The sequence below is a fragment of the Roseovarius sp. genome (assembly GCF_030373445.1).
Lineage (GTDB): Bacteria > Pseudomonadota > Alphaproteobacteria > Rhodobacterales > Rhodobacteraceae > Roseovarius.
Genome location: NZ_JAUCYU010000006.1, coordinates 227,218 through 309,738, shown reverse-complemented (window position 1 = coordinate 309,738; position 82,521 = coordinate 227,218). Strand labels below are relative to the sequence as shown.

Annotated in this window: 76 protein-coding genes and 3 tRNA genes (1 of these 79 only partly in view); 42 read left to right on the top strand and 37 right to left on the bottom strand. The window is 66.3% G+C overall.

All coding sequences use genetic code 11. The features are described 5' to 3' along the window. The first annotated feature begins 220 nt into the window (after positions 1-220). Entirely contained in the window at positions 221-2,269 is a 2,049-nt protein-coding gene (dctP, locus tag QUV18_RS13390) for a TRAP transporter substrate-binding protein DctP (RefSeq protein WP_300894435.1), read from the top strand. A 191-nt stretch (positions 2,270-2,460) separates the two neighbouring features. On the opposite strand, the gene QUV18_RS23570 is transcribed toward dctP, so the two are convergent. Then, positions 2,461-2,667 (bottom strand): DUF5710 domain-containing protein, encoded by a 207-nt coding sequence (locus tag QUV18_RS23570; RefSeq protein ID WP_366914658.1) that lies wholly within the window; start codon positions 2,665-2,667, stop codon positions 2,461-2,463. A 653-nt stretch (positions 2,668-3,320) separates the two neighbouring features. Here QUV18_RS23570 and QUV18_RS13385 point away from each other — a divergent pair. Beyond that, positions 3,321-3,394, top strand: a tRNA-Gly gene (locus QUV18_RS13385). A 357-nt stretch (positions 3,395-3,751) separates the two neighbouring features. Continuing rightward, complete coding sequence (locus QUV18_RS13380) at positions 3,752-5,548, top strand: ABC transporter transmembrane domain-containing protein (protein WP_300894434.1); 1,797 nt, start codon at positions 3,752-3,754, stop codon at positions 5,546-5,548. 22 nt (positions 5,549-5,570) lie between these two features. Here the strand turns inward: QUV18_RS13380 and QUV18_RS13375 are convergent, their stop codons facing one another. The 4 genes from QUV18_RS13375 to QUV18_RS13360 are packed head-to-tail and all read right to left on the bottom strand — an operon-like array spanning position 5,571 to position 13,193. Continuing rightward, positions 5,571-6,881 carry an aspartate aminotransferase family protein gene (locus QUV18_RS13375; RefSeq protein ID WP_300894433.1) on the bottom strand — a complete coding sequence of 437 codons (1,311 nt, stop codon included), beginning with the start codon at positions 6,879-6,881 and terminating at the stop codon, positions 5,571-5,573. Positions 6,882-6,893: 12 nt separating this feature from the next. Further along, on the bottom strand, positions 6,894-9,305 hold the full coding sequence (locus QUV18_RS13370) for an FAD-dependent oxidoreductase (RefSeq protein WP_300894432.1): 2,412 nt from the start codon (positions 9,303-9,305) through the stop codon (positions 6,894-6,896). After that, complete coding sequence (locus tag QUV18_RS13365; RefSeq protein WP_300894431.1) at positions 9,302-11,692, bottom strand: FAD-dependent oxidoreductase; 2,391 nt, start codon at positions 11,690-11,692, stop codon at positions 9,302-9,304. The genes QUV18_RS13370 and QUV18_RS13365 overlap by 4 nt, the downstream gene beginning before the upstream one ends. Continuing rightward, complete coding sequence (locus QUV18_RS13360) at positions 11,676-13,193, bottom strand: trimethylamine methyltransferase family protein (RefSeq protein WP_300894430.1); 1,518 nt, start codon at positions 13,191-13,193, stop codon at positions 11,676-11,678. The genes QUV18_RS13365 and QUV18_RS13360 overlap by 17 nt, the downstream gene beginning before the upstream one ends. An 82-nt stretch (positions 13,194-13,275) precedes the next feature. Between QUV18_RS13360 and QUV18_RS13355 the strand changes: the two genes are divergently transcribed. Continuing rightward, positions 13,276-14,268 (top strand): LysR family transcriptional regulator, encoded by a 993-nt coding sequence (locus tag QUV18_RS13355; RefSeq protein ID WP_300894429.1) that lies wholly within the window; start codon positions 13,276-13,278, stop codon positions 14,266-14,268. A 12-nt stretch (positions 14,269-14,280) separates the two neighbouring features. On the opposite strand, the gene QUV18_RS13350 is transcribed toward QUV18_RS13355, so the two are convergent. Further along, positions 14,281-14,354 (bottom strand) — tRNA-Cys (locus QUV18_RS13350). Between the two features lie 146 nt (positions 14,355-14,500). Between QUV18_RS13350 and QUV18_RS13345 the strand changes: the two genes are divergently transcribed. The 3 genes from QUV18_RS13345 to QUV18_RS13335 all read left to right on the top strand — a co-directional run bounded on the left by QUV18_RS13345 (position 14,501) and on the right by QUV18_RS13335 (position 17,716). Next, positions 14,501-15,154: a protein-L-isoaspartate O-methyltransferase gene (locus QUV18_RS13345; RefSeq protein ID WP_300894428.1), complete on the top strand. Its 654-nt coding sequence runs from the start codon at positions 14,501-14,503 to the stop codon at positions 15,152-15,154. Positions 15,155-15,184: 30 nt separating this feature from the next. Beyond that, positions 15,185-16,594, top strand: a complete 1,410-nt coding sequence (locus QUV18_RS13340) for a TolC family outer membrane protein (protein WP_300894427.1) — start codon at positions 15,185-15,187, stop codon at positions 16,592-16,594. Between the two features lie 72 nt (positions 16,595-16,666). Beyond that, positions 16,667-17,716: a hypothetical protein gene (locus QUV18_RS13335; RefSeq protein WP_300894425.1), complete on the top strand. Its 1,050-nt coding sequence runs from the start codon at positions 16,667-16,669 to the stop codon at positions 17,714-17,716. On the opposite strand, the gene QUV18_RS13330 is transcribed toward QUV18_RS13335, so the two are convergent. Together QUV18_RS13330 and QUV18_RS13325 are read right to left on the bottom strand one after the other, a co-directional pair. Then, on the bottom strand, positions 17,713-19,173 hold the full coding sequence (locus QUV18_RS13330) for a cobyric acid synthase (RefSeq protein WP_300894423.1): 1,461 nt from the start codon (positions 19,171-19,173) through the stop codon (positions 17,713-17,715). The genes QUV18_RS13335 and QUV18_RS13330 overlap by 4 nt on opposite strands. 206 nt (positions 19,174-19,379) lie before the next feature. Continuing rightward, entirely contained in the window at positions 19,380-19,712 is a 333-nt protein-coding gene (locus QUV18_RS13325; RefSeq protein WP_300894422.1) for a DUF6280 family protein, read from the bottom strand. A 218-nt stretch (positions 19,713-19,930) separates the two neighbouring features. Between QUV18_RS13325 and efp the strand changes: the two genes are divergently transcribed. Beyond that, a complete protein-coding gene (efp, locus tag QUV18_RS13320; RefSeq protein WP_300894421.1) occupies positions 19,931-20,494 on the top strand; it encodes an elongation factor P in 564 nt (187 codons plus the stop codon). A 3-nt stretch (positions 20,495-20,497) separates the two neighbouring features. On the opposite strand, the gene QUV18_RS13315 is transcribed toward efp, so the two are convergent. Further along, a complete protein-coding gene (locus QUV18_RS13315) occupies positions 20,498-21,160 on the bottom strand; it encodes a fructosamine kinase family protein (protein WP_366914657.1) in 663 nt (220 codons plus the stop codon). Positions 21,161-21,294: 134 nt separating this feature from the next. Beyond that, positions 21,295-22,026: a folate-binding protein gene (locus tag QUV18_RS13310; RefSeq protein WP_300894419.1), complete on the bottom strand. Its 732-nt coding sequence runs from the start codon at positions 22,024-22,026 to the stop codon at positions 21,295-21,297. A gap of 65 nt (positions 22,027-22,091) precedes the next feature. Here QUV18_RS13310 and QUV18_RS13305 point away from each other — a divergent pair, with 65 nt between their 5' ends. Beyond that, entirely contained in the window at positions 22,092-22,763 is a 672-nt protein-coding gene (locus QUV18_RS13305) for a TIGR04283 family arsenosugar biosynthesis glycosyltransferase (RefSeq protein ID WP_300894418.1), read from the top strand. Positions 22,764-22,765: 2 nt separating this feature from the next. Here QUV18_RS13305 and QUV18_RS13300 read toward each other — a convergent pair whose 3' ends face one another. Next, a complete protein-coding gene (locus tag QUV18_RS13300; RefSeq protein WP_300894417.1) occupies positions 22,766-23,449 on the bottom strand; it encodes a tyrosine-protein phosphatase in 684 nt (227 codons plus the stop codon). A 158-nt stretch (positions 23,450-23,607) separates the two neighbouring features. Between QUV18_RS13300 and QUV18_RS13295 the strand changes: the two genes are divergently transcribed. Next, positions 23,608-24,804 carry an alanine--glyoxylate aminotransferase family protein gene (locus tag QUV18_RS13295; RefSeq protein ID WP_300894416.1) on the top strand — a complete coding sequence of 399 codons (1,197 nt, stop codon included), beginning with the start codon at positions 23,608-23,610 and terminating at the stop codon, positions 24,802-24,804. A gap of 3 nt (positions 24,805-24,807) precedes the next feature. Here QUV18_RS13295 and QUV18_RS13290 read toward each other — a convergent pair whose 3' ends face one another. Both QUV18_RS13290 and QUV18_RS13285 read right to left on the bottom strand, forming a co-directional pair. Continuing rightward, positions 24,808-24,984, bottom strand: a complete 177-nt coding sequence (locus tag QUV18_RS13290; RefSeq protein ID WP_300894415.1) for a hypothetical protein — start codon at positions 24,982-24,984, stop codon at positions 24,808-24,810. A gap of 56 nt (positions 24,985-25,040) precedes the next feature. Next, complete coding sequence (locus QUV18_RS13285) at positions 25,041-26,147, bottom strand: pyridoxal phosphate-dependent aminotransferase (protein WP_300894414.1); 1,107 nt, start codon at positions 26,145-26,147, stop codon at positions 25,041-25,043. A gap of 112 nt (positions 26,148-26,259) precedes the next feature. On the opposite strand from QUV18_RS13285, the gene QUV18_RS13280 reads away from it, so the two are divergent. Continuing rightward, positions 26,260-27,045, top strand: coding sequence for a crotonase/enoyl-CoA hydratase family protein (locus tag QUV18_RS13280; RefSeq protein ID WP_300894413.1), 786 nt, complete (start codon positions 26,260-26,262; stop codon positions 27,043-27,045). 57 nt (positions 27,046-27,102) lie between these two features. Here the strand turns inward: QUV18_RS13280 and QUV18_RS13275 are convergent, their stop codons facing one another. The 3 genes from QUV18_RS13275 to QUV18_RS13265 all read right to left on the bottom strand — a co-directional run bounded on the left by QUV18_RS13275 (position 27,103) and on the right by QUV18_RS13265 (position 31,773). After that, positions 27,103-30,186: a valine--tRNA ligase gene (locus tag QUV18_RS13275; protein ID WP_300894412.1), complete on the bottom strand. Its 3,084-nt coding sequence runs from the start codon at positions 30,184-30,186 to the stop codon at positions 27,103-27,105. A gap of 82 nt (positions 30,187-30,268) precedes the next feature. Next, positions 30,269-30,892 (bottom strand): HD domain-containing protein, encoded by a 624-nt coding sequence (locus QUV18_RS13270; RefSeq protein ID WP_300894411.1) that lies wholly within the window; start codon positions 30,890-30,892, stop codon positions 30,269-30,271. Continuing rightward, positions 30,892-31,773 (bottom strand): phytanoyl-CoA dioxygenase family protein, encoded by an 882-nt coding sequence (locus QUV18_RS13265; protein WP_300894410.1) that lies wholly within the window; start codon positions 31,771-31,773, stop codon positions 30,892-30,894. The genes QUV18_RS13270 and QUV18_RS13265 overlap by 1 nt, the downstream gene beginning before the upstream one ends. A 108-nt stretch (positions 31,774-31,881) precedes the next feature. On the opposite strand from QUV18_RS13265, the gene QUV18_RS13260 reads away from it, so the two are divergent. After that, positions 31,882-32,763 carry a LysR substrate-binding domain-containing protein gene (locus QUV18_RS13260; RefSeq protein ID WP_300894409.1) on the top strand — a complete coding sequence of 294 codons (882 nt, stop codon included), beginning with the start codon at positions 31,882-31,884 and terminating at the stop codon, positions 32,761-32,763. Between the two features lie 90 nt (positions 32,764-32,853). Next, entirely contained in the window at positions 32,854-33,642 is a 789-nt protein-coding gene (locus QUV18_RS13255; RefSeq protein ID WP_300894408.1) for an inositol monophosphatase family protein, read from the top strand. A 36-nt stretch (positions 33,643-33,678) separates the two neighbouring features. Here the strand turns inward: QUV18_RS13255 and QUV18_RS13250 are convergent, their stop codons facing one another. Genes QUV18_RS13250 through putA form a run of 3 tightly spaced genes read right to left on the bottom strand, consistent with a single transcriptional unit; the run spans position 33,679 to position 38,253 of the window. Continuing rightward, a complete protein-coding gene (locus tag QUV18_RS13250; protein WP_300894407.1) occupies positions 33,679-34,044 on the bottom strand; it encodes a GFA family protein in 366 nt (121 codons plus the stop codon). Next, the gene (locus QUV18_RS13245) at positions 34,041-34,787 is read right to left on the bottom strand and encodes a rhomboid family intramembrane serine protease (protein WP_300894406.1); all 747 of its coding nucleotides are present in this window, start codon (positions 34,785-34,787) and stop codon (positions 34,041-34,043) included. Before QUV18_RS13245 ends, QUV18_RS13250 begins: the two co-directional genes overlap by 4 nt. A 31-nt stretch (positions 34,788-34,818) precedes the next feature. Continuing rightward, complete coding sequence (gene putA, locus QUV18_RS13240) at positions 34,819-38,253, bottom strand: bifunctional proline dehydrogenase/L-glutamate gamma-semialdehyde dehydrogenase PutA (protein ID WP_300894405.1); 3,435 nt, start codon at positions 38,251-38,253, stop codon at positions 34,819-34,821. Positions 38,254-38,367: 114 nt separating this feature from the next. On the opposite strand from putA, the gene QUV18_RS13235 reads away from it, so the two are divergent. From QUV18_RS13235 to QUV18_RS13225, 3 genes are all read left to right on the top strand, one after another. Then, positions 38,368-38,844, top strand: a complete 477-nt coding sequence (locus tag QUV18_RS13235; protein ID WP_300894404.1) for an Lrp/AsnC ligand binding domain-containing protein — start codon at positions 38,368-38,370, stop codon at positions 38,842-38,844. A gap of 31 nt (positions 38,845-38,875) precedes the next feature. Further along, entirely contained in the window at positions 38,876-39,430 is a 555-nt protein-coding gene (locus QUV18_RS13230) for a hypothetical protein (RefSeq protein ID WP_300894403.1), read from the top strand. A 94-nt stretch (positions 39,431-39,524) separates the two neighbouring features. Further along, a tRNA-Leu gene (locus tag QUV18_RS13225) sits at positions 39,525-39,609 on the top strand. Between the two features lie 323 nt (positions 39,610-39,932). Here QUV18_RS13225 and QUV18_RS13220 read toward each other — a convergent pair. After that, the gene (locus QUV18_RS13220; RefSeq protein WP_300894402.1) at positions 39,933-40,568 is read right to left on the bottom strand and encodes a hypothetical protein; all 636 of its coding nucleotides are present in this window, start codon (positions 40,566-40,568) and stop codon (positions 39,933-39,935) included. Between the two features lie 335 nt (positions 40,569-40,903). On the opposite strand from QUV18_RS13220, the gene QUV18_RS13215 reads away from it, so the two are divergent. Next, positions 40,904-41,989 carry a trypsin-like peptidase domain-containing protein gene (locus tag QUV18_RS13215; protein ID WP_300894443.1) on the top strand — a complete coding sequence of 362 codons (1,086 nt, stop codon included), beginning with the start codon at positions 40,904-40,906 and terminating at the stop codon, positions 41,987-41,989. 210 nt (positions 41,990-42,199) lie between these two features. Here the strand turns inward: QUV18_RS13215 and metG are convergent, their stop codons facing one another. From metG to QUV18_RS13200, 3 genes are all read right to left on the bottom strand, one after another. Next, entirely contained in the window at positions 42,200-43,918 is a 1,719-nt protein-coding gene (metG, locus tag QUV18_RS13210) for a methionine--tRNA ligase (protein WP_300894401.1), read from the bottom strand. A gap of 77 nt (positions 43,919-43,995) precedes the next feature. Beyond that, on the bottom strand, positions 43,996-45,225 hold the full coding sequence (locus tag QUV18_RS13205; protein ID WP_300894400.1) for an MFS transporter: 1,230 nt from the start codon (positions 45,223-45,225) through the stop codon (positions 43,996-43,998). Between the two features lie 119 nt (positions 45,226-45,344). Beyond that, positions 45,345-45,947: a hypothetical protein gene (locus QUV18_RS13200; protein WP_300894399.1), complete on the bottom strand. Its 603-nt coding sequence runs from the start codon at positions 45,945-45,947 to the stop codon at positions 45,345-45,347. Positions 45,948-46,114: 167 nt separating this feature from the next. Here QUV18_RS13200 and QUV18_RS13195 point away from each other — a divergent pair, with 167 nt between their 5' ends. Continuing rightward, the gene (locus tag QUV18_RS13195; protein ID WP_300894398.1) at positions 46,115-47,158 is read left to right on the top strand and encodes an aldo/keto reductase; all 1,044 of its coding nucleotides are present in this window, start codon (positions 46,115-46,117) and stop codon (positions 47,156-47,158) included. Between the two features lie 76 nt (positions 47,159-47,234). Here the strand turns inward: QUV18_RS13195 and QUV18_RS13190 are convergent, their stop codons facing one another. Beyond that, positions 47,235-47,582 (bottom strand): hypothetical protein, encoded by a 348-nt coding sequence (locus tag QUV18_RS13190; protein ID WP_300894397.1) that lies wholly within the window; start codon positions 47,580-47,582, stop codon positions 47,235-47,237. Positions 47,583-47,643: 61 nt separating this feature from the next. Beyond that, positions 47,644-48,501: a helix-turn-helix transcriptional regulator gene (locus tag QUV18_RS13185; RefSeq protein WP_300894396.1), complete on the bottom strand. Its 858-nt coding sequence runs from the start codon at positions 48,499-48,501 to the stop codon at positions 47,644-47,646. A 109-nt stretch (positions 48,502-48,610) separates the two neighbouring features. Here QUV18_RS13185 and QUV18_RS13180 point away from each other — a divergent pair, with 109 nt between their 5' ends. The 3 genes from QUV18_RS13180 (at position 48,611) to QUV18_RS13170 (ending at position 50,741) form a co-directional block, all read left to right on the top strand. After that, a complete protein-coding gene (locus QUV18_RS13180) occupies positions 48,611-48,817 on the top strand; it encodes a DUF2061 domain-containing protein (protein ID WP_300894395.1) in 207 nt (68 codons plus the stop codon). Next, entirely contained in the window at positions 48,810-49,742 is a 933-nt protein-coding gene (locus QUV18_RS13175; RefSeq protein ID WP_300894394.1) for a fatty acid desaturase, read from the top strand. Before QUV18_RS13180 ends, QUV18_RS13175 begins: the two co-directional genes overlap by 8 nt. 96 nt (positions 49,743-49,838) lie before the next feature. Then, on the top strand, positions 49,839-50,741 hold the full coding sequence (locus tag QUV18_RS13170; protein WP_300894393.1) for a DMT family transporter: 903 nt from the start codon (positions 49,839-49,841) through the stop codon (positions 50,739-50,741). A gap of 178 nt (positions 50,742-50,919) precedes the next feature. Here QUV18_RS13170 and QUV18_RS13165 read toward each other — a convergent pair whose 3' ends face one another. Continuing rightward, entirely contained in the window at positions 50,920-51,615 is a 696-nt protein-coding gene (locus QUV18_RS13165; RefSeq protein WP_300894392.1) for an NUDIX hydrolase, read from the bottom strand. 49 nt (positions 51,616-51,664) lie between these two features. Continuing rightward, positions 51,665-52,054, bottom strand: a complete 390-nt coding sequence (locus QUV18_RS13160) for a DUF983 domain-containing protein (RefSeq protein WP_300894391.1) — start codon at positions 52,052-52,054, stop codon at positions 51,665-51,667. 222 nt (positions 52,055-52,276) lie between these two features. Between QUV18_RS13160 and QUV18_RS13155 the strand changes: the two genes are divergently transcribed. The 4 genes from QUV18_RS13155 to QUV18_RS13140 all read left to right on the top strand — a co-directional run bounded on the left by QUV18_RS13155 (position 52,277) and on the right by QUV18_RS13140 (position 54,348). Continuing rightward, a complete protein-coding gene (locus tag QUV18_RS13155; protein WP_300894390.1) occupies positions 52,277-52,795 on the top strand; it encodes an EF-hand domain-containing protein in 519 nt (172 codons plus the stop codon). Positions 52,796-52,905: 110 nt separating this feature from the next. Beyond that, positions 52,906-53,493: an RNA polymerase sigma factor gene (locus tag QUV18_RS13150; RefSeq protein WP_300894389.1), complete on the top strand. Its 588-nt coding sequence runs from the start codon at positions 52,906-52,908 to the stop codon at positions 53,491-53,493. Next, complete coding sequence (locus QUV18_RS13145) at positions 53,486-53,869, top strand: hypothetical protein (protein WP_300894388.1); 384 nt, start codon at positions 53,486-53,488, stop codon at positions 53,867-53,869. Before QUV18_RS13150 ends, QUV18_RS13145 begins: the two co-directional genes overlap by 8 nt. Continuing rightward, positions 53,869-54,348 carry a periplasmic heavy metal sensor gene (locus QUV18_RS13140; protein WP_300894387.1) on the top strand — a complete coding sequence of 160 codons (480 nt, stop codon included), beginning with the start codon at positions 53,869-53,871 and terminating at the stop codon, positions 54,346-54,348. The genes QUV18_RS13145 and QUV18_RS13140 overlap by 1 nt, the downstream gene beginning before the upstream one ends. Before the next feature lie 8 nt (positions 54,349-54,356). Here QUV18_RS13140 and QUV18_RS13135 read toward each other — a convergent pair whose 3' ends face one another. After that, positions 54,357-55,754: a diguanylate cyclase gene (locus QUV18_RS13135; protein ID WP_300894386.1), complete on the bottom strand. Its 1,398-nt coding sequence runs from the start codon at positions 55,752-55,754 to the stop codon at positions 54,357-54,359. Between the two features lie 86 nt (positions 55,755-55,840). On the opposite strand from QUV18_RS13135, the gene QUV18_RS13130 reads away from it, so the two are divergent. The 8 genes from QUV18_RS13130 to QUV18_RS13095 all read left to right on the top strand — a co-directional run bounded on the left by QUV18_RS13130 (position 55,841) and on the right by QUV18_RS13095 (position 63,624). Next, positions 55,841-56,125: a DUF3572 domain-containing protein gene (locus tag QUV18_RS13130; RefSeq protein WP_300894385.1), complete on the top strand. Its 285-nt coding sequence runs from the start codon at positions 55,841-55,843 to the stop codon at positions 56,123-56,125. Between the two features lie 9 nt (positions 56,126-56,134). Beyond that, positions 56,135-56,839: an HAD family hydrolase gene (locus QUV18_RS13125; RefSeq protein ID WP_300894384.1), complete on the top strand. Its 705-nt coding sequence runs from the start codon at positions 56,135-56,137 to the stop codon at positions 56,837-56,839. Continuing rightward, entirely contained in the window at positions 56,836-57,729 is an 894-nt protein-coding gene (locus tag QUV18_RS13120) for a DMT family transporter (protein WP_300894383.1), read from the top strand. The genes QUV18_RS13125 and QUV18_RS13120 overlap by 4 nt, the downstream gene beginning before the upstream one ends. An 88-nt stretch (positions 57,730-57,817) precedes the next feature. After that, positions 57,818-59,380 carry a trimethylamine methyltransferase family protein gene (locus QUV18_RS13115; RefSeq protein ID WP_300894382.1) on the top strand — a complete coding sequence of 521 codons (1,563 nt, stop codon included), beginning with the start codon at positions 57,818-57,820 and terminating at the stop codon, positions 59,378-59,380. A gap of 125 nt (positions 59,381-59,505) precedes the next feature. Next, a complete protein-coding gene (locus tag QUV18_RS13110; protein WP_300894381.1) occupies positions 59,506-60,102 on the top strand; it encodes a heme NO-binding domain-containing protein in 597 nt (198 codons plus the stop codon). Beyond that, on the top strand, positions 60,099-61,142 hold the full coding sequence (locus tag QUV18_RS13105) for a GGDEF domain-containing protein (protein ID WP_300894380.1): 1,044 nt from the start codon (positions 60,099-60,101) through the stop codon (positions 61,140-61,142). The genes QUV18_RS13110 and QUV18_RS13105 overlap by 4 nt, the downstream gene beginning before the upstream one ends. Positions 61,143-61,226: 84 nt before the next feature. Beyond that, entirely contained in the window at positions 61,227-62,240 is a 1,014-nt protein-coding gene (locus tag QUV18_RS13100; RefSeq protein ID WP_300894379.1) for an NAD-dependent epimerase/dehydratase family protein, read from the top strand. A 73-nt stretch (positions 62,241-62,313) separates the two neighbouring features. After that, positions 62,314-63,624 (top strand): tetratricopeptide repeat protein, encoded by a 1,311-nt coding sequence (locus QUV18_RS13095; RefSeq protein ID WP_300894378.1) that lies wholly within the window; start codon positions 62,314-62,316, stop codon positions 63,622-63,624. 2 nt (positions 63,625-63,626) lie between these two features. Here QUV18_RS13095 and QUV18_RS13090 read toward each other — a convergent pair whose 3' ends face one another. Continuing rightward, positions 63,627-64,232 carry a flavin reductase family protein gene (locus tag QUV18_RS13090; protein ID WP_300894377.1) on the bottom strand — a complete coding sequence of 202 codons (606 nt, stop codon included), beginning with the start codon at positions 64,230-64,232 and terminating at the stop codon, positions 63,627-63,629. A gap of 103 nt (positions 64,233-64,335) precedes the next feature. Here QUV18_RS13090 and QUV18_RS13085 point away from each other — a divergent pair, with 103 nt between their 5' ends. Then, positions 64,336-64,818 (top strand): N-acetyltransferase, encoded by a 483-nt coding sequence (locus QUV18_RS13085; protein WP_300894376.1) that lies wholly within the window; start codon positions 64,336-64,338, stop codon positions 64,816-64,818. A gap of 53 nt (positions 64,819-64,871) precedes the next feature. Continuing rightward, a complete protein-coding gene (locus QUV18_RS13080; RefSeq protein ID WP_300894375.1) occupies positions 64,872-65,639 on the top strand; it encodes an EcsC family protein in 768 nt (255 codons plus the stop codon). A gap of 1 nt (position 65,640) precedes the next feature. Here the strand turns inward: QUV18_RS13080 and QUV18_RS13075 are convergent, their stop codons facing one another. The 6 genes from QUV18_RS13075 to QUV18_RS13050 all read right to left on the bottom strand — a co-directional run bounded on the left by QUV18_RS13075 (position 65,641) and on the right by QUV18_RS13050 (position 75,071). Beyond that, a complete protein-coding gene (locus QUV18_RS13075; RefSeq protein WP_300894374.1) occupies positions 65,641-66,036 on the bottom strand; it encodes a hypothetical protein in 396 nt (131 codons plus the stop codon). A gap of 499 nt (positions 66,037-66,535) precedes the next feature. Next, positions 66,536-68,785: a phosphoenolpyruvate--protein phosphotransferase gene (gene ptsP, locus QUV18_RS13070; protein WP_300894373.1), complete on the bottom strand. Its 2,250-nt coding sequence runs from the start codon at positions 68,783-68,785 to the stop codon at positions 66,536-66,538. A gap of 58 nt (positions 68,786-68,843) precedes the next feature. Beyond that, positions 68,844-70,082 (bottom strand): aspartate kinase, encoded by a 1,239-nt coding sequence (locus tag QUV18_RS13065; protein WP_300894372.1) that lies wholly within the window; start codon positions 70,080-70,082, stop codon positions 68,844-68,846. A 436-nt stretch (positions 70,083-70,518) separates the two neighbouring features. Further along, entirely contained in the window at positions 70,519-72,441 is a 1,923-nt protein-coding gene (locus QUV18_RS13060) for a capsular polysaccharide biosynthesis protein (RefSeq protein WP_300894442.1), read from the bottom strand. Positions 72,442-72,542: 101 nt separating this feature from the next. Then, positions 72,543-73,688: a polysaccharide biosynthesis/export family protein gene (locus QUV18_RS13055; RefSeq protein ID WP_300894371.1), complete on the bottom strand. Its 1,146-nt coding sequence runs from the start codon at positions 73,686-73,688 to the stop codon at positions 72,543-72,545. A gap of 96 nt (positions 73,689-73,784) precedes the next feature. Next, positions 73,785-75,071 (bottom strand): capsular biosynthesis protein, encoded by a 1,287-nt coding sequence (locus QUV18_RS13050; RefSeq protein ID WP_300894370.1) that lies wholly within the window; start codon positions 75,069-75,071, stop codon positions 73,785-73,787. 142 nt (positions 75,072-75,213) lie between these two features. Between QUV18_RS13050 and QUV18_RS13045 the strand changes: the two genes are divergently transcribed. Further along, positions 75,214-75,807: a riboflavin synthase gene (locus QUV18_RS13045; protein WP_300894369.1), complete on the top strand. Its 594-nt coding sequence runs from the start codon at positions 75,214-75,216 to the stop codon at positions 75,805-75,807. Between the two features lie 111 nt (positions 75,808-75,918). Here QUV18_RS13045 and QUV18_RS13040 read toward each other — a convergent pair whose 3' ends face one another. Continuing rightward, a complete protein-coding gene (locus QUV18_RS13040; protein ID WP_300894368.1) occupies positions 75,919-76,965 on the bottom strand; it encodes a phosphatase PAP2 family protein in 1,047 nt (348 codons plus the stop codon). Between the two features lie 158 nt (positions 76,966-77,123). Further along, positions 77,124-77,993, bottom strand: coding sequence for a hypothetical protein (locus QUV18_RS13035; protein WP_300894367.1), 870 nt, complete (start codon positions 77,991-77,993; stop codon positions 77,124-77,126). A gap of 132 nt (positions 77,994-78,125) precedes the next feature. On the opposite strand from QUV18_RS13035, the gene miaB reads away from it, so the two are divergent. From miaB to QUV18_RS13005, 6 genes are all read left to right on the top strand, one after another. Then, a complete protein-coding gene (gene miaB / locus QUV18_RS13030) occupies positions 78,126-79,481 on the top strand; it encodes a tRNA (N6-isopentenyl adenosine(37)-C2)-methylthiotransferase MiaB (protein ID WP_300894366.1) in 1,356 nt (451 codons plus the stop codon). Positions 79,482-79,713: 232 nt separating this feature from the next. Next, entirely contained in the window at positions 79,714-80,292 is a 579-nt protein-coding gene (locus tag QUV18_RS13025; protein ID WP_300894365.1) for an OmpA family protein, read from the top strand. A gap of 9 nt (positions 80,293-80,301) precedes the next feature. Further along, on the top strand, positions 80,302-80,601 hold the full coding sequence (locus QUV18_RS13020; protein ID WP_300894364.1) for a hypothetical protein: 300 nt from the start codon (positions 80,302-80,304) through the stop codon (positions 80,599-80,601). A gap of 169 nt (positions 80,602-80,770) precedes the next feature. Then, positions 80,771-81,760 (top strand): PhoH family protein, encoded by a 990-nt coding sequence (locus tag QUV18_RS13015; RefSeq protein ID WP_300894363.1) that lies wholly within the window; start codon positions 80,771-80,773, stop codon positions 81,758-81,760. Positions 81,761-81,830: 70 nt separating this feature from the next. Further along, complete coding sequence (gene ybeY / locus QUV18_RS13010) at positions 81,831-82,319, top strand: rRNA maturation RNase YbeY (protein ID WP_300894362.1); 489 nt, start codon at positions 81,831-81,833, stop codon at positions 82,317-82,319. Between the two features lie 54 nt (positions 82,320-82,373). Continuing rightward, on the top strand, positions 82,374-82,521 hold the 5' end (the start) of the coding sequence (locus QUV18_RS13005) for a hemolysin family protein (RefSeq protein ID WP_300894361.1). Its footprint extends 737 nt past the window's final position; only the first 148 of its 885 coding nucleotides appear in the window; the start codon lies at positions 82,374-82,376; its stop codon lies beyond the right edge, outside the window.

Here is an 82,521-nt window from a genome sequence, read left to right as displayed (position 1 = left end):
TTGCAGCTCAAAACGCAACCGCCTGAGTGTCCGGTGAAATGGGGGCAAGATCACTGAGCTTGAGCGAAGGTCTGGATTGGCGGGCTGCACCGCAGCATTGAGACGGATAATTGAGTAACCGCTTTGGGCCGGTCTCGGTCTTAGAAAATGCTGCGGCGTAGTTGGGTGATTTCATGGTGGAACTATGATATACTTAAAGTAGATTTAAGATTTTGGGGCGATGATTTTGCGAGAGTTCGTTCCCTTTTTTGCCGGCCGCGTAGTGGAAGAGTTGATGCGCCCTGCGAACATCCTCATTAACAAATGCCGACGAAGGCTGCTTCTGGCCTTTTTGTCAGGGTTTGTTTCGGTATCGTCCGCAGCTTTTGCACAGACGGATCAGAAGACGATCTCGCTTGTTGCGGAGACACCTAGGTCGGTTGGACAGTCGGCCTATGTCAGCGTGCTCACCGACGAACTTGCTTCAGCTGGGTTCGAACTCGCAGGTGATGGAAGACTGGTGCTCATTGGCCGCGGCGAGGTCAGGGGCGTAGTCGCGAAGAACGACGGCACGCTCGGTTTCGCATTCCTGCAAAACCAGATTGGAGAAGGGGACGCCGCAGCGGCACTCCTTTCTGCCCCCGGCGCTTTCGGCGGCCTCAGCGAACAACGAGCGGTGACACAAGGAGTTATTGGTGACGCCGCACGTGACGAAGTTAATGGCGAAGGCGTCTTTGCCCTGCGCCTATGGCCACACTCAACAAGCTCACTGGTAAGTCTTACGCAATTAGCTTCCATCGATGATTTCATAGGCAAGAAGACTGTCACCGCAGATCCCTATTCTGTCGCGTTCGTTGAAAGCCTTGGCGCGGCACCTATGCAGATGGAATTTGCCGAAGTGGTAACTGGGCTCATGGTGGGAGCCGCTGACGCGGCAATTCTTCCGCAAAGCGTTGTTGGAGATGATGTTTTTGAACTATTTTTGGATGGAACTGTCGTTCCAGAGTACAAGACGCAAATCGGAGTAACGCTGGTTTCTTCTAGCTGGTGGCAGACGCTTACCGCTGGAGAGCAGCGAAGATTGCTTGCTGCACTTGACGCAGCTGAAGCCGCAGCAGCTGCGGCTGTTCAGGAGTCGACGGATCAGGCAGTAGATCAGGCGCTCGAGCGCGGAATTCAAACCGTTTCGTGGCGAAGCTTTGAGGCATCTGACATCCGTGGGGCTGTGAGCAACTCGATTTCACAGAACTCAAAAGTTGATGCTGAGCCGATCCTGCAACTTCGCGACGAAATAAAGGAACTTGAACAGCAGCTCGATCAAGATAGCGATCCGAACGATTCCGAAGAGAAAGGTTCGCTGGAGAAGCCAGCAAGAGTATTTTTTGCCTCCAACAGACGTTTCGATCCGGGTGAGCAGATGTTGATCGATCGATTTGCTAACACCGAAGACTCATCGAATACTCTCAGATGCGGAGAGCTGACGCCGCCCGGCGTTGGCCGTATTGGTAGCGTGCAGGAGCAAGTTAGGCTACTCGGGGGAGCGGCCATTACTGAAGGTGATGCGTGCATAGGTTTGATATCGTCAGCCGTGCAAGACACTGGTGGTCAAGTTCTGATCCATGTTCACGGCTATAGAAACACCTTCGACGACGCAGTTCGCGCCGGCCTAGCCTTCTCTCGCGACGCAGAGATTGAAGGTGTAGTCATCGTGTGGTCATGGCCGTCGGCTGGAGCGTTCAAAAGTTACCTGTTTGATGAGGAAAGCATTGTGATTAGCGAACCATTATTTAGTTCGTTCGTCATTGATCTGGCGACTACTGACGGGGTCGAGCAGGTCGATTTCGTCGCGCACAGCATGGGCTCTCGCTTGTTGGCCAACCTGATGCGGGACGAATGGATCGGCCAACCATCGGCCGTGGCCTTGGCGGCACCAGACGTCTCGAGACATTTCTTGAAGCAGGCTGTTCAAACCGCGCAATCCGCTGCAGTTACGCTACTAGCTACAGAGGGGGATTTGGCACTGCTGGCATCTCGAAAGATCCATGCCCGGACCCGCGCTGGCCAGGCGGAGCCGCTATTCCTGATCTCTGGGATGGACACGATTGACCTCACCGCATTCGACCGTTGGTGGGCAAATAACCACGGGCATGCGTTCTTAGAGCGCGAGATAGTTGCTGACCTTGCGAGACTGTTCAAAGGCGAATGGACAGCTGTATCGCGTGGCCTGCAGCCGTTTCCGTCCCCGGGGTCGGATATTGAACACTTTCGCATCGGCCCAGACGGCAGCTAGACGTCAAGTCTCAAGCCAAAATGCATCTAATCGATGAATATGACGCGATCCAGTCATTGCGGAGATGTAACTGCAGCAATCTCCACGAACGGCGGCAATGCGAAAGCTGCGCTGCGGCGGTTTTGGGTGCGATGAACGGCGGGTTCGGGCCAGCTGCTGACTGAGCGTCCGGCTGTCACTGGGTTTTGCGCTTAATCGGAGAGAAAGCCGGCTGCGCGCGCCTTCTGCAAGGCACTCTGCGCATCCGATGGCAACCACCAAGTCCTGGCTTCAGGATCCCAGCGAGCACCAAGACGCTTAGCTTCATCCTTTCTGGCAAAAGGAACTGTCAGGGAAGTTTTCACCTGTGTACTGGAGCTAGAGGAAGCGACGTTACTTTCGCTTCGGGCATACCTCATACCCGGAAGTTTATGGCGCTTCTTGTCCAGCTTGTAGAGTGCCTCCTTGATCCTAGGGTCGTCAAGACTTCGTAAGTTCACCGTGCCAACCCAAGACGGTACTGATATCCAACGCCATGTCCTATAGGTTCCTGGAGCCCGGATGGGAACAAGGGCGTCCTTAAGGGTTCCGTCAAGCTTGTAGACGTCCATCAGTATAGAGGGATTACCGAAGTACGGGGGCGGCCCGGTAAACCTCCCAACCGCAATTACTCGAGCGCATGTCGCGCCCCAGGTTATGCGGCGCAACCAGAAGTCCGGTCCGCCATTGGCATTCAACATTTCAAAAACGTTTTGGCCAGTGTGCTCTGCCCAGTCAGCCATGGTCGCTCGGCGTTTTGCGTGTTTCGTCGATGATACCCTCATCATAATTTGATTTCGAGACTTAGGAAGCATGGGTGAATAAGGAAAAAGTAAGTACGCGAGCGCAAGCCGACACTGCTCGCAACTTCGAAAGCTTACTCGGCCTTAAAGAATAGCGTTGGGCTTACCCGATTTACTGCCACGGCAGGAGGCAAAGCAGCGTTCAGTTTTTTCCGGACATCATGTCCTGGCGGTTCTCGACGTGGCCCTTGACCCTTTTATCTGCATGAAATATTGGTCTCCAGTGTTGAGCGGGCGTTGTGTAATGGTAAGACCTCAGCCTTCCAAGCTGATGATACGGGTTCGATTCCCGTCGCCCGCTCCAAAAATTCTTTTCCGACAATCTGCCGACAAATGCCTCCCAATGTGTTGATTTAGTATTTGAAATCATGAAATAAATCTCAGACTTCGCATCTGTCTTCCAAGCTGATGATACGGGTTCGATTCCCGTCGCCCGCTCCAGGTCTGCTCGAGTAAGTGTGTTCTGCGCTGTCCGGCCCGCTGCTGGATCGGCGCATTTTGACGACTTCCCCCCCCAGTCCGCTTTCTGTTCCATTCAAGGTCGGCCGGGCGTTGCCGTCCGTGTTCCGGGTGCGGCCCATTGGCCGGCGATGGCAAGAGGCCTTGACCCATGAGCATCGTCCGGTCAAGAAGCCCGGAAAGCGAGATACGAGGGCAGAAAATGGTGCGCAGGGCCGAAAACGGCGCGGATCGGATCGAACGGGACAAGTCCAGGAGCGTGGGCTCACTTGCCGAACTTTGGCCGTTCATGAAACCCTACAAGATGCTCGCCGGTGCGGCGGTGCTGGCCCTGATCCTGACCGCTACCGTCTCGCTCATCCTGCCCATGGCGGTGCGCCGGGTGGTGGACAATTTCCGTGCCGAAGACGGCGCGCTGCTTGACAGGTACTTCATGGCCGCGATCGTCATCGCCGGTCTGTTGGCCATTGGCACTGGGCTTCGTTACGCCCTTGTTTCAAGGCTGGGCGAGCGGGTGGTGGCTGACATTCGCAAGGCCGTCTTCGGCCGTGTGATCGGTATGAGCCCGGCCTATTTCGAAAACATCATGACCGGCGAGGTGCTGAGCCGGATCACAACGGACACCACGTTGATCCTGTCGGTGATCGGGTCCTCCGTGTCGATCGCGCTGCGCAACCTGCTGATCTTCGCGGGCGGACTTGCGCTGATGCTTGTCACCTCGACCAAACTCACGCTGATGGTCCTGTTGATCGTGCCGGTGATCATCGTCCCGATCCTGACGCTCGGGCGCCGCCTTCGGCATCTCAGCCGCGAGAACCAGGACTGGATCGCGCGGAGTTCCGGAAATGCTTCGGAAGCCCTGACCAGTGTCCAGACGGTGCAGGCCTTCACCCATGAAGGCGCGAGCCGCGACCGTTTTGGCGAGGTGACCGAGGAAAGCTATGCCTCGGCCCGCCGCCGCATCTCGACCCGCGCCCTCATGACGATCATCGTCATTTTCCTCGTCTTCACCGGAGTGGTCTGCGTGCTGTGGATCGGTGCGCGCGACGTTCGGGCTGGCGGCATGAGCGTGGGGACGCTGGTGCAGTTCGTGATCTATTCGGTCATGGTGGCCGGTGCGGTGGCCGCGCTGTCGGAAATCTGGGGCGAGCTGCAGCGCGCCGCCGGGGCGACCGAGAGGCTGATCGAATTGCTGAGGTCCGAGGACGCGGTTCAGGATCCGGCCGAGCCCCGTAGCCTCCCGGAAAGCGTGCAGGGGGCGATCGGTTTCCACGATGTGAGTTTCACCTACCCATCGCGCCCGCAGACCGCGGCGCTTGACCATCTCAGCCTGTCGATCGCGCCGGGCGAGACGGTGGCCATCGTCGGCCCGTCGGGGGCGGGGAAGACCACGATCATCCAGATGATCCTGCGCTTCTACGACCCGGAGTCCGGCACAGTGACCCTCGACGGCGTGCCGCTGAACGAGATGGCGCGGCCGGAGTTTCGCAAGGCGCTGGCGCTGGTGCCGCAGGACCCGGTGATCTTCGCCGCGTCCGCGCGCGAGAACATTCGGTTCGGTCGGCTGGATGCCTCGGATGAAGAGGTCGAGGCTGCCGCCAGGGCCGCCGCTGCGCATGACTTCGTCGCCGCCCTGCCGGACGGCTACGACACCTATGTCGGCGAACGAGGGGTAATGTTGTCGGGCGGGCAGAAACAGCGCATTGCCATCGCCCGCGCGATCCTGCGCGACGCTCCGGTTCTGCTGCTCGACGAGGCAACCAGCGCGCTCGACGCCGAAAGCGAACGGGCGGTACAGGACGCGGTGGACAGGATGGCGCGCCGCTGCACCACGATCATCGTGGCACACCGGCTGGCCACGGTGAAGAAGGCCGACCGGATCATCGTGATGGATCAGGGCCGGATTGCCGCCGAGGGGACCCATGACAGCCTGGTGGCCGAGGACGGACTCTACGCCCGGCTGGCCCGGCTGCAATTCACCGACGGGCAGGCGGCCTAGCCGACCGTTCTGTTCGGCCGGCTCAGCCCAGGGCCGAGAAAGCCCGGTCGAGCCCGTCGGCCACCTCGTCGACATCGTCGAGAGACAGGCACATCGGCGGCACCATCCGAAGAACCGACTGTGTCGGCCCGGATTTCGACAGGATCAGCCGGCTTTCGCGACAGGCCTCGAACACGGCCGAGGTCGTCTCCCGGTCGGGCTCCTTTGTATTGCGGTCCTTGACCATTTCGATGGCCAGCATCAACCCGCGGCCGCGCACGTCGCCGATGGCCTCGTGTTTCTGCTTCAGGTCCTGCAGCCGTTCGAGAAGGGCCGCCCCGACGGTGCGGGCGTTGAGCTGAACCTTCTCCTCGCGCATCACCTGAAGCACTGCCCGGCCCGCCGCGCAACTGGTCGGGTTGGCACCGTATGTGTGGAAAAGGAACTTTTCGGCCATCGGTTCGGCGATCTCGCGCTTCGTCACCACGGCGGCGAGTGGGAAACCGTTGCCGATGCCCTTGGCCATGACGATGATGTCGGGGATCACACCGTCGGCCTCGAACCCCCACATGTTGTCGCCGGTTCGGCCGAAGCCCGATTGCACCTCGTCGGCGATGTAGAGGCCGCCGGCCGCGCGCACCCGCTCGGCCGCGCCGGACATGTAGCCCTCGGGCATCGGGATGATGCCGCCGTAGCCCTGCACCGACTCCACCAGCATGCCAGCCAGTCGCCCGTTGGTGGCGGTGGCGATGGTGCGATCAATCTCGTCGAGATAGGGCGCGGCGCCCGCGTTCTCGCCGAAGATGCCGCGATACTGGTTGGGTTCGGCCACGAAGGCCACGTTGCCCGGCATACCGGGATGGCGCCAGCCGGAAATGCCGGTGACGGATTGTGCCGCCGCGGTGGGCCCGTGATAGGCGGTGCGCAGCGCCAGCAGGTCGAGATTGCCGGTGTGGGTGCGGGCGATGGTCATGGCGAGGTCGATCGCCTCGGCGCCGGAATTGCAGAAATGCACGACCCAGTCGGGCCCCTTCGGGAGGGTTTCGACAAGCTCCTCGGCCAGGTGGGCGGGCACCGGGTGGTAGAACATCGTGGTGCAATGGGTCAGCTCGGCCGCCTGTGCCTGTGCCGCCTTCACGACCGTCGGGTGGGAGTGGCCGACCGAAATGCAGACATTCATGCCCAGCAGGTCGATATACTTGTTGTCCTCAGCGTCCCACAGATACTGCATCGAACCCTTCTTGAAGACGATCGGGTCGCGAAAGGGCACGAATTTCTTCAGCGTCGCGGCATAATAAGTGTCGCGGCGGCGGGCCGTGCCTTCCGTGCTCCAGTCGGTGGCAAGCTCTGTCATCTCATCTCTCCTTCAGGATCGCAGTCGGGTGTTGTCGGGGTCGAAGGGCGGGCGGTCGAGCACGTTGGCGTCGAAGCGCTGGTCCAGGATATCGACGGTCAGGCCCTCGCGCAGGCCGCGGGTGCGCAGGTAGGCCAGCGCCAGTGTCAGGCCGGTACGGTGGCCGTGGGCGCCTGAGGTGACGATGCCGACGGGCCGGCCTTCGTGGCGCACGGTATGGGCATAAAACGGGTCGAGCGTACCGCTCTCGAGGCGGAGCAGCACCATCTCCCAGCGGTCGGGGCTCTCCATGCGCTGCAAAAGGTGCTCGCGGCCGGGGAAGTCGCGGTCCTCGGTGCGGATCAGGGAGCCAAGGCCCGCCTCGTCCGGTGTGCGCTCGGTCGTCAGGTCACTGCCCCAGGCCCGGTAGCCCTTCTCGAGCCGCATGGCGTTGGCCGCGTAGGCACCATATAGGCCGATCCCGTGAGGTTGGCCGGCCGCCTCCAGCGCGTCGAACAGCCGGGGCAGGTCGGCGGCGCGGGCATGAAGCTCCCAGCCCAGTTCGCCGACATAGGAGACCCGAAGCGCGCGAACGGTGACATCTGCGACCGTGATCTCCCGCACGGTGAGCCAGGGGAAGCCGTCGGTGAGGTCGGCATCGCAGACCGAGGCCAGGACCGCGCGGGATTGCGGGCCCATCAGGCCGATCACGCCGATCTCTTCGGTGACGTTGCGCAGGCGGACGTCGTGGCGGGCGGCGTGAGCTCTGAGCAGGTCGTGATCCATCTCTTCCGCCGCGGCGGCGCTGGTCAGGTAGGCCGCGTCCTCCGCCAGCCGCGCGACGGTGAATTCCGAGGCGACGCCGCCCACGGGGGTGAGCGTATGGATCAGCCCGACACGGCCCAGGGCAGGAAGGCGGTTGGCGCCGAGCGTGTCGAGGAAGTCGGCCGTGCCCGGGCCAGTGACCTCGAACTTGGAGAAAACTGACAGATCGGCCAGTGCCACCCGGTTGGTGAGGCCTTCGACCTCGCGCACGACCGGGTCGAACCAGTTGGTGCGCTGGAAGCTTTCATGGGCCACGTCGCCGGGCGTGTCGGAGAACCAGTTGGGCCGTTCCCACCCATGGGCCGCGCCCATCACCGCGCCGCGGGCCAGCATCCGGTCATGCAGCGGCGACAGGCGCAGGTTTCGGCCGGCGGGGCGCTCTTCGAACGGGTAATGCACGCCGAATTGCAGGCCGAAACACTCGATGGCCTTGGCGACGCGGTACTCGCGGTCGGCCCATGGCCCGAAGCGGCGCGAGTCTACGGCGAGCGCATCCATCGGCGGCGCGCCGTGGGTCATCCAGTGGGCCAGGAACCATCCCGCGCCGCCGCCCTCCATCACCCCCATCGACGAGCCCGTCAGCAGCCAGCCATTCTCGACCCCGTGCGCGGGGCCGATCAGAGGGTTGGCATCGGGCGTAAACGTGATCGGGCCGTTGATGACCGACTTGACCCCGCCGGTTTCCAGCGCCGGCACGCGGGCCATGGCCGCCTCGATGATATGCTCCACCCGGTCGAGGTCGGGCGGCATCAGGTCGGCGCCGAATTCGGGCGGCACACCGTCGACCGACCAGACCTGTGCTTCCTTCTCGTAGGGGCCGAGGATCAGCCCGTCACGTTCCTGCCGGACGTACCAGCTTTCCTCTGGGTCGCGGATGATGGGCAGCTCGGGCAGGCCTTGCGCGATCCGGTCGGCAACCGCTGGCACCGTATCGGTAACGAGATACTGGTGCAGCACGGGAACTGACGGAATGTTGAGGCCCATCATGTGCCCGATCTCCCATCCCCAGGTGCCGGCGGCGTTGACGAGATGCTGGGCGCGGAATGTCTCTTTCGGCGTTTCCACGCGCCAGATGCCGTCCTCGCGAGTGATCGACATCACCGGATTTTGCCGGAGGAACCTGACGCCGCGCGCCTTCGCGCCTTCGGCCATGGCCTGCGTCGCGAGGGTCGGGTCGACATGGCCGTCATCGGGTTCGTATATCCCGCCCAACAGGCCATCGAGCCGCGCCAACGGGTGCAACTCGGCGATACGTTCCGGCGTCAGCACTTCCAGTGGGTAACCTGTGAAATCAGACAAGCCTGCAACATGGCGAAACTCGTCCATCCTGTCCGGGTTGCGGGTTACCCGCATTGCGCCGGACCGGTGGAAACCGCAGTTCTGACCTGTTTCTTCCGGCAGAATATCGCGGTAAAGCCGCACGGAGGTGGCGCGCAATTCCTGGATGGTCGCGTTATGGGCGAAATGCGTGCAAAGCCCCGCCGCGTGCCACGTGGACCCATGGGTCAGGTCGTTCTTCTCGGTCAGAACCACGTCGGACCAGCCAGCCTTGCCCAGGTGATAGGCCAGCGACACGCCCATCGCGCCGCCGCCGATGATGAGAACCTGCACGTCGGTCATGCGCGCATCCTTTTGCCTTCGGGGTCATGGGGCGGGCGGGCCAATGGTCTGGCTTGGTACCGCTGGCCGGCTATTTCGATCTCGAAGCGCCGCCCGGTCATCGGGGCGTCTGTCACCTCGACCATCGCGAAGGCCAGTGTCAGCCCGGTACGCGGCCCACGGGCACCGGAGGTGGTAAGGCCGACGATCCGGCCGTCTTCCCACACGGGTTCGTCATGAAGCACGAGCGGACCGCCCTCGACCTCGCAGAGCACGAGACGGCGGGCAAGTTGCCCGCGCTGCGCTTCCAGTGCGGGTTTGCCGGTGAAATCCTTCGACCAGTCGATATTGAACCCCAGCCCCGCCTCGAGCGGGGTGATCTCGGGGCCCACATCATGGCCCCAATGGACGAAGCCTTTCTCGATCCGGCACCCGTCGAGCGCATAATGCCCCATCGGGCGGGCACCGCTTTCGATGAGGGCATCAAAGAGTGTCGGAGCATCTTCATTGCGCACGCGTAACTCCCAGCCCAGTTCGCCGACGAAGCTCAGCCGGGTCGCGAAGGTCTCGACACCGGCCACGGTGACGGCGCGGGCATGGCCGAAGGGCATGCCGGGCCATTCCGGGGTGAGCGCGCGCAGTGCGTCGCGGCTACCCGCGCCCATCACGCCGATCACGCAGAAACCCTCGGTCATGTCCGTCACGGCCATGCCGTCGAGCGCGCGGCGGAAAAAGGCAAGGTCGCGCCAGCGGGTCGCGGCGGCGGTGGTGATGTCGAACTGGTCGGGCTCGCGCCGGGTCACGGTTGCCTCGACTTCTATGCCGCCGCGGGGGTTGAGGAACTGGGTATAGACGGCCCGCCCCTCGGCCACGTCCAGTTGCGCCGGGCAGAGCCGGTTGAGTTGGTCCAGCGCGCCGGCCCCTTCGACCCGTAGCTTGGTGAAGGGCGTGAGGTCCAGCAGCACCGTGCCGCGTTCCATCCGCGCCGCCTCGCGTGCGGCGAGGGGCCACCACGGCTGATCGCCGGTGGCATAGGGCAGGGTGTGCTCGTCGTCGGTCTCGGCAAACCAGAGCCCGCGCTCCCACCCGGCGGTCAGGCCGAAGACCGCACCCTGCGCCTGCCACCGGTCGTGCAGGGGCGAGCGGCGCAGATCGCGGCCGGCCTTTGGCTGCTTGTAGGGCCAGTGCAGGGTGAAGAGGTCGGCCACGGCCTCCTTCATCCGCTCCGCCATGTGGGCGGACGTGGCCGCCAGCGGGTCGGCCCGGGCGACGTCCACCTCCCACGCGTCCATCGGCGGATGCCCGTCTTCCATCCAGTCGGCCAGAAGCCGACCCACGCCGGCCGAGGACATCACCCCGACCGAGTTCATCCCGGCTGCGACGTAGAGCCCGTCCACCCCCGGCGCGGCGCCGATCAGCGGGCGCGTATCGCTGGTAAAGCTTTCGGGCCCATTCATGAAATGCTGGATACCGGTGTGGTCCAGAGCCGGGACCAGCTTGAGCGCGGCCTCCATGAAGGGGGTGAACTGTTCCCAGTCCTCGGGCAGTTCGAGGAAAGGCCGGTTGCCCTCTGGCCCCTCGGGATTCCAGCACTTGGCGTCGGGCTCGAACCCGCCGATGACCAGCTTGCCGGTATCCCCCTTGATGTAGACGCCTGAATCAAGGTCGCGCAGCACCGGGAAACCGTCGAATTCCTGCCGCGGCTCGGTGACCACGTACATATGCTCGACCGGTTGCAGGGGCAGGGCGAGGCCGGCGGTTGCCGCCAGCCGCTTCGACCATGCGCCACAGCAAAGCGCGATCTGGTCTGCGTGAAACTCGGGGCCGTCGTCAAGCACCACCCCACGCACCCGGTCGCCTTCGGTCAAAAGCCGGCTCACACCGGTGTTTTCGCGGATTTCGACGCCATTGGATCTTGCCGCACGGGCGTAGGCCATACACAGGTCGACAGGGTTGACGCTGGCATCCTCGGCCACGGCCATGACACCGTGCAAATGGTCGGTCGACAGGCAGGGGAGGGCTGCGCGGAGGGTGTCGGGCGTGATCATATCCGGCGACAGTCCGAAATGCCGCCCCAGCGCGGCAATGCGGTGCAGTTCGTCCATCCGCTCGGGAACCTGCGCCAGCCAGTAGCCGCCGGTGACGCGATAGCCGGTGGATAGGCCCGTCTCCGTTTCCAATCTCGGGAACAGCTCGCTGGCATACATCGCCAGACGGGTCATGTTGGGCGTGGCCCTGAGCGGCCCGACGATGCCGGCGGCATGCCAGCTGGTGCCCGAGGTCAACTGGCTGCGTTCCAGCAGTAGCACGTTTTCGGCCCCCCGCCGGGCCAGGTGATAGGCCAGAGACAGGCCCACCGCCCCGCCGCCGATGATGACGGTGCGCCGCGCCTCAGAAGTAGTCGGCATCCGCGACCTCCAGCTTGCGGCGCGCGATGTATTCCTTCAGCGCATCGTCGATGTCGGGATCGAGGCCGGGGTCCTCGTAAGCTTCCAGCCTGGCCTTCCACAGCGCGTTGGCGCGCTGTGCGATGTCGAGGCCGCCTGCCGCCTTCCATTGTTCAAACGAGTTGTTGTCGGGCAGGTCGGGTCGGAACAGGGCCGAGAGGAAATTGGCCTGCGTATGCTCCGAGCCGAGGAAATGCTGCCCTGGGCCGGTGGCGGCGATGGCGGCCATGGCCTGCGCGTTCTCCGACAGGTCGATGCCGGCGAAGAACCGCATCATCTTTCCACACAGGTCGGCGTCAATCATCGTCTTCTCGAACCCGGTGACAAGCCCGCCTTCCAGCCAGCCGGTCGCGTGGTTGACCACGTTGACCCCCGCGAAGAGCGCCATCATCAGGCCCCATGTCGCCTCCTGCTGGCTTTGCGCGTCGGGCAATTTCGAGGCCGACAGCGTGCCAACCGAATGCAGCGGCACGCCAAGGCGGCGGGCGAGTTGCCCTGCGGCGAGTATCATCTGCCCCGCTTCGGGCGTACCGAAGGTGGGCGCACCAGACTGCATCGACATGGTCGAGGCGAAGGAGCCCATCAGGCAGGGTGCGCCGGGGTTGATAAGTTGGACCAGCGTCAGGCTCGCCAGTGCCTCGGCCAGAACCTGCGCCAGCGTGCCTGCCACGGTCGAGGGACTCATCGCTCCGGTCAGTGTCCACGGTGTGCAGGCGACGGGCTGACCGGCGCGGGCATAGGTCTTGAGGGCGCCGGACATGTGCGAATCCATAACAAGCGGCGCGTTGGTGTTGGAAACGCAGTAGAGCACCGCGTTCTCTGCCACGTAGGCCTCGCCGAACAGGATGCGCGCCATGTCGATCGCGTGGCTGGCCCTCTCGGCTCCGAGGAATGCGCCCATGAAGGGCCGGTCGGACCAACGGATATGGGCATAGAGCATGTCGAGGTGTCGCTTGTTGGCGGGCAGGTCGACCGGCTCGCAGACGACGCCGCCGGAATGGTGCAGCCACGGGATCGTCTGGTGCAGCTTCACGAGGTTGATGAAATCGGGATAGGTCGCGTAGCGTCGCCCGTGGTCGAGGTCGTGCACGAAAGGTGGCCCCCAGGAGGGGCAGAGCACCGAGGCATTGCCGCCGATCTGAACGGAGTTCGCGGGGTTGCGGGCATGTTGCGCGAACTGCGCCGGGGCGGTGGCCTTTATGGTCTCGCGGCAGAAGCCCGGCGTGAAGCGGACCCGCTCGCCATCGACGTCGCATCCGGCCTTGGCGAAAATCCTCAGGATCTCGGGGTCGTCGCGAAATTCCATGCCGGTTTCGGCGAGGATCCGATCGGCATTGGCCTCGATGATCTGCAGGCCTTCTTCCGCCAGGATGGGCAGCGGGCCGACATTGCGGTCGAGATACGGCGCGCGGGGTGACCCGGCTCTGGCCTCCTCACTGCGTCGCTTGCCTCTGCGTGTCACGATACTCTCCCTGATAATGTCGGGAGGATGGACAAAACCCACCCGCTCGGGCAATGAAAACGCGACAGTATTAGGAACTCTAATGAAGCTGCCGAAAATCACCACCCGGCTCGCCTCTGACCGGAACCTGCTGACGGCGCTGGAAGTCTTTGTCGCGATTGCCGAAACCCGGCAATTCACCCAGGCCGCGCGGCTGATGGGAATGACGCAATCGGCTGCCTCCCAACAGCTTGCCTCGCTGGAGGCGGCCTGCGCCGCGCGGCTCGTCGACCGTACGGTGCGGCCGGTGCGCCTCACCCAGGCGGGCGAGCTTTGCCTGCGACACGCACAGCGCATCCTCAACTCCGTAGAGGATCTCGCCACCTCGATGCGCCACGAAGGGCCGCAGCCGATCAATGTTCTGCGGATGGGTATGCTGGCCTCGATCGCCACCACCCTGACCCCGCCGCTCGTTCGCCTGCTGAAGTCCGAGATCGCGGTCGAGGACCTGACTCTTCACGCGGGCCAGAGCGGAGATCACGAGACGCTCTTGCGCACCAAGCGCGCCGACCTGGTGATCACGTCTAACCCGTTCTACGATATGGACGGGCTCGAGCGGCACGATGTCCTGACCGAGAATTTTCTTCTGGTGCTGCCGCAAAGTTACATCGGTCCCTCACGGCGCCTGCAGGACATCCTCACCCATCTGCCGCTGGTCCGCTTCGCCGCCACCACCAGCGTGGGCCGGCGCACCGAACAGCATTTGCGCCGTCTCAAGCTGACGGCTCCGCGGGTGATCCAGGCCGACCGGTCGAGCATGGTGACGGCCTGCGTGGCCGAGGGGCTGGGGTTCACCATTCTCACGCCCAGCCTGCTGATCGACGGCTTTGTCGAGCGGATGCCGCTCGTGGTCCGTCCCTTGCCCGGTCCGGGATTCTCGCGATCTATCAAGGTGGTGGCCCGCACTGGAGACCTCGGCACTCTGCCAGAGCGTATCGCGACCCTCGCCGCCGGCGAACTGGCAGCTCAGATCGACCAGCAGATGGGGCAGGTTGGGCGCGCGGCCATCACGCTTGCCGATCCCCTTGCAATTTGAGCTTCGGGCAGGTGGAGGCGAGTACCGGAATCGAACCGGTGTACACGGATTTGCAATCCGCTGCGTCACCACTCCGCCAACTCGCCGTCTCTCAAGTGGTTGCATCGAGTTATATGATCGGCCAGCCTTTCGCAAGGCCCGAGAAGGGGCTTCGGGGGTTGATTGACATTGTGGGTTGGGGGGATATGTGTCAGAACGTTCGAGACAGGACTGAACGCAAGAGTTTAGCAACATGACTGACTACGCTGCCCGCCGGACGATGATGGTCGACACTCAGATTAGGCCGTCCGACGTCACGAAGTTTCCGATCATAAATGCCATGCTTTCGGTGCCGAGAGAGGCCTTCGTACCGGAACATCTGCGCGAAGCGGCATATATGGGAGATAACGTTGATCTTGGCGGGAACCGTGTTGTTCTCGACCCGCGAACCCTGGCCAAGATTCTCGACGCGCTCGACATTCAGCAAGATGAACTCGTGCTCGATATCGGCAGTGCGCTCGGCTATTCGGCGGCCGTCATGGCACATATGGCCCAAGCCGTCGTCGCCGTCGAAGAAGTCAAGGAGATGGCAACCGAGGCGCAGTCGCTTCTGCCGGAACTTGGCGCCGACAATGTCGCGGTGCACGAAGGTCCGCTGACCGAGGGTGCCGCCGAACACGGCCCGTTTGACGTAATCGTGATCGAGGGCGCCGTGGCGCATCTGCCCGAAAGCCTGACGGATCAACTCAAGGACGGCGGGCGTATTGCCTGTCTTTTCATGGAAGGGTCCTTGGGCGCGGTCCGCATCGGTTATAAGATTGACGGAAGGATGACGTGGCGTTTCGCATTCAATGCCGGCGCGCCAGTGCTACCAGGGTTCGAGCGACATACTGCGTTCACTCTTTAACGATAATCAGTACGGCAGGAGAGCGCTGATATGAAAGTTACGTTCAAGACGCGCGTATTCGGTGCCATCTCCGCCGTGATGATCGGGCTGGTTCAGCCGATTGCTGCAAACGCGGAAACCCTGGCCGACACGCTGGTCAGCGCCTACGAGAACAGCGGCCTGTTGGAGCAGAACCGTGCACTGTTGCGGGCGGCCGACGAGAGCGTCGCCCAGATCGTCTCGGAACTGCGGCCGATCATCAACTGGTCCGCCGACATCACCCGTACCTTCGGGACCACGCGGTCGGGCGGTATCACCGGCGGGGCCGACAGCAACGACCTGAATCTCGGCATCTCGCTCGACCTGCTCCTGTTTGACTTCGGGCGCACCAATCTGCGCCTGCAGGCGGCCAAGGAAACCGTGCTCGCCACGCGGGAATCGCTGCGCAACATCGAGCAGCAGGTGCTGCTGCGGGCCGTGGCCGCCTTCATGAACGTCCGCCGCACCAGCGAGCTGGTTTCGGTGCGCCAGAACAACCTGCGCCTGCTGCGGCAGGAATTGCGCGCGGCCAACGACCGGTTCGAGGTGGGCGAGGTGACCCGCACCGACGTGGCGCTGGCCGAAGCGCGGCTGGCCTCGGCCCAAAGCGGGCTGGCCACGGCGCAGGGCGACCTGACTCAGGCGGTCGAGGAGTTCCGCAACGCCGTGGGCCGCGCGCCGGGCCAATTGCGCGCGCCGCAAAGCCTGCCGAACCTGTCCGGCAACATCGACGCGGCCAAGTCCATCGCTGTGCGCAACCACCCCGATATGCGCAAGGCGCAATATGACGTGGCCGCCGCCGACCTGACCGTGGCCGCCGCCGAAGCCGCGATGAAGCCGAGCGTCAGCCTGACCACCCGGCTCGGTGCCGGGGAAGAGATCGACGGTACCGATTATACCCGCTCGGGCAGCATCGGCGTGACCGTCTCGGGCCCGATCTACCAGGGCGGTCTGCTCAGCTCGGCCAAGCGGCAGGCGATGGCGCAGGCCGACTCGCTGCGTGGCGCCCTGCACGTGGCCCGTAAGCAGGTGATCGAGGATGTGGGCAACGCCTACGCCATCCTCCGCGCCGCCCAGGCCAGCCGTCAGGCCGGGCAGGAGCAGGTCCGTGCCGCCCGCGTCGCATTCCGCGGCGTGCGGGAAGAGGCCAAGCTCGGCGCCCGTACCACGCTCGACGTGCTCGACGCGGAACAGGAATTGCTCGACGCGCAGGCGGGCCTCATCTCGGCCGAGACCGACCTCTACATCGCGGCCTATACCGTTCTGGAAACTATTGGCGAGCTAACGGCGAAGGACCTGCGCCTGAACGTCCGCACCTATGACCCCGCGACCTATTACGACCTCGTGAAGGACGCCCCGGTGCCGATCAGCCCGCAGGGCCAGAAACTCGACCGTGTGTTGCGCGCGCTAGGGAAAGAATAGAATCCTCCCTAAATTGTTGTGCGAATTGGCCCCGGGCGATAAACTGCCCGCAGGCAAGAATGGTAATTGAGCATGTCAGACCCCGTAACGAATGTCGAAATCGAAGACGTTCTGTCATCCATACGTCGTCTCGTCTCAGCCGATGACCGCGATGGTACGCAACAACATCGTCAAACGGCCGAGGCGGCGCCGCGTCCACAGGAAGCGCGGCTCGTGCTGACACCGGCACAGCGGGTGGACGAGCCCGAAGACGAAGATGCATCTGCCGACATGGATATCGAGGCGCCCGAGGCCCGCCAGTGGGACGTGGACCGATCCGACGGAATCGAAGATGCAGAAATCGTCGAGACCCCCTCTCGGCTTCAGGACGCCGACGCGGAAATTCTGAAGGATCTTCCGCAGTTTATCCGACGGGGGTTCGGGGATCAGGACACCAGGCCCAGGACTGACCGCGACGCGTCTGAGTTTGCCGGGCAGAGCGGCCCGAAACCGGAGGCCAGGGATGGGCTCGGCAATGACCGGGACGCCGCGGATGTTGATCTTGCCCTTTCCGAGACTGTCGCGGAGGCAGATGATCTGGGGGCCGTGGATGACTTGGCCGATTTCGACGGTTTGTCGGAAGACGCCACGGACGAGATCGACCTGAAAGAGCTTGAAGCGCGCATTGCGGGTTTCGAGACGGCCGTGGCCGAGAAGGACGACGAGTGGGAGCCGGACGGATCCTCGGACTGTGACTACGCCGCCGCCCCGCAAGCGCCCCTTCCCTGGCAGGATGTCGAGGAAGACGACACGGCAGAGGACCTGTCGGCCTATGCATATGATCCTGAACCGGAGGCCGAACCCGCGGCCCCGCTGGCGCAGGACAGGCTCGAGGAGGCGTCATCCGCATCGGTGGAACCTGACAGCCTTGATGAGGGCTCCCAAGGTCCGAAAAACGTGGCTGACGACTCTGGCTGGTACTCCGATGATGCCGTGCTCGACGAGGAAGCGCTGCGCGACATGGTTAGCGAGATCGTCCGACAGGAGCTTCAGGGCGCTCTCGGCGAGCGGATCACCCGCAATGTCCGCAAGTTGGTGCGCCGCGAGATTCACCGCGCGCTGATGACCCAGGGAATCGATTAGGCGTCTGCCCCCACCGGTTCGGCCAGCTTCAAAAGCAAATCCACGTCGACATGCGCCTCGATATGGTGGGCGAGCGCGTCGAGCGCCTGGTCGACGCTGTCGGTGAAGAACAGGTCAGACGGCGCGCCCAGCTCTTCCAGGTACCGCGCCCGGAACCCGTCTGACGCAAACAGCCCGTGCAGGTAGCACCCCCGTACGCGCCCGTTCGCACTGGCCGCCCCCTCGGCCCTGCCGCCGATATCCAGCCACGCCCGTGTACAATCGGGCCCGGTGGTTTCACCCAGGTGAATCTCGTACCCCTCGACCGCGCCACCGGTCGGCCGATACGTGGCCCGCGTCAGCGAAAGGTGCTTCTCGGGCAGCATTACCGTGGAGACGTCGAGATGCCCCAGCCCCGCCACCTCGCCCGGTGCGCCTTCGATGCCCTCTGGGTCGGCTACTGTCTGCCCCAGCATCTGGTAACCGCCGCAAATCCCCATCACGTGTCCACCGCGCCGGATATGGGCTGTCAGGTCGATATCCCAGCCCTGCGCGCGGAAATGGGCGAGGTCGGCAATGGTCGACTTGCTGCCGGGGATCAGCACGAGGTCGGCATCGCCGGGGAGGGGGCGGCCTGGCTCAATGATCTCGACCGTGACATGCGGTTCGCCTGACAGCGGGTCGAGGTCGTCGAAATTGGCGATCCGGCCCAGCCGCGGCACGGCGACCCTGAACCGCCCGCCGGGGCGGTTCTTGAGGTCCATGACGTCCTCGGCCGGCAAGCGCCAGGCGTCCCCGAACCAGGGCAAGACACCCAGCGATGGCCAGCAGGTACGCCGCTCGATCTCCGCCAGACCCTCGTCGAACAGGCTCACGTCGCCTCGGAACTTGTTGATGGCAAACCCCTTTATCCTCCTGGCGTCTTCCGGTTCCAGAAGCGCCTGCGTGCCGACGATCTGGGCAATAACTCCGCCACGGTCGATATCGCCGACCAGGATTACGGGCACGCCCGCCGCCTCGGCAAATCCCATGTTGGCGATGTCGCCCGCCCGCAGGTTGATTTCGGCCGGGCTTCCGGCGCCTTCGACCAACACGATATCGGTATCGCGGCCGAGCCGGTGAAAGCTTTCAAGCGTCGCCTTCAGGAGTCTCGGTTTGCGCGCCGCATAGTCCCGCGCCCTCAGTGTGGCGAAGCGCTTGCCCTGGACGATGACCTGTGCACCGGTATCGGTCTCGGGTTTCAGAAGCACCGGGTTCATGTCGGTATGCGCAGGCTTGCGCGCTGCCAGCGCCTGCAAGGCCTGTGCCCGACCGATCTCGCCACCGTCCACCGTGACGGCAGCATTGTTCGACATGTTCTGAGGCTTGAACGGTGCCACGTTGAGCCCGCGATTGGAGCAGGCCCGCGCGAGGCCGGCCACGATCATGGACTTGCCGACATTCGAGCCGGCGCCTTGAATCATGATCGATCTTGCCATGCCGCACCCTCATCCTGCGCCGTGCCGTGATACTAGGCGCAACTGCGCGGGGGAAGCCATGATCGTCCCGACCGGACCGTACTGGGTCAGCATCGTGCGACTGGCGCCCCTAGGTTCAACGCCTAACGTTGCGGAATGCCACTCGGAAAAGAAAAAGCCCTGCCGCAGGGGGCAGGGCCTTTTCGTCAAGTCAGGAAAAAGAAGTGTCAGGCAGCTTCGGCATGAGCGGCCAAGGCCGCGGCAGCATTGCGGCGCTCGCTTTCCTCGCGCGACAGCGCGACGGACGTGCGAACACCTTTCGACACGAATTCCATCAGGCCGGTCACAACCCGCTCGTTGGGGTCGATGCCGGCACAGCTCAGCACTTCGCGCCCGTCGCGCGAGCGCGCCCACCGGGCGATCTGTTCCGGACCGTTGCCATATTTCTTGTCGTCAGAAATGGCATCGTCCAGCGCGGCCAGTACAACGGCCGCGAAAAGTTTGCGAGCACGGTTGCCTTGTTCGGCATTGAAGGCCGTGCCGTCAACGAAATCTTTCATGATTCGTCCTTGCTTTTATTGCTCTTGTCTTTTCGGCGTGGCGATGGTTATGACGAAGTTTGTTCGATTCGGATAGCCCTGTACTGCATAGCTTGGTTGCATTTCTTGCATATCATTCTGCACCTGCAGCACGAGATTTCGTCGTCTTGCCCACCTTTGCATCCCCAGATATAGGGATGTGCCAAATATGATCAACCTTTTGACATGGGAAAGTCACGATGCCCAAGATCAACGGAAACGAAATTCGCCCCGGCAACGTGTTGGAGCACAACGGCGGTCTCTGGAGCGCCGTGAAGGTCGAACATGTCAAACCCGGCAAGGGCGGCGCCTTTGCGCAGGTCGAGATGCGCAACCTGCGCAACGGCTCGAAACTTAACGAGCGCTTTCGCAGCGCCGACAAGGTCGAGCGTGTCCGACTCGAGCAGAAGGACCAGCAGTTCCTTTACGAAAGCGACGGTATGCTGATCTTCATGGATGCCGAAAGCTACGAGCAGATCGAACTGCCGGCCGACATCCTCGGCGAACGCCGCCCGTTCCTGCAGGACGGCATGACCATCACCGTGGAATTCTACGAAAGCGAGGCGCTGAACGCCACGCTGCCGCAGAAGGTGGTCTGCAAGGTGGTCGAGACCGAGCCAGTGGTGAAAGGCCAGACGGCGGCGAACAGCTTCAAGCCCGCGGTGCTCGACAACGGGGTCAAGGTGATGGTGCCGCCCTTCGTCGGCCCCGACGAGGATATCGTCGTCAACACCGAGACGATGGACTACGCCGAGCGCGCCTGATCCTCAGGCGCCTGCGCGGTCCAACAGCCGCGACACCAGGCCGTGATAGCCTGCGCCGAAAAGGCGCAGGTGCACGAGTGCCGGGAAAAGCTGGTAGATCGGCCGGCGGCACTCATGCCCGTCACGCTGGGGGCCATAGCCGTTCATCGCTTCGGCCGGGGGCTGGCCGAACAGGTGCAGCATCGCCAGGTCGACCTCCCCGTCGCCATAGTAACACGCCGGATCGATGAAATAGGCGTCATCGCCCGAGAAGAGCGCGTTGCCGGTCCAGATGTCGCCATGCAGAAGGACAGGGCGCGGCCGTTCCGGAAGCAGCTCTGGCAGACGCTCGCATAGCGCGTCCAGCCGCGCCGCCGTCTCTTCGGGCACTGCGCCAAGGAATGGTCGCAGACGGTTCTCGGCCCAGAAGGCGGGCCATGTGTCCTTGAAACCGTTGCGGATCTCGACCGGTCCGAAGGCGTAATCCTCGGCCCAGCCGTAGCTTTCGCCCTCGGAGCCATGCAGCAGGGCCAGTGCGGCCCCCAACGCGCGCCAGCTTTCCGGGCCGGGCGGGGTTTCGTCCAGATACTCCAGCAGGATCAGATTCGGCCCGGCATGCAATACCTCTGGCACCGGAGCACCGGCCATACACATCGCACGGAGCATCCGGGCTTCCCGCTCCACCATCGGACCGGCCTTTGCCACCACAGGATCGCCGCCTTCAAGATCGGCGCGAGCGACCTCTGACAGGTCGCCGCCATGCAGGGGCGCGATTCGAACAACCCCCCGCCCAAGCGCCGCTTCGACCTGCGCCCGAAGGTTCATTCCGCGTAGGTGACGGTCGCCTCGCCCGCTTGCATCGCGCCCTTCGCCCGGTTGAACCGCAGATAGGCGATGCCACGCCCGCCGGCCTGGGTATAAAGCGTCCCGGCAGGCTTGCCATCGGCGGTGATCTCGGCCCCAACCGGCGCCGCGCCCTCCACCTTGACCGGCACCAGCCCCTTGTTCAGCTCGGTCTTGTGCTTCATCCGGGCGGTCACCTCCTGCCCGACGTAACAGCCCTTGCGGAAATCCACCCCGTTCAGCCGGCCGAACCCGGCCTCGAGGATGAACGTGTCGGGCGTCAGCTCCACCCCGGTCTCGGGGATGCAATAGGCCACGCGGATGGCATCGAAATCGGTGCCGTCATCGCCGTCCTCGTCGCCGTAAAGCCGCCAGCCAAGCTCCGGATGGCGCGGATCGGCCAGCGCGCCCTCGGGCGCGGGCCCGGTGCCGCGGAACACCTTCAGCGGGCTCTCCTCGATCGTCACGTCCGAGCGCAGTTTGTACATCCTCAGCCGCTTCACGAGGTCTTCGGCCAGCGAACCGTCGACATCCAGCAGAATCGTTTCGCCCCGCCTTACAAGGATGAAATCGGCGATATACTTGCCCTGCGGCGTCAGCAGCGCCGTATAGACCGGCCCCTCGCCCAGCTTCGAGACATCGTTGGTCACCAGCCCTTGCAGGAAATGCTCGGCATCGCTGCCGGTGATTTCATAGATCGCGCGTGTCATCGTGCCTCCCGTTTCCGTCCCTTCCGTAATATAGGTGCCACCGGCCACGACAACAGGGGAGAGTCATGCGCGCGAAACTGTCGGTCGTCATCCCGACCCTGAACGCCGAAACGGCACTGGCGCGCAGCCTGCCGGCGCTGGCCGAGGGGCTGTCGGCGGGGCTGATCCGCGAGCTGGTGATTTCCGACGGCGGCTCGGACGACGCGACCCTGACCATCGCCGGGGAGGCGGGGGCGGAGATCGTCACCGGCGCACCCTCGCGCGGCGGCCAACTGCGGCGCGGGGCCGAGGCGGCGCAGGGCGACTGGCTCCTGTTCCTCCATGCCGACACCGTCCTTCCGACCGGCTGGGCCGATATCGTCCTCGCGCACCTGCCAACCGGCCGCCCCGGGCATTTCCGGCTGAAATTCGACACCTCCGGCCCAGCCGCCGCCATGGTGGCCGGCTGGGCGAACCTGCGCTCGCGCCTCTTTCATCTGCCCTATGGCGACCAGGTCCTGCTCATTTTACGTGCGGACTACGACGCCACCGGCGGCTACCCGGATCAGCCTCTGATGGAAGACGTGGCGATAGCTCGCAAACTCGGCCGTCGCCTGACAATCCTGCCCGACACCGTCACCACCAGCGCCGACAGGTACCGCCGCGACGGCTGGCTGAGGCGCGGCGCACGCAACCTGTCCCTTCTCCTGCGCTACCTCGCGGGCGCAGACCCGGAACGCCTCGCCCGCCGCTACTGATCTCAGAAGAACGACCGCTTCGTCTCGTTGAACGTCTTCTGCACGTCCTTGAATTCGTATTCCGACCGCACCCAGTCCTCGAAGGAAATGCCCGTCTCGGCCTGCCGCGCCTCGTAAAGGTCGAGGATGTAGTCAAGCACCCCCGTCTTGGTCCAGCGAAAGTGGATATACTTCGCCGTCAGCATCCGCCGCGCCTCCGACACCGGCCGCCCCTCGATCGCCATCAGGTAGATGGCTGAGGCGAACCCGGCCCGGTCGGCCCCCGACTTGCAATGCATGACGAACGGCTTCTCGATCGTCCGGAACGCGTCGATCACCTTCAGGATATCCTCCCGCGGGGCCGCGTGGCGGGCGTGGAACGTCACGTTCACCAGCTTCAGCCCCAGCTGACGGCAGCTTTCCTCCTCCACGAGGTAATGCGCAGCCCCCCCCGCGCCCCGCAGGTTCAGGATGGATTTGATCCCCATCGCCTTGAGCTTGACGAACCGCTCATGCGTCGGCTGGTTCGAGCGGTAGACACCCGGAGCCACGGGAAAGAAATTCGTCCACACCTTGCGCAGCACGGCATGATCGAACCAGAGATTGTAAATATTCGCCCTCCGCCGGTTCTCCGGCGTCGACAGGTCGGTATTGTAATAGGCGCGCAGACCCCGCTCCCAGTCGGTAATCCGTTTGATCAGCTTCATGAGGGTCCGTGCGCTCCGTTCACCTGTCCCGCCCGTGGGTCCCGCCGGGGGCCGCGTTCATCTAGGGGCAACCTGACCGCAAGGCAACCCGTGTGATCGCCGATTGACGCCCCCGGCGCGCGGCGTAAAGTCCCGCCGACCCCTTGAAGGAGAGTGACATGAGCGATGCAGGCGGCCGCCCCTACCTGGCCATCCCCGGCCCCTCGGTGATGCCCGAGGAGGTGCTGCGCGCCATGCACCGAACCGCGCCCAACATCTACGCGGGCGAGGTGGTGGACGTCACCGACAGCCTGATCCCCGACCTGCGGCGCGTGGCGCGGACAGAAGGCCACGCCACCATCTACATCGCCAACGGCCACGGCGCGTGGGAGGCGTCGCTCGCCAACGTGGTTGGGCCGGGCGACCACGTCCTCGTGCCCGCCACCGGGCGGTTCGGCCTCGGCTGGGCTGAGATTGCCGAGTCGCTCGGCGTGGAGGTCGAGTTGATTGATTTCGGCCGCCGCACGCCCATCGATCCCAACCGCGTCGAGCACGCCCTGCGCACCGACACGGACCGCCGGATCAAGGCGGTTCTGGCCACTCATGTCGATACGTCCACCTCGATCCGCAACGATATCGCCGCCGTGCGGCAGGCCATCGACGCGGCGGGTCACCCGGCGCTCCTGATGGCCGACTGCATCGCCTCGATGGGCTGCGACCGGTTCGAGATGGACGCCTGGGGCGTCGATGTTGCCGTCGCCGCCAGCCAGAAAGGCTTCATGGTGCCGCCGGGGCTGGGCTTCGTCTTCTTCAACCCCCGCGCGGCCGAGGCGCGGGCGGCCGTGCCACGCGTCTCCCGCTACTGGGACTGGCGGCTTCGGGCGGAACCGGAGATGTTCTACCAGTATTTCGGCGGCACCGCCCCCACGCACCACATCTACGGCCTGCGCGCCGCGCTCGACATGATCCATGCCGAGGGGATCGAGGCCGTCTGGGCCCGGCACGAGCGGCTGGCCAAAGCCATTTGGAGCGCCTGCGAGATCTGGGGGCAGGCGGGGGGGCTGCGGCTCAACGTGGCCGACCGCGCCCATCGCAGCCATGCCGTGACCTCGCTGGCGCTCGATGCACCTGACGGCACGCGCCTGCGGCAATGGCTGGAGGCGAATGCCGGCGTCACGCTGGGCATTGGCCTGGGCATGGGCACCGAGGAAGACCCGAAGGGTGACGGCTACTTCCGCATCGGCCACATGGGCCACGTCAATGCCCACATGGTCCTTGGCGTCCTGGCGGTGATGGAAGCGGGCCTCTCCGCCCTCGACATTCCCCACGGGTCGGGCGCGGTCGAGGCGGCGGCGGCCACGCTGGCGGCGGGCTGACCGTCAGGCGCGGTGCGCGATCCGGGAAATCAGAAGGTTCAGCCCGTAACTGATCGCCAGCACCACGGGCAGGCCAAAGACGGCCCACAAGACCATGAAGATCCAAAGCAAATTGACCAGTGCCATCACCAGCGCGGCATTGGTGTAATTCGGGGCTTCTGGCAGCGTACCTTTCCTCATTGCCGAAGCTTATCGCCAAGTTCGCGCCTCGCCGAGTAAATATTGCGCGATGGCGCTTACTCGGCCACCTCTGCGAGCGCTTCCGGCAGCGCCTCGGCCAGCACCGCCATATCCTCCGGCCGGCCGCAGCTGATGCGAATGCAGCGGTCCTGCGGGGCGACGAAGGGCTTGCGGACGAAGACGCCGCGTGCGACCAGGGCCTCGAGGATCCCGGTGGCGAACGCCCCGTCCCGACCGCAATCGACCGCCACGAAATTCGTGGCCGAGGGCAGGGCCGCCATGCCGCTTTCCGAGGCGATCCGCGCGATCTCGTGCCGCGATTCGTCCACCTTCCGGCACACGTAATCGAGCCAGCCGCGATCCTGCAGTGCCGCCAGCGCGCCGGCTTGCGCCACCCGGTTCATGCCGAAATGGTTGCGGATCTTGTCGAAACTGCGGATTAGGTCCCGGGCGCCGATGGCATAACCGATCCGGGCGCCTGCCATCCCGTAAGCCTTTGAAAAGGTGCGCATCCGGATGACGCGCGGGTCATCCGCAGCGATCGGTGCAGCAGTGCCTTCGGGGGCAAACTCCACGTAAGCCTCGTCGAGCAGCAGCAAACAGCCCTCGGGCAGTTGGTCCAGCGCCTTCACGATGGTCTCGCCGCTGTGCCAGCTGCCCATCGGGTTATCGGGATTGGCGAGGTAGACAAGCTTTGCCCCGGTCTCCTTTGCCTTGGAAAACAACCGGTTGGGGTCTTCATGGTCATCGCGGTAGCGCACCTTGTGCAACGCGCCGCCAAAGCCCGCGACGTGGTAGTTGAACGTCGGATACGCCCCCTCGGAGGTCACCACCGCATCCCCGGGCGCGATCAACAGCCGCACGAGATACCCCAGCAGCCCGTCGATCCCCTCGCCGATCAGCACGTTTTCCAGCCCGACCCCGTGATGCGCGGCCACGGCGACGCGCAGGTCATGGCTCGTCGGATCGCCGTATTTCCAGACCTGCGCCGCCTCCTCGCGCATGGCGGCAACCGCCTTGGGCGAGGGGCCGAACAGGCTTTCATTGGCGCCGAGGCGGGCGCGGAAGGGGGCGCCGCGGGCGCGTTCCTGTTCCTCGGGGCCGACGAAGGGGACGTTGGCGGGGAGGGAGTTTACGAGATCTGTATAGCGTGGTCCTGTCATGGCGGGAGATAAGACCAGTCGTGGCGGGGTTGCAAGGGCGGGATGCCGTCACGTTTCGATGGCGGCAGAACGGGAATCGGGGTTTGATGGGGCGCAGAGAAGGAGATCCCCCATGCCGCGTGTGACCGTCGAAATCATTGATAACATTGCCTTTGTCACCCTCAACCGTCCCGAGAAGATGAATGCCGTCGACATGGATATGGCCGAGGGGATCGTCGAGGCGGGGGAGAGCCTGGTGGAGGCGGATATCCGGGCGGTGGTTCTTTCGGGGGCCGGGAAGGCGTTTTGTGCGGGGCTCGACGTGATGAGTTTCGCCAAGCATGCGGCGGGCGATCCGGAGGCCAGAATCATGCCGCGGACACACGGAAAAACCAATCTGTTTCAAGAGGTTGCCATGGTCTGGCGCAAGGTGCCGGTGCCGGTGATCGGGGCCGTGCAGGGGGTGGCGTTCGGGGCCGGGTTCCAGTTGGCGCTGGGGGCGGATGTCAGGGTTGCGGCGCCGGGCACGAAACTGGCTGTAATGGAAATGAAATGGGGGCTGATTCCCGACATGGGCGGGATGGTTCTGTTGCCGAAACTGGCCCGGTCGGACGTGATCCGGAAGCTGACCTATACCGCCGAACCGATCGAGGCGGAGCAGGGCGAGGCTTGGGGGCTGGTGACCGAAATCAACGGGCAACCCTTTGAAAGGGCGAAGGAAATCGCGCAGCAGATCGCGGGGAAAAGCCCCTCGGCCATGCGCGCGGCGAAGCGGCTGATCGGGTTCGCCGAAAGCGGTGCGGGCGAGGAGGAGGTGCTTCTGGAAGAAAGCCGGGAGCAGGCCAGTCTGATGGGCAAGGCAGACCAGATGGAGGTGATCGCGGCCAACATGGCGGGCCGCGATCCGGAGTTCAAATAGGCAAAATCCAACGTCGGTATAACGTCGGTATCTTGTCGGTATTACGTCGGTGCGACGTCAGCCCAGCTCGGCCAGCCGGTCGAGCGCGGCGCGGATCTTGGCCTCTTCCTCTTCCCGGGCGCGCAGGTTCTCTCGGGCCTCCTCGACCACGTCATCCGGCGCGCTTTCGACGAATTTCGGATTGTTGAGCCGGCCGCGCAGGCCGCCCAGTTCCTTCTCGAGCTTGCCGAGGGTCTTTTCGAGCCGGGCTTTTTCCTCTTCCACGTCGATCACGTCGGCGAGCGGAAGGCCGAAGCTGGCGCCGTCCGCGGGGACGGTGATGCAGCCCTTGGGCAGGGCATCAGTCGGTGTTAGGCTGTCGATGCGGGCGAGACGCTTGATCATCACCTCGTTGCGGTCCCAGGCGGCCTTGGCGGCGCCGTCGATTTCGGTCACCAGCATCGGGATATGCAGGCCCACGGGCACATGCACCTGGGCACGGGCCGAGCGGATCGAGTCGATCAGGTCGATGACCCAGTTCATCTCGCGGTCGGCGTCGCGGTCGATCAGCTCTTCGCCATAGGTCGGCCAGCCGGCGTGAACCAGCATTTTCTCGCGTTTTCCGAGGGTTCCCCAAAGCTCTTCAGTGATGAAGGGCATGATCGGATGCAGGAGGACAAGGCACTGGTCGATGACCCAGGCCATCGTTGCCTGCGTCTCGGATTTGGTGGCCTCGTCGCCGTCGAGCAGGAGCGGCTTGGAGAATTCGACATACCAGTCGCAGACCTTGCCCCAGACGAAGGCATAAAGCGCGTTGGCCGCGTCGTTGAAGCGGAATTGCTCAAGCGCGGTATCGACCTCGGCCCGGACCTTGGCGGTTTCGCCCACGATCCAGCGGTTCACCGTGGCGGTGGGCTGCGGGATCGCACCGTCGGAGCCGGTGGCGCCGTTCATCTCGGCAAACCGCGCGGCGTTCCAGAGCTTGGTGCCGAAATTCCGATAGCCTGCAATGCGTTGCGTGGAAAGCTTCAGGTCGCGGCCCATGGCGGCCATGGCCGTGAGGGTGAAGCGGACGGCGTCGGCACCATATTCCTCGATCAGTTCCAGCGGGTCGAGCACGTTGCCCAGCGACTTGGACATTTTCTTGCCCTTCTCGTCGCGGACGAGGGCGTGGACGTAGACATGATCAAAGGGGCGTTGGCCCACGACGGCATATTGCATCATCATCATCCGGGCGACCCAGAAGAAGATAATGTCAAAGCCGGTCACCAAGACACTGGTCGGAAAGTATTTTTGCAGCTCGGGCGTATCCTCGGGCCAGCCCAGCGTGCCGATCGGCCAGAGGCCGGAGGAGAACCATGTATCGAGCACGTCCGGATCCTGCCAGACGGGATAGACAAGATGCGTGGGGTCCTGCGACGAGGTGTACTCGGCCAGGCTTTCGGCGAGGCGGTGCAGCGCCTCGTCGCGCGATTTGACCTCGACCACCTGCATGGCCTGAAGCGGCACCGGGAGCGACGCGAGCTTGTCGTGGTAAGCATCTGTTATCGCGTCGAAATCGGGGGCGCACTCCATCAGGTAGGCGTTGTGCCCCTCGTTCAGCAGGCGCAGCATCTCGACGAGGTCGAGCGTGCCGTCGCCCTCGTCATCGTGGAATCCGGGGCTGGAGAGGTCGAACCCGTACCAGACGGGGATCTGGTGGCCCCACCAGAGCTGACGCGAAATGCACCATGGCTCAATGTTTTCAAGCCAGTGGAAGTAAACCTTGCGGTCCTGCTCGGGCATGATGTTGACCTCGCCCTTGCGGACGGAGTCGATGGCGGGGCCGACGATCTTCTGGGTATCGACAAACCACTGGTCGGTGAGCATCGGCTCGATCACGACCTTCGAGCGATCACCAAAAGGCTGCATGATCGGTTTGTTTTCCACAAACGGCTCGGGTTCGCCTTGATCATTTACAACTTCGACGGCCAGACCCTCGCTGGTGATCTGTTCGACGACCTTCTTGCGGGCCTCGAACCGGTCGAGACCGCGCAGGTCATCCGGCACCAGGTTGAGGGTGTCGACCTCCTCGATGGTGAAATCGCTGCCATTGGCGATTTCCTGGGCGCGGGTGGCGCAGGTGGCGTAATCGGCCCCGTCCGAGCGCATGTGGGCGCTGGTGTTCATCAGGCGGTACATGGGGATGTTGCCGCGCTTGGCGACGCCGTAGTCGTTGAAGTCATGCGCGCCGGTGATCTTGACCGCGCCGGAGCCGAAATTCGGGTCGGGATACTCGTCGGTGATGATCGGGATCACGCGCCGATGCTCTTTCGGGCCGACCGGGATTTCGCAGAGTTTTCCGACGATTGGCGCGTAACGCTCATCCGAGGGGTGGACCGCGACCGCGCCGTCGCCCAGCATGGTTTCCGGGCGCGTGGTGGCGATGGAGATATAGTCGCGCTCTTCCTCGAAGAGGACTTTTCCGTTCTCGTCACGCTCGACATAGGTGTAGGTTTCGCCGCCCGCGAGCGGGTACTTGAAATGCCACATATGGCCGTGGGTCTCGGTGTTCTCGACCTCGAGATCGGAGATGGCGGTCTCGAAATGCGGATCCCAGTTCACCAGCCGCTTGCCGCGGTAGATCAGCCCCTTGTCGTACATGTCGACGAAGACCTTGATCACGGCGTCGTGGAAATTGCCGTCTTCGCCCTCGGGCGCGCCGGGGGCGCCGGACATGGTGAAGGCGTTGCGCGACCAGTCGCAGGAGGCGCCGAGGCGCTTGAGCTGGTTGATGATGGTGCCGCCGGACTGGGTTTTCCATTCCCAGACCTTTTCGAGGAATTTCTCGCGCCCCATGTCGCGGCGGGATTCGTTGCCCTCCTCGGCGAGGCGGCGTTCGACGACCATCTGGGTGGCGATGCCGGCATGGTCCTGGCCCGGCTGCCAGAGCGTGTCGTGGCCGCGCATGCGGTGCCAGCGGATGAGGATATCCTGCAGCGTGTTGTTGAAGGCGTGGCCCATGTGGAGGGAGCCCGTCACGTTGGGCGGCGGGATCATGATCGAGAAGGTCTCGGCCCCTTCGGCGGCGTTGGCGCCGGCCTTGAAGGCGCCGGAGTTCTCCCAGGCGTCGTAGATGCGGCCCTCGGCCTCTGTCGCGTCGAATGTCTTGTCCATCGCCATCTGTCGCGGTCCCCGCGCTGCTTACTTCCAGTCGGGGTTCGGCATACCCAATGACAGGGCGAAGGGAAAGACGGGAATGGCGTCAGGCGGCGCGGCTTGCGGCAACCTCCGCGTCGGTCAGGGGTTCGCGGGCACCGGGGCGGATGACCTCGGGGTCGTAGGGTTTGCGGGCGAAGACCTCCTCGACCATGGGCGCGAAGAACTCGAGGGGGAGGGTGTCGTAGTTCGGGTCGAAGCTTGCCTGGTCCCAGCGTTCGCAGAAGGTGACGTTGTCGTCGAAATAGGGGTGGCCCTTGTGGCGGTCGCGCTTGTTGGCGTCGAAGCCGTCGAGGTGGTGGCCGTAATATATCATCTGGAAATCGCCATGGGTCTGGACGACCCAGGTGCATTGCTCGCGCAGGAAGGGCTTGAGGATGGTGGCGGCGTATTCGTCGTGGTTGTAGGGCGCGTAGATGTCGCCGATGTCGTGGAGGAGGGCGGCGACGACCCAGTCGGTGTCGGCCCCGTCGCGCCAGGCGCGGGTGGCGGATTGGAGCGAGTGGCCGAGGCGGGTGATCTGGTAGCCGGAGAGGCCCTCGTCAAGCTCGACCAGCGCCTTGAGGAGGCGTTGGGCGGTGTGTTTGGTGTGGTCGATCTCGTGGGCGGTGAGGAATTCGTAGTCTTCCCTCGTGCCGTCCTTCATCTGGGTGAAGCTGACCTTGTCCATCACGAATAGAATCCCTTGCTGTCGGTTCGGGCGCCTTTCATCAGGGCGCCGGCCTGTGCCTGTCTGATCTCATCGTAAAGCGCGAGGCTGGCGGGCGTAAAGGGGGCGCACGGGGGTGTGAAGTTGATGAAGTTGCCGGGGCGGTCGGCGCCGCGGGCGAGGATGGCGTAATCGCGGTCCGAGACCTGCTGGGCGATCTCGGGGGAGCAGTAGCGGATGGCCATGGCGATGCGGCGGTCGTCGGAGGTGTTGGGGCCGGAGCCGTGGATCATCAGCCCGTGGTGAAGCGACATCTGCCCGGGCTGGAGGATGGCGGGCACGCGGTCGGCGTCGGCGATGTCGACGCGGATCTCCTGCCCGCGGGAGAGGAGGTTGTTCTCGTCGTAGGTGTCCTCGTGCGGGAGGATCGGGTTCTTGTGGCTGCCGCGCACGAAATCCATGCAGCCCGATTCCGGCGTGGCGGGCGACAGGGCGATCCAGGCGGTGGTGAGATGCTCGACCGCGCCGAAGCCCCAGTAGGTGAGGTCCTGGTGCATCGAGACGATATGGGTGGTGCGCGGCTCCTTGATGAAGAACTCGGCCGACCAGATCAGGATATCGGGCCCGAGGATGCCCTCGACCACGTCGAGCACGCGCGGGTCGGCGGCGACGCGGTGGGCCATGGGCAGCACGCAATGGGCGTTGATGCGCTTGTAGGTCGAGAGCGGCCGGGGCAGGCCCGCGTCGAGCCAGTCGGTCTCGATCGTCTCGAGCTCGGCGCGGAGCGTCCGGGCCTCGTCCGGCGACATGATGTCGATCGGGTGCAGGTAGCCGTCGTCGCGGTAGCGGGCGACATCCTCGGGCGAAAGGCGGCCCCGGGTGAGGGGGATGGTGTCGAACATCTGGGTCTCCGTGATCGGGCAGGTTTCCGGAGAGGGTAAGGGAAAGCCGCCGGATCGCAGCATGTTGGTGCTGGACGCTTAGGCTAAGTTCAGCTTAGCCTGATGCGCATGAGCCTGCCCATCCCATCCCTCAACTGGCTGCGCGTCTTCGAGGCCGCCGCGCGCTGCGAGAGCTTTGCGCGGGCCGCGACAGAGCTCAACATGTCGGCCGCCGCCGTCAGCCAGCAGGTCCGCGCGCTGGAGGACCGGGTCGGCGCGCCGCTGTTCATCCGCCACGCCCACGCGGTGACGCTGACCGATGTGGGGCGGGCCTATCTGCCGGGCGTGCAGCAGGCCCTGCTGACCCTGCGCAACGCCACGGAAGGGCTGTTCGGCAAGGCGCGGGAGCAGCAGCTTTACGTGCAGGCGGTTCTGGTCTTCGCCCACGGCATCCTGGCCCGGCATTTCGCGGCATTCTCGGAGGCGCATCCGGATATCGCGCTGATGCTGACCACGTCGATGGACGAGGTGGATTACGGGCGGGGCTATGCCGACCTGCGGGTCGTCTTCGGCAGCCCAAGCGCCCACGGGGCGGAGAGCGACTACCTGCTGGGCGAGCGGCTGTACCCGGTGGCCCGGTCCGGCATCGCGGCCGATATTGCCACGCCGCAGGACCTGTTGCGCCACCGGCTGATCGAGGTGTCGACGCACCGGGCGGGCTGGGCCTATGTCTTCGAGGCGCTGGGCATCCTGCCGGCGGGGGCGCGCCATGCCTTCGCCGACAGCACGGTGATGGCCATGGCCATGGCGGCCGAGGGGGTGGGCGTCGCGCTGGCCCGCGCGCCCGCAAGCGACAAGGCGATGGCGGAGGCGGGGCTGGTGCCGTGCCTGCCCGGGGTCGAAGTGGCGGGACAGGGCGGCTATCACCTTGTCTATCCCGACCGGGGCGCGCTGCGCCCGCCGGCGCGGGCCTTCCGTTCCTGGCTGATCGAGCTGTGCCGGGGGCTGTGACCGCCACGCGGCACCGCCGGCCCGGGCGCCCCTTGCCACCCAGGACCGTGCGGCGTATACGCCCGGCCTGATACAAGGAGTTCGTGGCCCATGCATGGCAGCGCAAACGTCAACATCATGATCAAGGCCGCGCGCAAGGCGGGGCGGTCGCTGGTCAAGGATTTCCGCGAGGTGGAGAACCTCCAGACCTCGATGAAGAGCGCGGGCGATTTCGTGAGCCGGGCCGATATCGCGGCGGAGAAGATCCTCAAGGAAGAGCTGATGGGCGCGCGGCCGACCTATGGCTGGCTGGCCGAGGAAGGTGGCGAGGAGGAGGGCAAGGACCCCACCCGCCGCTGGATCGTCGACCCGCTGGACGGGACGACGAACTTCCTGCACGGGCTGCCGCACTGGGCGATCTCGATCGGGCTGGAGCACAAGGGGCAGATCGTAGCGGGCGTCATCTTCGACGCCGCCAAGGACGAGCTTTACTGGGCCGAGAAAGGCGAGGGCGCGTGGCTGAACGAAAGCCGGCTGCGGGTGTCGAACCGGGGCAAGATGATCGAATCGATCTTCGCCACCGGCGTGCCCTTCGGCGGGCGGGGCGACCTGCCGCAGACCCTGCAGGACCTGGCGCGGCTGATGCCGGCCTGTGCCGGCGTGCGGCGCTGGGGGTCGGCGGCGCTGGACATGGCCTACGTGGCCGCAGGCCGGTACGAGGGGTTCTGGGAGCGGCGGCTGAACGCGTGGGACCTTGCGGCCGGCGTGATCATCGTGCGCGAGGCCGGCGGGCTGATCGAGCCGCTGCGCGAAGGGCGTGACATCCTCGGGCATGGCGAGGTGATCTGTGCCAACGAGGCGATCTTCGACAAGTTTTCCGGGATCATCCGCGACGCGTGACGCGCCGCTCGTCCAGCCCTTGCAGGCTGGCCTCGCTCAGGCGTCGGAGGGGTGGTTGACGCCGTCATTCCATGGAATGGGCTCGAAGTCGGCGGGGTTCACCCCGTCGAGGCAGCCGAGATTGACGCCGTATTCGGTGGGGTCGGAGCGGCGCCGGTGGTGGGTGTAGATCCCGCAGACCGAGCAGAACCAGTGCCGGGCCGTGCCGGTGTTCCACTGGTAGAGCGTCAGCGTATCGGCGCCTTTCACGATCTCCAGGTTGGCCACGGGCACGCTGATATTGGGTGCGGCGCGGCGCCGGCAGAAGCTGCAGTCGCAGCGCATGGGCCTGTCGAGCGCCCCCTCGGGGAGGTCGACGCGCAGCTCGACCGCGCCGCAATGGCAGGTGGCTTTGGTGATCATCGCCGCCGCCCGACCCTTGGAATATTGCTTCGGACATACTTGTATTCCGCGTCCGGGTGCGGCGGGTGGCCGTGGGTGCGCTGCCAGAAGGCCATGCCGCCGCGGGTGAGGAAGACCGGCAGGGTCAGCACCGCGCCGACGATAAACCCGCCGGCATGGGCCCAGTAGGCCACGCCGCCCTGCAACGGATCGGCGCCGAGGCCCGCGAAGAGCTGGATGCCGAACCAGAGCGCCAGCATGATCCATGCGGGAATGGTGAAGATGCGGAAGAAGACGATGAAGATGACGAGGATGTCGACCTTGGCCTTCGGGAAGAGCAGCAGGTAGCCGCCCATCACCCCCGCGATGGCCCCCGACGCCCCGACGGTGGGCACGGGCGAGTAGGGTGCGGCAAGGATATGCGCGAGGCCCGCCCCGATGCCCGAGGCGAGGTAGAAGGCGAGGTAGCCCAGATGCCCCATCTCGTCTTCCATGTTGTCGCCGAAGATCCAGAGGAACAGCATGTTGCCCAGCAGGTGCATCACCCCGCCATGCAGGAACATGGAGGTGACGACGGTATGGTAGGTGCCGTCCTGCGTGACCATCACCGGGACCATCGCCCATTCGTAGAAGAAGGCGTTGAGCTGCCGCATATCCGTGAAATACGGCCAATACGCGAGGAATATCACGATATTGGCCGCCATCAGGGCATAGGTCACATAGGGCGTGCGCCCCGACGGGTTATGGTCGCGGATGGGGAACATGGGCTTACGCTGCGGCGAAAGCCGGGCGGCGTCAAGCGGCTCCGCCCAGCAGGGCGGCGTTTCCTCCGGCGGCCGTGGTGTCGACGCAGACATGGCGCTCGTGGCAGACATGGCCGTGGTCGGGTTGTCCGGTGATCAGCGGCAGGATCGGGCCGGTGCGGGCGGCCAGCGCCTGCGCGTAGGCGCGGCCCTTTTCCGTGTCTCCCCACCAGAGTGCGCCGGCGTGGCCGTCGAGCGTGGTCAGCAGGTCGGGGGCGACATCGCCCGTGGCCTCGACCGCCGCGCCGCCGAGGGCGCGGACGGCCTCTGCCTGCGCTTTCGCGGTGTCGGCGCCGGGCCCGAGGCAGAGGATGGCGTTGCGGCGGTAACTGCCGAGGCGGTTCGACTCGCCGGTGGGGCCGGGCAGGACGAGGTCGTTGAGGCGCTTGTCGCGGCCGGTGTTGGCTTGGCTGAGCGCCTTTTCGATGTCGGCCTGTTTCATGGTGCCGGACCAGTCGCCGCCCTGTTGCGGGGCCTGGGCGAGCGTGTAGCGGGGCAGGTAGTGCGGCCCGCCGGCCTTGGGGCCGGTGCCGGAAAGCCCTTCGCCGCCAAAGGGTTGTGAGCCGACGATGGCGCCGATCTGGTTACGGTTGACGTACATGTTGCCGGCTTCGATCCGGTCGGTGACGTGCTGGACGCGGTCGTCGATGCGGGTTTGCAGGCCGAAGGTGAGGCCGTAGCCCGTGGCGTTGATGGCGTCGATCACGGCGTCGAGCTCGTCCGACTTGAAGGTGGCGAGGTGCAGGACGGGGCCGAAGATTTCGCGCTCGAGATCGGCGATGCCGGTCACCCGGATCAGGGTGGGGGCGATGAAGCTGCCGGAGTTGGGCGTTTTCAGCTCGTGCATCAGGCGGCCCTCGGCGCGGGCCTGCTGGATATGCGCGGCGATACCGGAGCGGGCGTCTTCGTCGATCACGGGGCCGACGTCGGTAGAGAGGTGCCACGGGTTGCCCAGGACCATCGCGTCCATCGCGCCGGTGAGCATTTCGGTGAAGCTGTCGACGATGTCTTCCTGCACGTAGAGGCAGCGCAGCGCCGAGCAGCGCTGGCCGGCGGACTGGAAGGCGGATTCGACGATGGCCTGCACCGCCTGTTCCGGCAGTGCGGTGGAATCGACGATCATGGCGTTGAGCCCGCCGGTTTCGGCGATGAGCGGGGCGCCGGGGGCGAGGTTGTCGGCCATGGCTTGACGGATCTTCATCGCGGTGGCGGTGGAGCCGGTGAAGGCCACGCCGTCGACGCGCGGATCGGAGGTAAGGGCCGCGCCGACCTCGCCCGCGCCGGGGAGGAGCTGCAGGGCGGATTGCGGCACGCCGGCCTCGTGGAGAAGCTTGATGGCGAGGTGGGAGATGAGCGGGGTTTGTTCCGCCGGTTTCGACAGCACCGCGTTGCCGGCGGCCAGCGCCGCGCTGATCTGGCCGGTGAAGATGGCGAGCGGGAAGTTCCAGGGCGAGATGCAGGTGAAGGTGCCGACAGGTTGGGCGTCGGGGGCCTTGGCGGCGTAGTAGCGGAGGAAATCGACCGCCTCGCGCAGCTCGGCCACGGCGTCGGGGAGGGATTTTCCGGCCTCGCGGGCGATGATGGCGAAGATCTCGCCGAAGTTCTTCTCGTAGAGGTCGGCGGCACGGTTGAGGATGCGGGCGCGCTCCTCGGCCGGGGCATCCCACGGTTCGGCATGGGCGAGGGCGGTTTCGATATCCGCTTCGCTGGCGGTGGCGACGGTGCCGGGGGTGTCGGCCGGGTCGGCGGGGTTGGTGACCGGCTGGGCCTCGTTCGGGGCTGATTTGGCGGCCAGGATCGGCGCCGCTTCCCACGTGGCGGTGGCGAAGGGGCCACGCTCGGCGGCGATGAGGTCGAGCGTGGGCTGGTGGGTGAGGTCGAAGCCGCGGGAATTGGGGCGTTCGGGAAGGAAGAGTTCCGGGCCGCGGGGGAGGCGGGCTTTCATGTCGCTGACCGCGTTGAAGGGATCGCGGGCGACTTCCTCTGGCGGGACATCCTCGTCGACGATCTGGTTCACGAAGGAGGAGTTGGCGCCGTTTTCCAGCAGGCGGCGGACGAGATAGGCCAAGAGGTCGCGGTGGGCGCCCACGGGGGCGTAAATGCGGCAGCGGGTGTTTTCGGCCTTCATGATGAGGGTGTGGAGGGACTCGCCCATGCCGTGCAGGCGCTGGAATTCGAACTCGTCCTTCTGGTCCTTGCCCATGTCGAGCACGGCCGCCGCGGTGTGGGCGTTGTGGGTGGCGAACTGCGGATAGATCCGGTCGGTCATCGACAGGAGCTTGCGGGCGTTGGCGATGTAGGAAATGTCGGTCGCGGCCTTGGAGGTGAAGACGGGGAAGCCGTCGACGCCCTCGACCTGGGCGCGCTTGATCTCGGTGTCCCAGTAGGCGCCCTTCACCAGCCGCACCATGATCTTGCGGTCGAGGCGCTGGGCCATGTCGTAGAGGTGGTCGAGCACGGGGGCGGCGCGCTGGCCATAGGCCTGAACGACGACGCCGAAGCCATCCCAGCCGGCGAGGGAGGGTTCCGAGAGCGTGGCCTCGATCACTTCGAGGGAGAGGGAGAGGCGATCGGCTTCCTCGGCGTCGATGTTGAGGCCCATGCGGGCGGATTTGGCCAAGAGCGCGAGGGAGCGCAGGCGGGGCATGAGCACGTTCATGACGAGGTCTTCCTGGGCGACCTCGTAGCGGGGGTGGAGCGCCGAGAGCTTGACCGAGATGCCGGGGTTGTCGCGGATGTCGCGGTTGGTGCAGGCGGCGGAGATGGCGGTGATGGCGCGGGAATAGGAAAGGTGATAGCGGATCGCGTCGTCATCGGTGCGCGCGGCCTCGCCCAGCATGTCGTAGGAATAGGTGTAGCCCTTCTTCTCCATGTTGGCGGCGCGGTGCATGGCGCTGTCGATGGTTTCGCCCAGCACGAACTGGCGGCCCATTTCCTTCATCGCGCGGCCGACGGCGGTGCGGATCACCGGCTCGCCCAGCCGGCGGATGGCGCCGCGCAGCGCCTTGACCGGGCCCGGATCCTCGTCCTTCAGGACCTTGCCGGTGAGCATCAGCGCCCAGGTCGAGGCGTTGACGAGGGGCGAGGTGGAATGGCCCATGTGGCGGCCCCAGTCGGAGGGCGCGATCTTGTCCTCGATAAGCGCGTCGATGGTTTCGGCGTCAGGGACGCGGAGCAGCGCCTCGGCCAGGCACATCAGCGCGATGCCCTCTTCCGTTGACAGGCCGTACTCGGCAAGGAACACTTCCATCAGCCCCGGGTTCGACTGGCTGCGGATATCGCGGACCAGCGCCGCGCCGCGGTCGCAGATGCGCGCGCGGTCCGCCTCCGACAGGTCGGCAAGGGCCGTCAGCCGGTCGAGCGTCTCGGCCTCGTCGGCATAGGTGGCAAGGTCGATGGCGCGGCGGGTATCGCTGTCATAGGGCAAGGCTGTCTCCTGAAGGCAGAAGTGATTTATCCTATTTTACCATTGCCTGAATTAAACTTTTTCCCGAAAATCTCAAAATCACAGGCCATGTGGGAAGAAAATCGGGGGGAAACCATGCAGGATGAACATGCACAGCTTGACCGGTTCGACCGGGCGATTCTCCGGGTGCTGGCCGGCGACGGGCGGATTTCCATCACCGATCTCGCGCGGGAGATCGGGCTGTCGAAATCGCCCACCCAGGCGCGGCTCCGGCGGCTGGAGGCGGCAGGGGTGATCACCGGCTACCGCGCGCTGGTCGATCCGATCCGGCTGGGCCATGATCACGTGAGCTTCGTCGAGGTGCGGCTGCACGATACGCGCGAGCGGGCGCTGGCGGAGTTCAACGCGGCCGTGCTGAAGGTGCCCGAAATCGAGCAGGCGCACATGATCGCGGGGAATTTCGACTACCTGCTGAAGATCCGCACGCAGAGCATGGCGGATTACCGGCGCATCCTGGCCGAGCATGTCTCGACCCTGCCGCACGTGGCGAATACCTCGACCTACGTGGCGATGGAGGCGGTGAAGGAAAGCACCCTCCCAACCGTGATTTGATTTGCGCGGGCGGCGGGTCATAATACCTCCCATGAGACAGCTTGCCGCCGCCGCAGTCACAGGACTTCTGATCGCGGGGCCGGGATGGGCCGAGTGCCCGCCGGCGCCGGATCATGCCGACGCGCTGACCGGGTTGATCGAACGGGTGCAGGCGGCGCCCGACGAGCGGTCGGCCAGGATCATTTCGAACGAGATGTGGGAATTGTGGGCCGATGCCCCGGACCAGCGGGCACAGGAATTGCTGGACGAGGGGATGAGCCGGCGCGAGGCCTATGATTTCAAGGGCGCGGTCGTGGCGTTCGATGCGCTGGTCGAATACTGCCCGGATTACGCGGAGGGGTACAACCAGCGGGCCTTCGTCAATTTCATCCGGCAGGATTACGATGGCGCGCTGCCCGACCTGGAACGCGCGCTGGCGCTGTCGCCGCGCCATATCGCGGCGATGACGGGGCAGGCGCTGACGCTGGCAGCGCTGGACCGCAAGGCCGAAGCCGCGCTGGTGCTGCGCGAGGCGCTGGAGATGAACCCCTGGCTGGGCGAGCGGGCGCTGCTTTCGGTGCTGGAGGCGGAGGAAGAAGAGCTTTAGGGGGATGTTGCGCCCAAAACAAAGCTTGCGGCGGGGGCGCGCTGGGGTGATGACATGCGTCCGGGGTTGTGACACATGTTGGGCACCTTCCCTGGCGGACGTGATGGAATGGTAGACATATCGGACTTAAAATCCGAAGGCCTAGTGCCGTGTGGGTTCGAGTCCCACCGTCCGCACCATATTTCTTGTGCTATCGCGCGGGGCGCTGCTTGAGCACTGGTTCGTGTGCTGCCGCGCGGGGCGCTGCTTGAGCACTGGTTCGTGTGCTACCGCGCGGGGCGCTGCTTGAGCACGGGTTAGTGTGCTATCGCGCGGGGCGCTGCTTGAGCACTGGTTCGTGTGCTGCCGCGCAGGGCGCTGCTTGAGCACGGGTTTGGTGCGAGGGGCAAACGGGGCACAAGGCCATCACGCCTGCCGGTCGCCGGCCCCGCCCGACGGGGCGGGCAGGACCGGCAAGAACGGGCCGCGGAGGGACGGTGCGGCCCGGCGGGGTGCACCCCTTCTAGTTGGTGCTGGCCGAGGCGCCGGCATTGGCGCTCAGGTGGCCCTGAAGCTCGGACTTGGTCATGCCGTAGCTGAGTTGGCCATCGGCTTGTGCCGACAGGTTCGCCGTTTCGATGGCGACCTTGCTGAGCGTGCCCTGCAGGTCGGCCGCGAGGTCGACGACGGCTTGCGTGCTGCCGTCTTTCTCGTCGGTGCGCAGGCCGCTGACCTGGCCGATGACCTCTCCGTCGGCGGAAACGACGCTGGCGCCGGTTGCCACGGCGCCGCCCAGCGTGGCCTGCGTATCGGCGGCGACCGATGCGGCGCTCGAGGTGCTCTCGCTGTCGACGCCGACGCTGGCATCGGTGTTGGCGTCCACGCCGATGCTGGCAGAGTCGCTGTCGACGCTCGCATCCGCATCAGCACCGACGCCCACGTCCGCGCCGCTGACGCTTGCGCCGGCATCCGCGCCAACGCCGACATCGGCACCGCCGACGCCGACACCGGCATCCGCGCCGACACCTGCGTCAGCACCGACGCCACCGACGCCGGCATCTGCGCCGACCCCGGCCGAACCGCCGATGCCCTGCGCGTAGAGGGGGAGTGCCAGCGTGCTGGCGAGGGCTGTCGTGAGTGCGAGTGATCTGAGTTTCATTGAGCTCACCTTTTTTCCATTTCTTTCGCCCGGATCGCGAGGGCGCGCCCCGGGCTGGAGACAGAAATGTGGCCGGGGCCCGATTTACAAGGATGGCCGTCTCGTCGGGTGGCGCAGCGGCAGAAACCAGCCCGAATCCGCCCCGGGCGACAGCGGAATGCCGCACAGCGTACAGACGGGGTGAAACTTTTCCCGCTGTCTCGCGTGCATCGGGGTTTCGCGGGCCGCAAGGGGGTTGGCGGCTTGAATCCGGCGGGCCCCGGGGCCACCTTTTCCGGCATGTGCGGGCCCGGAGCATATTTTCCATGACCTACCGTTTTACCGTTCGTCTGCTGATGATCACGCTGGCCGCGATGCTGGTGGCGGCGACCTACCAGCTGATGCCGGCCCTGCGGATGGCCTATCTCGAGCCGGAGGCGGAGCCGCGGGTGGTGACGGCGCGGGGGGACCTGGCGGCCGAGGAGCAGGCGACGATCGAGCTGTTCCAGTCGGCGCGCGACAGCGTGGTTTTCATTTCCACCGCCGAACGGGTGCGGGACCCGTGGTCGCGCAACGTCTACGAGCAGCCGCGCGGCACCGGGTCGGGGTTCCTGTGGGACAACCGCGGCCACGTGGTGACCAACACGCACGTGATCGAAGGCGCCTCGGCCGCGACGGTGCGGCTGGCCGACGGGCGCAGCTTTCCGGCCGAACTGGTGGGGCGCGACCCGTCGCATGACCTGGCGGTGCTTCGGATCGAGGCGCGCGACCTGCCCGCGCCGGTGACGGTGGGCGAGAGCGGCGATCTGCAGGTTGGCCAGACGGTGCTGGCGATCGGCAACCCGTTCGGGCTGGACTGGACGCTGACCCGCGGGATCGTCTCGGCGCTCGACCGGGAGTTGCCCTCGCCCGCGGGGCGGCCGATCACGGGGCTCATCCAGAGCGACGCGGCGATCAACCCGGGCAATTCGGGCGGGCCGCTGCTCGACAGCGCGGGGCGGCTCATCGGTGTGAACACGGCGATCTACAGCCCCTCCGGCGCCAGCGCGGGGATCGGGTTCTCGGTGCCGGTCGATACGGTCAACCGGGTGGTGCCGGAGCTGATCGAGACGGGACGCTACGCGCCGCCGGCGCTGGGCATCCGCTACGATCCGCGGGTGAACGAGATGGCGCGGCGCGAGGGGCTGGACGGTGTGCTTGTACTGGGGGTCGAGCCGGGGTCTCCGGCGGCGCGCGCGGGGCTGGAGCCGGCGCGGCTTTCCGGGGACGGGCGGCTGCTGCCGGGCGATATCGTGACGGGGCTGGGGGGCGAGCCCGTGGGCGGGGTCGACGACCTGCTGGCGGCGCTGGAGACGCACCGGCCGGGGGACACCGTGAGTCTGAGCCTCAGCCGCGAGGGCGAGACGCGGGAGATCGAGATCGAGCTGGGCGAGGGGGGCTGAGCCCCGCGGGAGCGCCCTGCGGCGCATCCGGTTGGTATGCGTTCGGGCCACGCAGGCCTTGGGGGCGCTGCCCCGCCGCCATTGGGCTTGAACCAATGGCGCACCAATGCCGGCCCCCGGGATACTTCCGGCCAGAAGAAGCAGAGGCGTGGGCCCTGCTTCTTCTTGGGTCAAATACTCATTTCCGACAGTGTCGCTCGCGCCAGGGTATCAGGTGCGCGTGCCGGCGAAGCGGGTGGACCAGTCTTCGCGCTGGTCATCGGTGATCTTGGCGAAGAGCACGTCCGGCACGGTGAAGGTGTGGCCCTCGGGCAGGGTGGCGAGAGCCGCTTGCAGGTCGGACGGCCAGCCGGTCTCCATCGTGTTCATCGACGCGAGCATCCGGGCCGTGGCATCGGGGATGAAGGGGGCCGAGAGCACCGCGTAGACGCGGATGAGGTTGAGGGCGAGGCGGATCTGCATCGCTGCCGTCTCGGGGTCTTCCTTGAAGGTGGCCCAGGGGGCGGCTTCCTGCAGGTACTCGTTGCCCGCGACCCAGATGGAGCGCAGCGCGGCGGCGGCCTTGCGCACCTCGATCGCGTCCATGTGGCCCTCGTAGGCGCGGAGCTTGGTGGTCAGTTCCTCGATCAGGGCGGTTTCCCGCTCGCCCATGGTGCCGCCGGCGGGCACCTCCTCGCCGAACTTGGAGCGGCAGAACTTGGTGACGCGGGAGACGAAGTTGCCCAGGACGTCGGCCAGGTCCTTGTTCACCGAGGCCTGGAAGTTCTCCCACGTGAATTCGGCGTCGGAGGTTTCCGGGGCGTGCGACAGGAGCCACCAGCGCCAGTAATCGGCGGGCAGGATCTCGAGCGCCTGGTCCATGAAGATGCCACGGCCCTGCGAAGTGGAGAACTGGCCGCCGTCGTAATTGAGGTAGTTGAAGGACTTGATGTAGTCCACGAGCTTCCACGGCTCGCCCGAGCCGAGGATGGTGGCCGGGAAGGAGAGCGTGTGGAAGGGCACGTTGTCCTTGCCCATGAACTGGGTGTAGCGGACATCCTCCGCCCCCTTGTCGGTGCGCCACCAGCGTTGCCAGTCGGCCTCGCCCCGGCCCGTCGCCTCGGCCCATTCGCCGGCACAGGCGATGTATTCGATGGGGGCGTCGAACCAGACGTAGAAGACCTTGCCTTCCATGCCGGGCCAGTCTTCGGCCCCGCGCTTGACGGGGATGCCCCAGTCTAGGTCGCGGGTGATGCCGCGGTCGCGCAGGCCGTCGCCGTCGTTGAGCCATTTCCTCGCGATCGAGGTGGTCAGGATCGGCCAGTCGGTTTTCGAGTCGATCCAGTCGCCCAGCCGGTCGCGCATCTGGCTTTGGCGCAGGTAGAGGTGCTTGGTTTCACGCACCTCGAGATCGGTCGAGCCGGAGATGGCCGAGCGCGGGTCGATCAGGTCGGTCGGGTCGAGCTGTTTCGTGCAGTTCTCGCACTGGTCGCCGCGGGCCTTGTCGTAGCCGCAATTTGGGCAGGTCCCCTCGATATAGCGGTCGGGCAGGAAGCGGCCGTCGGCGTTGGAGTAGACCTGTTTCTCGGTCACTTCCTCGATCAGGCCGGCCTCGTGCAGCTTGCCCGCGAAATGCTGGGTGAGAGCCGTGTTCTGGGGCGAGGAGGAGCGGCCGAAATGGTCGAAGCTGAGGCCGAACCCGTCGGAGAGCTCCTTTTGCACCTGCCACATCTCGGCGCAGTACTCGGCGACGGGCTTGCCGGCCTTGGCGGCGGCGAGTTCCGCGGGCGTGCCGTGCTCGTCGGTGGCGCAGAGGAACATCACCTCGTGGCCGCGCCCGCGCAGGTAGCGGGCGTAGAGGTCGGCGGGCAGCTGGCTGCCCACGAGGTTGCCCAGGTGCTTGATCCCGTTGATGTAGGGGATGGCGGATGTGATCAGGTGACGTGCCATGGCGTGTTGTCCTGCCCCTTGGTTGGCTGCGCGCCCCCTTTAGCGCAGCTTGGCACGCAGGGCCAGAGGGGGCGGCATCAGTCGCCGTTGCGGTCGCGGTCGGAGCCCGTGAGCCGGCCGATGATGAAGCTGGTGCGGGGCGACCAGACGTAACGCGTGCGGCGGTCGGGCGAGCTGCGGCGGCGCATGCGGAGGAAGCCGTAGACGATGAGATAGGCGTGCGAGACCGCGATCATGGTGAACATGGCGCCGGGCCCGAATTGCGCGATCAGGGTGGAGGCGAGGAGCGGGGCGGCGATGGCGCCGGTGGCGAAGAAGAACATCAGCGCCGCCGAAAGCTCGATCCGCTGGGTGCTTTCGACGAAGTCGTTGGCGTGGGCCGCCGAGACCGAGTAGATCGGGATCGAGGTGAGCCCGAAGAAGAAGGCCGTGAGCATGACGCCGGCGGGGCTGAGCTCCTGCACCGAGGCGGTGACGATGCAGCTGAGGATGGCCGCGACCGACAGGCCGATCAGCACGTGGCGGCGGTCGTACTTGTCGGCGAGCCAGCCTACCGGGTATTGCGCGAGCGCCCCGCCGAGGACGAAGGAGGCGAGGAACCACGCGATCTGGTCGGGCACGAGGCCGACCTCCTCGCCGTAGAGGGGGCCCACCATCCGGAACGAGGCGCTGGAGACCGCCGCGACCAGCACGCCCGCCGCCGCGAGGGGGGAGCATTCGATGAGGAGCATGGGCCGGAGGCGCGGAGCGGCGGGGGTTTCCGGCTGGCGCACGCGGGTGAGGGTCAGCGGCAGGAGCGCCGCGCAGCAGAAGAGCGCGAGGATGTTGTAGGAGACGTAGGAGGCGGGCTCGAGCACCGAGATCACCAGCTGGGCCATCAGCGAGGCGGTCATGTCGACGATCCGGTAGGTGCCCATGGTGCGGCCGCGGGTGGCGTTGGTGACCTTGGATTGCAGCCACGCCTCGATGATCGTGTAGCAGCCCGCGACGCAGCAGCCGGTGGCGACGCGCATCAGCGTCCAGGCCCAGGGGTCGATGATCAGCATGTGCAGCATCAGCCCGATCGTGCCCGCCGCGGTGAAGGCCGCGAAGGCGCGGGAATGTCCGACGCTGCCCATCAGCCGGGGCGCCCACCAGCAGCCGATGAAGAAGCCCACGAAATGCGCCGAGCCGAGCAGGCCGATCTGGGTGGTGGTGAAGTTCAGCGCGATTCCCGAGAGCGCATCGAGCGGGCCGACCCCGCCGGAAGAGAGCTGGAGGAGAATGACCGAAAGGAACAGGGCGGCGAAGGAAATGATCAGGCGCATGATGCCCTTACCTTGGCAGGTTGGGCCGGGAGGGAAAGCGCATATTCGACAGGCGGCTGTCGTTTTCGGCAAAGGGGCGGGTTTTTGCGCCTTGGGATGGGGCGGGGGGCAGGATGGGCTCAGGCGGGGGAGAGGCGCCAGCGGCCGGGGCGGCCGGCGAGGTGCCAGTGTTTCGGCGGCAGGGTGCGGGCGCGGCGGCGGGTGAGGGTCCAGCCGGGGGCGCCGGGGGTATGGGCCTGGGCCATGTGCCAGCGCGTCTCGATCCCCGGGGCGCCGCCGTCGCCCGGGGTGAGGATCAGGCCGAGGGGCGGACCGTGCCCCTCCGCCGCGCCGGTTTCGGCGGCGAGGTGCAGGCGGCGGACGGCGGTCATGCCGGGCGGTTCGGGCAATTCGGCGATGGCGAGGGGGACAAGCCCGCTCCGGAGGACTTCCTCGAGCGTCCAGAGCAGGTCTTCGCCGCGGCGGGGGCTGAGGAAGGTGAAGCGGTTGGGCTGGGCAAAGGCCGCCATGCCGTCGGGGTTGAGTGTGTCGGTGGCCCAGCCGGGGGCGATCCAGAAGACGGGGCCTTCGGTTTCGGCGGCGATGAGCATGGCCAGCGTGTGCCGGGCCGGGCCGCAAAGCTCGTGCAGGCGGGCCAGCGGCAGGGTGAGCGCGCCCAGAACGGTGAGGTCGGGGCGGGTTGGCCTGCGATGGGTGCGGCGGGTGAGAAGCGCGGTGGTCATGGGGGGATGGTAGTGCGTTCTTGGTTTGTTCTCAATGGGGTTTGGAGGCATCCTGCGCGGCGGGGCAGGCCATGGAGGCCGGGCCGGGGCCGATATTGCGGTTTCCCCCTCCGGCCAGTTTGTTCTAGGTTCCCCGCGACACAAGAACAGGGAAAGGAATTCGGGACATGAAGATGAACCCGCTCGGACGGACGGGGCTGGAGGTGAGCGCGCTTTGCCTGGGCTCGATGACATGGGGCACGCAGAACAGCGAGGCCGAGGGCCACGGGCAGATCGACACCGCGCTCGACCATGGTATCAACTTCATCGACACCGCCGAGATGTACCCCGTGAACCCGACCTCGGCCGAGACCATCGGGCGGACCGAGGAGATCATCGGGGCGTGGTTCGCCAGGACGGGGCGGCGCAAGGACGTGATCCTGGCCACCAAGCATTCGGGCGAGGGGCAGAAGATGGTGCGGGACGGGGCGCCGATCTCCTCGAAGACCATTCCGGAGACGGTGGAGGGCTCGCTGCGGCGGTTGCAGACGGATTACATCGACCTCTACCAGTTCCACTGGCCCAACCGGGGCAGCTACATGTTCCGGAAGAACTGGACGTTCGACCCGTCCGGGCAGGACCGGGCCGAGACGGTGGCGCATATGGAAGATGCGCTGGAGGCGCTGCAGAAGCAGGTGGAGAAGGGCAATATCCGCCATTTCGGCCTGTCGAACGAAAGCGCGTGGGGCACCTCGCAATGGCTGCGGATTTCCGAAGATCGCGGGCTGCCGCGGGTGGCGTCGATGCAGAACGAGTATTCGCTGATGTGCCGGCTCTATGACACGGACATGGCCGAGATGAGCGTGAACGAGGATGTGGGCTTGCTGGCGTTCTCGCCGTTGGCGCAGGGGTTGTTGACGGGCAAGTACCGGGGCGGTCGGAAGCCCGAGGGCTCGCGGATCGAGGTGAACCCGACGCTGGGCGGGCGGGTGCTGGACCGGGCGTATGACGCGGTCGAGGCTTACGTGGCGGTGGCCGAGAAGCACGGGCTGGACCCGACGCAGATGGCGCTGGCGTGGTGCAACACGCGGCCTTTCATGTGCTCGGTGATCTTCGGCTGCACCACGCAGGAACAGTTGATGACGGCAATCGGGAGCGACGCGGTTAAGCTCAGCGACGAGGTGCTCGAGGATATCGACAAGGCCCACCGGGCGCATCCGATGCCGTTTTGATGTGAGCGCAGCAGGCTGGGTGGTTTGCGGAATGGATCTGTACGGCTGCGCGGCGTATACAGCCGGATCGGTCTGGTTACCGCGGCATCAGCCGCTCCAGCCCCGTGCCGTTGTCCCACGTGCCGTGCAGCTCTCGCCCGGTGACCAAGTAGATGATCGGCGTGGCCGCGCCCCAGTTCACGGTCACGATCCGGCCCTGCACGTTGCCGCGGCCCTGGTAGCTTTGCCCATCGATGGACCAGTAAATCTCCACCTCGCTGCCCTGCTGGATGATCTCGACGACCCCGGCATAGGCGCGCCCGTCGGGGTAGCGGCCCTGCGCGGTGTATTGCCCGGCGATCTGGAGGATCTGCGAATCGTGCGCCGTGGCGGCGGTGGCCAGGGCGGCCAGCGCGGCGGCGGTGAAGAGTCGGCGGGCGAGCATGGCGGGGTCTCCGGTAACGCAGGGGAAGCCTAGCCGGGGCCCACGAGGCTGTCCATCTCCCTCAGGTTCCGGACCAGATCGCGCGAATATGGTCGGGCAGGGCGCGGGCGGTGACATGGGCCTCGCGCACGAGGTGGTCGAAATGCGCTGTCAGCGTCTGCACCCGCTCGGTATCGCGGAAGACCATGTAGTTCTGCCCGATATAGACCGCCGCCAGCAGGGGGCCGTAGATCGTGACCGGTGCCGAGAAGAGGCGGCGGGCGTCGAAAAGATACATGCGCAGGCGCGGGTAGAGCTGTTCGGTGACGTCCAGCAGGAATTGCATCTGCTCCTCGCGCACGTCGCGGGGCAGGCCGGTATAGTAACCTTCGCCCTTCAGGAAGGCGTCGATCTCGAAGAGGGGCAGGGCGATCTCGTAATCCGACTGGGTGCGGCGCATCCACGAGAGGCGATCCTCGGAGGCGCCGATGGCCTGGTCGATGCTGCGGCCGAGGTGGGGGGCGTATTCCCATTCGAGCATGGCGCGGGTCTTGAGCATGTCGGGGAGGCCCGCGGGCACGTGGCGGATCTTGTAGCCCGCGGCCTCCTGGTGCCAGCGGAGGATCTGCTCGTCGACCAGCGCGCGGGGGGCCTCGGTCAGCGACAGGGTGTGGGCGACGATGTCGGCGGCGGTCTCGGGCCGGTCGGTGAGGCCCAGAAGCCAGTCGGCGGAGACGCCGAGCGCGGCGGCGCATTCGCCCACCACCTGGGCGTTGGGCAGGCGGGCGCCGGGGCCCTTGATGAGCTGGGATATGGTCGACCGGTCGACCCCCACGGCCCGGGCGAGGCCGGATTGCGTGGTGCCGCGGTCGCGCATCGCCTCGGCGATGCGGCTGCGAAACAGGGTCGCGCGGTCGCGCTTGTCGATGATTTCCCGCATATAGTGACAAATATCACCATTGCAGAAGAATGTTAACCGTATTCGGAATATCCTGCTGACATCTTCTGACGTAACGTTTCCGTGAATTGGGGAAAATCCGGAGTATCGAATGGAGACGCGAGCGCGGACGCTTGTGAAAGCTGTGGTGTGGAATGCGATCGGCCTTGGGGTGATGAGCCTCGTGGGCCTCGCGATGACCGGGTCGGCCGCCGTGGGCGGTGTGATGGCCGCGATCAACACCACCATCGGGCTGTCCTGCTATGTCGTCTACGAGCGTATCTGGTCCCGCATCGACTGGGGACGCGTTCATGGCTGAGACATTTCGCAAGGAAACCGGGATCGAGTGGCCGACCGTCGGCCTGATGCTGTTGTGCTACGGCGCCTGGGCGGTGGCCATCACCTGGGCGGCGGCGGTCTGGCTGCCGCTGGGCATGGCGCTGGCGGCGCTGGCGATCGCGCTGCATTCGTCGCTGACGCACGAGGCGCTGCATGGGCACCCGTTCCGGAACGAGCGGCTGAACGAGGCCACGGTGTTCCTGTGCCTTGGCCTTTTCATCCCTTACCGGCGGTTCCGCGACCTGCACCTGGCGCACCATGTCGATTCGATCCTGACCGATCCCTATGACGACCCGGAATCGAACTACATGGACCCCGATGTCTGGGCGCGGCTGCCGCGGTGGGGGCAGGTGGTTCTGCGGCTCAACAACACGCTGGCGGGGCGGATGGTATTCGGCCCGGCGCTGTCGGTCTGGACGCTGTGCCGCGACGACTGGCGCGCGGTGCGCAGCGGCGACGGCAAGGTGCTGAACGCGTGGCTGATGCACCTGCCGGGCGTGGTTCCGGTGGTGGCACTGGTGACCTGGGCGCCGATGCCGTTCTGGGCCTACCTGGTGTCGGCTTACGGGGCGTTCTCGGTGCTGAAGATCCGCACGTTCCTCGAGCACCGGGCGCATGAGCGCGCGAGCGGGCGGACCGTGGTGATCGAGGACAAGGGGCCGCTGGCGCTGATCTTCCTGAACAACAACCTGCACGTGGTCCACCACATGCACCCCAAGGTGGCGTGGTACCGCCTGCCGCGGCTGTTCGAGGAGAACCGGGAGAAGTATCTCAAGCGCAATGACGGGTATTACTACCGGTCATACGCCGAGATCTTCGCGCGGCATTTCCTGACGCCCAAGGACCCGGTGCCACACCCGATGTGGCCCGCGCCCGGCGGCAAGCCGGATCAACCGGCGGAGTGACGTGAAAAAGGGGGGCCATGGCGGCCCCCCTTGGCATTGTACGGGGTACAAGCTGTCGCTGGTCATTGCCGGGAAAGTTCGGCATAGGCCTTGGGCATGGAAGCCTGGATCTACCTTGCCATCATGGCCGCCGCGTTCCAGACGCTGCGCTTCATGCTGCAGAAATCGCTCAGCATGGGGACGTTGTCTGCGGGCGGGGCGACGTTTGCGCGGTTCTTCTATGCCGCCCCTTGCGCGTTCCTTCTGGCCGCTGGTTATGTCCTCTGGGGCGGGTTCGAGCTGCCGGCGCCGGGCGGGGTGTTCTGGGCTTACGCGCTGATCGGCGGGCTGGCGCAGATCCTGGCCACGTGGTGCGTGGTGCTGTTGTTCGCGCAGCGGAATTTCGCGGTGGGGATCACCTTCAAGAAGACCGAGGTGATCCAGACCGCGCTGGTTGGCCTGATCGTTCTGGGGGATACGGTGAGCGTGCCGGGGCTGGTGGCGATCGTCGTGGGGCTGACCGGGGTCCTGGTGCTGTCGGATACGCCCGATCTGCAGGGCGGTCGGCTGAAGCGGCTGATGAACAGGGCGGCGGGGCTGGGGCTGTTGTCGGGCGCGCTGTTCGCGGTGTCGGCGGTGACCTATCGGGGCGCGACGCTGGAGGTCGCGAGCGACGATGCCTTCCTGCGGGCGGTGGTCACGGTCTCGGCGGTGACGCTGTCACAGACGGTGGGCATGATGCTCTGGCTGCTCTGGCGCGAGCCGGGGCAGGTGGGACGCGTCTGGGCGGCACGGGGCCGGGCGATCTGGATGGGGGTGGCGAGCCTTGGCGGATCGGTCGGGTGGTTCACGGCGTTCACCTTGCAGAACGCGGCTTACGTTTTTGCCGTGGGGCAGGTGGAGGTGATCTTTTCGCTGATGGCGTCGGTACTGTTCTTCAAGGAGACGATCACGCGGCGGGAGCTGACGGGAATTGCGCTGTTGACGGTGAGTATCCTTCTTCTGGTGTTGGTGGGGTAGCCCCCGCCCGGAACAAGGCCGAAGGCCGCCGGGCGAGCGCCGGCCCGTATGGGCAGGCAGGCGCTTTGGCGCGTGTTGCGTGACGTTTCGAGCTAAGAGGTGGTCTGGGCCATAAAGTACCAGTCAATGCCGTTGCGGCGCCTACCCACGGGCCAGCGCTCGCCCGGCTTTGCGCCAGTCACTCCACCGGTGCCACGCCCCGCAGCCTGAGGAACAGGCTTTCCTCGTCGTCGTTCTTGAAGAACGGGATCGAGGGCGGCGGGGTGAGGGTGCGGGCGCAGGCGGCGACCTCTGCCAGTACGACCTCGGTGATGAAGGGCAGGTCGAGGGCGCGGGCCTCGGCCAGCGGCACCCATTGCAGGTGCGAGAGTTCCTCGGAGGCGGCGGAGAAGTCGTCGAGGTCGCCCTCGATCCGGTCGGCATCGACGAGGAAGAAGCGCGCGTCGAAGCGGCGGGGCCGGCCGGGGGGCGTGAGGGCGCGGAAGAAGAACTGCATGCCGAGCGCCGAGGGGAGGTAGCCCGCTTCGGCGAAGCGTTCCCAGTCGGGATGCGGCGTGCCGGGCCATTGGCCGGGCTCGCCCAGCAGGAGGCCCGTCTCCTCCCACAGCTCGCGGATGGCGGCGGTGGAGAGTGCGTGGGAGAGGTCGGCCGGGCTGTCTTCCAGCAGGCGTGAGCGGCAGATGTCGGAAAGCGGCGTCACCAGCGGCACGCCCGCGTCGTCGGCATCGACCGCCCCGCCGGGGAAGACGAATTTGGAGGGGAAGAACGCCGCCTTGGCGCCGCGCTGGCCCATCAGCACGCTGGGCGTGGTCATCCGGTCGCGCAGGACGATCACGGTGGCGGCGTCGCGGATGGCGGTCTTGTCGACGGTCATGTGATGCGTGTGTCCCTGTCCTGCGGCGCCTTGTCCGTTGGCCGGACCTTTACGCCTTTTCGCCGAAGCCGTGCATGTGGCGGGCCCACTGGAAGCTGACGACCGCCCCCTTGAGCCGGGGCAGAAGGTAGAGCGAGAGCCCAACGCAGCCAATAGCGAATATGGTGAAAAGAACAAGCGGTTCGGGCCGGAACATGGTGAAGGACACGTGCAGCAGCGGCGCCATCAGGTGGCCGACGATCAGGATGGTGAGGTAGGCCGGGCCGTCATCGGCGCGGTGATGGCTGAGATCCTCGCGGCAGACGGTGCAGGTGTCGCGCACCTTGAGATAGCTTTCCATCATCGGCCCCGAGCCGCAGTTCGGGCATTTGCGCCGGAAGCCGCGGCGCAGCGCGGGCCACAATTCCCGGGTGTCGGTGCTGATGGTCTTGTCTGTCATGGGGTGCCTCGTTCGCGATAGCCCCAGAATTGGGCAATGGCGCGGTGAATTGGAAGGGCGCAGGCCGTCCTTGCGGCCGGATGTCGCAAATATGTTGCCGGAATTTTTTCTGCGCCGGGCGCGACGGAACGGCCGGGCCCATCCGTTCAGGGTATGTAAGCGGCCGGGAATGACGGCCGGTTGCAGGAGCTAGTACAGGTAAGATCTCAAGGAGACGAAGAGATGAAGAACGGTATTCTGATGGCCAGCCTGAGCGCCGCCATCCTGGCGGCTGCCGCCACGCAGGGCATTGCCGCGAGCGACGACTCGGCCAAGGGCCACCACGGCAAGCGCCCCTCTTTCGAAGAGCTCGACGCCAATGGCGACGGCGCCGTCAGCCGCGAGGAGATGCAGGCGCGGATGCAGGCCCGGTTCGACGAGGCCGACGCCGATGGCGACGGCAAGATCACCCGCGAGGAGATGTCGGCGCGGATGGAAGCCCGGGCGTCGGAGCGCCGCGAGCGGTTCCTCAACAAGATGTTCGAGCGCCAGGACGCCGATGCCGACGGCGCGCTGACCATGGAAGAGATGCGCGGCGACCGGGCCGACCGGATGTTCGCCAAGGTCGACCAGGATGGCGACGGCGCCGTCTCGCGCGAGGAATTCGACGCGATGAAGGATCGGATGCACAAGCGTCACGGCAAGCATGGCGAGCATGGCAAGCACAAGCGCGGCGATGACATGGATTCCGGGCAGGACTGACCGAGCAGAGGCCGGGGCGCCCTTGCCAACGGCGGGCGCTCCGGCCACCATCGGTGCCCGAGGGATCCTTGCCGATCCGCTAACCTGAGGCCAGTGCGCGCACCCGGAAAATGACGATGCCGCTTGACGAACAGATGTCCGCCCCAGACGAGGCGCTGTTGGTGCTCTATGCCAACGGCGACGCGGTGGCGGCGCGTGTTCTGACGGCCCGGCTGGTGCCGCGGGTGCTGGCGCAGGCGCAGCGGCTGCTGGGCAACCGGGCCGAGGCCGAGGACGTGGCGCAGGAGGCGATGCTGCGGCTGTGGAAGATCGCGCCGGAATGGCGGCAGGGCGAGGCCAAGGTGACGACCTGGCTTTACCGGGTGACCGCCAACCTGTGCACCGACCGGTTTCGCAAGGCGCGGGGCGTGGGCCTCGACGAGGCGCCGGAACCGGAGGACGAGCGGCCGGGCCCGGCCGAGGGCCTGCAGGAGCGGGCACGGGCCGATGCCTTGCAGGACGCGCTGGACAGGCTGCCGGACAGGCAGCGCGAGGCGGTGATCCTGCGCCATATCGAGGAGCTCGGGAACCCCGAGATCGCCGAGATCATGGAGATCAGCGTGGAGGCGGTGGAAAGCCTGGTGGCACGCGGAAAACGGGCGCTGGCGGCGGATTTGTCCGCCCGGCGCGATGACCTGGGGTACACGGATGATGGATGAACCTGAAAACACCGATCCGCTGAAGGCGTTTTTCGACGCCGGCAAGGCCGCGCGGCCGGAGCCGGGCGATGCGCTGATGGCGCGGATCATGGCCGATGCCGACAGGGTTCAGGCCGAGCGGGCGAAGGCCCCCGCCGCCGTGACGGCGCCGGCGCCGGTGCGGCGTGGCTGGCTGGAGCGGCTGGCGCAGGCGCTGGGCGGCTGGCCGGCGATGACCGGGCTGGCGGCGGCGACGGTGGCCGGGCTCTGGATCGGGGTAAGCGCGCCTGCCGGGCTGACCGGGATGGCGCAGGACGTGATCGCGGGCAACGACGCGGCCTACCTGATCGATCTCGACCCGGACGCGACCTTCGTGCTGGCCGATGGAGGCATGTGATGAGTGACGAGGCAAAGGGCCGGACGCGGGGCTGGGTGAAGATCCTGCTGGTGGTGTCGCTGGGGCTGAACCTGCTGGTGGCGGGCGCGGTGGCGGGGGCGTTCTTCTCGGGCGGCAAGTGGCATCACAAGGGCCCGCCGCGGCTGGAGACGATGGGCGGGCCGCTGACCCGGGCGCTGAGCGACGAGGATCGGCGCGCCATCGGCATGAAGATCCGGCAATCCTACAAGGATGGCTCGTTCTCGCGCGACCGGCACCGCGAGGAATTCGACGGGCTGATCGCCGACCTGAAGGCCGTCCCGTTCGACCCGGCGGCGGTCGAGGCGCGGCTGGCGCGTATCCAGGGACTGTTCCAGGAGCGGCTGAGCCTTGGCCAGTCGCTGCTGATCGAGCGGCTGACCGAGATGGATGACGCCGCGCGCGCCGCCTATGCCGAGCGCCTGGTCGAGCGGCGCGACCGGCGGTACGACCGGGACTGAGCGGTGCGTCAGGCGGCGGGGCGGCGACAGACGGTGACGGTGTCACGCCCGCCGGTCTTGGAGCCGTAAAGCGCCTTGTCGGCCTCGGCCACCAGTTTGCCGACATCCGTTTTCGGCCCCGCGGGGCCCGGCGTGGCAAGCGAGGCGCCGATGCTGACGGTCACCCGCACCGGCCCGCCGCCCCCGGCCAGCGGCACCGAGGTGTCGCGCACCACGCGGCGCAGGTGGTCGGCGAGGTTGCGGACGTCGCGCAGCGAGGTGTCGGGTACGGCGATGAGGAACTCCTCTCCACCGATGCGGGCGATCATGGCGTCGAATGGCAGCGCCGCCCGCATCCGGGCCGAAACCTGTGCCAGCACGGCATCGCCCGCCGCGTGACCGTAGGTGTCGTTGACCGATTTGAAATGGTCGAGATCGGCGACGAGCACGGCGCAGGTGCGGGCCGTGCCCTGGGCGTCTTGGGCCGAGGCGAGCATTCGCTTGACGTAGCTGAGCGCGTAGCGGCGATTGTAGAGCCCGGTGAGCGGGTCGATCACGGCGGCCTGCAACCCGTCTTCGAGCTTGCCGCGCAGGGCGTCGCCGCGGGATTTCTGCGACAGTTGGAAGGCCAGGCGCAGGGCCAGTTCGCGGTCGTCCGTGGCGTCGGGCACGGCGTCATGCGCGCCCATGTCGAGGATCGGCGCGGCAAGGTGCATGACGCCGGGGTCGAGCAGGGCCAGCACGCGGGCGCGCCGGGTGCTGGGCGCCGCCTGAAGCTCGGCCAGGAGGCTCAGGCCCGGGCGGGTGTTGCGCGGCCCGACATGCAGGATGATGGCATCGGGCCGGCGCCGAAGCGCCTTGGCAGTGCCGGGCTCGTCGAGGCCGAGGGCAATGATGTCATGGGCGGTGCCGGCGGCAAGGCGGGTGCGCAGCGCCTCGGCCTGCGGACGGGTGGCGGCGAGGACCGCGACGCTTTGCCGTTTCTGGAAGGCTGCCGGTTCCTCGGCGAACCCGAGCGCGTCGGCAGTGTCGGCGGTCATGCCGAAATCGCTGTCGATCTGCCGGTGCCGCATGATCGACCGGAGGCGGGCCAGCAGGACATTCTCGTCATAGGGCTTGGTGACCACGTCGACAGCGCCGGCGCGCAGAGCGCCAATCCGGCGGCCGCCGTGATCGTCGGGCAGGAGGGCCACGAGGGGCGGTGCGGGCGTGCCGGTGGCGGGCTGGAGGGCGGTCGCGAACTCGGCCAGCGGCATGTCGGGCAGGTCGCCCGCGATCACGATGTCGGGTCGGGCCCGGCGGGCCATCCCGATCGCGTCATGGCCGCTGCCGGCCTGGATCACGCGGTAGAAGGCCGCCGAGAGCGTCACCTTCAACACGATCCGGTTGGTTGCCAGCGCGTCGACAATCAGAATTCTTCCTGTCATCAACGAAAGACCTTCAGGCTTGTTCTTTCCGTCATGTCGACTATCCATGTCAGAAGTTAAGAAAACCTTTCCGGGAATTAACGCAGTTGAATCTGAAGCAGGATGCCGCCGAAGCGATCGCGCTGCAGGCCCTGGGCTGGCTGGCCGGGAATGACGAGCTGTTGCCGGTCTTCCTCGGCGCCTCGGGCGCGTCGGAGGCGGACCTACGGGCGGGCGCCGAAGACCCTGAATTCCTTGGCTCCGTGCTGGATTTCCTGTTGATGGACGATGCATGGGTCCTGGCCTTCTGCGCCGACACGGGGCTTGACACCAGTGCCCCGATGGCCGCCCGCGCGGCCCTTCCCGGGGGCGCACAGATACACTGGACATAAGGGCAGATCGTGAAGAAACCGGTTACGAAGCTTGACGGGCTGCTCTTTGACAAGGACGGCACGCTGTTCGATTTCCACGCCACGTGGAGCGCCTGGGCCAAGGGCCTGATCGTCACGCTGGCCGAGGGCAGGCCGGGGGTGGCCGAGGCGCTGGCCGCGGCGCTGGAATTCGACCTCGAGGCAGAGCGGTTCCGCCCCGGCAGCCCCGCTATCGCCAGCCCGAACCGCGAGGTGGCCGCCTGTGTCGCCGGCGCGCTGGGCACCGCCGACGTGGACGCTGTCGAGACTGTCCTCGACTACCACGCACGGCATGCGCCGTTGTCCCCCGCCGTGCCGCTGGCGCCGTTGCTGGAAGGGCTGCGGGCGCAGGGGCTGATCCTGGGCGTGATGACGAATGACAGCGAATCGACGGCCCATGCGCACCTGGAGGCGGCCGGGGTGGCGGCGCTTTTCGACTTCGTGGCGGGGTACGATTCGGGCTACGGCGCCAAGCCCGAGCCCGGGCCGCTGCTGGCCTTCGCACAGGCCCACAGCCTCAGGCCCGGGCGGGTGGCGATGGTGGGCGACAGCACCCACGACCTTCTGGCCGGGCGGGCCGCGGGAATGCAGACGCTGGCGGTGCTGACCGGCGCCGCCGGGGCTGGCGAGCTGGCGCCCTTTGCCGATCACGTGCTGGCGCATATCGGAGAAATCCCGGCCTGGCTGGCGGCATGAGCCGGCACCCGCTTTACGGTATCTTCCTGGCCATGGCCGGTGCGCTGTTCCTGACGCCGGATGCCATGTTCATGCGGCTGTCGGGCATGGACGGGTTCCAGATGGTGGCCTGGCGGGGGATGCTGATGGGCTCGGTCATGGTGCTGGGCTGGGCGGTGCTGAGCCGCGACCGGCGGGGCGACATCGCGCAGCTTGCCACGGGACCGGGGGTGGCGATCGTCGTCTGCCAGCTCTTCAACTCGATCCTGTTCAGCCTGGGTATCGCCTCGGCCCCGGCCGCGGCAGTCCTTATCGGCGTGGCGGCGGTGCCTGTCTTCTCGGCCCTCCTGAGCCGGGTGATCCTGGCCGAACCGACGCGGGCGGCGACATGGGCGGCGATGGCGGCGGTGCTGGCGGGTATCGCGATTGCCGTTTCGGGCGGGGAGGGCGGCGACGTGCGGCTGAACCTGCGCGCGCTGCTGGGGGCGGGGTTCGGGCTGGCCGTGGCGCTGGTGCTGGCGCTCAACTTCACCATCCTGAGGGCACGGCCCGGCCTGCCGATCATGCTGGTGATCGGGATGGGGGCATGGCTGGCCGGGCTGACCGGGCTGACGATCACCGGGGCCGGTGAGATGGCCGAGGGCCGGCCCTGGGCGATCATCGTGGCGGGCGCGGTGATCCTGCCGGTGTCGTTCTTCGCGCTCTCCTTTGCCTCGCGCCATACGCAGGCGGCGAACGTGAGCCTGCTGATGCTTCTGGAGGTGGTCCTGGCGCCGATCTGGGTGTGGGTCGGGGTGGGCGAGCGGCCGACGGTGAACATGGCGATCGGCGGCGCGGTCGTGGTGGGGAGCCTTGCGATTTACCTGATCGTGACCGGGCGGGGGCTTCGGCCAAAACAGGCGCACGGGTAGCACGAAAGCGACACATCATGTCGCTAACTGGCATTTTCGTGGATGTCAGCGGTGGTGTCATGCCTGTCAGTGGAAACAGGAGTCTCCCATGGCAGTTGAAGCCAAACGCAGGAAGCGCGGCGGCGGCCGCGCGGGCAATGCCGAGCGCCGGGGCACCGCGGTCATCGACCAGATGCCGTGGAACCCGCCGATCAACATCGACCGTCCGGTCGAACCGCTGGACGAGGCGGGCGTGCAGGCGATCCATGACGGCGCGATGCGCATCCTCGAAGAGATCGGCATCGAGTTCCTGAACCCCGAGGCTTTGGAAATCCTTAAGGCGTCGGGCGGCTGCACCGTGGATGGCGAGAACGTGCGCATGGGCCGCGATTTCGTGATGGAGATGATCGCCAAGGCGCCGGAGCAGTGGACGATCACGCCGCGCAACCCCGACCGGATGCTGACCATCGGTGGGCAGCACCTGAATTTCGGCAACGTCTCGTCGCCGCCGAGCTACTGGGACATGAATATCGGGCGGAAGGTGACGGGAACGCGCGAGATGTGCGCGAACCTTCTGAAGCTGAGCCAGTATTTCAACTGCATCCATTTCGTCGGCGGCTACCCGGTGGAGCCGCAGGACGTGCATCCCTCGATCCGCCATCTCGACGTGCTGTATGACAAGCTGACGCTGACCGACAAGGTGGCGCATGCCTATTGCCTGGGCAAGGAGCGGGTCGAGGACGTGATGGAGATGGTGCGCATCGCCGGCGGGCTGACGAGCGACGAGTTCGAGGCCAGGCCGCGCATGTACACCAACATCAACTCGACCTCGCCGCTGAAGCACGACTACCCGATGCTGGATGGCTGGATGCGGATCGCCCGGCGCAACCAGGGGCTGGTGGTGACGCCCTTCACGCTGGCGGGCGCCATGGCGCCGGTGACGATGGCGGGCGCGGTGGCGCAGTCGCTGGCCGAGGGGCTGTGCGCGGTGGTGCTGGCGCAGATCATCCGGCCGGGGGCGTGCTGTGCCATCGGGACGTTCACCTCCAACGTCGACATGAAGTCGGGCGCGCCCGCCTTCGGGACGCCGGAATACATGCGCGCGACGCAGATGACCGGCCAGCTTGCGCGGTTCTACAAGCTGCCGATGCGGGCGAGCGGTGTCTGCGCCGCCAACGTGCCGGACGGGCAGGCGATGTGGGAAACCTCGAACAGCCTGTGGTCGGGCGTGCAGGCCGGGGCGCACATGATCTATCACGCGGCCGGCTGGCTGGAGGGCGGGCTGATCGCGAGCCCCGAGAAGTTCGTCATGGATTGCGAGGTGTTGCAGCAGATCCAGCGCTACATGGACCCGATGCTGACCATGACCGGGCCGGACGAGATTGCCTTTGACGCGGTGCGCGAGGTGGGCGACCAGGGCCATTTCTTCGGCATCCAGCACACGCAGGACCGCTATACCACGGCCTTCTACCAGCCTTTCCTGAGCGACTGGCGGAACTACGAGGCGTGGGAGGCCGCGGGCAGTGCCTGGACGGCGGAGCGCGCGCACCAGGTCTACCGCGACATCGTCGCCAGTTTCGAGGCGCCGCCGATGGACGAGGGCATCCGCGAGGAGCTGGCCGCGTTCGTCGAACGGCGCAAGGAAGAGGGTGGGGCGCCGACGGATTTCTGAGGCCCGAGAGCCGGTTGCACCCGCCGGGGCGCATGGCGCCGGCGGGCGGAAATGCCGAAATTCGGATTTATTGACACTTCTTTAACGCCGGCCTGTCACAACTAGCCTCGTCTTGGAGGCAGAGCATGCACGGGCTGATCAACCAGGCCATCGAGCGTTTCGCGCGCGCCACATACGGAAACGGGTTCTGGGAGCGGGTCTGCCGCCGCCGAAACCTGCCGGTTTTGACCTTCGAGGCGATGCAGAGCTATGACCCGGAGGTGACGGAGGCGTTGCTGGACGGGATGGCGCAGGTGCTGGGCAAGCCGCGCGGCGAGGTGCTGGAGGATATCGGCACCTTCCTTGTCTCCTCGCCCTCGACCGGGGCGCTTCGCCGGCTGCTGCGCTTCGGGGGGACCGGGTTCGTCGATTTCCTTCTTTCGCTGGACGACCTGCCCGCGCGGGTCAGGCTGGCGGTGCCGGAGCTGGAGCTGCCGCAGATGGAGCTGCGCGAGCACGGGGCGCGGTCGTTCAGCTTCGTGGTGCGCACGGAAGGGGCGGGCAAGCCGTGGTTCGGGCACGTGATGGTGGGCCTGTTGCGGGCGATGGCGGATGATTACGGCGCGCTGGTGGTGATGGAGCACATGGGCGCAAGCCCGGGGCGCGAGATCATCGCGATCATGCTGCTGGAGGCGTCCTTTGCCGAGGGCCGGCGTTTCGACCTCGGGGCGCGGGCGCCATGAGTTTCGTGGCGCTGGACTCTGTGAAGCTTGGCGCGGTGCTCGACACGCTCTGCCCGATGCACCTGCTGCTGGATGGCACGGGGCATATCCGCCACGCCGGCCCGGCCATGCGCAAGCTGAGCCCCGGCGGCGCGCCGGAAGGGATGCACCTGGCCGAGCTCCTGGACCTGCGCCGCCCCCGCGCCTCGGACCGGATGGAGGCCCTGCTGGCGCTGGCGGGACGGAAGCTGCACTTCGCGCTGCGCATGCCGCCGCGGACCGAGCTGAAGGGCGTGCTGGTGCCGTTGCCGTCGGAGGCGGGGGCGGGCGGCGAAGCGCCGGCGGGCGCGGTGCTGAACCTGTCCTTCGGCATCTCGATCGTCGACGCGGTGCGGGATTTCGCCCTGACCAGCGCCGATTTCGCGGCCACCGACCTGGCCATCGAGATGCTCTACCTCGTCGAGGCGAAATCGGCCGCGATGGAGGAGTTGCGTCGGCTGAACACCCGGCTCGACGGCGCGCGGATCGAGGCGCTGGAGGCGTCGGTGACCGACAAGCTGACCGGGCTGCGCAACCGCCGCGCGCTGGAGCCGGTGCTGACGCGCATGGCCGAGACGCGGGCGGATTTCGCCCTGATGCATCTCGACCTCGACCACTTCAAGGGCGTGAACGACACCTTTGGCCATGCCGCAGGAGACGCGGTGCTGCAGGCCGTGGCCTGCCGGCTGACGAGCGGCACACGCGACCGCGACACGCTGATCCGCATCGGCGGGGACGAGTTCCTGTTGGTCCTGCCCGAGCAGTCGCGGACCGAGGCGGTGGCCGACCTGGCGCACCGCCTGATCGGGGAAATCGCCCGGCCGATACCTTACGGCGACCGGCGGCTGACGGTGTCGGCCAGCATCGGCGCGAGCCTGAGCCGGGGATATGACCCGCTCGACCCGGTACGGATGATGCATGACGCCGACACCGCGCTATACGCGGCCAAGGCGGCGGGGCGGGGTATCTACCGGCTTTACACGCCCGAACTGGGGCAAATGGGGGCCGGCCGGCCGGGGTAACCGCCTGCGCCCGCGGCAAAGCTTGTGCCGCGAGGGCCCAGGGGCTATCGATTCGATACAAGAATAATCGGGGCGGGAGCGGGCATGACACGGGTATTCATCACCGGCACGGCCGGGTTCATCGGCTATCACCTGGCCAGCCTTTTGCTGGACGAGGGGATCGAGGTGCATGGCTTCGACGGGATGACGGATTACTACGATGTCAGCCTGAAGCAACGCCGCCACCAGATGTTGCACCAGAAGCCGGGCTTTGCCGCGACCGAGGCGATGCTGGAAGATCAGGATGCTCTGGATGCGGCGGCGGATGCGTTCAAACCGGACGTGATCGTGCACCTCGCGGCGCAGGCCGGGGTGCGCTACAGCCTCGAGGCGCCACGGGCCTATATCGATGCCAACGTGGTCGGCACGTTCAACGTGATGGAGGCGGCGCGGCGGCACGAGGTGCGGCACCTGCTGATGGCCTCGACCAGCTCGGTCTACGGGGCCGAGACGGAGATGCCCTATCGCGAGACGCAGAAGGCCGACACGCAGATGACGATCTACGCGGCCACCAAGAAGGCCTGCGAGGCGATGGGCCATTCCTATGCGCACCTGTGGAACCTGCCGACGACGATGTTCCGGTTCTTCACCGTCTACGGGCCCTGGGGGCGGCCGGACATGGCGCTTTACAAGTTCGTCGACGCGATCCTCGAGGACCGGCCGATCGACGTCTATAACCACGGCGAGATGTACCGGGATTTCACCTATGTCGACGACCTCGTGCGGGGGATCCGGCTGCTGATCGACGCGGCGCCGGTACGCCCCGAGAGCCCCGAGGACATTGCCGAAGGCGACAGCCTGTCGCCCGTGGCGCCCTACCGGGTGGTCAATATCGGCAATTCGCAGACCGTGCGCCTGCTGGATTTCGTCGACGCGATCGAGGAGGCGCTGGGGAAAAAGGCGCAACGCAACCTGATGGAGATGCAGAAGGGCGACGTGCCGGCCACCTGGGCCGATGCCAGCCTGTTGCAGAGCCTGACGGGCTATCGCCCCGAAACGGATTTGCGCGAGGGGATCGCGCGGTTCGTGGCGTGGTTCCGGGAGTATTACGGGAAGTAGGGGGCGCAGGGCGGTTGATCTTGTGCAGGCCGCGGGTAAGCTTCGGGTTGATTGAAGGTTCGGAGATTTTCACATGGCGCCCTTGCGCTTGCCCGTTGTTTCCAGAGTTCTTTTCACCCTTTGCGCCGCCCCGGCCGCGGGCTTTCCGCTTATCGACAGCTCGGAGGAGACCCATGCCTCGGTCTGTATCGGGTCGTCCGATACGGCGGAGCGGTTGCTCGAGATTTGCGGCATCGCCCTTTCCGGGTCGGGCCATACCTCCGAAGAGCTTGCCAGGATGGAGGAATCGCTGGGCATCGCCTATTACGAAACCGACCGGCTGGAGGAGGCGCGGGCGGTTTTCGAGGCGACGCTGGCGCGCGACCCGGACGAGGACAGGGCCATCCGCGGGCTTGGCTGGGTGCTTCATGACAAGGGGGATTATGCGGCCGCGGCGGACCAGTTTCGCCGCGCGCTGGATATTTCCGCGTCGGCCTCGGCACTTGCCGGGCTGGGCCTGAGCCTTTGGGACCTGGAGCAGATCGGCTTCGACGAGTTGATGACCTACCTGGATGCGGCGCTGGCGATAAACCCCGGCTATGACTGGGCCCGGCGCGAGAAGGGATGGCGGCTTCTGGAGGTGGACCGTGCCGCGGAGGCGCGCGACCTCTTCGCCACGTTCCTCGAGGAGGCCCCGTGGGACGCGAACGCGCTGGCCGGCCTGACCAAGTCCTACAAGGCGCTGGGCGAGCACGAGAAGGTGATCGAACAGACCGGCCGGGCGCTGGAGGACGACATGGACCCGGCCTATTTCCTTGACCTGCGGATCGGATCGCTGTTCGTGCTGGAGCGGTACCGGCAGGTGATCCGCGATGCCGACGCCCTGGTCGAGGTGTCCCCGGAAACGCACGAGGGATATATCTGGCGCGCGCGGGCCATGTCGGCACTTGGTCGCGGAAGTGACGCGCTGGCCTACCTGGCCTCTGCCGAGGAGATCCTGGGGCCGGACATCTTCGTCGTCTACTGGCGCGCCAAGCTGATGATGCATCACGGCCAGTACGAGACGGCGGCGCTTCAGATCGGCCGCAACATCGCCGGGGACGAGGTCGATAACTACGACTACGAGCTACTGGGCTATATCGAGTACAACAGGAAGGACATGGCCGCGGCGCGGCGCGCGATCGATCACTCGCTTGACCTGGACGCGACGATTGCCTCGGCCGTGCTGCTGGATGCCCTGCTGATGTTGCAGGAAGAGGTCGGCGTCGAGGCGGCCATTGCCCGCTTCGAGGAGGCGATGGCCCTGGGCCTTTCGAGAAACGGGATCAGCGAGTTCGCCGGCGAACTGGTCGGGGCGGGGTATTTCATGCATGCCATCGCGATCCGCGCGAAACACCCCGGTTGAGGTTATTCCCCGGGGCGTTTGAGCGAGAATTTCTCGCGCACGACGGAGTAGTCGCGGTAGCCCATGCGCGCCAGCGGGTTGAAGCGGAGCACGTCGAAGATGCCGTCGACGAGGCAGTCGTCGCGCATGTGGATGCCGGTGACCTCGCCGAAGACGGTGAAGTTGGCCTCTCCGGGCAATTGCACGATCTGGGTGAGCTTGCATTCGAGCGCGGCGGGCGCGTTGGCCACGCGCGAGCAGGGGACGGTTTCACACTCGGTGCGCTCGATCCCGGCAAGCTCGAACTCGTCGACGTCGCGCTCCCACGGGCCGGAGGATTTGTTCATCACGTCGCGCATGGCGTATTCGACGATGTTGACGCAGAAAAAGCCGGTGTCGCGGATGTTGGCGACGCTGTCCTTGGTGCCGTCGCGATCGTCCTTGGCGGAGGTGGAGGCGAACATCACCTGCGGCGGCACGTAGGCCACGGCGTTGAAGAAGGAATAGGGGGCGATGTTGTCCTGCCCGTCGGTGCCGCGGGTCGAGATCCAGCCGATGGGCCGGGGCGTGACGATGGCGTTGAACGGGTTATGGGGCAGGCCGTGGCCGTCTTCGGGTTTGTAGAACATGGGGCTCCTCTGCGCGGGGGTTGCACCCCGCCTGAAGTTGCGGTTTGAACCAGCCCTAACCGCGTGATACGCGACTATCTACCTGTTTTTCGAGGGGCGGGCGGTGTTTTCACTCAAGGAAGAAACCTCCGACGACTGGTGGGAGGTCGAGGCGCTCTACGACCTTTGCTTTGCGCCGGGGCGGGAGGCGCTGTCCTCGTACCGGCTGCGCGAGGGCGTGGCGCGCGTGCCGGAGCTGTGCCTGGTGGCGCGCGAGGAGGGGATCGTGGCGGGCGCGATCCGGTTCTGGCCGGTGCTGGTGGGCGAGAGCCGGGTGCTGCTGCTGGGCCCCGTGGCGGTGCACCCGACGCACCAGGGCGAAGGGCTGGGCGGTTTCCTGATCCTCGAAAGCCTCGACCGGGCGCGGGATCTGGGCTGGCAGAGGGCGATGCTGGTGGGGGACGAGCCCTATTACGGGCGGTTCGGGTTTCACCGGCTGGAGGGGGTCGAGATGCCGCCGCCGACCAACCCCGCAAGGGTCCTGGGCGTCGCGCTTGCCGAGGGGGCGTGGGACGGGGTCACCGGCCAGGTGACACGCTGCGCTTGAAACGGCGGGCGATTGTGCCGATCTTCAGGGGGTAGCCTTCGAAGGAGTGGCGAATGGAAATTCTCGAAGCCCCGATTACGCCCGAGGCCGTGGAAGCGCGGCTGAAAGTTCTGGCGCAGCGCCATGCGCGGGCCGGCAACGTGGGTATCCAGGTGCTGAACGTGATCGGCGGACAGGCGGAAACGCTGTTGAACCGGCTGCCCTCGGGCGTGCGCATGCAGTTGGCCGAGCGCACCGACCAGGCGCTGAACCTCGCGATGGATGCCGCGCATCGCTCGCGCGGGGTGATCGAGGTGAGCCCCGGCTGGATGAGCCGGGCGCTGACCACCGCGATGGGCGGGCTGGGCGGCATGGGCGGCCTGCCCACGGCGCTGGCGGAACTGCCGGTGACGGTGACGGTGCTGCTTCGGGCCATCCAGGACGTGGCGGTGGAGCACGGGTTCGACCCGGCCGAGCCGGGGGTGCAGTATGACTGCATCCAGGTGTTCGCCGCGGCCGGGCCGCTGGATCATGACGACGGGTCGGACCTGGCGTTTCTGAGCACGCGGATGGCGGTGACGGGCACGGCGATCCGGTCGCTGATCGCCAAGGTCGCGCCGCGGCTGGCGACGGTGCTTGGCCAGAAGCTGGCGGCGCAGACGGTGCCGGTGCTGGGCGCCGCGGCGGGGGCGGCGACGAATTACGCCTATACCAGCTACTACCAGCAGATGGCGCATGTGCATTTCGGCCTGCGGCGGCTGGCGATCGATGCCGGGAAACCGCATGGCGAGCTGATCGAGGATTTCCGCCAGTTCGTCGAGGCGCCGGTGAAGCGGGCCTAGGTCAGCCCGCGTCGACCGCCTCGTAGAGGATGTGCAGGATATCCGGTTGCGGGCTGAAGCCCAGCGTGGCGCTGTCATACACGGTCAGCGCCCCGATGATGGCGCCGTTGGTGATGTCTGCGCCCATGCCGTTCGGCCAGAAATAGCGGCGGCGACGCTGGCAGAGCAGGATCATCTGGGTGCGCCATGCGGCGTTCTGCCAGCCGCAGGCGGCGCCGAGTTCGGGCGCCGTGCTGTCGGGGGCGTCGAGCAGGGCCTGGATGGCGCGGCGCTCGTTGGGCGTGAGGGGGATGTCGGCGAAGGCCTGTTCCACCCGCTCGCGGCGCGGCAGGGTGGCGAGGTCGGCGGCATCGGCCGGGATATGGCGATTGGCCGGGTCGGGCACGGGCAGCGACATGGAGGCCGGCCGCCGGAGCGATGGTAAACAAGAGGTTAACGGATGGGGGGAAGTGCCCGGAAGAGCCATGGTGCTGTCGTCCTCAATGGTGGCGCTATGGTTGCGCCTTGGAATGAACGGTAGCAGGACACGGTTTGTTCCTCAAGCCGGGTGATATTATTCAGATTGTGAATCAGATGGTTAAGGACCGGTTTTCGAGTCGTTCGGGGCAGGGGGTACAACCCGTGGTATTGGCCCCGAATGCAGGCCCCGATTCTTGCGGTGACTGAAAAGTCACAGCGGTGGGGGAGATTTTCATGGCTTTCGCTTCAGGGCACTTTCAGCCCGGAGCAAAGCCGCGCCAAAGGCGCGGCGCCGGGCAGCGCCCGACCGCCCCCAGGGCGGGCGCTTCTGCAACGGGGCCATGCAGAGCGAAGGTCGGATGTTGGCCGCACCATAAATCAACCATCAAGACCGTTGGTGCGCCCACCCGCGGTCGGGCGCTGCCCGGCGTTAGCCCCTACAGCTTCCCGCGCAGGTACTCCATCACCTGCGGGCGGACGGACTGGACGCCGGCCTCGCGCGCCTCGTGGATCACCTCGCGGAGTTCGGAGAGATCGGTGCGCCGCAGGATCGACTTGACCGGCCCGATGGAGGCCGGGCGCATCGAGAGCGAGCGCAGGCCGATGGCGGCCATGCAGGCGGCCTCGACCGGGCGGCCGGCATCCTCTCCGCAGAAGGAGAGGGGTGTTTCCAGCCGGTTGCAGCGGTCGACGATGCCTTCGAGGAAGGTCAGGAAGCTGACGTTGAGCGTGTCGTAGCGCTTGCGGACCAGCTCGTTCTCGCGGTCGGCGGCGAAGAAGAACTGTTTCAGGTCGTTGCCGCCGATCGAGAGGAAATCGACCTCGCGGTAGAAGCTGTCGGGGGCGAAGGCGAGCGACGGGGTTTCCAGCATCGCACCGACCTCGAGCGAGGAGGGCAGGTTGTGCCCGAGGATGCGCTCGCGTTCGAGGGCCATGTCCATCTCGGCGCGGGCGGCGGTGAATTCCTCGCGCTGGGCGACGAAGGGGAACATGACGGAAAGCGGCCGGCCATTGGCGGCGCGAATGAGCGCCTGGAGCTGCATCCGCATGACGCCGGGCTTGTCGAGACCCACGCGCACCGCCCGCCAGCCGAGCGCCGGGTTGGGCTCGTCGGTGGCGGTCATGTAGGGCAGCACCTTGTCGGAGCCGATGTCGAGCGTGCGGAAGATGACGCGCTTGTCGTGGGCGGCGTCCATCACGCGGGCGTAGAGCTCGCTCAGCTCGGCCCGCTTGGGCATGTGGTTGCGGATGAGGAACTGCAGTTCCGTGCGGAAGAGGCCCACGCCCTCGGCGCCGGAGCCGTCGAGGCTGGGCAGGTCGGCCATGAGACCGGCGTTCATCAGCAGCGAAATGCGCGTGCCGCAGACGGTTTCGGCGGGCTTGTCGCGGATCGAGGCGTAGCGTTCCTGGGCCTTGGCGGCCATCGCCATCTTGTCGCGGAAGGCGTTCACGACGGATTCGTCGGGGCGCAGGTGGGCGACGCCCTGGTCGCCGTCGACAAGGATCAGGTCGCCGTTCAGGGCCTCGGTGGTGATGCGCTCGGCATGGATGACGAGGGGGATGGCGAGCGCCCGGGCGACGATGGCGGCGTGGCTGCCGACCGAGCCTTCCTCGAGCACGATACCCTTGAGGCGGCGGCCATAGTCGAGCAGTTCGCCGGGGCCGATATTGCGGGCGATGAGGATCGGGTCGGGCGGCATTTCGGCGCCGGTCTCGTTGCCCTGCCCGGTGAGGATGCGCAGCAGGCGGTTCGACAGGTCGTCGAGGTCGTGCAGCCGGTCGCGCAGGTAGGGGTCGGTCACCTGCGCCATGCGCGCGCGGGCGGCGGATTGTTCCTTTTCCACCGCCGCCTCGGCCGAGAGGCCGCGGGAGATGTCTTCCTCCATCCGGCGCATCCAGCCCTTGGAATTGGCGAACATGCGGTAGGCCTCGAGCACCTGGAGCTGTTCGCTGTCGCCGGTCTTGGCGTTGGACAGCATGCGGTCGACGCCGACGCGGAGTTCGTCGACCGCGGTGGTGAGGCGTTCCATCTCGCGGTGCGGGTCGTCGGCGATGGGGTTGGTGACGACGACTCGCGGCTCGTGCAGCCAGACCCGGCCCTGGGCCGCGCCTTCCTGCCCGGTGGCGCCGTGGAAGAGCACGGCCTGCTGGTGGCGGGCCTTCATCGCCGCGCCTTCGCCCACGAAGGCGCCGAGCTCGGCCATCTCGGCCAGGACCATGGCGACGACCTCGACGGCGTAGACCTCTTCCTCGGAGAAGATGCGGGCGTCTTTCGACTGGACGACCAGCACGCCGAGGGTTTCGCCCAGCCGCTGGACGGGGACGCCGAGCATGGAGCAATACGCTTCCTCGCCCGTCTCGGGCATGTAGCGGAAGCCGCGGGTGCCGGGGGCGTCGTCGGTGTTGATGATGTGGCCGCGCTGGGCGATGCGGCCGACGAGCCCCTCGCCAAGGCGCATGCGGGTCTGGTGGACGGCCTCGGGCTTGAGGCCCTCGGTGGCGCAAAGCTCGAGCGTGTCCTCGTCGCGGAAGAGGTAGATCGAGCAGACCTCGCAATGCATTTCCTCGGCGATCAGCGCGGTAATGCGGTCAAGGCGCGTCTGGCCGGCCGCGTCCTCGGCCATCACCGAGCGCAGGCGGCCGAGCATCTGCCGGCTGTCGGTCTGATGTTCCTGCGGTGCCGTCATGCGCTTTGCGGGACCTGTCCTTCTGGCGGCCCGACCCTGTCATGCCCCGGGGGGATTGTCAGGCCGCCTTTTCCAATCCGAAGGCATCATGCAGGGCCTGGACCGCGAGTTCCATATATTTCCGGTCGATCAGCACGGAAATCTTGATCTCGGAGGTTGCAATCACCTTGATGTTTATTCCCTCGGCGCTGAGCGTCTTGAACATGCGGGCGGCGACGCCCGACTGGCTGCGCATGCCGATGCCGACGGCGGAGACCTTGGCCACCTCGGTGTCGGCGATCAGGTCGTGGAAGTTGATGTCGCCGCGGGTCTTGGCCTCGCGCAGGGCCTTCTCGGCGCGGGTGACCTGGCCCACGGGGCAGGAGAAGGTCATGTCGGTGCGACCTTCCTCCGAGATGTTCTGGACGATCATGTCGACGTTGACGCCGGCATCCGAGAGGGGGCCGAAGATGGCCGCGGCGATGCCGGGGCGGTCGGCGACCGAGACGAGGGTCATCTTCGCCTCGTCGCGGGAATAGGCGATGCCGTTGACGACGTTTGATTCCATGATTTCCTCCTCGGCACAGACCAGCGTGCCCGCGGTGTCCGACTGTTCCTCGAAACTGCTGAGAACGCGCAGTTTTACATTGTAACGCATGGCCAGTTCGACCGAGCGGGTTTGCAGCACCTTGGCGCCGAGGCTGGCCAGTTCCAGCATCTCCTCGAACGCGATCTTGTCAAGCTTGCGGGCCTTGGCGGTGATCCGCGGGTCGGTTGTGTAGACGCCGTCGACATCGGTGTAGATGTCGCAGCGCTCGGCATCGAAGGCGGCGGCGAAGGCCACGGCCGTGGTGTCGGAGCCGCCCCGGCCCAGCGTGGTGATCCGGCCCTCGGGGCTGACGCCCTGGAAACCGGCGACAACGGCCACGCGCATGCCTTCGGAGAACTTGGCGTTGATGTTGTCGGTGGGGATCTCCTCGATCCGGGCGGCGGAGTGGGCGGAGGTGGTTTTCAAAGGCACCTGCCAGCCCTGCCAGCTTCGGGCGGGGACATCCATTTCCTGCAAGGTGAGCGCCATGAGGCCGGCGGTGATGTTCTCGCCCGAGCTGACCACGGCGTCGTATTCGCGGGCGTCGTAGAAGGGCGAGATCTCGTCCACCCAGCCGACCAGCTCGTTGGTGCGGCCAGCCATGGCGGAGACGATGACGATGACGTCGTAGCCCTTGGCCACCTCGACGCCCACGCGTTTTGCCGCCCGGCGGATGCGGTCGATGTTGGCGACGGAGGTGCCGCCGAATTTCATGACGAGAATGGGCATGGGGCGCATCCTTGGGCTTGGTCCGGGGGCGGTTTACGCGCGGTTTGAGACCGGCGCAAGTGGCGGCGATGCGGGAGGTCGGCGATTCGAAGGTTAACGGCGTTGTTTTGAAGGGATCGTGACGTCGGTATCACGTCGGTATTCCGTCGGTATCGCGTCGGTGCGGGGGCGGTATCGGGCGAGGGTGAATGTGGCGTGCGGTGGGGTAAGCCACGAGATGTGGGTCGGAGGATTTTGCGCACAGGGTGAGGAGCCGCGCATCGGCGGGCCGTGGTGCGGCGAACCGACGGTGGTGAGGGGCAGTTTATGTCTGCCAAGTACTTCCATCGTTCGAGCGTGGCACTTCAATTGCCAAATCGCCGTGCCGTCGGGACGGCCCGCCGATGCGCGGCGGGCTTCGCCCTTGATTCCGCGCAGGGTCTTCGGGACCGTTCCCCTACCGCCACCACCCCGCGTAAGACGCGAACACCCCCTGCAGTTTCGCCAGCGCCCTATTGGCGCGGGAGGGGCGGGGCACGGTGCCCGCGGCCAATCGGTCGGCCACCACCTCGACCGGGCAGGGGAGGTCGGTGACCGGGTCGTGGTAGCGGGGGTAGTCGATGAGGGTGGCGTGGACGAGGCCTTCGAGAGACGGCCGGGCCGCGCGGCGGGCGGGGGTCCGGCCGAGGTCTCGGGTGAGGCCCCAGCCGGCGTAGAAGGGCGCGCCGGTGGTGGTGACCTTGACGCCGCGCAGCAGGGCCTCGAAGCCCATCAGCGAGGTCATGGTCCAGACCTCGTCGACCCGGTCGAGGAGGTCGGCGGGGTTGGTGCGGGGCAGGACCATGTCGGCGAGGCGGTCGAGGTCGGTTTGGGCGACGTGGCCGGTGCGGAGGCCCGCTTCGACGTCCGGGTGCGGCTTGTAGAGGATCACGGCGTCGGGGTTCTCGGCGCGGGCTTTTTCCAGCAGCGCGAGGTTGGTGTGGATCTCGCCCGCGCCGAGCTTGATGGAGGCGTCATCCTCGACCTGTCCGGGCACGAGGATCAGGTGGCCCGAGGGCAGGTCGGGGGCGGTGTCGCCGAGGTTGTACTTGCTGAGGCGCTGGCGGGTCAGCGTCTTGATCAGGGCCTCGGCGCGGGCCTGCTGGTCGGGGCGCAGTTCGGCGCGCTGGGCGATGAGGCGTTCGAGGCGGCTTTCCGTCGAGGGGTCGTAGTAGATGCCGAGATCGTCGCAGACGAGCGACAGGGGCGGGATCAGGTCGGCGCCGAGGCCGCGGGAGCGCAGGAAGCCGTCTTCCACCCGGACCGCGCCTTCGGGGGCGACCTGCGGTTTCGAGGCCCAGACCATGGCGGGGCGGGGCCCGGCGGGCAGGGAGTCGGCGGCGAAGCGCAGGGCCTCGTGCCGGCCGAAGAAGCGTTGCAGGGGTTTGCGTTTCCACAGGCGCATGGCGTAGGCGGCCCAGCCGTGGCGGTCTTCGCGCCAGGCGCGGGTTTGCGCCTCGAGCGCGGAAATGGCGTCTTCCAACGTGCCTAGCCGGTCGCGGTAGGGGTCGTACCAGCGGGGGTAAAGGATCATCGTGGCGGCGAAGAGTTGCGCCTTGGAGAGGCGGCGGCCGCGGCGGGGGAGATTGAGCGGGTGGCGGTCGTCGGTGAGGCCCCAGCCGGCATAGAAGGGCTGGCCGAAGACGCGGGGGCGGTGGCCGGCGAAGATCGCCTCGAAGCCCAGTTGCGAGGAGACGGTATAGACGGCGATGGCGCCCTCGAGCAGGGCCCAGGGGCTGACCGCGTCGGAGAACAGCCGGACGCGCCCGGATTCGTCTTCGCCGGAGAAATAGCCGTCGCGGTGGGCGTGCTGGGTTTCGGGATGGATCTTGACCAGGATGCGGGCGCCGGGGTTTTCCTCCTGCGCGTAGTAGAGCATCTCGCGGAAGGTGTTGGCGTCGGCGTTGCCGTGGGTGACGCTGGCATCGCCCTTGGTCTGGTCGATGACGAGGACGTAGCCGGGCTCCGGCACGGGGTGCCCGGCGTCGAAGCCGGTGTACTTGGTGAGATGCGCCTCGTGGATGCGGGCGATGGCGCCGCGGGCACGATCCATCAGCACGGTGTCGTCGAGCGGGTGGGTGGCCAGCAGGGTTTCGAGGTCGGAGGGGGTGTTGGGGTTGAAATGGACGCCCTGGCTGTCGATGGCGAGGCCGAGCGGCGGTTCGCCGCTGCGGCCGGGGAAGAGGGAGCGGAGGAAGATGTCCTCGATCCGGATGAGGCCGGCGCCGGTGGCTTCGGCGATTTTCTCGCCCCGGGTGGCGTAGGGGGAGTGGCCCCAGACGGCGATCAGATCGTCGGGGCCGGGCTTGCCGAGGCGGAGGGGGTAGCCTGCCAGTTCCATGATCCGGCGGACGCGGGCCTGGCGGAAGAACCCGGCGTTGAAATAGAAAACCCGCCGGTCACCTGCGTGGCCGGCGGGTTTGCCGTCGTTCTGGTCTGGTGTCACGATCCGCCGAGCGTATCGACCGCCGTGGCCACGGAACCGATCGAGCCGAGCGAGCCGGTCAGGGCCGAGATCACCTTGCTCCACTGGGCGAAGGGCGCCTCGGTCACGTAGATCGTGTCATCGTCGCGCACCGCGAAGTCGCGGGCCATGAACATGCCGTTGGGGCGGGTCAGGTCGAGCACGTAGACCATGCGCTGGGCGCCGATGAGGTCGTTGCGGCCGAGCACCATGTTGGCGATTTCCGCCGGCTCGTTGCGCAGGATGAAGACGCCCGTCGGGTCGGCGGTCGACGATTGCAGGCCGCCCACCTGGGCGATGGCCTCGACCGCCGAGAGGGTCGGGCTGTCGAAGGGCAGGCGGGCCTGGGCGCCGGTGGCGCCGAGGGCGGTGAAGGCGCGGGTGTCTTCCTCGACAAGGATCCGGTCGCCGCCGCGCAGGGCGATGTCGAAGCCGGGATGCTTGAAGAGGTCCTGGAACCAGACCTTGGAGCGCTGGTCGCCGCGCATGACTGTGATCTGGGCCACCTCGGGTTCGACCGTGACGCCGCCGGCGGCGGCCAGCATGGTCGAGAGCGTGCGGGTGGGCCGTTCGATCGGGTAGACGCCCTGGGCGCCGACCGAGCCGATCAGCGAGACGGTCGCCCCGTCACCCGCCAGGCGGCGCACCTCGACCTGGGGGTCGGGGGTCTGCACGTCGAGCTTCTGGGTGATGATCCGGCGGATCGCCTCGGGCGTGTTGCCGGCGGCGCGGATGCGGCCGGCGTAGGGAATGAATATGAACCCGGCGCCGTCGACCTGCACCTCGTCGAGCACGGCGGCGGAGACGCCCTCGTTGACGAGCAGGCCGTCCTCGACGTTTTCCCACACGGTGATGCCGAGCGTGTCGCCCGGGCGGATCGTGTCGGAGCCGACGAGGCCGGCGCGCTTGAAGTCCTCGGTGAAGCCCAGGGCGGGCTGGACGGCGGTGGCGCGGGTGACGCGATCGTTCACGGCGACGACGAAGGCATCGCCCTGCCGCTGGACCGAGCCGGCGTAGATTTCACGCTTGTTGGGACCGACGCGCGGCAGGCCACAGGAGGCGACCATCGCCACAACGAGAGTCAGGGCGACGGTTCTCGCCCAGCGGGTTGAACGGGTTTTCACTGCTCGGTCTCCTCGACCTATTATTATTCTGCCTCAGGTTTTTCCTCCAAGGTAACGGAATCCGGAGGAAAAATCCAGCGCTAGAAATTGTGCCCGTCAGGTAACGACCCGCAACTGTTGCCTCGGGGCCGCGGTTCCCGACTCGAGTGCCTCGTAGGGGTCCTCGGGGATGAGCATCATGTCGACGGCCTGCCGGAGGAGCTGGCGGCGGCCGGAGGCGGAGTAGAAGCCGCCCGCGACCTGGCTGGTTTCGAGGAGGTAGCGGCGGTAATCGGCATAGGCCTTGCGGTCGGGCCGTTCGGCCAGCTGGAAGAAATCGCGCAGGGGCTTGGTGGAGACGAACTCGGGTTTGGCGTAGACCGCGTCGCCGAAGGTCTTGAGCGGGATGCCGCGCCAGAGCACCTGCTGGGCGGCGGTGGAATTGACGGTGACGGCGCTGCGGGCCTCGTCGAGGAGCTGGGCAAGCTTGCCGCCGCGGACGAAATGCACGCGGTCATAGATGCCGTACTGGCGGGCGAGGCGGCGCAGGTCGCGGCGGATCGGCACGCGGCCGTCTTCGAGCGGGTGGGCCTTGACGACAAGGTGGTGATGTTGCGGCGCGCCTTGCGAGAAGGCCTCGACCACGGTTTCGAGGAAGTCGGACATGGTCGAGAAGGGGGAGTGCGACTGGAACGAGGAATCGTGTTCGAGCTGCAGGAGCGCGAGGTGGTAGGGAAAGCCGCCATGGCGGATGCGCAGGGTGGCGATACGGCGTTCGATGGCCTGGGCGGGCATCAGCAGGAGCCGCTTGAGGTAGAGGGCGAATTCCTGCCGGACGGTCATGGCGCGGTGGGGCCGGAAGCCGCGGTAGCGCCGGTTCAGCAGGAGCACGCAGCCGTGATAGGCCGCGCCGTAGAAGATGTGCTGGCGCATGTCGCCCCAGCTTGCCGGGGGCAGGGCGGTGTCCATGTCGGAGTTTTCCAGCGCCTTGCGCATGTGCGAGACGCTCATCTCCATCAGCCGGGAATTGCCGTTGGAGCCGCCGCGTTCGTATGTGACCCAGTACGGGCGCATGTAGCCTTCCTCGAACACATGCACCGTAAGGCCGAGCTTTTTGGCCGCCGCGACGGCCTCGGCATGGATGGGGCGCATGTCGCCGTAGAGGACAAGGTCGGTCACGCCCTTCTCGGCGACGATGGCGCGGAAGCGGTCGGGCCATTCGCTGGCGGGTTGGGTATAGGGGATGTAGCTTTTGCCGTCTTTCCAGAAGGCGCGGTCGCCCGCGTTGAAGCCGACGCGCCAGACGGCCGCGCCGGTGCGCCGGATCATCCGGCCCAGCTTGCTGAAGAACGGCCCGTGCGGCCCTTGCAGAAACAGGAAAACCCGTTCGTTGCCCGAAACCATGGTCACATCATACCCACTACCTCGTTCCCGTGTTTACTAGTATGGGAGTGGGGCGAAATTAAGTCTTAATCGGTGTGCGGTCTTGTTCGCAGGGCTGCCGGGCGGTAGGTGCAGGCGGGACGATGGCCAAAGGAGGCGGCGCATGTTCACGGGGATCATCACGGATGTGGGCGAGGTGCGGCAGACCGAGCAGCGCGGCGACCTGCGCGCCCGGATCGGCACGCGCTACGACATGGCCCGGGTCGACATGGGCGCCTCGATCTGCTGCGACGGGGTGTGCCTGACGGTGGTCGGCAAGGGCGATGGCTGGTTCGACGTGGATATCTCGGCCGAGACGGTGTCGAAGACCAACCTCGATAGCTGGGCCGAGGGGAAACGGGTGAATCTCGAGCGGTCGCTGAAGGTGGGCGACGAGCTGGGCGGGCATATCGTGTCGGGCCATGTCGACGGGATTGCCGAGGTGGTCGAGCTGCACGACGAGGGCGACAGCACGCGGGTGACGCTTCGGGCGCCCGAGGGGCTGGAGCGGTTCATCGCGCCCAAGGGCTCGGTGGCGCTGAACGGCACGTCGCTGACGGTGAACGAGGTTGAGGGGCGCGACTTCGGCATCAACTTCATCCCCCATACCAAGGAGGTGACGACCTGGGGCGACGTGACGGTCGGCGACCGGGTGAACCTCGAGATCGACACCCTGGCGCGGTACGTGGCGCGGTTGCAGGAGGTCGTGGCAGGGTGAGGGCGCGCGTGGTGGCGGGTCGGTAGGGCCGGTGGTGCCGGGCTGAAGCCCGGCCTACGGGAGCCGGGCGTGTGGCCGTCGTAGGCCGGGCTTCAGCCCGGCACGCGCCCCTCAGGCGAAGCCGCGCAGCAACCGGCGGGCGAGGGCCCAGCAGCCGAGCGACAGGGCGATGGAAAAGTACCCGTCGATGGCGTAGTGCCAGCCAAGCTGGACCGAACCCACCAGGATCAGCGCCGCGAACCCGGTCATGATCCAGCCGAAGACGCGGGAGACCGAGAAGGCGTAGAGCGTCATCGTCACGGTCGAGGCCACGTGCATCGAGGGCATGGCCGAGATGCCCCGGACCGGGCCGTCATTCATGTAGCCGTCGAGCAGCATCGCCTGCAGGTCGAGCGCCCAGACCGGGCTGATCTCGTGGAAGGCGCGGAGCGTGTCCATCAGGGGCACGAAATCCGCGCCGTAGCCGAAGGCCTCGTAATAGACCGGGCCGACGGAGGAGAAGAGCGTGGCGAGGATGTTGCCGCCGATCACCCAGCAGAGCACGTCGGCCACCAGGTAGTGGCGGTGCTTGTCGTGGCGCGAGACGTTGAAGCAGGCCACGAAGATCAGGAAATAGGCCAGCATCAGCCAGAGGTGATAGGCGGCGTTGATCGCCGTGGTGATGGCGGGCGTGCCGGTGAGGTGGAAGAGCAGTTGCCACGGGTCGGTGCCGCCGTGCAGCGCGCGGTCGAGCCAGGCGAAGGTGGGATCCCACGAGAACGGGTTGATCAGCGGGATCAGGTCCTTGCCCACCGTGAAACTGCCGGCAAAGAGGCACATGGCGAGGAAGGCGAAGATGCCGGTGAAGATGCGGTCGCGGTCGAGGAGGGTGTCCTTGAGGTCGTTGGCGAACCACGTGATCGGGCGCCTGGGGCGGACTTTGACGATCATCCAGCCGAAGCGCCAGAAGAGCAGGATCACCAGGAAGAGCGGCACCTGCAGTTGCAGCAGGCTGATCAGCGTCGCGGCGGTGCCCGAGCCGAACGGGTGGCCAAGGAGCAGGCAGGCGGCGTAGATGCCGAGGAAGTGCAGGGCAACAAGCCCGATCAGCAGCCGGATGCGCCAGAGCGCCGGGCCGATCGCCGATCCGCCGGCCAGGATATCGGTCTGCATGGTCATTCTGCCACCCTCATGACTGCCTCGGGGCGGGGTATGACGGGCGAAATGGGCGCGGGGTCGACCGGATTGGGCCAATTTCAGGGCGATACAGGGGGGGTGGGGCGTTTTCTTGAAAAGAAAACGGGCCGAAATCTTTTAAAGATTTCGGGGGCTTGCGTCTAGAACCACTGGCCCGGCTCCATCAGGCCGAGGTCGAGCAGCTGGCGCGAATGCCATTCGAACGGGGCCGAGTTGTGCCAGCGGAAATCGTGGATGTCGAAGGTCGAGCCCGGGTTGGTCTTGAGCGCCTTGGCGGTGCGGAAGGATACCACCGCCGCCGTCAGGTTGTTGTGCCAGGGGCAGGCATAGGTGTTGTATTCCTCGTCGGAAAACGTGTGGTTTTCGCGCAGGACAAGGCCGGGCTTGGCCTTGAAGAGCGAGATCCGGTCGATCTTGCGCCGCTCGGGCGGGATATGCTCCTCGTAGCGCCAGCGCAGGCCGCCGTAGAAATCGAGCTGCCGTTCCCTGGGGTGGTTGTGATTGTCGGGATCGGTGCGGGCGAGCGCGTAATAGCCCGACTTGTCGAGATTCGCGTCCTCCAGCGCGACCGCGTTGGCGTGACGATGCAGGTCGCCCGCGTAGATGTCGATCACGTAGGTGAGCATCGCGTCGCGCCGCTCCTCGCCATGGAAGGTGGCCAGCTCGCCCACGGTGCGGGATTCGCAGAACGGGAAGAACAGGTACTCGGCGTTGAAGCAGTAATAGAGCCAGATGCCCGGCGCCGCCGCGATCACCCGGTTGATGACGTCGGTGAACCCCGCCGCGCGCTTGATGTCGTGGTCGACGCGGATGACCTTGCGGGCGATGTCGGCCGCCAGCGGGAAGGCCGGGGGCATCAGGGCCACCACCTGTTTGAAGCCCAGGTCGACATGGTGGCGCAGGGTGCTGTCGATCTCGATCTCGTCCTCGACGAAGATCAGCGCGACCGGCCCTTTCGCCAGCAGCGCGGCGCCGTTCGACAGGAATGCGTTGAGGCTGGAATGGCGCATTTCTCGTCCCTGTCTGTCCCCTGGCGGCCCGGCCCCGAGAATCGGCCAATTCGCGATGCATTGCAAGTGACCCCGGCCTTGATGTAGGGAAACGCCCTGATCCTTCTCACAAGCTCCGGGGCGCGAGATACGATGGCCGAGGCGAAGAAACTCTACATCAAGACCTATGGATGCCAGATGAACGTCTATGACAGCGAGCGCATGGCCGAGGCCATGGGCGGCGCGGGCTATGTCGAGACGCAATCGCCCGACGATGCCGACATGATCCTGCTGAACACCTGTCATATCCGCGAGAAGGCGGCCGAGAAGGTCTATTCCGAGCTGGGCCGGTTCCGCGGGCTGAAGGAGGCGCGGCCCGATCTCAAGATCGGCGTGGCGGGCTGCGTGGCGCAGGCCGAGGGCGAGGAGATCATGCGCCGCCAGCCGATGGTCGACCTCGTCGTCGGCCCGCAAAGCTATCACCGGCTGCCCGAGCTGGAGGCCAAGGCGCGGGGCGGGGCCAAGGCGCTCGACACCGATTTCCCGGTCGAGGACAAGTTCGACGCGCTGAAAGGCCGGCCCAAGGCCAAGCGCGGCCCGACCGCCTTCCTGACGGTGCAGGAAGGCTGCGACAAGTTCTGCGCCTTCTGCGTCGTTCCTTACACCCGCGGTGCCGAGGTCAGCCGGCCTGCGGCCCGCGTGCTGGACGAGGCGCGCGACCTGGTCGAGCGTGGCGTGCGCGAGATCACCCTGCTGGGCCAGAACGTCAACGCCTATCACGGGCCGGGCCCGGATGGCGGCGACTGGTCGCTGGCGCGGCTGATCTGGGCGCTCAACGACATCGACGGGCTGGAGCGCATCCGATTTACCACCTCGCACCCCAACGACATGAGCGACGACCTGATCGCGGCCCATGGCGCATGCGAGAAGCTGATGCCCTACCTGCACCTTCCCGTGCAGTCCGGCAGCGACCGGATCCTGAAACGCATGAACCGGAGCCACACCGCCGAGAGCTACCTGCGGTTGATCGAGCGGATCCGCGCGGCGCGGCCCGATATCCTGATGTCCGGAGATTTCATCGTCGGTTTCCCGGAGGAGACCGAGGCCGATTTCCAGGCGACGCTCGACCTGATCGAGGAAGTTCAGTACGGTTACGCCTTTTCCTTCAAGTACTCCCCGCGCCCCGGCACGCCCGCCGCGGAACGGGCGATGGTCGACGAGGACGAGGCGTCGGAGCGGCTGCAGCGGCTGCAGGCGCTGATCACCCGCCAGCAGCGCGCGGTGCAGGATTCGATGGTCGGCCGCCGGGTGAAGGTGCTGTTCGAGAAACCGGGGCGCCTGCCCGGCCAGATGGTGGGCAAGTCGGACTACCTGCATGCCGTCCACGTGGCCGAATCTGATGCGCAGCCGGGCGAGCTTTCCGAGGTCGAAATCATCGAAAGCGGGGCCAATTCGCTGGCCGGGAAGCCGGTTTCGCAGGCCGCGCGCCCCGTCGTGGACGCCTCTTAACCCGGTGATTCAAGACTGTCGGCTAAGGCCGTATTGTCAATGAATAAACCCTGAATCGCCCCTTCCGGCCCCGGATCGGAACGGGGTTGTTTCCCACGTGGCGACAATGTGGCTTCATTTAGGCTTCACAACAAAACGAAACTTGTTACACTCAAACAATAATTTCATTTCGCACGGATTCTCTGCTCATTTTCTTCGTGCGATCTGGGGGGTTAACATAAGGACAGTGGCTGTGACCGAATATCTTTCGAAAACAGTTCGCGGCATCCTCGGCGGGCTTGCTGCCGCCGTCATTGGTATTTCAGTGACGGCAAGTTTTGCCGAGGCCCAGAGCGGCCAGCGCGTGGTTGTCGGCGAACGGTACGTTCCTACGATCTGGGTCGATCCCGATGGCTGTGAACATTGGGTGATGGACGATGGCTGGGAGGGGTACATGTCCCCCCACGTGACGCGCCAGGGCATCCCCGTCTGCCGCCGCGGCAATGTCTGCGGCGTGATGAACTCGGACCAGCTTTTCGCGACCGACAGCGCGCATATCAATGCCGCCGGGCGCCAGCGGCTGGCCAGCTTCTTCCAGCAGACCCAGGCGATTTCCTACATCATCGTCGGGCACACCGACAGCCGGGCCTCGGACGAGTACAACCTCGACCTGTCCCTGCGCCGTGCCAACTCGGTCGCCTCGGTTGCGGCCTCGACCGGCGCGCGGATCGCGGATGTGCGCGGGTATGGCGAGCGTATGCCGAAAGCGCCGAACTCGACGGCCGCCGGCATGCAGCAGAACCGCCGCGTCGAAATCATCTGCATCCGCTAGGGGGATACCATGAAGATCGTGAACATCTGCGCCGTTCTTGGTGCCGCCGTGCTGGTGACCGGCTGTGTCGGCTCCAAGCAGAACAAGACCGTCGACCGTGGCTTCGACAGCAAGCACCTGAGCCAGCTCCAGGCCGGCATCTGGGTCGACCCGAACGGGTGTGACCACTGGATCATCGACGACGGGATCGAGGGCTATCTCTCGCAGCGTCTCGACCAGTACGGCAAGCCCGTCTGCTCGGGCACCGCGCCGCCGAACGTGGCGACCGGCGCCTTCAAGCGGGGCTCGCCCGTGGCCGACCCGATCTGATCGGGGCCGCATACGCATCGAAAAGCCGCAGGCAGGGCGCCTGCGGCTTTTTTTGTGCCACGAACGTGACAATCGATCCCTTTATCTTGCAGTTGCGCCGGCATCTTGGCACCATATATACCACACGCTGGTTCAGGAGATCTGTTTGGCTACAACCGCGCTGCCCCCGATGGACGACTCTTCCGCCCTGCATGAAGAGACCGTTGAATTTCCCGATAATTTCCTCCTCATAGACCTGTGCGGCGAGCATGACCGCAACCTGGCCGAGATCGAGCGCCAGTTGGGCGTGCAGATCATGCGGCGGGGGAATCAGCTCTCGGTGGTGGGAGAGGAGCCGCTGGTCAAGGAAGGCGTCGGCGTGCTGACCGCGCTTTACGCCCGGCTCGAGGCGGGGCGCCCGGTGGAAGCGGCCGATATCGACCGCGAGCTGCGCATGGGCGGCGGCGGGGCCGAGCGGCAGACCGAAAGCCGCGACGGCGACCAGCTCGAGATGTTCAAGGGCGGCCCGGTCGAGATCAAGACCCGCAAGAAGCTGGTCGAGCCGCGGACGGACGCGCAGAAGGCTTACGTGCTGTCGCTCTTCAACAACGAGATGGCCTTCGGCATCGGCCCGGCGGGCACCGGCAAGACCTATCTTGCCGTGGCGGTGGGCGTTTCGATGTTCATCGAGGGCCATGTCGACCGGATCATCCTTGCGCGCCCGGCGGTCGAGGCGGGCGAGAAGCTGGGCTACCTGCCCGGCGACATGAAGGAGAAGGTCGACCCCTACATGCAGCCGCTCTACGACGCGCTGAACGATTTCTTCCCGGCGAAACAGGCCGGCAAGCTGATCGAGGAGAAGCGGATCGAGATCGCGCCGCTCGCCTTCATGCGGGGCCGGACGCTGGCCAATGCCTTCGTGGTGCTGGACGAGGCGCAGAACGCCACCTCGATGCAGATGAAGATGTTCCTGACCCGCCTGGGCGAGGGCAGCCGCATGGTGATCACCGGCGACCGCAGTCAGGTCGACCTGCCGCGCGGCGTGACCAGCGGGCTGCACGATGCCGAGCGGCTGTTGCGGGATATCCCCAACATCTCTTTCAACTACTTCACCTCGAAGGACGTGGTGCGCCACCCGCTGGTGGCGAAGATCATCGAGGCCTATGAGAAGGACGTGTGAGGCGGGGCGCCGTTTTCTTCGAAGAAAACGGGCCGGAAAATTCGAATTTTCCGGGCGCCCGCGGTAAGCGATGCAGATCGACATTCTCTACGAGGACGACCGCTGGGAAGCGGCAGGGCTCGGCCCTCTGGCCAAGCGTGCGGCGGAGGCGACGCTCCTGCACCTCGGGATTGTGCCCGACGAGTGGGAGGTCTCCCTTCTCGCCTGCGACGATGCCCGGATTGCCGTGCTGAACGAGGATTTCCGCGCCAAGCCCACGCCCACCAACGTGCTCTCCTGGCCGTCGAAGGAGCGGGCCCCGGACGACCCCGGCGCCGTGCCCGACCTGCCCGAACCGGGCCCCGACCCCGAGCTGGGCGACATCGCCATCGCCTATGACACCTGCGCACGCGAGGCCGCGGCGGCGGGCAAGCCGATGGCCGACCACGTCACCCACCTGATCGTTCACGCGCTGTTACATCTTCTGGGCTATGATCATCTGCGTGACCAAGATGCCACTTTGATGGAAGCAACCGAGGTGGCGATACTTGGCAAGCTGGGTCTGCCTGACCCATATTGAAACATCTGCGGGGCGCGTGTATGCACGCCCCACCTTTTTTTGGACCAAATGACGATGGGCGACAGCACAGACGGATCTTCTAACGCGGCGCGTTGCGCGCAGGTGGACAGCCACGAGAGCGAGGAAGAGCAGGGCGGATTTTTCCGCCGCATATTCGATGCGTTCAGCACAGGCGAGGAGAATGGCGAGGACGAGGGGGCAA

Coding starts and splice junctions, on each gene's coding strand:
- QUV18_RS13205 (WP_300894400.1), bottom strand. CDS start 45,225: ATGCGCCTGATCATTTCCTTCGCCGCCCTGTTCCTTTCGGTCATTCTC.
- QUV18_RS13120 (WP_300894383.1), top strand. CDS start 56,836: ATGAGCCGGCACCCGCTTTACGGTATCTTCCTGGCCATGGCCGGTGCG.
- QUV18_RS13165 (WP_300894392.1), bottom strand. CDS start 51,615: ATGACCGTCGACAAGACCGCCATCCGCGACGCCGCCACCGTGATCGTC.
- QUV18_RS13325 (WP_300894422.1), bottom strand. CDS start 19,712: ATGAAAGATTTCGTTGACGGCACGGCCTTCAATGCCGAACAAGGCAAC.
- QUV18_RS13175 (WP_300894394.1), top strand. CDS start 48,810: ATGGCTGAGACATTTCGCAAGGAAACCGGGATCGAGTGGCCGACCGTC.
- QUV18_RS13305 (WP_300894418.1), top strand. CDS start 22,092: ATGCGCGCGAAACTGTCGGTCGTCATCCCGACCCTGAACGCCGAAACG.
- QUV18_RS13155 (WP_300894390.1), top strand. CDS start 52,277: ATGAAGAACGGTATTCTGATGGCCAGCCTGAGCGCCGCCATCCTGGCG.
- QUV18_RS13345 (WP_300894428.1), top strand. CDS start 14,501: ATGACTGACTACGCTGCCCGCCGGACGATGATGGTCGACACTCAGATT.
- QUV18_RS13340 (WP_300894427.1), top strand. CDS start 15,185: ATGAAAGTTACGTTCAAGACGCGCGTATTCGGTGCCATCTCCGCCGTG.
- QUV18_RS13260 (WP_300894409.1), top strand. CDS start 31,882: ATGAGCCTGCCCATCCCATCCCTCAACTGGCTGCGCGTCTTCGAGGCC.
- QUV18_RS13195 (WP_300894398.1), top strand. CDS start 46,115: ATGAAGATGAACCCGCTCGGACGGACGGGGCTGGAGGTGAGCGCGCTT.
- QUV18_RS13295 (WP_300894416.1), top strand. CDS start 23,608: ATGAGCGATGCAGGCGGCCGCCCCTACCTGGCCATCCCCGGCCCCTCG.
- QUV18_RS13235 (WP_300894404.1), top strand. CDS start 38,368: ATGCAGGATGAACATGCACAGCTTGACCGGTTCGACCGGGCGATTCTC.
- QUV18_RS13355 (WP_300894429.1), top strand. CDS start 13,276: ATGAAGCTGCCGAAAATCACCACCCGGCTCGCCTCTGACCGGAACCTG.
- QUV18_RS13015 (WP_300894363.1), top strand. CDS start 80,771: ATGGACGACTCTTCCGCCCTGCATGAAGAGACCGTTGAATTTCCCGAT.
- QUV18_RS13200 (WP_300894399.1), bottom strand. CDS start 45,947: ATGACCACCGCGCTTCTCACCCGCCGCACCCATCGCAGGCCAACCCGC.
- QUV18_RS13310 (WP_300894419.1), bottom strand. CDS start 22,026: ATGACACGCGCGATCTATGAAATCACCGGCAGCGATGCCGAGCATTTC.
- QUV18_RS13245 (WP_300894406.1), bottom strand. CDS start 34,787: ATGTTCCCCATCCGCGACCATAACCCGTCGGGGCGCACGCCCTATGTG.
- QUV18_RS13330 (WP_300894423.1), bottom strand. CDS start 19,173: ATGGCAAGATCGATCATGATTCAAGGCGCCGGCTCGAATGTCGGCAAG.
- QUV18_RS13365 (WP_300894431.1), bottom strand. CDS start 11,692: ATGCCGACTACTTCTGAGGCGCGGCGCACCGTCATCATCGGCGGCGGG.
- QUV18_RS13180 (WP_300894395.1), top strand. CDS start 48,611: ATGGAGACGCGAGCGCGGACGCTTGTGAAAGCTGTGGTGTGGAATGCG.
- QUV18_RS13140 (WP_300894387.1), top strand. CDS start 53,869: ATGAGTGACGAGGCAAAGGGCCGGACGCGGGGCTGGGTGAAGATCCTG.
- QUV18_RS13050 (WP_300894370.1), bottom strand. CDS start 75,071: ATGGTTTCGGGCAACGAACGGGTTTTCCTGTTTCTGCAAGGGCCGCAC.
- QUV18_RS13095 (WP_300894378.1), top strand. CDS start 62,314: ATGGCGCCCTTGCGCTTGCCCGTTGTTTCCAGAGTTCTTTTCACCCTT.
- miaB (WP_300894366.1), top strand. CDS start 78,126: ATGGCCGAGGCGAAGAAACTCTACATCAAGACCTATGGATGCCAGATG.
- QUV18_RS13230 (WP_300894403.1), top strand. CDS start 38,876: ATGAGACAGCTTGCCGCCGCCGCAGTCACAGGACTTCTGATCGCGGGG.
- QUV18_RS13100 (WP_300894379.1), top strand. CDS start 61,227: ATGACACGGGTATTCATCACCGGCACGGCCGGGTTCATCGGCTATCAC.
- QUV18_RS13035 (WP_300894367.1), bottom strand. CDS start 77,993: ATGCGCCATTCCAGCCTCAACGCATTCCTGTCGAACGGCGCCGCGCTG.
- QUV18_RS13285 (WP_300894414.1), bottom strand. CDS start 26,147: ATGACAGGACCACGCTATACAGATCTCGTAAACTCCCTCCCCGCCAAC.
- QUV18_RS13370 (WP_300894432.1), bottom strand. CDS start 9,305: ATGACCGACGTGCAGGTTCTCATCATCGGCGGCGGCGCGATGGGCGTG.
- QUV18_RS13020 (WP_300894364.1), top strand. CDS start 80,302: ATGAAGATCGTGAACATCTGCGCCGTTCTTGGTGCCGCCGTGCTGGTG.
- QUV18_RS13065 (WP_300894372.1), bottom strand. CDS start 70,082: ATGCCCATTCTCGTCATGAAATTCGGCGGCACCTCCGTCGCCAACATC.
- QUV18_RS13090 (WP_300894377.1), bottom strand. CDS start 64,232: ATGTTCTACAAACCCGAAGACGGCCACGGCCTGCCCCATAACCCGTTC.
- QUV18_RS13185 (WP_300894396.1), bottom strand. CDS start 48,501: ATGCGGGAAATCATCGACAAGCGCGACCGCGCGACCCTGTTTCGCAGC.
- QUV18_RS13300 (WP_300894417.1), bottom strand. CDS start 23,449: ATGAAGCTGATCAAACGGATTACCGACTGGGAGCGGGGTCTGCGCGCC.
- ptsP (WP_300894373.1), bottom strand. CDS start 68,785: ATGACGGCACCGCAGGAACATCAGACCGACAGCCGGCAGATGCTCGGC.
- QUV18_RS13115 (WP_300894382.1), top strand. CDS start 57,818: ATGGCAGTTGAAGCCAAACGCAGGAAGCGCGGCGGCGGCCGCGCGGGC.
- metG (WP_300894401.1), bottom strand. CDS start 43,918: ATGGCACGTCACCTGATCACATCCGCCATCCCCTACATCAACGGGATC.
- QUV18_RS23570 (WP_366914658.1), bottom strand. CDS start 2,667: ATGAGGTATGCCCGAAGCGAAAGTAACGTCGCTTCCTCTAGCTCCAGT.
- QUV18_RS13045 (WP_300894369.1), top strand. CDS start 75,214: ATGTTCACGGGGATCATCACGGATGTGGGCGAGGTGCGGCAGACCGAG.
- QUV18_RS13220 (WP_300894402.1), bottom strand. CDS start 40,568: ATGAAACTCAGATCACTCGCACTCACGACAGCCCTCGCCAGCACGCTG.
- QUV18_RS13110 (WP_300894381.1), top strand. CDS start 59,506: ATGCACGGGCTGATCAACCAGGCCATCGAGCGTTTCGCGCGCGCCACA.
- ybeY (WP_300894362.1), top strand. CDS start 81,831: ATGCAGATCGACATTCTCTACGAGGACGACCGCTGGGAAGCGGCAGGG.
- QUV18_RS13280 (WP_300894413.1), top strand. CDS start 26,260: ATGCCGCGTGTGACCGTCGAAATCATTGATAACATTGCCTTTGTCACC.
- QUV18_RS13255 (WP_300894408.1), top strand. CDS start 32,854: ATGCATGGCAGCGCAAACGTCAACATCATGATCAAGGCCGCGCGCAAG.
- QUV18_RS13080 (WP_300894375.1), top strand. CDS start 64,872: ATGGAAATTCTCGAAGCCCCGATTACGCCCGAGGCCGTGGAAGCGCGG.
- QUV18_RS13150 (WP_300894389.1), top strand. CDS start 52,906: ATGACGATGCCGCTTGACGAACAGATGTCCGCCCCAGACGAGGCGCTG.
- QUV18_RS13075 (WP_300894374.1), bottom strand. CDS start 66,036: ATGTCGCTGCCCGTGCCCGACCCGGCCAATCGCCATATCCCGGCCGAT.
- QUV18_RS13335 (WP_300894425.1), top strand. CDS start 16,667: ATGTCAGACCCCGTAACGAATGTCGAAATCGAAGACGTTCTGTCATCC.
- QUV18_RS13135 (WP_300894386.1), bottom strand. CDS start 55,754: ATGACAGGAAGAATTCTGATTGTCGACGCGCTGGCAACCAACCGGATC.
- QUV18_RS13170 (WP_300894393.1), top strand. CDS start 49,839: ATGGAAGCCTGGATCTACCTTGCCATCATGGCCGCCGCGTTCCAGACG.
- QUV18_RS13380 (WP_300894434.1), top strand. CDS start 3,752: ATGGTGCGCAGGGCCGAAAACGGCGCGGATCGGATCGAACGGGACAAG.
- QUV18_RS13250 (WP_300894407.1), bottom strand. CDS start 34,044: ATGATCACCAAAGCCACCTGCCATTGCGGCGCGGTCGAGCTGCGCGTC.
- QUV18_RS13375 (WP_300894433.1), bottom strand. CDS start 6,881: ATGACAGAGCTTGCCACCGACTGGAGCACGGAAGGCACGGCCCGCCGC.
- QUV18_RS13145 (WP_300894388.1), top strand. CDS start 53,486: ATGGATGAACCTGAAAACACCGATCCGCTGAAGGCGTTTTTCGACGCC.
- QUV18_RS13160 (WP_300894391.1), bottom strand. CDS start 52,054: ATGACAGACAAGACCATCAGCACCGACACCCGGGAATTGTGGCCCGCG.
- QUV18_RS13265 (WP_300894410.1), bottom strand. CDS start 31,773: ATGTTCGACACCATCCCCCTCACCCGGGGCCGCCTTTCGCCCGAGGAT.
- QUV18_RS13040 (WP_300894368.1), bottom strand. CDS start 76,965: ATGACCATGCAGACCGATATCCTGGCCGGCGGATCGGCGATCGGCCCG.
- dctP (WP_300894435.1), top strand. CDS start 221: ATGATTTTGCGAGAGTTCGTTCCCTTTTTTGCCGGCCGCGTAGTGGAA.
- QUV18_RS13315 (WP_366914657.1), bottom strand. CDS start 21,160: ATGGTGGAGCGGGAAGCCCGGATGCTCCGTGCGATGTGTATGGCCGGT.
- QUV18_RS13105 (WP_300894380.1), top strand. CDS start 60,099: ATGAGTTTCGTGGCGCTGGACTCTGTGAAGCTTGGCGCGGTGCTCGAC.
- QUV18_RS13215 (WP_300894443.1), top strand. CDS start 40,904: ATGATCACGCTGGCCGCGATGCTGGTGGCGGCGACCTACCAGCTGATG.
- QUV18_RS13060 (WP_300894442.1), bottom strand. CDS start 72,441: ATGGAACTGGCAGGCTACCCCCTCCGCCTCGGCAAGCCCGGCCCCGAC.
- efp (WP_300894421.1), top strand. CDS start 19,931: ATGCCCAAGATCAACGGAAACGAAATTCGCCCCGGCAACGTGTTGGAG.
- QUV18_RS13290 (WP_300894415.1), bottom strand. CDS start 24,984: ATGAGGAAAGGTACGCTGCCAGAAGCCCCGAATTACACCAATGCCGCG.
- QUV18_RS13190 (WP_300894397.1), bottom strand. CDS start 47,582: ATGCTCGCCCGCCGACTCTTCACCGCCGCCGCGCTGGCCGCCCTGGCC.
- QUV18_RS13275 (WP_300894412.1), bottom strand. CDS start 30,186: ATGGCGATGGACAAGACATTCGACGCGACAGAGGCCGAGGGCCGCATC.
- QUV18_RS13270 (WP_300894411.1), bottom strand. CDS start 30,892: ATGGACAAGGTCAGCTTCACCCAGATGAAGGACGGCACGAGGGAAGAC.